General features: G+C 55.6%; 108 protein-coding genes, 4 tRNA genes and 1 riboswitch (1 of these 113 running past the window's edge). Of the genes, 47 read left to right on the forward strand and 65 right to left on the reverse strand.

Features of this window, described 5'->3' with window-relative positions; genetic code table 11:
• Positions 1–17: 17 nt before the first annotated feature.
• A tRNA-Met gene (locus KP705_RS03820) sits at positions 18–94 on the forward strand.
• A gap of 227 nt (positions 95–321) precedes the next feature.
• On the opposite strand, the gene KP705_RS03825 is transcribed toward KP705_RS03820, so the two are convergent.
• Genes KP705_RS03825 through KP705_RS03865 form a run of 9 tightly spaced genes read right to left on the reverse strand, consistent with a single transcriptional unit; the run spans position 322 to position 11,183 of the window.
• Entirely contained in the window at positions 322–1,044 is a 723-nt protein-coding gene (locus KP705_RS03825) for a M48 family metallopeptidase (protein ID WP_215764070.1), read from the reverse strand.
• An 8-nt stretch (positions 1,045–1,052) separates the two neighbouring features.
• Positions 1,053–4,256: a type I restriction endonuclease subunit R gene (locus tag KP705_RS03830; RefSeq protein WP_215764071.1), complete on the reverse strand. Its 3,204-nt coding sequence runs from the start codon at positions 4,254–4,256 to the stop codon at positions 1,053–1,055.
• Between the two features lie 4 nt (positions 4,257–4,260).
• Positions 4,261–5,340, reverse strand: a complete 1,080-nt coding sequence (locus KP705_RS03835; protein WP_215764072.1) for a DUF4917 family protein — start codon at positions 5,338–5,340, stop codon at positions 4,261–4,263.
• A complete protein-coding gene (locus KP705_RS03840; RefSeq protein ID WP_215764073.1) occupies positions 5,337–6,416 on the reverse strand; it encodes a serine/threonine-protein kinase in 1,080 nt (359 codons plus the stop codon). Before KP705_RS03840 ends, KP705_RS03835 begins: the two co-directional genes overlap by 4 nt.
• Positions 6,413–6,874 (reverse strand): hypothetical protein, encoded by a 462-nt coding sequence (locus tag KP705_RS03845; protein ID WP_215764074.1) that lies wholly within the window; start codon positions 6,872–6,874, stop codon positions 6,413–6,415. The genes KP705_RS03840 and KP705_RS03845 overlap by 4 nt, the downstream gene beginning before the upstream one ends.
• The gene (locus KP705_RS03850) at positions 6,871–8,076 is read right to left on the reverse strand and encodes a restriction endonuclease subunit S (protein WP_215764075.1); all 1,206 of its coding nucleotides are present in this window, start codon (positions 8,074–8,076) and stop codon (positions 6,871–6,873) included. The genes KP705_RS03845 and KP705_RS03850 overlap by 4 nt, the downstream gene beginning before the upstream one ends.
• Positions 8,073–8,990 carry a GIY-YIG nuclease family protein gene (locus tag KP705_RS03855; RefSeq protein ID WP_215764076.1) on the reverse strand — a complete coding sequence of 306 codons (918 nt, stop codon included), beginning with the start codon at positions 8,988–8,990 and terminating at the stop codon, positions 8,073–8,075. The genes KP705_RS03850 and KP705_RS03855 overlap by 4 nt, the downstream gene beginning before the upstream one ends.
• Before the next feature lie 37 nt (positions 8,991–9,027).
• Positions 9,028–10,596, reverse strand: a complete 1,569-nt coding sequence (locus KP705_RS03860; RefSeq protein WP_215764077.1) for a type I restriction-modification system subunit M — start codon at positions 10,594–10,596, stop codon at positions 9,028–9,030.
• 8 nt (positions 10,597–10,604) lie between these two features.
• Positions 10,605–11,183, reverse strand: coding sequence for a restriction endonuclease subunit S (locus tag KP705_RS03865; RefSeq protein ID WP_215764078.1), 579 nt, complete (start codon positions 11,181–11,183; stop codon positions 10,605–10,607).
• Positions 11,184–11,504: 321 nt separating this feature from the next.
• Between KP705_RS03865 and KP705_RS03870 the strand changes: the two genes are divergently transcribed.
• Positions 11,505–13,043, forward strand: a complete 1,539-nt coding sequence (locus tag KP705_RS03870) for a recombinase family protein (protein ID WP_215764079.1) — start codon at positions 11,505–11,507, stop codon at positions 13,041–13,043.
• 28 nt (positions 13,044–13,071) lie between these two features.
• Here the strand turns inward: KP705_RS03870 and KP705_RS03875 are convergent, their stop codons facing one another.
• Complete coding sequence (locus KP705_RS03875) at positions 13,072–13,497, reverse strand: hypothetical protein (protein ID WP_215764080.1); 426 nt, start codon at positions 13,495–13,497, stop codon at positions 13,072–13,074.
• A 179-nt stretch (positions 13,498–13,676) separates the two neighbouring features.
• Between KP705_RS03875 and vapB the strand changes: the two genes are divergently transcribed.
• The 3 genes from vapB to KP705_RS03890 all read left to right on the forward strand — a co-directional run bounded on the left by vapB (position 13,677) and on the right by KP705_RS03890 (position 15,047).
• Entirely contained in the window at positions 13,677–13,901 is a 225-nt protein-coding gene (vapB, locus tag KP705_RS03880; protein ID WP_048852477.1) for a type II toxin-antitoxin system VapB family antitoxin, read from the forward strand.
• Positions 13,902–14,312, forward strand: coding sequence for a tRNA(fMet)-specific endonuclease VapC (vapC, locus tag KP705_RS03885; RefSeq protein WP_215764081.1), 411 nt, complete (start codon positions 13,902–13,904; stop codon positions 14,310–14,312).
• Positions 14,313–14,687: 375 nt separating this feature from the next.
• Positions 14,688–15,047, forward strand: a complete 360-nt coding sequence (locus KP705_RS03890; RefSeq protein WP_046900840.1) for an arsenate reductase — start codon at positions 14,688–14,690, stop codon at positions 15,045–15,047.
• A gap of 9 nt (positions 15,048–15,056) precedes the next feature.
• Here the strand turns inward: KP705_RS03890 and KP705_RS03895 are convergent, their stop codons facing one another.
• The gene (locus tag KP705_RS03895) at positions 15,057–15,962 is read right to left on the reverse strand and encodes a helix-turn-helix domain-containing protein (protein ID WP_046900841.1); all 906 of its coding nucleotides are present in this window, start codon (positions 15,960–15,962) and stop codon (positions 15,057–15,059) included.
• 407 nt (positions 15,963–16,369) lie between these two features.
• Between KP705_RS03895 and KP705_RS03900 the strand changes: the two genes are divergently transcribed.
• The gene (locus tag KP705_RS03900; protein ID WP_046901016.1) at positions 16,370–18,841 is read left to right on the forward strand and encodes a membrane-bound PQQ-dependent dehydrogenase, glucose/quinate/shikimate family; all 2,472 of its coding nucleotides are present in this window, start codon (positions 16,370–16,372) and stop codon (positions 18,839–18,841) included.
• A gap of 74 nt (positions 18,842–18,915) precedes the next feature.
• The gene (locus tag KP705_RS03905) at positions 18,916–19,806 is read left to right on the forward strand and encodes a transporter (RefSeq protein ID WP_046900842.1); all 891 of its coding nucleotides are present in this window, start codon (positions 18,916–18,918) and stop codon (positions 19,804–19,806) included.
• A gap of 48 nt (positions 19,807–19,854) precedes the next feature.
• Here the strand turns inward: KP705_RS03905 and KP705_RS03910 are convergent, their stop codons facing one another.
• Both KP705_RS03910 and KP705_RS03915 read right to left on the reverse strand, forming a co-directional pair.
• Positions 19,855–20,754 (reverse strand): delta(1)-pyrroline-2-carboxylate reductase family protein, encoded by a 900-nt coding sequence (locus tag KP705_RS03910; RefSeq protein WP_215764082.1) that lies wholly within the window; start codon positions 20,752–20,754, stop codon positions 19,855–19,857.
• An 83-nt stretch (positions 20,755–20,837) separates the two neighbouring features.
• Positions 20,838–22,313: an aminotransferase class V-fold PLP-dependent enzyme gene (locus KP705_RS03915; RefSeq protein ID WP_215764083.1), complete on the reverse strand. Its 1,476-nt coding sequence runs from the start codon at positions 22,311–22,313 to the stop codon at positions 20,838–20,840.
• A gap of 112 nt (positions 22,314–22,425) precedes the next feature.
• On the opposite strand from KP705_RS03915, the gene KP705_RS03920 reads away from it, so the two are divergent.
• Together KP705_RS03920 and KP705_RS03925 are read left to right on the forward strand one after the other, a co-directional pair.
• Positions 22,426–22,887 (forward strand): Lrp/AsnC family transcriptional regulator, encoded by a 462-nt coding sequence (locus KP705_RS03920; protein ID WP_046900845.1) that lies wholly within the window; start codon positions 22,426–22,428, stop codon positions 22,885–22,887.
• A 25-nt stretch (positions 22,888–22,912) separates the two neighbouring features.
• On the forward strand, positions 22,913–24,226 hold the full coding sequence (locus KP705_RS03925; RefSeq protein ID WP_215764084.1) for an amino acid permease: 1,314 nt from the start codon (positions 22,913–22,915) through the stop codon (positions 24,224–24,226).
• Here KP705_RS03925 and KP705_RS03930 read toward each other — a convergent pair.
• Entirely contained in the window at positions 24,208–24,606 is a 399-nt protein-coding gene (locus KP705_RS03930) for a DUF4186 domain-containing protein (protein WP_215764085.1), read from the reverse strand. The genes KP705_RS03925 and KP705_RS03930 overlap by 19 nt on opposite strands.
• Positions 24,607–24,699: 93 nt before the next feature.
• Between KP705_RS03930 and KP705_RS03935 the strand changes: the two genes are divergently transcribed.
• Complete coding sequence (locus tag KP705_RS03935; protein ID WP_215764086.1) at positions 24,700–25,737, forward strand: exodeoxyribonuclease VII large subunit; 1,038 nt, start codon at positions 24,700–24,702, stop codon at positions 25,735–25,737.
• 3 nt (positions 25,738–25,740) lie between these two features.
• Here the strand turns inward: KP705_RS03935 and KP705_RS03940 are convergent, their stop codons facing one another.
• Together KP705_RS03940 and KP705_RS03945 are read right to left on the reverse strand one after the other, a co-directional pair.
• Positions 25,741–27,183 carry a glycosyltransferase family 2 protein gene (locus KP705_RS03940; RefSeq protein WP_215764087.1) on the reverse strand — a complete coding sequence of 481 codons (1,443 nt, stop codon included), beginning with the start codon at positions 27,181–27,183 and terminating at the stop codon, positions 25,741–25,743.
• A gap of 27 nt (positions 27,184–27,210) precedes the next feature.
• Positions 27,211–27,747 (reverse strand): hypothetical protein, encoded by a 537-nt coding sequence (locus KP705_RS03945; protein ID WP_247648804.1) that lies wholly within the window; start codon positions 27,745–27,747, stop codon positions 27,211–27,213.
• Between the two features lie 105 nt (positions 27,748–27,852).
• Here KP705_RS03945 and gap point away from each other — a divergent pair, with 105 nt between their 5' ends.
• Positions 27,853–28,872, forward strand: a complete 1,020-nt coding sequence (gene gap, locus KP705_RS03950; RefSeq protein ID WP_046900851.1) for a type I glyceraldehyde-3-phosphate dehydrogenase — start codon at positions 27,853–27,855, stop codon at positions 28,870–28,872.
• Positions 28,873–28,875: 3 nt separating this feature from the next.
• Positions 28,876–30,090, forward strand: coding sequence for a phosphoglycerate kinase (locus tag KP705_RS03955; protein WP_046900852.1), 1,215 nt, complete (start codon positions 28,876–28,878; stop codon positions 30,088–30,090).
• A gap of 49 nt (positions 30,091–30,139) precedes the next feature.
• Here the strand turns inward: KP705_RS03955 and KP705_RS03960 are convergent, their stop codons facing one another.
• Together KP705_RS03960 and KP705_RS03965 are read right to left on the reverse strand one after the other, a co-directional pair.
• Entirely contained in the window at positions 30,140–30,328 is a 189-nt protein-coding gene (locus KP705_RS03960) for a helix-turn-helix transcriptional regulator (RefSeq protein ID WP_046900853.1), read from the reverse strand.
• Complete coding sequence (locus tag KP705_RS03965; protein WP_064275136.1) at positions 30,325–30,705, reverse strand: hypothetical protein; 381 nt, start codon at positions 30,703–30,705, stop codon at positions 30,325–30,327. Before KP705_RS03965 ends, KP705_RS03960 begins: the two co-directional genes overlap by 4 nt.
• A 197-nt stretch (positions 30,706–30,902) precedes the next feature.
• On the opposite strand from KP705_RS03965, the gene KP705_RS03970 reads away from it, so the two are divergent.
• Entirely contained in the window at positions 30,903–31,355 is a 453-nt protein-coding gene (locus KP705_RS03970) for a hypothetical protein (protein WP_215764088.1), read from the forward strand.
• A 4-nt stretch (positions 31,356–31,359) separates the two neighbouring features.
• On the opposite strand, the gene KP705_RS03975 is transcribed toward KP705_RS03970, so the two are convergent.
• The 3 genes from KP705_RS03975 to KP705_RS03985 all read right to left on the reverse strand — a co-directional run bounded on the left by KP705_RS03975 (position 31,360) and on the right by KP705_RS03985 (position 35,077).
• Positions 31,360–32,796: a glycosyltransferase family 39 protein gene (locus KP705_RS03975; RefSeq protein WP_215764089.1), complete on the reverse strand. Its 1,437-nt coding sequence runs from the start codon at positions 32,794–32,796 to the stop codon at positions 31,360–31,362.
• A gap of 176 nt (positions 32,797–32,972) precedes the next feature.
• Entirely contained in the window at positions 32,973–33,866 is an 894-nt protein-coding gene (gene rpoH, locus KP705_RS03980) for an RNA polymerase sigma factor RpoH (RefSeq protein WP_046900857.1), read from the reverse strand.
• Between the two features lie 224 nt (positions 33,867–34,090).
• The gene (locus KP705_RS03985; protein WP_046900858.1) at positions 34,091–35,077 is read right to left on the reverse strand and encodes an RluA family pseudouridine synthase; all 987 of its coding nucleotides are present in this window, start codon (positions 35,075–35,077) and stop codon (positions 34,091–34,093) included.
• Here KP705_RS03985 and KP705_RS03990 point away from each other — a divergent pair.
• Positions 35,076–35,444 (forward strand): DUF6476 family protein, encoded by a 369-nt coding sequence (locus KP705_RS03990; RefSeq protein WP_174694841.1) that lies wholly within the window; start codon positions 35,076–35,078, stop codon positions 35,442–35,444. The genes KP705_RS03985 and KP705_RS03990 overlap by 2 nt on opposite strands.
• A 68-nt stretch (positions 35,445–35,512) precedes the next feature.
• Positions 35,513–35,989, forward strand: a complete 477-nt coding sequence (locus tag KP705_RS03995; RefSeq protein ID WP_046900859.1) for a TspO/MBR family protein — start codon at positions 35,513–35,515, stop codon at positions 35,987–35,989.
• Here KP705_RS03995 and KP705_RS04000 read toward each other — a convergent pair.
• The gene (locus KP705_RS04000; RefSeq protein WP_046900860.1) at positions 35,962–36,294 is read right to left on the reverse strand and encodes a helix-turn-helix transcriptional regulator; all 333 of its coding nucleotides are present in this window, start codon (positions 36,292–36,294) and stop codon (positions 35,962–35,964) included. The genes KP705_RS03995 and KP705_RS04000 overlap by 28 nt on opposite strands.
• Before the next feature lie 95 nt (positions 36,295–36,389).
• Here KP705_RS04000 and KP705_RS04005 point away from each other — a divergent pair, with 95 nt between their 5' ends.
• A complete protein-coding gene (locus KP705_RS04005; protein ID WP_046900861.1) occupies positions 36,390–37,463 on the forward strand; it encodes an alkene reductase in 1,074 nt (357 codons plus the stop codon).
• Between the two features lie 60 nt (positions 37,464–37,523).
• Here KP705_RS04005 and KP705_RS04010 read toward each other — a convergent pair whose 3' ends face one another.
• Together KP705_RS04010 and rlmB are read right to left on the reverse strand one after the other, a co-directional pair.
• Positions 37,524–39,452, reverse strand: coding sequence for a Hint domain-containing protein (locus KP705_RS04010; protein ID WP_046900862.1), 1,929 nt, complete (start codon positions 39,450–39,452; stop codon positions 37,524–37,526).
• 305 nt (positions 39,453–39,757) lie between these two features.
• The gene (rlmB, locus tag KP705_RS04015) at positions 39,758–40,567 is read right to left on the reverse strand and encodes a 23S rRNA (guanosine(2251)-2'-O)-methyltransferase RlmB (RefSeq protein ID WP_235271773.1); all 810 of its coding nucleotides are present in this window, start codon (positions 40,565–40,567) and stop codon (positions 39,758–39,760) included.
• 70 nt (positions 40,568–40,637) lie between these two features.
• Between rlmB and KP705_RS04020 the strand changes: the two genes are divergently transcribed.
• Both KP705_RS04020 and KP705_RS04025 read left to right on the forward strand, forming a co-directional pair.
• Positions 40,638–40,723 (forward strand) — tRNA-Tyr (locus KP705_RS04020).
• A 476-nt stretch (positions 40,724–41,199) separates the two neighbouring features.
• Complete coding sequence (locus KP705_RS04025) at positions 41,200–41,379, forward strand: hypothetical protein (protein ID WP_046901072.1); 180 nt, start codon at positions 41,200–41,202, stop codon at positions 41,377–41,379.
• 118 nt (positions 41,380–41,497) lie between these two features.
• Here KP705_RS04025 and KP705_RS04030 read toward each other — a convergent pair whose 3' ends face one another.
• The 4 genes from KP705_RS04030 to KP705_RS04045 all read right to left on the reverse strand — a co-directional run bounded on the left by KP705_RS04030 (position 41,498) and on the right by KP705_RS04045 (position 45,704).
• Entirely contained in the window at positions 41,498–42,616 is a 1,119-nt protein-coding gene (locus KP705_RS04030; protein WP_046901073.1) for an SMP-30/gluconolactonase/LRE family protein, read from the reverse strand.
• Between the two features lie 108 nt (positions 42,617–42,724).
• Positions 42,725–43,948: a DUF2075 domain-containing protein gene (locus tag KP705_RS04035; protein WP_215764090.1), complete on the reverse strand. Its 1,224-nt coding sequence runs from the start codon at positions 43,946–43,948 to the stop codon at positions 42,725–42,727.
• The gene (gene ybaK, locus KP705_RS04040; protein WP_046901075.1) at positions 43,932–44,411 is read right to left on the reverse strand and encodes a Cys-tRNA(Pro) deacylase; all 480 of its coding nucleotides are present in this window, start codon (positions 44,409–44,411) and stop codon (positions 43,932–43,934) included. The genes KP705_RS04035 and ybaK overlap by 17 nt, the downstream gene beginning before the upstream one ends.
• A gap of 204 nt (positions 44,412–44,615) precedes the next feature.
• Entirely contained in the window at positions 44,616–45,704 is a 1,089-nt protein-coding gene (locus tag KP705_RS04045) for a purine nucleoside permease (RefSeq protein WP_215764091.1), read from the reverse strand.
• A gap of 346 nt (positions 45,705–46,050) precedes the next feature.
• On the opposite strand from KP705_RS04045, the gene KP705_RS04050 reads away from it, so the two are divergent.
• Together KP705_RS04050 and KP705_RS04055 are read left to right on the forward strand one after the other, a co-directional pair.
• The gene (locus KP705_RS04050) at positions 46,051–48,435 is read left to right on the forward strand and encodes a TonB-dependent receptor (RefSeq protein WP_215764147.1); all 2,385 of its coding nucleotides are present in this window, start codon (positions 46,051–46,053) and stop codon (positions 48,433–48,435) included.
• 105 nt (positions 48,436–48,540) lie between these two features.
• A riboswitch (Fluoride riboswitch) is annotated at positions 48,541–48,622 on the forward strand.
• A gap of 36 nt (positions 48,623–48,658) precedes the next feature.
• Positions 48,659–49,975 carry a voltage-gated chloride channel family protein gene (locus tag KP705_RS04055; protein WP_252348225.1) on the forward strand — a complete coding sequence of 439 codons (1,317 nt, stop codon included), beginning with the start codon at positions 48,659–48,661 and terminating at the stop codon, positions 49,973–49,975.
• Positions 49,976–49,977: 2 nt separating this feature from the next.
• On the opposite strand, the gene KP705_RS04060 is transcribed toward KP705_RS04055, so the two are convergent.
• From KP705_RS04060 to KP705_RS04080, 5 genes are all read right to left on the reverse strand, one after another.
• The gene (locus tag KP705_RS04060; RefSeq protein WP_252348226.1) at positions 49,978–50,271 is read right to left on the reverse strand and encodes a hypothetical protein; all 294 of its coding nucleotides are present in this window, start codon (positions 50,269–50,271) and stop codon (positions 49,978–49,980) included.
• A complete protein-coding gene (locus KP705_RS04065) occupies positions 50,268–51,731 on the reverse strand; it encodes a PepSY domain-containing protein (RefSeq protein ID WP_215764093.1) in 1,464 nt (487 codons plus the stop codon). The genes KP705_RS04060 and KP705_RS04065 overlap by 4 nt, the downstream gene beginning before the upstream one ends.
• Entirely contained in the window at positions 51,728–52,021 is a 294-nt protein-coding gene (locus tag KP705_RS04070) for a hypothetical protein (RefSeq protein ID WP_046901080.1), read from the reverse strand. Before KP705_RS04070 ends, KP705_RS04065 begins: the two co-directional genes overlap by 4 nt.
• Positions 52,005–54,188 (reverse strand): TonB-dependent siderophore receptor, encoded by a 2,184-nt coding sequence (locus KP705_RS04075; RefSeq protein ID WP_232309217.1) that lies wholly within the window; start codon positions 54,186–54,188, stop codon positions 52,005–52,007. Before KP705_RS04075 ends, KP705_RS04070 begins: the two co-directional genes overlap by 17 nt.
• 174 nt (positions 54,189–54,362) lie before the next feature.
• Positions 54,363–55,811: an LTA synthase family protein gene (locus KP705_RS04080; RefSeq protein ID WP_215764094.1), complete on the reverse strand. Its 1,449-nt coding sequence runs from the start codon at positions 55,809–55,811 to the stop codon at positions 54,363–54,365.
• Between the two features lie 268 nt (positions 55,812–56,079).
• Here KP705_RS04080 and KP705_RS04085 point away from each other — a divergent pair, with 268 nt between their 5' ends.
• Genes KP705_RS04085 through KP705_RS04095 form a run of 3 tightly spaced genes read left to right on the forward strand, consistent with a single transcriptional unit; the run spans position 56,080 to position 60,181 of the window.
• The gene (locus KP705_RS04085; protein WP_160298813.1) at positions 56,080–57,606 is read left to right on the forward strand and encodes a hypothetical protein; all 1,527 of its coding nucleotides are present in this window, start codon (positions 56,080–56,082) and stop codon (positions 57,604–57,606) included.
• Positions 57,582–58,970, forward strand: a complete 1,389-nt coding sequence (locus KP705_RS04090; RefSeq protein WP_080951470.1) for a capsule biosynthesis protein — start codon at positions 57,582–57,584, stop codon at positions 58,968–58,970. Before KP705_RS04085 ends, KP705_RS04090 begins: the two co-directional genes overlap by 25 nt.
• Positions 58,967–60,181 carry a glycosyltransferase family 1 protein gene (locus tag KP705_RS04095; protein WP_080951471.1) on the forward strand — a complete coding sequence of 405 codons (1,215 nt, stop codon included), beginning with the start codon at positions 58,967–58,969 and terminating at the stop codon, positions 60,179–60,181. Before KP705_RS04090 ends, KP705_RS04095 begins: the two co-directional genes overlap by 4 nt.
• Before the next feature lie 68 nt (positions 60,182–60,249).
• Here the strand turns inward: KP705_RS04095 and KP705_RS04100 are convergent, their stop codons facing one another.
• The 6 genes from KP705_RS04100 to KP705_RS04125 form a co-directional block, all read right to left on the reverse strand.
• The gene (locus KP705_RS04100) at positions 60,250–61,398 is read right to left on the reverse strand and encodes a glycosyltransferase family 1 protein (protein WP_046901083.1); all 1,149 of its coding nucleotides are present in this window, start codon (positions 61,396–61,398) and stop codon (positions 60,250–60,252) included.
• Between the two features lie 5 nt (positions 61,399–61,403).
• Positions 61,404–61,937: a sterol desaturase family protein gene (locus KP705_RS04105; protein ID WP_052750056.1), complete on the reverse strand. Its 534-nt coding sequence runs from the start codon at positions 61,935–61,937 to the stop codon at positions 61,404–61,406.
• A gap of 603 nt (positions 61,938–62,540) precedes the next feature.
• Positions 62,541–63,326: an SDR family NAD(P)-dependent oxidoreductase gene (locus tag KP705_RS04110; RefSeq protein WP_215764095.1), complete on the reverse strand. Its 786-nt coding sequence runs from the start codon at positions 63,324–63,326 to the stop codon at positions 62,541–62,543.
• A 62-nt stretch (positions 63,327–63,388) separates the two neighbouring features.
• Positions 63,389–64,624 (reverse strand): MFS transporter, encoded by a 1,236-nt coding sequence (locus tag KP705_RS04115; protein ID WP_046901086.1) that lies wholly within the window; start codon positions 64,622–64,624, stop codon positions 63,389–63,391.
• A 24-nt stretch (positions 64,625–64,648) separates the two neighbouring features.
• Positions 64,649–65,047, reverse strand: coding sequence for a heme-binding protein (locus KP705_RS04120; RefSeq protein ID WP_046901087.1), 399 nt, complete (start codon positions 65,045–65,047; stop codon positions 64,649–64,651).
• Between the two features lie 95 nt (positions 65,048–65,142).
• Positions 65,143–65,868, reverse strand: coding sequence for an IclR family transcriptional regulator (locus tag KP705_RS04125; RefSeq protein ID WP_046901088.1), 726 nt, complete (start codon positions 65,866–65,868; stop codon positions 65,143–65,145).
• 234 nt (positions 65,869–66,102) lie between these two features.
• Here KP705_RS04125 and KP705_RS21090 point away from each other — a divergent pair, with 234 nt between their 5' ends.
• The gene (locus KP705_RS21090; protein WP_308267185.1) at positions 66,103–68,328 is read left to right on the forward strand and encodes a Hint domain-containing protein; all 2,226 of its coding nucleotides are present in this window, start codon (positions 66,103–66,105) and stop codon (positions 68,326–68,328) included.
• 325 nt (positions 68,329–68,653) lie between these two features.
• Here the strand turns inward: KP705_RS21090 and KP705_RS04135 are convergent.
• The 8 genes from KP705_RS04135 to hisB all read right to left on the reverse strand — a co-directional run bounded on the left by KP705_RS04135 (position 68,654) and on the right by hisB (position 73,242).
• A tRNA-Glu gene (locus KP705_RS04135) sits at positions 68,654–68,729 on the reverse strand.
• Between the two features lie 50 nt (positions 68,730–68,779).
• Positions 68,780–69,145, reverse strand: a complete 366-nt coding sequence (locus tag KP705_RS04140) for a histidine triad nucleotide-binding protein (protein WP_215764096.1) — start codon at positions 69,143–69,145, stop codon at positions 68,780–68,782.
• 11 nt (positions 69,146–69,156) lie between these two features.
• Positions 69,157–69,531, reverse strand: a complete 375-nt coding sequence (locus tag KP705_RS04145) for a phosphoribosyl-ATP diphosphatase (protein ID WP_211496724.1) — start codon at positions 69,529–69,531, stop codon at positions 69,157–69,159.
• A gap of 4 nt (positions 69,532–69,535) precedes the next feature.
• Positions 69,536–70,297 (reverse strand): imidazole glycerol phosphate synthase subunit HisF, encoded by a 762-nt coding sequence (hisF, locus tag KP705_RS04150; RefSeq protein WP_099213110.1) that lies wholly within the window; start codon positions 70,295–70,297, stop codon positions 69,536–69,538.
• Positions 70,291–71,637, reverse strand: coding sequence for a 1-(5-phosphoribosyl)-5-[(5-phosphoribosylamino)methylideneamino]imidazole-4-carboxamide isomerase (hisA, locus tag KP705_RS04155; RefSeq protein WP_211513324.1), 1,347 nt, complete (start codon positions 71,635–71,637; stop codon positions 70,291–70,293). Before hisA ends, hisF begins: the two co-directional genes overlap by 7 nt.
• Entirely contained in the window at positions 71,634–72,272 is a 639-nt protein-coding gene (gene hisH / locus KP705_RS04160) for an imidazole glycerol phosphate synthase subunit HisH (protein WP_046901093.1), read from the reverse strand. Before hisH ends, hisA begins: the two co-directional genes overlap by 4 nt.
• On the reverse strand, positions 72,257–72,649 hold the full coding sequence (locus KP705_RS04165; protein ID WP_046901094.1) for a hypothetical protein: 393 nt from the start codon (positions 72,647–72,649) through the stop codon (positions 72,257–72,259). The genes hisH and KP705_RS04165 overlap by 16 nt, the downstream gene beginning before the upstream one ends.
• Positions 72,646–73,242, reverse strand: coding sequence for an imidazoleglycerol-phosphate dehydratase HisB (hisB, locus tag KP705_RS04170; RefSeq protein WP_046901095.1), 597 nt, complete (start codon positions 73,240–73,242; stop codon positions 72,646–72,648). The genes KP705_RS04165 and hisB overlap by 4 nt, the downstream gene beginning before the upstream one ends.
• Before the next feature lie 175 nt (positions 73,243–73,417).
• Here hisB and KP705_RS04175 point away from each other — a divergent pair, with 175 nt between their 5' ends.
• The 3 genes from KP705_RS04175 to KP705_RS04185 are packed head-to-tail and all read left to right on the forward strand — an operon-like array spanning position 73,418 to position 76,246.
• On the forward strand, positions 73,418–74,020 hold the full coding sequence (locus tag KP705_RS04175; protein ID WP_046901096.1) for a nitroreductase: 603 nt from the start codon (positions 73,418–73,420) through the stop codon (positions 74,018–74,020).
• A gap of 5 nt (positions 74,021–74,025) precedes the next feature.
• Positions 74,026–75,210, forward strand: a complete 1,185-nt coding sequence (gene ubiM, locus KP705_RS04180; RefSeq protein ID WP_215764097.1) for a 5-demethoxyubiquinol-8 5-hydroxylase UbiM — start codon at positions 74,026–74,028, stop codon at positions 75,208–75,210.
• Between the two features lie 19 nt (positions 75,211–75,229).
• Entirely contained in the window at positions 75,230–76,246 is a 1,017-nt protein-coding gene (locus KP705_RS04185) for a zinc-binding alcohol dehydrogenase family protein (RefSeq protein ID WP_046901098.1), read from the forward strand.
• A 9-nt stretch (positions 76,247–76,255) separates the two neighbouring features.
• Here KP705_RS04185 and KP705_RS04190 read toward each other — a convergent pair whose 3' ends face one another.
• The 4 genes from KP705_RS04190 to KP705_RS04205 all read right to left on the reverse strand — a co-directional run bounded on the left by KP705_RS04190 (position 76,256) and on the right by KP705_RS04205 (position 81,865).
• Positions 76,256–77,644, reverse strand: a complete 1,389-nt coding sequence (locus tag KP705_RS04190) for a glycosyltransferase family 2 protein (protein WP_046901099.1) — start codon at positions 77,642–77,644, stop codon at positions 76,256–76,258.
• A gap of 17 nt (positions 77,645–77,661) precedes the next feature.
• Positions 77,662–78,144 (reverse strand): hypothetical protein, encoded by a 483-nt coding sequence (locus KP705_RS04195; protein WP_046901100.1) that lies wholly within the window; start codon positions 78,142–78,144, stop codon positions 77,662–77,664.
• An 86-nt stretch (positions 78,145–78,230) separates the two neighbouring features.
• Positions 78,231–80,606, reverse strand: coding sequence for a DUF3772 domain-containing protein (locus tag KP705_RS04200; protein WP_080951475.1), 2,376 nt, complete (start codon positions 80,604–80,606; stop codon positions 78,231–78,233).
• Positions 80,607–80,791: 185 nt separating this feature from the next.
• Positions 80,792–81,865, reverse strand: coding sequence for a quinone-dependent dihydroorotate dehydrogenase (locus KP705_RS04205; protein ID WP_046901101.1), 1,074 nt, complete (start codon positions 81,863–81,865; stop codon positions 80,792–80,794).
• 103 nt (positions 81,866–81,968) lie between these two features.
• On the opposite strand from KP705_RS04205, the gene KP705_RS04210 reads away from it, so the two are divergent.
• On the forward strand, positions 81,969–82,184 hold the full coding sequence (locus KP705_RS04210) for a hypothetical protein (protein WP_046902018.1): 216 nt from the start codon (positions 81,969–81,971) through the stop codon (positions 82,182–82,184).
• A gap of 2 nt (positions 82,185–82,186) precedes the next feature.
• Here KP705_RS04210 and KP705_RS04215 read toward each other — a convergent pair whose 3' ends face one another.
• Complete coding sequence (locus tag KP705_RS04215) at positions 82,187–83,032, reverse strand: sugar phosphate isomerase/epimerase (RefSeq protein ID WP_046901102.1); 846 nt, start codon at positions 83,030–83,032, stop codon at positions 82,187–82,189.
• Positions 83,033–83,037: 5 nt separating this feature from the next.
• Positions 83,038–83,847: an alpha/beta fold hydrolase gene (locus KP705_RS04220; RefSeq protein WP_046901103.1), complete on the reverse strand. Its 810-nt coding sequence runs from the start codon at positions 83,845–83,847 to the stop codon at positions 83,038–83,040.
• Positions 83,848–83,975: 128 nt separating this feature from the next.
• Here KP705_RS04220 and dusB point away from each other — a divergent pair, with 128 nt between their 5' ends.
• From dusB to hflX, 6 genes are all read left to right on the forward strand, one after another.
• Positions 83,976–85,067 (forward strand): tRNA dihydrouridine synthase DusB, encoded by a 1,092-nt coding sequence (gene dusB, locus KP705_RS04225; RefSeq protein ID WP_046901104.1) that lies wholly within the window; start codon positions 83,976–83,978, stop codon positions 85,065–85,067.
• Positions 85,068–85,088: 21 nt separating this feature from the next.
• A complete protein-coding gene (locus tag KP705_RS04230; RefSeq protein ID WP_046901105.1) occupies positions 85,089–85,817 on the forward strand; it encodes a helix-turn-helix domain-containing protein in 729 nt (242 codons plus the stop codon).
• A 68-nt stretch (positions 85,818–85,885) separates the two neighbouring features.
• Positions 85,886–88,180 carry a PAS domain-containing sensor histidine kinase gene (locus tag KP705_RS04235; protein WP_232309222.1) on the forward strand — a complete coding sequence of 765 codons (2,295 nt, stop codon included), beginning with the start codon at positions 85,886–85,888 and terminating at the stop codon, positions 88,178–88,180.
• Positions 88,170–89,576, forward strand: coding sequence for a sigma-54 dependent transcriptional regulator (locus KP705_RS04240; RefSeq protein WP_046901107.1), 1,407 nt, complete (start codon positions 88,170–88,172; stop codon positions 89,574–89,576). Before KP705_RS04235 ends, KP705_RS04240 begins: the two co-directional genes overlap by 11 nt.
• Before the next feature lie 96 nt (positions 89,577–89,672).
• Complete coding sequence (gene hfq / locus KP705_RS04245; RefSeq protein WP_369826498.1) at positions 89,673–89,888, forward strand: RNA chaperone Hfq; 216 nt, start codon at positions 89,673–89,675, stop codon at positions 89,886–89,888.
• Complete coding sequence (gene hflX / locus KP705_RS04250; protein WP_046901109.1) at positions 89,885–91,192, forward strand: GTPase HflX; 1,308 nt, start codon at positions 89,885–89,887, stop codon at positions 91,190–91,192. The genes hfq and hflX overlap by 4 nt, the downstream gene beginning before the upstream one ends.
• On the opposite strand, the gene KP705_RS04255 is transcribed toward hflX, so the two are convergent.
• The 4 genes from KP705_RS04255 to KP705_RS04270 form a co-directional block, all read right to left on the reverse strand.
• Positions 91,165–92,331, reverse strand: a complete 1,167-nt coding sequence (locus tag KP705_RS04255; RefSeq protein ID WP_046901110.1) for an OpgC family protein — start codon at positions 92,329–92,331, stop codon at positions 91,165–91,167. The genes hflX and KP705_RS04255 overlap by 28 nt on opposite strands.
• Positions 92,332–92,534: 203 nt before the next feature.
• On the reverse strand, positions 92,535–92,960 hold the full coding sequence (locus KP705_RS04260) for a cupin domain-containing protein (protein ID WP_211513333.1): 426 nt from the start codon (positions 92,958–92,960) through the stop codon (positions 92,535–92,537).
• Positions 92,957–93,571 carry a cupin domain-containing protein gene (locus tag KP705_RS04265; RefSeq protein WP_215764098.1) on the reverse strand — a complete coding sequence of 205 codons (615 nt, stop codon included), beginning with the start codon at positions 93,569–93,571 and terminating at the stop codon, positions 92,957–92,959. Before KP705_RS04265 ends, KP705_RS04260 begins: the two co-directional genes overlap by 4 nt.
• A gap of 83 nt (positions 93,572–93,654) precedes the next feature.
• Positions 93,655–95,109, reverse strand: coding sequence for a SulP family inorganic anion transporter (locus KP705_RS04270; protein WP_215764099.1), 1,455 nt, complete (start codon positions 95,107–95,109; stop codon positions 93,655–93,657).
• Between the two features lie 173 nt (positions 95,110–95,282).
• On the opposite strand from KP705_RS04270, the gene KP705_RS04275 reads away from it, so the two are divergent.
• Entirely contained in the window at positions 95,283–96,146 is an 864-nt protein-coding gene (locus KP705_RS04275; RefSeq protein ID WP_215764100.1) for an SDR family oxidoreductase, read from the forward strand.
• A 76-nt stretch (positions 96,147–96,222) separates the two neighbouring features.
• Positions 96,223–96,298: transfer RNA gene (locus KP705_RS04280), tRNA-His, on the forward strand.
• Positions 96,299–96,477: 179 nt separating this feature from the next.
• Here the strand turns inward: KP705_RS04280 and KP705_RS04285 are convergent.
• The 3 genes from KP705_RS04285 to rplM form a co-directional block, all read right to left on the reverse strand.
• Positions 96,478–97,557: a branched-chain amino acid aminotransferase gene (locus KP705_RS04285; RefSeq protein WP_046901115.1), complete on the reverse strand. Its 1,080-nt coding sequence runs from the start codon at positions 97,555–97,557 to the stop codon at positions 96,478–96,480.
• A 190-nt stretch (positions 97,558–97,747) separates the two neighbouring features.
• Positions 97,748–98,239, reverse strand: a complete 492-nt coding sequence (gene rpsI / locus KP705_RS04290; protein WP_010502298.1) for a 30S ribosomal protein S9 — start codon at positions 98,237–98,239, stop codon at positions 97,748–97,750.
• A 9-nt stretch (positions 98,240–98,248) separates the two neighbouring features.
• Positions 98,249–98,722 (reverse strand): 50S ribosomal protein L13, encoded by a 474-nt coding sequence (gene rplM, locus KP705_RS04295; RefSeq protein ID WP_046901116.1) that lies wholly within the window; start codon positions 98,720–98,722, stop codon positions 98,249–98,251.
• A gap of 325 nt (positions 98,723–99,047) precedes the next feature.
• On the opposite strand from rplM, the gene KP705_RS04300 reads away from it, so the two are divergent.
• The 4 genes from KP705_RS04300 (at position 99,048) to KP705_RS04315 (ending at position 104,192) form a co-directional block, all read left to right on the forward strand.
• Positions 99,048–100,463 (forward strand): hypothetical protein, encoded by a 1,416-nt coding sequence (locus KP705_RS04300; protein ID WP_235271788.1) that lies wholly within the window; start codon positions 99,048–99,050, stop codon positions 100,461–100,463.
• The gene (locus tag KP705_RS04305; RefSeq protein ID WP_046901118.1) at positions 100,460–101,365 is read left to right on the forward strand and encodes an SDR family oxidoreductase; all 906 of its coding nucleotides are present in this window, start codon (positions 100,460–100,462) and stop codon (positions 101,363–101,365) included. The genes KP705_RS04300 and KP705_RS04305 overlap by 4 nt, the downstream gene beginning before the upstream one ends.
• A 93-nt stretch (positions 101,366–101,458) precedes the next feature.
• Positions 101,459–102,394: a DMT family transporter gene (locus KP705_RS04310; RefSeq protein ID WP_046901119.1), complete on the forward strand. Its 936-nt coding sequence runs from the start codon at positions 101,459–101,461 to the stop codon at positions 102,392–102,394.
• A 376-nt stretch (positions 102,395–102,770) separates the two neighbouring features.
• Positions 102,771–104,192 (forward strand): mannose-1-phosphate guanylyltransferase/mannose-6-phosphate isomerase, encoded by a 1,422-nt coding sequence (locus KP705_RS04315; protein ID WP_046901120.1) that lies wholly within the window; start codon positions 102,771–102,773, stop codon positions 104,190–104,192.
• A 9-nt stretch (positions 104,193–104,201) separates the two neighbouring features.
• On the opposite strand, the gene KP705_RS04320 is transcribed toward KP705_RS04315, so the two are convergent.
• Positions 104,202–104,792: an NTP transferase domain-containing protein gene (locus KP705_RS04320; RefSeq protein WP_046901121.1), complete on the reverse strand. Its 591-nt coding sequence runs from the start codon at positions 104,790–104,792 to the stop codon at positions 104,202–104,204.
• Positions 104,792–105,757 carry an XdhC family protein gene (locus KP705_RS04325; protein ID WP_046901122.1) on the reverse strand — a complete coding sequence of 322 codons (966 nt, stop codon included), beginning with the start codon at positions 105,755–105,757 and terminating at the stop codon, positions 104,792–104,794. The genes KP705_RS04320 and KP705_RS04325 overlap by 1 nt, the downstream gene beginning before the upstream one ends.
• A gap of 146 nt (positions 105,758–105,903) precedes the next feature.
• Between KP705_RS04325 and KP705_RS04330 the strand changes: the two genes are divergently transcribed.
• From KP705_RS04330 to KP705_RS04355, 6 genes are all read left to right on the forward strand, one after another.
• Positions 105,904–107,100 (forward strand): molybdopterin molybdotransferase MoeA, encoded by a 1,197-nt coding sequence (locus tag KP705_RS04330; RefSeq protein WP_252348227.1) that lies wholly within the window; start codon positions 105,904–105,906, stop codon positions 107,098–107,100.
• Positions 107,054–108,127 carry a GTP 3',8-cyclase MoaA gene (gene moaA / locus KP705_RS04335; protein WP_305798438.1) on the forward strand — a complete coding sequence of 358 codons (1,074 nt, stop codon included), beginning with the start codon at positions 107,054–107,056 and terminating at the stop codon, positions 108,125–108,127. Before KP705_RS04330 ends, moaA begins: the two co-directional genes overlap by 47 nt.
• Positions 108,128–108,145: 18 nt before the next feature.
• Positions 108,146–108,628 (forward strand): cyclic pyranopterin monophosphate synthase MoaC, encoded by a 483-nt coding sequence (gene moaC / locus KP705_RS04340; RefSeq protein WP_046901124.1) that lies wholly within the window; start codon positions 108,146–108,148, stop codon positions 108,626–108,628.
• Positions 108,625–109,452 (forward strand): NTP transferase domain-containing protein, encoded by an 828-nt coding sequence (locus KP705_RS04345; protein ID WP_046901125.1) that lies wholly within the window; start codon positions 108,625–108,627, stop codon positions 109,450–109,452. The genes moaC and KP705_RS04345 overlap by 4 nt, the downstream gene beginning before the upstream one ends.
• A complete protein-coding gene (locus tag KP705_RS04350) occupies positions 109,449–109,955 on the forward strand; it encodes a molybdenum cofactor biosynthesis protein MoaE (protein WP_203547728.1) in 507 nt (168 codons plus the stop codon). The genes KP705_RS04345 and KP705_RS04350 overlap by 4 nt, the downstream gene beginning before the upstream one ends.
• Positions 109,956–110,155: 200 nt before the next feature.
• Positions 110,156–110,716: a hypothetical protein gene (locus KP705_RS04355; RefSeq protein ID WP_174694845.1), complete on the forward strand. Its 561-nt coding sequence runs from the start codon at positions 110,156–110,158 to the stop codon at positions 110,714–110,716.
• A 124-nt stretch (positions 110,717–110,840) separates the two neighbouring features.
• Here the strand turns inward: KP705_RS04355 and KP705_RS04360 are convergent, their stop codons facing one another.
• Together KP705_RS04360 and KP705_RS04365 are read right to left on the reverse strand one after the other, a co-directional pair.
• Positions 110,841–111,047 carry a molybdopterin-binding protein gene (locus KP705_RS04360; protein WP_046901128.1) on the reverse strand — a complete coding sequence of 69 codons (207 nt, stop codon included), beginning with the start codon at positions 111,045–111,047 and terminating at the stop codon, positions 110,841–110,843.
• Between the two features lie 118 nt (positions 111,048–111,165).
• Entirely contained in the window at positions 111,166–112,305 is a 1,140-nt protein-coding gene (locus KP705_RS04365) for a type III PLP-dependent enzyme (RefSeq protein ID WP_046901129.1), read from the reverse strand.
• 382 nt (positions 112,306–112,687) lie between these two features.
• Here KP705_RS04365 and KP705_RS04370 point away from each other — a divergent pair, with 382 nt between their 5' ends.
• Entirely contained in the window at positions 112,688–113,836 is a 1,149-nt protein-coding gene (locus KP705_RS04370; protein WP_046901130.1) for a YihY/virulence factor BrkB family protein, read from the forward strand.
• A gap of 30 nt (positions 113,837–113,866) precedes the next feature.
• On the opposite strand, the gene KP705_RS04375 is transcribed toward KP705_RS04370, so the two are convergent.
• Positions 113,867–114,188, reverse strand: the 3' portion of a protein-coding gene (locus tag KP705_RS04375) for a septal ring lytic transglycosylase RlpA family protein (RefSeq protein ID WP_308267186.1). It continues 296 nt past the right edge of the window; the window shows 322 of its 618 coding nt (coding positions 297–618); its start codon lies off the right edge, out of view — the gene reads right to left on this strand; it ends in the stop codon at positions 113,867–113,869.

Consider the following 114,188-nt stretch of genomic DNA (forward strand, 5'->3'; position numbering starts at 1 on the left):
AACATCACATATACCACCGCGGGGTGGAGCAGCCCGGTAGCTCGTCAGGCTCATAACCTGAAGGCCGCAGGTTCAAATCCTGCCCCCGCAACCAGAAACACCCTAAAAACCCCGCTAAGTCGCTGACTTGGCGGGGTTTTTTGTTGCGCGTAACATCACACGCCTATCAAATTCCCCCTCATTTCAATGACTTGGTACCCGTAGGTTCAAATCGGGGTACCCGATACCCGCAACCAACTGTTCTGTATGCGGGCGTAGATGGGCGTGCTTCGGCGTGCCGGGGCGTAGAAGAAAAGGGCGACGCGGGGCCATTCTGCTTTGTTATCGGAGCGCGGCCTCCAACTCCTCCTTCCGCTCCTTCCAATCGGGTATCACCGTTTCAAGCAATGCACGCCATCTATCGCCATGATCGGGGTGGAATGCATGCGCCAGTTCGTGACAGATGACATAGTCAATCAACCGCAGACGCGCTCTTACCAAGTCTATGTTCAGCAAAATACGCCCGCTTGGCGTATAGCTGCCCCACCGCTTTGCCATCGGACGAATGACCAGTGAAGGCCGCCTCAACCCTTTACGAATAAACGGCTCCAACACGATTTCGAACCGTTGGCGGAGGACCTCACGCGCTCTCAGTCGATAAAACGTCTGAAGGAGTCTTCTGCAATGAGGTTGATCGTCTGGGGTTCTGGCCGCAATCACCATGCGGCCACCATCAATCCGCACATGAGGGTCATCAGATTGTTCGACCGAGAGCCGATACTGTCGACCAAGCAGAAGATGGGTCTCACCTGAAACGTACCGACGCTTCGGCGTAATCTTCGGTCTCTGGGCAATCGTATCGATCTGAGCGAATATCCAGGCACCTTTCCGGTACGCCCTGGTTCGGATCTGTTCAATGCCCTCGCCAATCGGGGCAAAGACAGTCACCTCTCCCGTCGGGCGAACATCGATGCGTAGTGCGCGCCTCACCGTACGGGTCAATTCCGCGGTGATTTTGCGCTCTCCCCAACATATTTCGATTAGCTCGGCCGACGGGGAGACCATGACTATTCTCACTGAGCCAGCCGTACACGCGCCGATGCCAGAACATCATCGACGATACCATCAAGAACACTCGGGTCGATCAGAACGCTCCGTTCTCCCCGCAACTCCTCGAAAAAGAAATCGTCTATATCATTTCGAATGGCGTTCTCCACATCGCGGTCATACTGCCAGCCAACTTTGCGCCGACGCTGGATGATCTGACTGATCTTTAGAGCAATGTCGGCAGTCAACTCTGGATCATTCATGCCGACCTTATCAAGGTTACGCTTGGTCAGTCCCCAGAACACGTGGGCATGGCTGTCATCCCGAAGGCGAGCTGGCGTCGGATCGGCTTCGTCCTGCCGCGTAACCACCTTGTCCCGCAATGCCTTGATCTTCGAGAGATAGGTGAGATCGCTGATCCGCCCTTTGTGGAAGTCTGCGATTGTGTCGCGCACAAGCTTTGAGAACTTTTCGAAAAAGATTGGATCTTCATCCCACTTCTCTTCAATCGAACGGGTCAATTGGTGGGCGATCGTATCCGCCACAGAGGCACCGCTTTCGGCTTTTTCCTCCCGTCGCGCTTCAATCGCGATGTCGTCGAATATATTCAACGGCTCGACCAACGTTACGACTTCGCGTGCAATGACGTGGCGATCCAGCAACTGACGAATGCGCTTTTCATAATCACGCCAGTCAACACGCTCGGCGTAACGAAGCGTGACTGCGGCACGCAGACAGGCGAACCGCCCGAGATCATCCCTCCAGCGCTTCAGCAGTTCCGGCTTCGTCGTTTCAATAAAGGCCGGGGAGGCAAGCGCCACCGTGAACGCCCGCGAAAACGCCGATAGGCGCTCATAAAACGTGGCTCTGATCTCCTCATCCGCCAGAAGGCGCGCATAGGCTTCCGTATCAAAAGTGTTTGAAACGGATTTGAACACGTCGAGCAAAGCGGCGTGCGCACCCGGCACCTTGTTCGCCTCTTCCCGAATAGCCACGACACTCCTGGCTATGTCCTCCGGGCTGAAGCCTTGCAACGCATCGTAGCTTGCAAGCGCATCTCCGAGGTCTTTCAGGATGCCGGTGTAGTCGATGATGAAGCCAAAGGGCTTATCCGGCGCGCCGTCTTCGTCGAATACCCGATTGACCCGGGCGATGGCCTGCAAAAGTCCATGCTCCCGCAGCCGGCGGGCCACATAGAGCACCGTGTTGCGTGGCGCGTCGAAACCCGTCAGGAGCTTATCGACAACAATGATGATATCGGGGTCGCTGGGGCCTTTGAATTGCTCGACGATGGTTCTGTTATAGGCGTCCTCGCCCCCATGCCGCTCCATCATCTTGCGCCAGAAGGTGCGCACGAGATCGTCATCAGCTTCATCGACCTCGTCTTCGCTCTCGCGCATTTCCGGCGCAGAGATCACGACTTCCGTGGTGACAACGCCAAACTCATCGAGGAGCTTCTTGAGCTGGATGGCGGCTCGCTTCGAGGGTGCCGCAAGCTGCCCCTTCAGCCCGGTCCCCTTGAAGTTGGCGGAAAAATGCTGACCAACATCGAAGGCGATCGACTGAAGTCTGGAATCCACGCCTTCGATCTCACGGGCACGGCTCATCTTGCGCTTCAGATCGGCTCGTTGGTCGTCGGAAAGACCGCGCGTGTGGACCTCGAACCAACGGTCGATCTGCGCGTCATCGACATCGGTAACGACTTCCCGCCCTTCATAGAGGAGCGGAACGACGGCCTTGTCATCGACGGCATCTCGCATCGAATAGGTGGGCTGAACCAGTTCGCCGAACTTGGCGAACGTGCTCCTCTCCTTCTTGGCGATCGGCGTGCCTGTGAAGGCGATGAAGCAGGCATTGGGCAGCACCTCGCGCATGCGGGCATGCAAGCTGTCGAGATTGCCGAACTGGCTACGATGACTCTCGTCGACCAATACAAAGATATTGGCCGAAGTATCGACGATCCGCCGCTTGTTGAGCCCGGCGCGAAATTTGTGAATGAGCGTGGTGACCACTGGGGTCTTGTCTTCGATCAGAGACAGCAGGTTCTCGCCCGTCGCCGCCCGCTTCGGCTCCTGGCCGGTGGCGCGGAACGTCTTGGTGATTTGGTCGTCAAGATCGGTGCGATCGGTGACGATGACGATGCGCGCCGTCGCATGTGCCACAGCGATGGACTTCGCCAGCATCACCATTGTTAGGCTTTTGCCCGACCCTTGCGTGTGCCACACGACACCTCCCTGGCGGCGACCGGCGGTGTCGCGCTCCTCGATGCGCTTCATCAACGTCTCGACAGTCGCTACCTGCTGGTAACGCGCCACCTTCTTATGGGGGCCGTCGAACAGCATGTAGCGGCGTATCAACCGCATGAAGCGCTCCGGTCGGCAGAGGCCGACGATCGTCTCATCCAAAGGCGTGACGAACCGGTGCCCCTCCATCAGGCCGTCGTGACGCTTCATATGCGGGGCGAAATCGAGGGCGACACGCTTGCCTTCGACCGTATCGAGGGGGCGATTGACCACATCCTCCGCGAAGCCCGACGGGTCTTCGCGTTCCTTCCACACGCTCCAAAGCTTGCGCGGCGTTCCAACAGTGCCGTAACGTGGATCGTGGTTGTTGGCCGACAGCAGCAGTTGGGCGGAATAGAACAGCGCCGGCACACCTTCACCAGCTTTCTGATTACGGATTTGCTGGCTAACGCCCTGGTCGGCGGAAACGTGCGAGGCCTTGACCTCGATCATCCCCAACGGAATGCCATTCACGAAAAGAACGAGATCGATACGGATCGTCGGCCCACCTGCTTCGCTGACGGTATACTCGCTTGTCACCTGAAATGTGTTGGCGCGCCAGTCGTTCCAGTCGATGAACTTGAAGGCCCATTCGCGCGACGTGGTGCCGATGGTTTGCGGCAAGGCGATGCCGAGTAGCAAATCGTCGGTCATCCGCTCGTTAGCGCGCACGACGCCCTCTGGGATGCGCTCGGCGAGCCGGCGAACCGCAGCATCGATATTCGCTTCGGAGAACGGATAAGCCCGTCCCTCGACATGAATGCGGTTGATCCGCGCCAGATCATCCCGGAGCTGGGTTTCGAGGAAAGGCAGCGTCCGTCGCCCGTCGCGCCATTGATCGGCCTCCGCCCGGGTCACGTAGCGCCAGCCGCAATTGATCAACGTATTTAGCGCCTGAAGCTGGGCTCCGCCGGCTTCGGACACAGGGAATTCGGGGGAATGGTTCACGATTTCACCCCCAAACTTTCGCTGACACGGCGTCAAAGAAGTCCACCCTGAGTGCGGGATAAGTTTTGGGCCGCAGGGCCGCAATCTTGTCGACGTTACTGCGGATCGTTCGGTTTGCCTTACTGTCCGGGTCTCCGTATAAGCTGACGAACAGATGCGAGATTTTGCCGTATCCGATCATATTCAGGACGTGCGCATCATTTTTGGCGAACGAATGCCCGTAGATAAACAGAGCAGTTCCCTCTCTCGATTTGGTCTGGCATACCCCTGCAAAGCTTTTGAAATTGTGGTGCAGATACGCACTGTGTTGAATTTTGGTTAGCTTGCTGTTGCTATCGCCTTCAGCCACAAAGACGGGAAACAGGTCCTTTTTGAGTGCATCGTTCGCTTGGTCGACCAATGCCTTGCCCGTGTTCACCCAAGTATATTTTTGGAGTTGGTAACCGGCGTCAAAGAGGTGAAGGGCGCCGTGCAGATAATGGATATTCTGACCATGCGCAGCGCCTTCGCCCTGCCACTCTACATACGGCGCATCAAAATCGTCTTGGTCCTTGCGGAAGCCGTCGTCATGGTTGAGCTTAATTCGTGAAAGTTCGTCTTCCTCCTCATGCATCAACGCCCAGTAAAGCAACAAATCATAGTTCATGGTGTAGATCTTGCCGCCCGCTCCTTGGCCCACAAAATTCGAAAGAAATTGACGGCAAGCTGCGTAACGTTCATCGGAAATGTCGTTAGGACGCGCGGGGTGACGCCCCGCCACAGCTTGGATAAGGTCTGTCTTCAGCTTTTCGGCGTCTGTCAGAAGCATTTTCTTGGTAGTGACGAGTTTGGGCCGGTAGACGCTCACAATGATCGCTGCATGCTGAAGCGCGCGGATGACTTCCTCGAAATCCTGTGTCCCCATCGCGATGAAAATTGCGGCCAGCTCCCTAGACATGGCCTTTTTGGCTTCTTCGAAAAGCGAGCCATATGCAAATATGTCCGGTTTACACGCGATACTAAAGCCGTTCCCAAGAAGCAGATGTCTCTTGCCGTAATTCTCAGATTTTTGAAGTGCCTGATCGAAGCTAAGGATTTTGATCATGCCGCGCTCCCCGTCACGACAGCCTTCAAGAATGCCACTTCAAGCTTGCACGCTTCGGCGTTGGTCATCCCTTTTTGGGTAAACTGAGAGATCCTGGTTTCGCGCCCGGACTGCTTATTCGTCTTGAAAGCCTCGAAGGCCGCATTCGGTCCGGCGGCCGGATGGCGTTCAAAACGAAATGTGTGCCGCGTGTTGGAGCCTATGAGGCATCCAGTGCCGTCGACAGTCCAATGTCCTGCAAAGGACAGCCTCTCAAGTGCCCGCCGCATTTCCAGCGCCGACTGGAAGCGCTTGGTAGGATCTGGATCGATAGCCGTCAGGACCGCGCGACACACGGAATTGGGGATGAAGGGCGAGAAGTCTCGACGCGAGATGAGAGAACCGCCGGCGAGAGCGGCTTCGTAATCCTTACGACCGAGCGAGTTGTACTTCGCCTCCAGCGCCCCAAGTCCCGCCAACAACCGGAACATGGTAAGCCCCGCCTGGAAAATGTCCGTTCGGGCTTCAATACCATTGCCGGCAGCGGTTTCGGGCGCCGCATGAAGCACGTACCAACTGGACGGCATTATAGGCGCACCCGTGGGCGAAATCCCCACAATTCCGTAATCCGCCAATTTGGCTTCACCCTGTGCGCCACGCAGGATGTTTTGCGGCTTCACGTCATTGTGGAAGAAGTTGTTCAGATGAAGGTGCTCAAGGCCTTGGAGCACATCGATCATCGAGCGAATTGCGATCGGCAAAGGCAGAAAGCCTGCCGGGTTGGCCAGTGTCGTGATCGACCCACCTGGAAGATAGTCCATTGCGATCACGACTTTGCCGTCGGTCGCAACATCGGCCTGGTGAACGCGCACCAGATTGTTGTGCGTGAATGCATGGCCAACCTGTGCCTCACGTAGTCGCTGGTCGATCCCGATGCCGGTGTTCAAGATCTTGATGGCATACTCATGGTTGACGGCTTGGTCTTGCGCTAGCCACACTTCGCCGAATGACCCGCGCCCAATCGGCCGCGCCAATCGATATTTGTTATAGAAGGTCGTACCGTTCGTGATCGGCATCGGAGCGGGAGCCAAACTCATGGGTTGGTCGCTCCCCACCAAGCGGCGATGATGGCGTCCGCCATTTTGCCGTCCCAATACTTCGTCGTTTGACCGACCCGTGCGATGGCATGGTCCTTCACCTGCGCACTTCGGGTCGACAGCGAGGCGTAGATCTTCGACACCACCGACTTGTTGTGCAGGCCGCAGTACAAGAGTAAGGCGGCCTCCTGATACGACGCGACCCGCTTCGCGTTATTGTCCCCTTGCGTGAACTCCCCCTTCTTGATGACCACTCGATCAATGTCGGGGTGGATGTGGAAGATACGCTCGAATTCGCGATAGAGCCACGTCACCTGCGCTGCTTCACTGGTGCAATCCGCCGGGAAGCGGAGACGGCTCTCGCCATCCGCGTTGAGAAGCGCGGGCGGGGTCACAGAGCTATCCACGATGGCATAGCGCGGCGTACTTGGATCGCTTCTGAAACCCAAAATCTTCATTCGAATTTCTCCCCCAGCCGCCACTCACCCGTGAGTAATTTTTGCATCAGACCGCGTTTTTGGGTGCGGAGAAGCTTCGCGTGCGCGGACAAGTCCTCGATCATGAGGTCTTCCGCGTCGAGGATAGCCGCAATTTTCTCTTGAACGTTGAGAGAAGGCAGGAAGATTGCGGCTTGCTCGATGGCGTTGAGTGTCAAGCCGAAGCGGACAACACCATTAGCCAAGCGACTGAACTGCCAACGAATCTCGGGATGGCGCATCGCTTGCGCGATGAATGGCCCATGGCCAATCCCGTCGAGCGGGCGGGCGATCGCGAGGTGATACCCGCAGACGAGGCCGTCAATGTCTTCAGCGATCAAAGCAGGCTCAGCGATATCTTCAAATGTCTCGGAGTCCTTCGTGAACACAACATCATGCTTGCGCAAGCTGTTGCACGAAATCTGGCTCTGCGAAGCCGTCGCGGACATGAAGTCCAATTTCGATGTGATCCGGCTGTTGTGGAAAACATCCATGTAGTTGCACAACCGAACGGTTGCTTCGTCTGCACGGGTCTTTTTGTCCACCCCGCTGAACCACACGTTTGCGGCTTCGAGAAGAGGGCGTTTGGGGAGGTTGCGAAACAACGTCTGAACCAACGCACGCTTTCGCTTCCACCTTGCGCTGATGAGGTCTTTTGTCTGATCAATGGCTCGATCCCAAGCGTCCAGAACGGCCACAATGCGCTGCTGCTCAGGCAACGGAGGACGCATCACCGGTAACGCAAGAAGGTAGTCCGTAACCAGTCTGCCGGTTCCATGCCCTGCCCGATCTACTCGCCCCATCACAGCACCACGCATTGCGACAAGACTATGCGCGAGAAAGCGGGCATTGATCTCCGAAATTGGCTGTAAGGCCTTCACGTCCTGATTGAACGCCATCGGACGGGAGGTGATTCCTACTGGAAAATCTTTGAATAAGCCCATGCCGCGAACGAGGATAAGAATTGTCCCAGCAGGAACTGTATTTATTTGTTTCGCGCCGACTTCAGTCAGGTGCTCAATCGAGTCCTTTAAGTCGAAGGATTTAAGATCCTTGGCACTTATCCAAGGCAGACTCCCTTTCCAAAAACTAATATTCGCTCGGTTGGGAGTTCCGCCAGAGCGGAGTGTGACGATCTCACCCAACTCAGTGCGTTCCCAGCCCGTTGGTAAAATCGCCCTCATGCTGCACCCCCTTCGCCGATCCGGCGCTTGCGCCAGTCGCCATAGCACTGGCCCGTGGTGGCGTGTTTCCAGTAACGGTTGCCGCTGACATTGCCGCCATAGACTGTGCCGGCAGCGCCCGAGGGTGAGTCGAAGGCGGTGTCGGCCGTAAAGAGCAGGAACTTCCCGTCGCCATCGGCCACCAGGACACCATCGGCAATGAGCTGCGCGCGTCGTCGTTTCAGCCCCTCGCTACAGCTTGGAACCTCCTGATACTTGGCGCGCGACCCGGCCAGCACAACGAACTCGTCGCTGGCTTCGCGCGCTCTGGCGTCCGTTCCTGCCTCGGTAAACGTGAAAAGCGTATCAAGATCGGCGGTTACAGGCGCAACCGTACCCGCAACCTCGTTAGCTCGGCTCGGTGCTCCTGCCTCCTGTCCCGCCGGACGAAGCACATCGAAACCGAGCACCGGCAGCAGGATCTCGATTTCATCGAGCACCCGCTCCATGTCGGCGATTTCCGGCTCCGGCAGCCCCTTGAAGGGCGGTTCGGTGCCGTTGACCAGCTTGGCGCGGCCCGCATTGCGGATGGCGGCGATGATCCGGCTTTCCAGATAGCGACCATGGGCCTTGGTCAGGTTTTCGTCCTTGGAGACGACCAACACCGCCCGCGTGAAGAACTCCTTCGACTCGTCGCTGTCATGCGCGGCAAGGCGGGTCTTCACCTGGTCGCCTTCGCCGACATAAACGAGCTGCCGGCCTGGCAAGTCCGGGTCGGGTCCGACGAGGAGATAGATGCCGGTGCGGCTCGCCTCTTCCCGCCGGATCAGATCGGGCAGAGCCGTGCGGGAAGCGACGGCAGCTCGTACCGAGGAGATGCCGAGTTCGGCCGTGATGACGCCGGACGGCGAGCCATCGGCCAGATAGAGCTTCAAGGTGCGTCCGCGCCGGGAGGCAGCGCGCGAAGGAGCGTCAGACATTGATGCCAAGCTCCTTCAGATAGGCATTCATTTTCTTGCGCGTCTCGGCGAGCTGGCTTTCGAGGTCACGGATTTCGTTCTGCACAGACTGGAGATCGACTTCGGGCTCAGGTTCGAAGGTATCGACGTAACGCGGGATGTTGAGATTGAAGCCGTTGGCCTCGATTTCCTCGAATGTCGCCCTGTGCGAATAGCGCTCGATCTCTTCACGGCTGCGATAGGTCTCGACGATCATAGTCACGTTGTCGTCAGTCAGCCGGTTCTGCTTCTTGCCCGGCTCGAAATCGCGGCTGGCGTCGATGAAGAGAATGTCACGCTCGTGCGACCGCAAACCGTCCGTCTCGCGCGATTTGTCGAATATCATGATGCAGACCGGGATTCCGGTTGTCGGGAAGAGCTGCGCCGGCAGGCCGATCACCGCATCGAGCAGATTGTCGCGGATCAGCTTCTCGCGGATTTTGCCTTCGGTCCCGGAGCGAAAGAGAACGCCGTGTGGCGCGACCACGACAATGCGGCCGACTGAGGGGCGCGCGATCGCCAGCATGTGCAGGATAAAGGCGTAGTCGCCCCGGCTCTTTGGCGGCATGTGCGGGGTAAAGCGCTTATAGGGATCGGGAAGCGCGTTTCCTTCCGAATCCGTGTTGCCCCACCACTTGTCGAGGCTGAATGGCGGATTGGCGACCACCACGTCGAACCGCATCAGATGATCGCTTTCGATCAGCGTCGGTGAGTTGAGCGTATCACACCAGTCGATACGTGCGTTGTCCTGCGCATGTAGAAGCATGTTCAGCCGGGCGAGCGAGCGCGTGCTGCCGTTCGATTCCTGGCCGAAAAGCTGAAAATTGCCATCCGACACTTCCTCTCCGGCCCGCAGTAACAGCGATGCCGAGCCACAGGCCGGATCGCAGATCCGCTCACCGGATTTTGGATTAGCTAGTTTGGCGACGACTTCAGACACCTTGCGGGGCGTGAAGAACTCGCCCGCCTTTTTGCCGGCGTCTGATGCGAAACGCTCAATTAGAAAGATGTAGGCATCACCGAGGATATCCTCGGACGTCTCCGACAGATCGAGACCCGGCTTAGCGAAGTCCTCTAGCAGCGTTTTCAGGCGTCGATTACGATCCTTTGTCTGACCCAGGTTCGTTTCTGAGTTGAAATCAATCGTGCGGAAGAGGCCGCCGAGCTTGCCTTCGTTCGCCTTTTCGATAGCATCCAAGACAATGTTGATGAGCTCGCCAATGTTGTCGCGATTACGACGCTCATAAAGGCTGTAGAAGTCGCCGAGAAAGCTCTCCTCGACTTCGTTCGTCTTGCTGTTTTTCAGCTCCACGGTCGGCAGCTTGAAACGCTCGCGATCTAGGCGGCGCTGGATGCGAAGTTCGTCGCCACCGAATTCGCGGCGATATTCTTCAACGTGCTTGCGGCGCACATCACTGACGTATTTTAGGAAGAGCGCGGTGAGCACATAGTCCTTGTACTGCGTGGCATCGACAGCGCCGCGGAAGGTATCGCAGGCGCGCCAGACGGCCGAAAGAATATCTTCTTGCTGAAAGGTGGGCATGAGATCTCCTATGAGTTCAGGCTCGCGGTGGCCGCGCAGAAGGCATGCGCAAGGGCTCCACGACTAAGAATGGAATTGAGGTTAGTGAGTCGTTGCAGAAGTGCGGCCTCGTCGTGAAAGGATCGCGCCAGTTCGGCAATCAATCTCTGCGTGGGCATCGGTGGGAGAGGGACGATAAGGCTATCGAGAGCTTCCTTAGGAAGCCGGGCGAGCCCAGTCCCTTGCTTATTGCCGGAGAACGCTGCCTGCGTCGCGGGAAGATCAAAAAAGGCTGCCAAATAGCCGGGATCGACCTTCGATGGGTCGGGACGGACCAGATAGAGATCCAGGGAAATGAAGGCACCGAGCCACGAGTGAGCAGCCTGACAAACATCAGTTGTGGTACCGCGCGCTGCGACGATCAGGTCGCCTTCCTCTAGTGGCAATGCCCTGGCGACGACCGGAGGTTGGCCGGTCGCGAGCTTCGGGGCACGGCCGGACCTTAGGTCAGACAAGTCGGATAGCCGCACAAAGCGCGCGATTCCGCTGTTGCCTTCCTGAACTGCCACGCCGGAATAGATACCGGATATTTCTCTTAGTTCGAGCATTCCTCAAATTATGAAAGTTTTTATCCGCAGTCAATTGAGTTGGAGTGCGTCTCAAGTTTATTTTTTTTGGGGCGATGGATCGGCTTGGCGTGGTCCACATCTGTCAATCGGCACTGAACTTTGATCCCCAATCGGCATCCAAAAATGACCCCATGGAATCGAGACTGGGCTTTTCCCCTGGAGCCGTAGGCGCAAGGGAAAAGCCCGGTCTCGATCGTCCGTTTTTGTGCTCCTTGCGGCGGTAGGCAGAGGACTTCATCATTCTGCAGGATCTCAAGGTGCTGAAAAACGGGCATAAGCGGGCACTTTTGGACAATGTTCATGCTCAAGGCTGCCCTGTATGCCCGCTATTCTTCCGACCTGCAGAATCCCGGTTCCATCGACGACCAGCTGAGGCTCTGTCGGGAACTGGCAGAGCGGCAAGGTTGGGAGATCGTGGGGCTGTATCATGACGAGGCAGTCTCGGGAGCCAGCCTGCAGGGACGCGACGGACTTCAGCGCCTGATGGAGGACGGCCGGGCCCGACAGTTCGACATTGTCTGCGCCGAGGCGCTGGACCGAATTTCCCGGGATCAGGAGGACATGGCGCGGATTCATAAACGGCTGCGTTTCGCCGGGATTGCCCTGCACACGGTGTCCGACGGGCGGGTTGACGAACTTCAGGTGGGCTTCCGGGGCACGATGAACGCGCTGTTCCTCAAGGACCTCGCCGAGAAAACCCACCGTGGTCTGCGGGGACGGGTGGAACAGGGGCGCTCCGGAGGTGGACTGGCCTATGGGTATGATGTCGCCGCCGATCAGGGGGAGGGGGCGCGACAGATCAATGAACGTGAGGCCGCCGTGATCCGTCGGATCTTCAGGATCTTCGCTGACGGCCAGACGCCGGGACGTATCGCGGCCATACTGAACGCCGAGGATATTTGCGGGCCTCGAAACCGGCTCTGGTCCGGCACGACCATCCGGGGCCATCGCAGCCGCGGTACCGGGATCATCAACAATGAACTCTATCGTGGAGTGCTGGTCTGGAACAGGCAGCGTTACCTCAAGGACCCGCAGACAGGCCGCCGCCTGGCGCGACCCAACCCACCTGAAAGCTGGATCCGGACCGAGGTGCCGGAACTGCGGATCGTGAGTGATGCGCTCTGGCAGGCCGTGCAGTTACGGCAGGATGAAATCGAAAACCGCAGCCGGGCGATTGCCGAAGGCGTGCGGATTGCTGCGAAGGCGCGGGAGCAGGGGTTCCTGCCGGCATCGTCCGGGTTGTGCCGCCTGCTGGCCTGCGGACTGTGTGGCGGAGAGATCATTCATGTCGGACGGCAACGCTATGGCTGCGCTGCGCATGCCCGGAAAAAGGCGTGTGACAATCGCCGGACGGTAGAGCGACGGGTTATGGATGCGGAAATCCGTTCGGTGCTGGAAGAAGCCGCCGCTACGATCATGCTGCATGCGGAACCGCTGGAGCAGGAGGCCCGGGCGCAGGGCGGTCTGCAGGAGAGGCGGATGGAACGGGAGCGCCACGAGCTTGCAATAGTCAACGGGCGTATCCAGTCAGTGATGACGGCAATTGAAGACGGGCTCTATACGCCTGCGCTGAAGACGCGGATGCAGCAACTCGAAGACCGGGCGGCCCGGCTGCGGGCCAGCCTGCAGATTGCCGGCGCCCACCAATGTGCGGTTCTGACGGCTCCACGCCGCTTCACGGCACAGGCCCGCAAGCTGATCGGCGCGCTGAGGGAAAGGGATGATACGGAAACCGTGCTGAAGTTGCGGCGGATGATCGGGCCTATTGTCATGACACCAACTGCCGGACAGGCGGGATCACGGTTCACGTTGCGGGCTCGGAGGGTGTGCGGGGGGTGAAGTGAAAAGGTTCGACTAGCAAGGGCGGTCAGGCGAAGGTTCCTTCCGCAAGGCTGCGGGCAAGTCGGGCGATCAGTGCGTCCCTGCCATCGCGAAGCGCTTCCAGAGCTGTCTGACCCGCAAGTTCGGGATGAGATTGCATCAGAAAGCGATAAATGGTCCATCCGCTATCTCCCAGCGCCCCGAAAAGCGCGGGCAGGACAGGGAAGGGCTGTCCCGTCGCATTGATCTGCCAGGCCGGATAGCGCGCTTCTCGTGGTGAGACCCCTGGCAGAACGAGGATAGCATGGGCCTGTTCCAGATCAGGCAGGTCTGAGACCGTCAGGCCAAAACGGTGGGCAAAAACCTCGCCCGTCAGCATGTCCGGACCTGACAGAATGGTGGCTGCCAGGTGGCGACCCCGTTCTTTTGCCCGGGCGAAAGCGTCACTTCGTGTTCGTGGCCTGTCTGTCATGAATGCTGTCTTTTTATCTTTCCGGGAGAGAGGAGAGCGATCCCATCATGGGGCAGGCGGAAGGGTCACTGTATCACCTGTCCGGATTGTATGCATGTGGTGCGGAGGGGCCCGAAAGTACGGGACATCTTTGTTGAAATGGGATATACATGATGCATATCCATGGGGAGTAATATTTGATGCTGACCCGTACGACACTCTTTCTATCCAACCGCTCGCAGGCAGTGCGTCTGCCGAAGATGGTCGCCTTCGGGGAGCAAGTGCGTGACGTCGTCATTGTGTCCGAAGGTTCACGACGGATCATCGCCCCCGCTGACGCAGCGTGGGATGATTTCTTTGCGGCTCCCGGGGTGGATCTGGGGGAGCGGAACCAGCCGGTCATGCAGGAACGTGAGGCGCTCTGAATGCTGCGTTACCTGCTGGATACGAACCTCTGTATCCAGGTATTGCGAGATCGGCCGCAGGGGTTGCGTCCGAGGTTCAACAGCTGTGCGGAGGAACTCTGCATCTCGGACGTGGTTCTATATGAACTGCTTTATGGCGCGGAACGCTCGTCTGATCCCGTGCGCACAAGACGTGAGGTCGAGCACTTTGCGGCAAGGCTGGCGATCCTGCCATTCGACAGTGAAGCGGCCGCCCATACGGCAGACATTCGGGCCGAACTTGAACGGAATGGCCGTATCATAGGTCCATATGACCTCATGATTGCCGGGCATGCCCGGAGCAGAGGGCTGATTGTGGTGACCGGCAATCTGCGAGAATTTCAGCGGGTAGAGGGTCTTCGAACCGAGGACTGGCTGACTGACACGGTCTGATCGAAAGAGGTCACAGCGAGATAGAATATTGATAAAAACGATTGTTTATCAATCGACTATGTCATGCAGCGAGCCTCTCTACGAACCCGCTGACAAGCAGCAGTTTTCTTTGGTTGCAGGCCCCCGCAACCAGAAACACCCTAAAAACCCCGCTAAGTCGCTGACTTGGCGGGGTTTTTTGTTGCGCTCTACCGAACCACACCACAAATCACGCGAGACCCCGAACCACCAATCGGTTGAAAAATATAGCTACAGCTAGAATGCCAGTCAGGTCGTGCCAGAATTAATCACTTTGTTGATGCACAAGAGTATCGAAAATTCATGGTAGTGTAGGGGGCAGAAAGATTGTTAGGCAGCTTATCTGAGGGAAACAGCATGAATAATTCGACCATATTATATGGCATCAAAGCCTGTGACTCTATGAAAAGAGCCCAGCTTTGGTTGACTGATCACAGTATTGATTACGCATTCCATGATTACAAGAAGAGTGCGATCTCAAGGGCGGTTCTTGAAGGCTGGGTCGGTCAGGTTGACTGGGAGATATTGCTCAACAAGGCTGGCACGACGTTTCGCAAGCTGCCACCAGAGCAAAAGGAAGATATGACCCAGGAGAAAGCTATTACCTTGATGCTTGCTCAACCTTCCATGATCAAACGACCTGTTCTGGAACGTGAGGGCAAGATCGTGTGTGTAGGTTTCAAGCCTGCCGAGTACGAAGAGCTATTTGCGAGCTAAACTCCATGCTTACGGCATGAGGTTTAGCATCTTGATTTTGCGATGAAGCGTAGAGCGGCTGATGCCAAGCGTCCGAGCTGCTGCGCTGACATTGCCCTGCGTGGTGGCTAGGGCTGAGCGGATGACATGGACCTCGGCTTTTCGGAAACTCAGCTCATCTTCTGAGTCCAGAAAATTCATCAGAGCAGGTAGATGCTCCAGTTCGCCTTCCGGCCAGTGCATGCGTTCCCGGCTCGCATGCGTGGCACCCTGCACATGCCCATCGGTATTCAGTGCAACCAGCGGTGTTGAACTCGCTGTCGCCAGACCCAGCGTAATGATCGTCTCGTTGGGGAAAAATTCCCGGAACAGCCTTTCTTCGATCTTACGAGCCGTGGTCGTCATGGTCTCCATCAGCAAACCTGCAAATGGCAGGATATCGTTTCCCGCAAAGGAACAGATGTTCAGAACACCTGCCAGTTTTCCACTAGCATTATAAAGAGGGGCCGCAATGCCGGTCAGGCCCCGGAAGCATAGCCGCCAGTGCTGGCTTTGAAGCACCATGACAGGCTTCTTTTCCTGAAGGCATGTTCCGATGCTGTTGGTGCCCGCATTCGCTTCATCCCAGAGTGCACCAGCCTGGAAACCCCACCGACGGCATCCTGTCAGATCGTCACGGCTGGTCTGGCGTGACAGTACAACGCCGTTTGCATCAGCCAGCATTACGGTAAAGCCGAGCGCCATCACCATCGTATGCAGGCGCTCCATTTCTGGCAGGGCATGCTGGATCAGGAGGCGCGTGCGGTTGCTGATAAAACGCAACTCCGGCTGGCTCAGAAGACGTGTTTCCCACCGCTCTGCCGGGTCAAGGTTATAGCTGGTGGAGCACCGGATCCATGACTCGGACAGACCGGTCTGTGGCGTAATGCCGGTCATGAGTGTCTCTCGATTTTCAGATGTGTCTCAGAACTGCGACAGGTGGCGACGATGTAGTCACAATCGGGTGAAAGAGATCCGATCATGGATAGCGTCGCGCGGGATGTGGAAGGAACAAGGCAGTCAGAGTGCGTGACTGACTGGTGCCCGTGTCTTTCAAACGAAAGTTTCGTCCACCGGTAGCTCTCACCTTTCTGTTGTAACGCTCTTGGCGAGGGGTTGGATGCATGGATGAGAAACAAGCTTTTCAAGACAATCATCCGGCCGGCAGGGAAAGACCTGCGCAGCAGTTTTCTGCCCTCGCACAGTCATATGGGGGACGGATCATATCCTGCTCCTTAAGCGATTAAGAGAGACAAAATATTTCAGAAAAAGTGGTTTTCCATATTTTTGAAAAACGAGGTGTCATGTCTTCTTCTCTCCAGAGGGTGCTGTCTCCAGTAACCTCTATCCTGCTCGCGCTTGTTGGGCTGTTCCTGCTGGGTGGGGGCGGTTATCTGCTCGTGCTCGGTGGGTCCTGGTTCTATGCGCTGGCTGGTCTCGTCATGCTTGCGGCGGCTGCCGTCAGTTTGAGGAACCCGTCTCAGGCAGGCCGTATTTATGCAGGTCTGCTGCTGGTTGCCACGATCTGGTCTGTTGTTGAAGTTGGCTTCAACATCTGGGGGCTGGAAGTTCGTCTGTTCACTCTGGTTGGCATTGCCTGCTGGATGCTTCTGCCGTGGATTTGGCGCTCCAATGCGTCCTGGGCTGCGGACAAGCGGGAACTGGCTGGTTCTGCTGCCATCGCCGTTGTGGCGATCGTTGCAAGCTGCTTCACCTCCTATTCCATCAATGGCACGCTCCCGGCCGAGCGTATGGCTGCATCTGGCCAGGTTGACGAGACCGGCAAGGGCACGCCCGCAGCCGACTGGCCTGCTTATGGCCGGACGGTCGGCGGTGATCGTTACAGCCCGCTGGGTCAGATCACGCCTGCCAACATCAGCAACCTGAAGCGCGCCTGGGTTACCCAGACGGGTGACGTCCAGAAGGCTGACGAAGGCGTCGTTGCTGGTCCGGATCAGGGCCACGAGTTCAACCTCGAGGTTACCCCGATCAAGGTTGATGACACGCTCTACCTTTGCACGCCGCATAACTGGGTCATGGCCCTTGATGCCGCAACGGGTAAGGTGAAGTGGAAGTTCGATCCGAAGCCTGCTGCTGAAGATCTGGCCGCCAACGTCTATCTCGCCTGCCGCGGCGTCTCCTATTACAAGGCTCCGGACGACTATACCGCTCCTGATGGCTCCAAGGCCTGCCAGAAGCGTATCTTCTCCCCGGTTGGTGACGTTCGTCTCCTTGCTGTCGATGCTGAAACAGGCAAGCCCTGCGAAGATTTCGGCGAGCACGGCTTCATCTCTCTGCGCCAGTATCTTGGTCATGTGCCGCATGGCTTCCACTTCGTGACGTCTCCGCCGCTGGTGGTGAAGGATCGTGTGGTTCTTGGTGGCTGGATTTTTGATAACCAGGCGAACTTCGAGCCGTCCGGTGCAATCCGTGCGTTCAACCCGATCTCCGGTGAGATTGAGTGGGCCTGGGATGCCGGTCACAACCCGGAAAACTGGAAGCCCGGCCCGAACGACGAGCTGACGCGTGACACCCCGAATGCATGGGGCGTTTACACGGCAGATGAGAACCTCGGCCTGCTTTACCTGCCGATGGGTAACTCCCCGCCGGATAACTGGGGTGGTTCACGCCGTCCGTTCGACGATGCAACCTCCAGTGCAACGATTGCTCTCGATATCGAAACCGGTGAGCGTCGCTGGACCTTCCAGACCGTGCATCATGATCTGTGGGACATGGATCTGGCCATTGGCCCGTCGATGGTTGATCTGCCAGGCCCGAACGGTGAAACCGTCCCGGCTCTGATCCAGACCACGAAGCGCGGTGAGTTCTTCGTTCTGGACCGTCGCACAGGCAAGCCTGTTCCGGGTTACCCGGTTGAGGAACGTCCGGTTCCAACTGCTGGCGTTGCTGCAGACGACCATGTGTCTCCGACGCAGCCGTTTGCTGTTGGTCTGCCGTCTCTGACGCCGCCTGACCTGAAGGAAAGCGACATGTGGGGCGCGACGCTGCTGGATCAGATGATCTGCCGCATCCAGTTCCGTCAGTCCGCTTATGAAGGTCAGTTCACGCCGCCGCATGTTGGCAAGACGACGATCGTCTATCCGGCATTCTATGGTGTGGTTGACTGGCAGGGTGCGTCCATCGACCCGCAGCGCAAGCTGCTGATCGCCAACGCCAGCTACCTGCCGTTCCGCATCCGTCTGGAGAAGCGTAACCACGCTGAAACCAGTGGTATCCTGCCGAAGTGGGATGGCAAGGGTGACAAGCCGGAAGCCAAGGGCGATGCGCTTAGTGTCTCTCCTGACTACGGTACGCCTTACATCGCTTACACCAGCCCGTGGCTGAATCCGCTTCAGATCCCTTGCAAGGGGCCAGTCTGGGGTACGATCACCGCTATCGATCTGGTGACAAAGAAAATTGTCTGGCAGCACCCGGTTGGTACGACGCGCGACACCGGTCCTTTCCGGACGCACAACAACCTTCCGCTTCCGACCGGCATGTACAACATCGGTGGCAGTGTCATCACCAAGGGTGGCGTATCCTTTATGGGTGCGACAGCTGACGATTACCTGCGTGCCTTTGATGTTTCGACCGGTAAGGTTATCTGGCGTGACCGTCTGCCGGCTGGTGGACAGGCAACCCCGATGTCTTATCAAATTGGCGGGAAGCAATATGTTTTGATTGCCGCTGGTGGTCATGGGGGCCTTGGCACCCGCAGCGGTGACTATATCATCGCTTACACGATTGACGGACAGCAGGGCGCAGCCGCGCACTGATCTGGCCTTATTACTACTGGAGCGCTTTCTTTACTGGAGGCGCTCCAGTTTCTTCTTCTACGGAAATAAAAGTCATGGTTCGCAAAATCTGGTCCGGAGGGTGTCTCCGGGCCCTGAGTATCCTATTGCCCGCGTCATCCCTTCTGCCAGCAGTTGCGGTCCATGCAGCCGATATTCCACTGGCTATCATTGGTCCGCATGAATACGACCTGCCGGTCGATTTCAAACCGTTCAACGTGCTCGTGCAGTACGGAGATGGGAATGTGGCGGGAAACACTTATGACAGTGGTGGCCGCCGTCAGCCCACGGGGGGAAGCCACACCTGGGCGGGTATGACGAAGTACGTGCACTTCCGCAGCTTCGACGCTCTGCCCCATGTCGGTTTTGCGTTCGAAGTTATTCAGTCGGAAAGCTTCGTGCTTGCGCAGGGCAAAGACTACGGCGGCCTTGGTCCTACAATCGTGGGCCCTGCCGTCTGGTTCAAGCCGAATGCTCACAGCACCTTCGGTATCCAGACCTTCATGCAAACCCCGGTTGGCACACGGGATGCGTTGTCCCCGAGCTACTGGTCAAACCTGTCCAGCTTCATGTTCGATTATGAATGGAAGCATTTCAGCTTCGATGGGGATCTGGGTGCAATTGTAGCATCCACGAAGCACAAGACAGGCGAGCACAGCTATTCGCCCGGGACGGTCTTTCATTCCAACCTGCGTTTCAGCTGGAAAGCGAGCAAGATTGTTGAGCCGTTCTTTGCATTCGACTGGCAGAACACAGCCGGAATGCGGGACAACACTGCCAACAGTTGGGTCAGTGAATCCAGTGGGCGTGAAGTCGCACTGGGTGTGGGCGCCATGGTCAATATTTCCAAGCGCGTCTCATTAACCGGGCGGTATTCCCATTCGGTCGATGGCAGAAACGTGCCTGAGACCAATGCGTATTACATGAAGCTGGTCTATCTCTGGTAAAGATGGCTTATCCCGTCTGAGCAGTATTCTCGGACGGGGTGCCGCCTCCTAGAGGCCTAGCGTTTGTCGGGCGAGGCGACACGCTGCCAGATCCCATGCAGCACAGCCGACACTCTTAAAAAATACCGGACCTTCCGGTTTTTCTCTGCCGGATAGGTAAGCGGCTAGAGGTTGGACCTCTTCCCAGTCTTTCCCTGCCTGAATGATATCTCCCGCCTCTGACGGTGCACCAACGGGATCATCCACAATACAGGTACTTCCGTTGACGATGGCTGGACCAATTTCAATCATTTCCGGTCGATAAGCCCCCACACCAATAATCAGCCGCGTAGACTTTGGCGGCGCGTCGTACAGAACACTTTGGCTGCTGGTCACGGTGATGACTACGTCTGGGTCGCAGGTTTCGTCATCATTGCGAAGCCTAAGGGCAGGGTATGCGTCGCTTCCTGTCAGAGGGGCTACGCTCTCACGGGAGCGGCCACGAATATAAACCGTACGGCCCGGATAAAGCACATTCAGCGCTTCCAGATGAGCTTTGGCCTGTACGCCGGTACCAATGAGAAGAACCGTTTCCAGAGTGTCTGGGCGAAAGCAGTCCAACCCCAGCATGGAGATGGCAGCGGTGCGTCGCTCTGTCGTGGCAACGCCGTCCAATGCGAACAGAAACTGCCCATCAACAGCATCCATGCACATGACTTGTCCCTGAATAGCAGGAAGGCTGCGTGCGGAGTTGCCGGAATAAAGGGTCAGAAGTTTTGTCGTGAGAATATCAGGCGCACACGCGACCATGGACATGACCGTCCCGGAGCGATCAAGCGTTGGCACAACCATGCGTTCAGGGCAGGAAATTTGCCCAGCATGATAGTCCTGAGCTGCTTTCCGAAGTGTCTCCACAAGAGCGGGAAAGGGGAGCAGTTTTCGCGTTTCGGCGGCGGTCAAAGTCTTCATGGAGCATCTTCCTGCTGTTGTCCGGAAGATGCCCTGTTTTGGTTTGAAGATGAAGGGACGGCGAGAGAGCGTCCGTGTCTGAGTTAAGCAGCCGCTTTTGGACGGAACCGGGCTGTCGAGATGTCGCATTCGTAAGCGGCTGCGACCGAATGCGGGTCGAGCGCCAGATCATCGACAGCATCGAGAATGCGTTCGACTTTGGCATCATCCATCAGCACGCTGAAATTCAGGCGTGTCCAGCCGGGCTTCTCGATTTCCTGCCCAGACAGAATGGCCTGACGAATTGCATCCGAGGCCGCTTCGTCAATGTCGAGCAGGCGATGGGCGTACGGTCCTGCACAAGCGCATCCGCCACGCACCTGAATGCCATAGCGGTCCGACAGCATGCGCGTGAAAAGCTGCTGGTGGATGAAGCCACCTGTGCTTTCGTCCCGGACCTGGAAGGAGAAGATGGGCAGGGCTTCAGCTGTGGCGTGACCAAGAATGCGGATATTCGGGTTTTTGCTCCAACGGGCAACAGCGCGGGCGCGAAGCTCCGCATTGCGGTCGCTCATGAAAGTCTGGCCGATGACGTCCTTGACGATAAAGGCCAGTGCCGCGCGGATGTCTCCCACCACGTCTGGTGTTCCACTCTCTTCGAGAGCTGCAAGGCTCGTGGTGTAGTCATGGTTCCAGGGGGAAACGAACCGTACTGTTCCTCCGCCTGGGAGAACCGGGCCGCATCGCGTCACGACGTCATTGCGGACGATCAGGACGCCTGAGGCTGCCGGGCCACCGATAAACTTGTGACAGGACACCGCCACGGCATCTTTTTCGAAAGGCGTGCCCGGCTTCATGTCGATGGGAAGATACGGAGCGGCACCGGCATAATCCCAGATCGCCAGAGCACCGTGCTTTTTCAGAAGTTCCGTTACGGCATCTACATCCGTCATGATGCCGGTGACGTTTGATGCTGCGGAGAAAGAGCCGACTTTCAGGCGGCCTTCGTCGCAGGTGGTCAATGCCTGTTCAAGAATGGCAAGATCTGGACCACCATTCTCGGCTTCCGGGATCTCGATGATCTCGGCGCCACTTTCCCGCCAGGGGAGGATGTTGGAGTGGTGCTCGTACGGGCCAATGAAAACGATCGGACGATTTCCAGCAGCACAGCGGGCAGGGATTTCCAGCAGATGTACGAGACGGTTCAGGCCTGCCGTGGCGCCGTTACCCATGAAAATGGTCGTGAAACGATCCTTGGGGGCATGACAAAGGCGAGCAATCGCATCACGCGCCGCATTACGCATTCGCGTCATGTATGCCCCGCACAAAGACGCTTCAGTATGGCTGTTGGCGTAGTAGGGAAGAACTTCGTTCATGACGAATGTCTCAACCTGAACAAGCGCACGGCCTGAAGCGACATAGTCTGCATAAAGAAGCGACTGAACACCAAACGGGCTCATGAACTTCGTGCCGTCTCCAAGGACGCCCTTGCGGAGGGCGTCGCGACCACCTGCACGGAGCATTTTCTCAAATTGCTCAAGCGCTGTTGCACTGTTGTCGAGACTGCCGATCGTTTCCATGATGCCCTGTCCTCTTACCTGATCTCGTCAGAGGAAAATATCTCAATGGTGGATAGGAAACTGTCTCTTTCTTGTAGACGAAAACCGGTTTTTTGTTGTCATTTACATCATTATGAGCAGAATTATCGATCAAACGGACCGTGCCATCCTTCGCATTCTCCAGAAGCAGGGGACCCCGTCGCAGCGTGAACTGGCCGAACAGGTTGGCCTTTCCCAGAATGCCTGCTGGCGGCGCCTGAACGCCCTGCGGGAAAGTGGAATCATCAGCCACGATACCGTCCGTCTCAACGCTCAGGCGCTTGGCCTGACATTGACGGTTTTTGTGCTGATGAGGACGCGTCATCATTCACACGAATGGTTTGAAACGTTCCGCAAAGTGGTCGTTTCGATCCCAAACATCGTTGATTTTTACCGGATTGCCGGTGAGTATGATTATCTTCTCAAGGTCGTGGCATGCGACATGAACGATTTCGATCGTGTCTACCAGCAGATCATCAGCAAGGTCGAGCTGGATGCCATCACCTCATACATGACCATGGAAACCCTGGCAGATAACAGGGATCTTCCAGTCTGACACAGACCACGGACAAGGACACTTCATGACCCAGACAGATCAGCTCGCCCAAAGTCTCCGGACGAGACATGTTGTCATGATTGCCTTGGGCGGGGTGATTGGTGCTGGTTTTTTCATCGGCTGCTCGGCTGCCCTGTCGATGGGTGGACCGGCCGTCATCGTGTCATATGTTCTGGCGGGACTTCTGGTCTGGCTTGTGAATGGCATGATGCGAGACCTTGCTTCACAGACACCCGGGCGTGCGTCATTTCTCGGACAGATCCGCCATGCTCTTGGGGATCGCTTTGGTTTCGTCGCGGGCTGGACCTACTGGCTGACCTGGGTGACGGTCATTGGCGTTGAAGCCATTGCCGTAACATCCATGCTCACGCCATATATCCCAGTTCCTTACGCCGTTTTGGAACTGCTCGTTCTGGGCGTTATGACCGCCATTAATCTCCTGTCCGTCAAAGGGTATGGGGAGTTCGAGTACTGGTTTTCAGCCATCAAAGTGGCCGCTATCGTACTTTTCATCGGAATTGGTATCTGGGCATTTGGTGCACATTCCATTCCCGTGCAGGAAAACCTGTTTTCGCACGGGGGTGTCATGCCTCACGGATTGATGGCACTTCTTGCTGTTATTCCGACAGTGCTGTTCTCAATGGGTGGTAGCGAGATTGCGACGGTGGCCGCGGTCGAGTCCGACAACACGGAAGTGAACATTGCCCGTGCAACACGGACCATCCCCCTTCGTATTGGTGGCTTCTACCTTGTGACCATCTCGATGATTCTGTGCCTGGTGCCCTGGAGTGACATCGTACCTGGACAGTCACCATTTTTGTTGGTTCTGAACCGGTTTCATGTGCCTTTCGCCGGGTTGGCAATGGGCATTGTCATCCTCGTAGCGGCCCTTTCCAGCCTGAACTCCGGGATTTACGTCACCTCGCGCATCCTGTTCGAACTGGCTGAACAGGGAGATGCTCCTGCGGTCTTTCTGGCGGTTGAGCCTAAAACGCAGCTTCCCCGTCGCGCGCTTCTCGCCAGTGTTGGAAGTGCCATTCTGGTTGCGGTAACGGCCGTTCTGTCGCCGGGCGTCATTTTTGCTGTTCTTGTCAGCCTGACCGGCGGATTTATGCTTTTTAATAACGCCCTGCTTGTTCTGGGACGGTTAAAGCTCATGCCCCAGAAGGCCGTTGGGGCTTACGTGGCGCTTGCGCTGATTGCCCTTGCAATCATTGCCATGATGATTCAGGCGGAAACCCGTTCGCAAATCGAAATGGGTGCTTTTGCAATTGTTGTTATTCTGCTGGCGGAGCGATTTCTGCCACGAGGTAAGAAAATTCAGAACAACACACCCTGAGCTGGCGTACTGGGAACATCTGTCCCCATGTCCTTTAGAATCCAGGCTCGTAACACGGCAAGAATTGCCTCTTGATCTTCGCTGGTCAGAGGCCTTCCTACGGCAATACCATGCCATTTCGCGAGACACCCCCGGCAGCATGAGCCCGTTGCATGCTGTGCGATGAAGACCGGATGCCCTCGCATCGGCGTCTGCTTTCCGTCCTGTGCTGGCCATGCAGGTGCCAGACGATCCCGGATGAAAGCAGCACCATGTTCCATGACAGCATTCAGGCCGCGGCTTTCCAGGTAGAGGCGAGCCTGTTCATCCAGATGAAACCGTGCCCGAAAACTGGACTTTTGAAGTCGGAGGAGAAGATCCTGAGGAGCAGAACCGGTCAAGACGGACCAACCTTCTGAAAATACATAAAAAAATGCTGTGAGGGCTGCTGCACCCTCTGTGAGAACATCTGTTCTTACTCCATATGGTGCGGCATGGACGCTTTTCCGAGACGCACCCGAACTGATTCTTCAGCCAGTGATATGGCTGCCATGCCAGTCCTGTCACCGCTTCAGGTTCAGGATCTGTTCACGGCCCGGCTGGATAAGATTTGTGCCCACTTCGAAGAGTGGGGTTTCCCGCTTGCGGTTGAGGGGCAGTTGGGTGATGTCGCGCCTAACGCATACAAGAAATATTATCAGCTTCCTTTGGTCGATCCGCAGCTCGGGACGTCCATTTCGCTGGAAGCGACCAAGCTGGTTCTGGCGGCAGCAGATGTGCGTGCTGGAGATCATGTCCGTGTGACAGGATTTTTGCGCGCCCGTCATCTGCGGGGACAGGTTGCCCTCCGGTTTGAAGTGCTCACCGTTGAACCACACGATCCCGTCCGTCAGAAAGTGGACCGGGCAGAGCGATCTCTGCTGGATGTTCTGAGAGGATTGAGCTGGCAGTTTCAGCCTTACCCTGACCGCAGAGACGCCCGACTGCTTCTCATTCATTCTGCGTCCTCCAGCGCACTAGTCTCGGAAGATTTCCTTCAGGCGCTTGGAGGCGGCTGGCGTTCAGAGCGTATCCGCGCACTTCCTGTAGCCATGACCGATCCGCACCGTATCGCCGATGCCATAGGCACGTGCCGGGAAGATATTATGGTTCTAATCCGTGGCGGCGGAGATGTTTCCGACTTCACAGTGTTTGAGCATCCGTTGGTGCTGGAGGCGCTCTCCAACTGTGTGGCACATCGTGTTCTGGGCGTTGGGCATACTGCCAATCGGACGTTGGCGGAACGGCTGGTGGATCATTCCGCAACGACGCCCGCTGATGCGGGCCATTATATTCGCAGAATGAGCGGGCGTGTCTGGCAGCGACAGGAAGAAGAGCGTGCGCAACAGGAAGAAATTGTCGCGCTGCGGGAAAGTGCAACGTCTATGGCAGCGATCCCCGCAGGGCTCCCACTTGGAGCCCGTCTGAGGAATGGCCTGATCCTGCTGGCCTTGGGGGCGCTAGCTGGTCTGATACTGTCACGTATTCTCTGAAAGTCAGAGGAACGTTTGCAATTCTGGTACAGCGTTTCCCATATCTTTCCGTCCCATTTCAGAGAGTAGGGCTATCACACGCGCTACATCTCTCAATGCGCAGTGGGGATGACGGATAAACCATGCACAGAATCCCTTGAAAGACAGGCCTCCCGGTGTGTCGACAGCCGGAAGCGCAGGTAGATCCAGAAGGATTTTCTCTTCGGTCGGCACGAATTGGAACTGGGTCTCGCCAAACCCGCTATCGCCCGCGAAAACGAATGTGTCAGCGTCAATCCAGCGTATTTTCAGAACAGGCCGAAGAAGAGATGGGTCCGTCAGTTGAACTGGATGTCCATTGAGAGACGAAAGCATCAGGATTTCAGGATGGCTATCCTGATAAATGCCGACCAATTTGTCTGTCGTTTTTATATTTGGGTCGCTGGAAAAGCGGGGAGATCCATCTGCTCCTACGACCAGAAAATCGCCTGTTACATCTTGGATGAAGCAAGCCCGTGTGCGCGTTGGGAAAGGGGCACTCTGAGGCGTTAGAAGGAGCTGCTCTTCGGCGGATGGCCGGATACGATGGAAGGAAAACTGCTCATGCTGACCATGGTCTGGCATGGAGCTTCCTGCATCCGGTAGCTCAGAGAGTGCCAGGGAGGGCTTTTGCGTCAGGTTTTGAAGAAGATTTTCCAATCCACGATAGGCCTGAGTATCCATGAGATCGTGCCAGATCATGGAGACTTCAGGCAGTCGTCGTCTTGGGGATAGATCTTCCTCATCCCGGCAGAAATAATGATCTGCAAGATGATGAGGCATATCTGGATCTCCTGCCCAGACATAATGAAGAATGCGCGCTCCTTTCCATGAGACGGCGACACCAGGGCCGATCCGATCGACTGGCGTGCCATCCGGATGGACGATGCGTTCAGGGGATAGGTCCGGAGACAGGACGTCTATCGAAGTTGGGAGTTTTTTCGTCCGGACAAGCAGACGGGCCATCCGGTTGTCAGGGAAAGTGACGGCACTCCGATAGGGTGACGCCTGAATGACAGAAGGGGCCGGAACAGGCTTGAGGGGCTTTCCGTAGATGCACCAGTTGATGGCGATGGCGTCAGCGTCTCCCGCTGTTGCCAGTAGGTGCTCCAGCGTTGTGTCCGGATCTAGAAATTCATCAACGTCCAGAACCAGGAGCCAATCCTGTTCCTGACCCACCAGACGAGCCGCTTCGGCCGTTAAGGTCTTGCGGAGCTCTTCAGGAGAGAGTTCATCGTCGCCGGTGAACTCATGAAATTCAATAGGACCAACATGTTCAGCTGTGAGTGCAACAGCCTGCGTCTCGTCTGTGGAGCCTGCATCGAGAACGAGAATACGATCGAAACCGAGTGTCAGATGCCACAGCAGCCACTCCTTCAGGAGAGGAGCGGCATTATGGGTCAGGACGGCACAGGCTGCACTTGGCATAAAGTGATGTTTCCGTGGAGTCTGGTTTTAGCGAACATCCACGCGGATCAGCGGACGCTGGACCGATGGATCGGTAAGGGCGTGCATCTCGATCTGGATAGGCTGGGCACCGGCCGCGCTGATCCTGTGAGCGACAGGCTCCAGATCCGTCTGTGTAGCCTCCGTCATGGCTTTGGTTTGTGCGGCCGGATCAGACTGAAGCGGGACCAGAAGCCTGACGATAAAGAGGACATTTTCCTTGCGGGCCAACGCTGACTGAACAGCCCGATCCACGACAGGGCCGTATTCGGATTCCGGAGTCCCGCCTTCGATTTGCAGGAATGGCGGTTTCGCTTTCGGGGCGGGGGGCGGTGGCGGGATATACGGCTGAGGCGGTTTGCCTGCCTGCGGGTTGAACGTGCGCTGATCAACCAGTTTGCAGCCCGCGAGCAGGGGCGTAGCCAGCAGGATGCAGCCTGCCAGAGAGAGAGCGCGTGGAGCCATGATGCCTCGGGGCGAACGAAAATGTCGGACAAATGCAGCCATATTGCGCGGGACCGTCGCAGGAACGGAGGGTTTCGGCAAGATTAAGCGCATCAAGTTCATGAAAAACTATGCCAACCCCCTGTTGCTTCGCTGTGGCGGTGCTATGGAAGAAGCCCTTTCGTCAGAATAGCGGAGTAGGCAGGCATGGCGGTAAAAATCGCAATCAACGGTTTCGGACGTATCGGACGTCTCGTTCTGCGCGGCATCATTGAGAGCGGTCGTACGGACGTTGAGGTCGTAGCCATCAACGATCTTGGTTCGGTCGAAGCAAACGCACACCTTCTGGCCTATGACAGCGTTCATGGCCGCCTGCCGGGCAAGGTCCGCGCTGAAGGCAATACGCTCATCATTGAAGCAAACGGCCGTACTTACGGTCCGATTACCGTTTCTGCCGAGCGTGATCCGTCCAAGGTTCCATTCGAAGGCATCGATGTTGCCATGGAATGTACGGGTCTCTTCACCACGCGTGAAAAGGCCGCTGCCCTGCTGGAAGCTGGCGCAAAGCGCGTCATCGTCTCTGCTCCTGCAACGGATGTGGATGCCACCATTGTTTTCGGTGTGAACGATGACGTTCTGACGCCGGACATGAAGGTCATTTCCAACGCATCCTGCACCACGAACTGCCTGGCTCCTGTCGCTTACGTTCTGGACGAAGCGTTCGGCATCGAGCGCGGCTACATGGTCACGATTCACTCCTACACCGGTGACCAGCGCACGGTGGACACCCTGCACAAGGATCCCCGTCGTGCTCGCGCTGCGGCTCTGAACATGATCCCGACGTCCACGGGTGCTGCCAAGGCTGTTGGTCTGGTTCTGCCGCACCTGAAGGGCAAGCTGGATGGCACGGCGATCCGCGTCCCGACGCCGAACGTTTCTCTTGTCTCGCTCGACTTCGTGCCGAAGACCGTTCCTGCTTCTGCTGAAGCCGTGAACGAAGCGATCCGCGCTGCATCCGAAGGCAAGCTCAAGGGCGTTCTGGACTATAACACGGCGCCGCTGGTCAGCACGGATTTCAATCACTCCCCTGCGTCTTCCACGTTCGATGCAACACAGACGGCGCTGGTCGATGGCGGCCAGCTCGTTCGTATCTGCGCCTGGTATGATAATGAGTGGGGTTTCTCCAACCGCATGGCCGACACGGCTGCTGCTTTCGGGAGCCTCTGACCCATGGTTTTCCGCACGCTCGACACCCTGGAGGCACGCGGCAAGCGCGTGCTCGTCCGGGCTGATCTGAACGTGCCGATGCATGACGGCGTCATCACTGACGCCACGCGCATCGAGCGCGTTGCCCCGACCATCAATGAGCTTGCCGGTAAGGGCGCGCGCGTTGTGGTCCTCAGCCATTTCGACCGCCCGAAGGGCAAGGTCGTTCCTGGCATGTCCCTGCGTCCGATTGCTGAAAAGCTTGGGGAAGTTCTGGGCAAGCCTGTTGGCTTCGTTCCGGAATGCGTAGGCCCGACTGTTGAAGCCGCTGTTGCGGCTCTCAATGATGGGGAAGTGCTGGTTCTGGAAAACACGCGCTTTCATGCGGGTGAAGAAGCCAACGATCCGGAATTCGCCAAGGCGATTGCGCAGAATGGCGATATTTTCGTCAATGATGCCTTCTCGGCAGCGCATCGCGCCCATGCGTCTACCGAAGGTGTGGCGCACGATCTTCCGTCTTTCGCCGGGCGGTTGATGCAGGCTGAGCTATCCGCTCTGTCGGCGGCTCTAGAGAATCCGGAGCGTCCGGTTGGTGCCATCATCGGTGGCTCCAAGATCTCCACGAAGCTGGATCTGATTGGCAATGTCATCGCGAAGGTGGACACACTGTTCATCACTGGTGCCATGGCCAACACGTTCCTGGCGGCAGAAGGTATGAATGTCGGCAAGTCCCTTCAGGAAGCGGACATGCACGAAACAGCTCGCAAGATTGCGCATCTGGCGCAGGAAAAGGGCTGTGAAATCATTCTGCCAGTGGATGCCGTTGTGGCTCGCGAGTTCAAGGCCGGTGCAGAAACCGAAACCTGCCTGATTGGCGAAGTGCCAGCCGACGCCATGATCCTTGATGCTGGTCCGCGCACTGTTGCGCTGATCAACGAACGTCTGGCTACGTTGAAAACGCTGGTCTGGAACGGTCCACTCGGGGCGTTTGAGATCGAGCCGTTTGATCGTGCAACGGTTGAGGTTGCACAGGAAGCTGCTCGCCTGACACAGGAAGGCAAGCTTCGCACTGTGGCAGGAGGTGGAGACACCGTTTCCGCGCTGCGTCATGCTGGGGTTGCTGGCCAGATGAGCTATGTCTCCACGGCGGGTGGTGCGTTCCTGGAGTGGCTGGAAGGAAAAATCCTTCCGGGCATCGAGGTGCTTCGCACAACCGGACACCAGCTTGGTCTGGACTGAGTTCTGAAAAAGCGGGGAGGGCAATCTCCCCGCTTTTTTTATGGTCGGTTTACGGGAAGAAAATTTCCTCAATACTGCGGCCAAAAAGCTGTGAAATTGTGAACGCCAACGGCAGGCTCGGGTCGTAACGCCCTTTTTCAATGGCGTTGACTGTCTGCCTTGAAACCGCCAGCTCTGCTGCCAGATCGGCCTGGCTCCAGCTTCGTTCTGCCCGAAGTTCCTTGAGGCAGTTGTTCATCGATAGCGCCTTTGAGCGACAACGCCACCGACCCACCAGAGGGTTCCCATGACCGGCCAGACTGCAAAGGCTCTGAGCTTTGGTAACCCGGCACTTTCGGCAAAGCCCCAGCCAAAGGTCAGTAGAGCGGTTCCCAAAAATGATATTGCAATGGCATCCAACTGAATCCGACGTTGTAATTCATCCATTCGCCAGATTGCACGCATGATGACCCATGCCGCTGTGACCGCTCCCACCATAGGTGTGAGTGCCAGTATTATTCTTGTTAAAGGTGCCGGGTGGAGTGCCTGTTGCAGATAATTGGCCCCGAACAGCAGCGCGAGATATAGCGCGAGCGCGCTACCGAGTTCGATGAGATATTGCCGACCATACAGCATGTCTAAGCCCTCCTACTGTAAAGCAGGCTTTACTTTTTGGGCTGGAATGTCAAGTAAGCTTTAGAAAATGCTCGTTTCAGACGCTTGGGAGGATCACGTTTTGTGACGTCACGAAACTTTCTAACTTTTTCAATTGTAATTTGAGGCTTCGACCCACCACACTGCTTTCAGCTCCCTGTCGTGCTGGAAACCGCCTGATGCGCCTTCTGCCTATGCTGATGAAGTCTTTTCCACTGCTTGCTCTGGCAGTAGGGACATGTGGTGCATTGGCTGCAGAGCCTGTGCAGCCAGTTTCGGCGGCAAAGAAGCCATTCTCAGCGTTTACGCATCCTTTCAACGCCTCGCTGTCCCAGGAAGTATCGGCTGACCCGCGGCAAGGGGCGGCCCTAATGCGCGGTCTGGACCATCATCGGGCAGAAGTTGTGGCTCAGCAAATGACCTCGGGCTTCGGTGCGGCTCCAGTCCCAGATGAGAATATTGAAGGCCCTCAGGATTCAGCGCAGCCTGACGCCTATGTGAAGCCCGATTTCTTTTCCAATAAAGTTGGTGAAATCAACGATGCTGCTGCGGAAAATCATCCCGATCAGCATCGTAAAGGCGGCGGCGCAATGGCGGGCGGCCTAGCTTTGGCCGTGCCTCTCTCCCAGTAACAAGTTACCTATGTCGGTAGATGTAGAGTGAGTTACTTACGCTTGTGAAGCGATATACTGGCGTGTAGTCTGCTTTGATAGCCTTAAAGACCTCACGCCGTGCCGCAATATTTTCCCGTAAGGGAGAGGCATCTTCCGTGACGATATATTCAGGTTTTCTGGCAAGAACTTTATCGAGTTCCTGAAGAACATTCATCCCGGTCGCATGGGCTTCAACTGCTGTGTTGAAATGGCCCGGGAAAGGATGGTTGGTCAAAGTGCACCAATAAGGTGTGTCATACAGGGCAGGTGGTCCCTGATAAACAAAAACACAGCCCGGTTTTTGTTTGAAGACATCCAACATGGCCTGAAAATTTCGCTGATCGCCGTCGTTTATGCGGTGTCTGTGCAGACTAAGCTGTCCGACAATTGAGACGACGCAAAGAAGACCAATGAGCCATACCCGGCCGGCTTTCCAGGTCCAGAGCGATACGCAGGCCAGAGCTAGCGGAGCATAAAGCGGCAAAATGTAATGAGGATACCATCCCCCAAATGCGATGACTCCCAAACAGGCAGCTCCGGCCCAGAGTATGAGAAAGACATAATGGGCAGGCCATGATCGCGCACGTGCGATCAGTATCGTGGCTATTAATCCTGGCAGGAGAGGAAGAGCCGCTTTCAGTATTTGAATTTCTAGGTGGTGCACTTCTCCGTCTGGAAAATGACCTCGCAGGAAAATGGAATCCAGGTTGGCGAAAATCCATGCTCCTGGATGCCCGATCATGACATAGAAGAAAAAAGCAAGAAATGTAGGAAGAAGGCCGATAAGGTCCAGAAGACCAGTGTCTTTCAAGGCCTCGGAGACGGATCGGGAAATTAGATACTGCCTGACGACATAGTAAATTCCAACGAACGCCCCTTCAAAGACGACAGTGTATTTTATCTGCATGGCGAGGCCGAACAGAAATATGGCGAAAAGGGCTGTTTTTCTTCGAATTTTTCCATCGGGCTGCAGAAGATCATGCAAAACAAGAGCGATGGCGGCTGTTACGAGGAAATTATAGAAAATCGGGGTCTGACCTCCTTCTCCCCGTGAGAGATTGAGGAGGGCTGGATAGAGCAAGGCTGAAAGGAAAGCAGCTGTCGTGGAAGCGATGGTTTTCCCCATGCGAAACAGAAGCCAGGCCGTACCCCAGACGGCAATCACCGCGCCGAACTGATAGGCGAAAATTCTGTAAGGGCCGAAAAGGTGGAAAAATGCGTAAAGCAGAAATATTCCAACCGGTTTTCTGTCCCAGAACTGAAGGTAGGGAAGATCTCCATGAAGAATTCTACCGCCTCCGAAGAGATAAAATTCCTCGTCAGAATAGATGAGAGGATTTCCAAATGTCTGCGTTCTGCAGAGTATGATAAAAAATAATAAACTTAAATTTAATAAAAATTCGTTTCGATTTTTGGTCACAGGAAAATTTTCTGGTTATATTTTTACAAGACTTCATTCCATTACAGGTTAATCGTGTATTATATTGTAATAAACTAGTTATTTCTATTTTTGATCAATTTCTTAACGAGCCAATAGAAACAAAAAAAGCTGCCAGAAATATATCTGGCAGCTTTTCTGAAGAGCATTTTGTCTGTTCAGGCCTGAAGGCCATTCTCCCGACGACGAAGCTCAACTTCGGCCGACATGGCCTTCTGAAGCTTCTCCATGGCGCGTGCTTCAATCTGACGGATCCGCTCACGTGACACGTTGTAGTGGTGAGAAAGATCTTCCAGCGTAGATGGCTCTTCCTTGAGGCGACGCTCGGCCAGAATGTGACGTTCGCGCTCATTCAGGGTCATCATGGCCTGATCGAGAAGAGCTTTACGACCGCTGAACTCTTCGGACGCCGCGTAAGTCTGCTCCTGGTTTTCATTGTCGTCCACCAGCCAGTCCTGCCACTCGCCTTCGCCATCAATACGCAGGGGCGCATTCAGGCTATGGTCCGGGGCAGCGAGACGCTGGTTCATAGACACCACGTCCTGTTCCGGAACGCCGAGCGTGGTGGCAATGGAATTCACCTGCTCGGGCTTCAGATCACCATCATCAATCGCCTGCATCTGCCCTTTCAGGCGACGGAGATTGAAGAACAGTTTTTTCTGCGAAGCTGTCGTACCGATTTTAACCAGTGACCAGCTGTGCAGAATATACTCCTGCATGGCGGCACGGATCCACCACATGGCGTAGGTTGCAAGGCGGAAGCCGCGCTCCGGGTCGAAGCGGCGGACAGCCTGCATCATACCGATGTTGCCCTCACTGATGAGCTCATTCACCGGGAGGCCATAGCCGCGATAGCCCATGGCAATCTTGGCCACGAGACGAAGGTGAGACGTCACCAGGCGGTGTGCCGCACTGGTGTCTTCATTCTTGCGCCAGGCACGGGAGAGATCGAGCTCTTCCTGCGGCGTCAGAAGGGGGAATTTGCGGATTTCCTGGAGATAACGGGTCAGGTTGTTTTCAGGACCCACGGAGATGACAGCTGGAGATGCCATGGTCTTCGATTCCTTTCGCCCGGGGGTGTGCCTGGCTCGATGAGGAGTAGACTCATACGAACTGGCAGAGGCAAAGTTCCTCACACCCAGGTGACGCATTGGGAAGGACTATCACGTCCCCAGCCGCTTACCCCCAGATTGGGCAGTGCACGGTGGTACGATCCGTTCCGGCGGCGCGTCAGCTCGTCGGATAAGTGAGTTTATGACAGGTGGAACCGAAAAGGTCAAGAACTTTCAGAGGTTGAGCCTGTCAGGCGCATTTTCAAGGTCTGGAAGTCTTCAGGAGGCGCAGTTTCGAAAGAAAGTGGCTTTTTTGTCCTGGGATGAATGAAGCCGAGTCGGGCGGCATGGAGAGCCTGGCGTGGGAAATCGAGAGCCGCTTCTTTCGCATCCTGAGGTAAACCGCGGGCTGCGGCCGGAATACGACGCAGATATACGGGGTCTCCGAGCAGAGGGTGTCCTGCCTGTGAGAGATGAACACGAATCTGGTGGGTTCGCCCCGTGGCCAGTTTGCACTCGATCAAAGAGACGCTTGCATGGATCGGCTCCAGAAGTTTGAAACGCGTGAGAGCGGTTTTTCCGCCTGACTGAACGACCGCCATGCGCTTGCGATCTTTCTTGTCCCGCCCGATGGCACCGTCAAATTCGCCGGATGAGGGCAGTAGACCCCAGGCAAGGGCCATGTAAGCACGATCTATGTCGCGCGCAGCGAATGCTTCCGACAGGGCGTTATGAGCCATGGCATTCTTGGCCACCACCATCAGGCCTGATGTGTCCTTATCGAGCCGGTGTACGATTCCGGGGCGTTTCTCCCCACCAATGCCTTCAAACCCTTCGCCGCAATGTCCGAGAAGGGCGTTGACCAGAGTGCCGGTTTCGTTGCCGGGCGCAGGATGGGTCACAAGACCGGCCTGCTTATCCAGAACGATCAGGTCCCGGTCTTCATATAAGATCGTCAGGGGCAGATTTTCCGCCAGGGGACGAGCCGGAAGTGGAGTAGGGAACGAAAGCACAAGCTCCATCCCGTCACGGAGTGTATCGGCGGGCTCATTGACGATCTGGCCGTTGCGGGTCAGATGACCCTCTTCGATCAGGGTCTTGACCCGGGAGCGGGAAATCGTGCCGATGGCGTCAGCAAGGGCGCGATCAACGCGTTGGCCGGCCAGGCTGGCATCAACAACAAGACGGAACGGGGTTTCAGGATCTGACATGAATCAGGGTTTAGCCGAGGATCAAGCGGGCAGCGAGTCAGGCACACCGAAAGCGCTGCTCGGCGCCGTCATTATCATGGGGGTTATGATCGTCGCCGGGGTGGCGGTCATGATTGGTGTGATCGCACATCGCGTTATGCATCCGCATCATGATGTCAGTATTTCTGCGCCGCCATCCGGGTCGTCGACGCGCCTTGCGTTGCCCTTGGGAGAGGGGGAACATATTACGGCTGTAACCGCACGGCCGGACGGCATGATGGCTGTAACATTAGGGCGCCCGGGCGCTGAACGCGTTCTTTTGTGGAGCCCTGAGGCAGGTCGCGTCATGGCAGAACTCGATTTCGGCGTGCCTCCCAGCGCCCCGTAAGGTCTTCCGGCTGAACATTCCAGTTCCTGATGCGTTGTTACTGACAAGATCATATCAGGACAGACATCATGGGACGCATTATTGACGCCGCTCTGGCTGCTGGAACGGTTTTCGGAGCTCAATATCTTGGCCGGGAGATCAGCCCGGCCGAAGATGGCTCAACCCGGCGCTGGTATCACCATCTGAACAAGCCAGATTTCTCGCCGCCAGCCCCTGTGTATGCCGTGGTCTGGACCCTTCTGGACGGCCTGCTGGCATGGTCTGGGTATCGTCTTCTGCGAGCTGAACGTTCCTGCGCACGGACCGCAGCACTTTGGCTCTGGGCTATCTGTGTTGCTGGCGTAGCTGGCTTTCCGTTCGCAGTTTTCCGGAAGCGGCGTCTGGATGCAGGATTGGCGATCTGCATTGGTCTGGTCGTGACATCAGGCGCGTCGATCTGGACGGCAAAAAAAGCTGATCCGTCCGCCGCTAAGCTTCAGATCCCGTTTTTCGTGTGGCTGACGTTCGCGGTGTTTGTTCAGGAAGAAGTCTGGCGCCGCAACTGAGTGGCGTCTGCCCCACCGAGGATTGATTGCATCAGCCCGGGAAAGCGTTCTTCAAGTTCCTGAAGGCGGAGGGAATTATGGTGCTGCACGCCTTCAATTCGGGTGTGCAGAACCCCGCTTTCTCGCAAAACCTGAAAATGATGGGACATGCTGGACTTCGGGCGTGCCCCGATCAGGGCGGCACAATTCGCCTCGCCCAGAACATATAGACGCTGAACAATGTCCAGACGCACGGGATCAGCCAGAGCCCTGAGGACCGTAATCAGATCGAGCTTTTTCAGATCGGGCGAGTCATGGCACGGCATACGGCGTCTTATCCCTTCCTTGAAGAATTGACGCAACACTTCTATAGTTCGATCGTTATCGAACTATAGAAGTTTCGATCAGGGAGTACCCTTTCATGCCCGATCTTTTTGATCCCATTGAACTTGGTGGATTTTCGGCAAAAAACCGCATTTTCATGTCTCCCCTCACGAGAGCGCGTGCGGGCCGGGACGCTGTTCCAACAGCGATCATGGCAAAGTATTACGCGCAGAGAGCGGAGGCCGGCCTCATCATCACAGAGGCAACAGGCATCTCCCGCGAAGGTCTGGGCTGGCCCTACGCGCCGGGCATCTGGTCAGACGAGCAGGTTGAGGCGTGGAAGCCAATCACGAAGGCTGTCCATGACAGGGGTGGGCGGATTGTCTGCCAGCTCTGGCATATGGGCCGGATGGTACATTCATCCGTTACGGGCCTGCAGCCGGTTGCACCTTCAGCCACCACGGCGCCCGGTCAGTCTCACACCTATGATGGTAAGCAGCCTTATGAAGAGGCGCGCGCGCTGAGACTGGACGAAATTCCCCGTATTCTGGCGGAATATGAGCGTGCGTCTCAAAATGCGATCAAAGCAGGCTTTGATGGCATTCAGCTTCACGCGGCCAATGGCTATCTGATTGACGAATTCCTGAAAGATGGAACCAATCATCGGACAGATGAGTATGGCGGATCGCCTGAGAATAGAATCCGGCTTCTCTCTCAGGTAACGGAACGGATCATCTCGACCATTGGTGGAGAGAGAACTGGCGTTAGGCTCTCTCCGAATGGTGACACGCAGGGGTGCCTTGATTCCGCGCCGGAAACCGTCTTCGTACCGGCGGCTGCCGAGCTGGAGCGTCTGGGTGTGGCGTGGCTTGAACTGCGTGAACCTGGGCCGAACGGGACATTTGGCAAGACGGATCAACCGCCGGTTTCTCCGCAAATTCGGAAGGTGTTTCGACGTCCGCTGGTGTTGAACCAGGATTACACGTTTGAAAGCGCTCAGGATGCTATCCGTGAAGGGCGGGCCGATGCCATTGCCTTTGGGCGCAAATTTATTTCAAACCCGGACCTGCCGACACGCTTTGCACAAGGGCTGCCGCTTCAGGCCGATGATATGGCGACGTGGTACAGCCGCGGGGAGCATGGATATACGGATTACGCGTTCGCTGAGTAATTCTGAAAAAGCCGGGACGACATGTCGTCCCGGCTTAGTCTGGCATAAATAATTGGTGTTTTAGGCAGAAAGAGATTGAGGGTGCTGTTGGTCTTGATCTTCCAGCAGATACGGCCCTCCTGCCACGATTTCGATGGCAAGCATCCCAAGGCTATTGGCTGAACGTTTTCCTAGGGGAAGAACCGCATTGCCATTCGTCCAGCGAATATTACCCTCTTCAACGGGATACCAACCCTCAAGATCACTCTCTGACTTTTTGGCGGAAAGGCAGATTGACTTTCCGGAATCGTAGAAGGTGACATCGCCAACGCACACGCCAAGCTGCCGCCGATCGTCAACGAATGGACCGACTGTATCGCAAGGGCGGCTGGCGTGTGAAACCAGACGCACCGACGTTACTGCAGAAGGAATCATAAAGAGAACACGCCCCCCTGCGATGCGTGTTTTATGAATAAGCAGGCCAGTGTCAGAAACAAGATGAAAACCTGAATCCAATGTCATGGCAACAGGGGACGTTTGACTCGGAATGCGAAGCTGTTTTGCGCGCTGCAAAATTTTCTCAAAGAGAGGCTCCACGAAGCCGCGTGCCACCGTCAGGGAGGCTGCCGCATCGTTATCCCAATCTTTGGGTTGACCCGCTTTTATCCGGCCTGAAATAACAGTTACATTGCCATCTTGGCGGAAATGATGACGATTTCCGGTGTCGAGATAACTCTCAGTTAACATGCCATCAGCCATGATAACTGAGTGGTCTTCTGTCTCGATGTGAAAATAGGTGTAGCTGGTGATGCTGCGGTCATAGAAAATGGACCGTCCGTTAACCAGCATACGGGCAGGTACAAAGTTATCGTTAAAGAACAGGCAGTGCTCTGGCGTTATGAGAAGATCCTTGTAGGGGACACCTTCTGCAATGGCATCTTTCAGAATACGGACAGGATATCCTGCTTGATCGTCTGGAAGATCGGCTTTCGTATTAACGTGAGTATGACCCGCCCAGATAACTTTAACGGTTTTTTGTGATTGACCGTTATAGGCCAATACGACATCGCCAACGTTAATATCCTGAACGGCCTTGTCACCAGATGGTGTTGCAATCATGGAATCTGCAAGGAAGCAAACACCGACATAAGTATTGCCGTTATTATACGTAACAGAAAGCGGGTTATTTTCAGTCGAATTAACGGAATTATATGTGCCGTTAGCAAGGGTGACGCCTGATGCTAAGGAAACACTATATTCAGCAACTTCTGTTCCATCGCTTCCATACAACGTTATAGTTTTTGTCGAATCTCCAGAAATTGTATACTTTGTTATGGCAGCTACGGTATCCTGAAGCTCAATCGTATCTTTGGATGGGTCGTAGTTCTGGATTGTTGTCGCTGCCAGCGATCCTGAAGCCAGCAGGCTAATAGCCGTTTTGCCACCGTTTAGAATAAGTGTTCCGCCGCCAGTTCCAAATGAAACGGTCGACCCTTCCAAAGCACTCGCCAGTGCGGCCCCAGTATTGAATGTACCGCCATATTCAATATTAACGGTAGAGCCGTTCAGGGCGCCAACAAGTACACTTCCGCTGCTGCCTGTAAGTGTGGCAGTGCCGCCGGCAACGTTAATGGTTGATCCAGTGACGAGATTGGCCAAGCCAGATATGGATGTTGTGCCGCCAATATAATAAGTATTTGCTGTCGCAGCGCCTACACCGATAATGAAGTCGCCGGTTGCTCCTGGTACGCTGACGTATGTTCCAACACTGAGAAGATTCAAGAGCACGCTGGAATCTGATGAGCCGGTAATAACGTCGCCTGACGCTAGAAGCTGGACGACTCCAAGAACGTTTACGCCGCGATTAATATCAGTTGCGTTTAGTAATTCTGTTCCGTCTGGAGCGGTAATTGTAACGTCATATGAACTATATAAAGATGGAATAAGAGAAGTATTTGTAACTGTATAAGTTACCCCAGAAGTGGTTGTATAAGTTTGAGCGCTAGCCATGTTTCTTCTCCTGCTTGTTTCATGATTTCCATGAGCAAACATTAGCTCCCGACATAATAGTCGTCGCTTTCAGTACATGCGCACGCTAGCAGTTAGAAATTTATTAATGCAAACCTTAATGTGATGAAATTTGACGATAATGAGGCATTTTCACAGCATCGTGATTAGAAAGTAGCTAAATTCGTTAAAATACATTATTTGTTATCAATTTAATAACAAATATTATCTTTGGTTTGATCAATCAGTAAGGGTGTTGCTGACCTCTTACTGATTGATTTTTATAGGTTATTTGAGGAGTAATGCTCTTAGTTCTGTGGGCGTGCCAGCTCATACAGGGCAACAGCCGCAGCATTGGACACGTTTAGGCTTTCCATGTTCCCAGGCATATAAACACTGGCAATCTCGTCGCAGGTTTCCCGAGTCAGTCTGCGTAGTCCTGCACCTTCTGCACCCAGAACCAGGGCAACACGGCGCGTACCAAAGCTGCTTCCGTCCAGCCTTGATCCACCGGCGTCCAGTCCGACAACCCAGACGTCCTGCGACTGAAGGGTTGCGAGCGCGCGCGACAGGTTCACTTCTCGGATAATGGGAACAAGATCCAGCGCGCCTGATGCAGCCTTGGCCATGGCGCCACTTTCCTGCGGGGTGTTGCGATCCTGGACAAGCAACGCACAGGCACCAAACGCAGCAGCGGAGCGTAGGATGGCACCAATGTTTCTCGGATCTGTAACCTGATCCAGAACAAGGATGGGACCGGGACGTTGTTCAAGCGCCTCATGAATGGTTGGTGGCTCGAGGGCTTCGACCCGGAGGCAAACGCCCTGATGAACAGCGTCGCGTTCACAGAGACGGTCGAGGCGCTCACGGTCGACGATCTGGGGTTGGGCGCGGAGAGACTGACTGAATGAGGAGGCAGCTTCTCGGGTTGCGAGAAACTCGAGAATGGTTCGGTCAGGATTGTTGAGTGCGGCTTCTACGGCATGGTGGCCATAGATCCAGTATCCGGAGGCAGGTTTGCCTGAACGGGAGGAGCGCTCGGCATTGCCGGAACGTTGAGGGCCTCTGTCCCCAGAGTGGGACGGGGCGGCGGATCGGGAGTTTGGTCGTCTGGACATGAAAAAATCATATAATCGACGATAGGCGATTGACATAGTCGTTCATCCGCCATATTCCAACCGCCGACCCGGAGAGGTGCCCGAGTGGCTAAAGGGGGCGGACTGTAAATCCGCTGGCGTACGCCTACGTTGGTTCGAATCCAACTCTCTCCACCAGGTCTTTTCTTCCAAGAAAATAAATTATTTTGCAGCGTGGACCCCACTCAGTTCTCGCTGTGCGTAGGTCTGACGGCGGTATAGCATCGTCGAAGATTGATCTGTGCGAAAGACCGCCCATTGAATTGCTCAATTGCACATTTCATCATGGCGATAAAATCCAGGTGCCTGGTTAGTCGCTGAGGGCAACATTCAGTGTCGCGCTATTAAGTTCTTTTGAGCGCCGCTGGTTTGAACCTGCATATCGGACTTCAAAGTCCGCATCGGTCGGTTTCTTCTGTCGCTATTGTTTGCGAGTATTTCCTGCGGTCTTGCGAAATTTGTGTGACACAGGCCATTCGCCTTGACGTGTGCGACTACGAACCCCCAATTTTTTATGGGGTATTCGTTTAGGGGCACCAGTTATGGAAAGACCTTGGTTTGCGGCGAAGCAATATGGTTATGGAGCAGGGTGCGCAATAACATGGGAAGGACGCGTGACCATTCTTGTGTCTATTGGCACAATCCTGCTGAGCAATATGGTCATGATGTGGGCCAAGAGCGTGCCCGTTCTTATTATTTCTCTTATCGTGGATCTTGCGTCGGGCGTCGGACTGCTTTGGATTTGCTCGGCTAAAACGGAAGGCGGATGGAAGTGGCGATGGAAAGGCGAATAGCTGTTTCATCCACTGCTCAAATATAAGCTCTATCCTGGCGTATTATGCTTCCGGAAAACGAGTGGGCCGGTGCCGCAGAGCCCAGTGTTTCATTTGGATGCGGCCCCGGGAATAAGAGTTACTTAGGCAAAGTGATTTTTACGACAATATACGGTAATTCCTGCATGTCTTTTCCATTGTGGAAGTCTGGCAACCGCGCCCATTGTCCGATCGTGCAGTACAGGCCGTCTTTTCCGTAGGTCAGGCCATCTGGTTCAATCATACGCGGATCATGGGCCACGACTGACAATGTGCCATCGGGGGCATGCTTCAGGATTGCGTGGCGTTCGTCATCGGTAATGTAGAGAGAGCCGTCAGGTCCGGTTGCCATGCCGTCTCCCATCCCGCTTTCGCCTTTGTCGAGGACGGAGGCTTCGATGCGCTTTTCCGTGGCTTTCCAGTCCGACAGAACTGACGTGGGGGCCGCATAGAGGCGACGGCTTGTCTGGGGCTGCCAATAGAGCGTTTGCTGGTCTGGACTGAGGCCAATGCCATTGGCGCCCCCTTGGGGCATTTCAGCTTTGGTTGGATTGTATCGGGCTGCTCTGCCATCCATGACAGCGACAAAACCATTCTCGGGCATGACGGGTTTCGTATTGGCCAGAATGCGGCGCTGGTGCCCGGAAGCAAGATCCACGACGATCAGCGCCGGATGGGTGCCCGTTGACGTGTCGGTAATAAACGCGGTTCCAGACTTTCCATGTGTCAGGTCAATCCGAACGTCATTGACGTGACTGTCTGGCAAAAGAGTGGGCGCCGACAGGGTAAGAACGTTCAGAACCTTATTGGTCGTAGGATCGATTTCAAACAGCTTTTGCGCGCCTGTGATCGTTCCTTTGCCTGCCAGCATTCCTTCATCGAGCACCCAGAAGTGCCCTTTCGCATCAACGGTCATGCCGAGAGGGGACACAAAATCCTGCTGTGTTTCGGCATTTGGGAACGGCGTCAGGTGGCCGTCAGCATATGTGGCGAGACGTGGCCCGGAATGGTCTTTAACGCTGCGAGGGAAGCCAAGGACGAGCCGGCCATCTGATAGTGCAGCAATGCCGGAGGGCTGCGCGTCGGTAAAGCGCCCGATGATTTCGACGTTTCCGGACGCGGTGAAACCTTTGTCTGTGGTTTCCGCAGCGTGGGCAGTGGAAGCAATTAATGGGGCGCCTACGAGTGCGGCAAGAAGGGCTGGATAGCGAAGTGTCATGAACCAATCTCCTTGCTGCACTGGATCAGAACGCTGTGCGGGTAACAATTCAAGTTAAGTTGAGCGTTAAAGTTTCGGGCTGGAAAGTCATCATGCAGCAAGCTGGCCCTAGCTGTTTCGTAGTCGCTCTCGAAGCGCGGGGTCATGCGCGTAAAGGTAAAGACCTTTCATCCCGCGGGTGAGCAGGACATTCAGCGCATTCAGAATGATGCGTTCTTTCGCCATCTGTGGAGCAACAATTCCGCTTTGTCCCTGAAAGGCAGCACTGTCTTCGTAGCGGGCTGGATCGACGCGGATACTGTCAGTCTGAGCATCATAGGACAGGGAAGGGCCTAGAATGACGCCAGCGTAGTTCAGGTCAAAGCCCTGGATTGTGTAGACCGAGCCGACTTCGTCGATCGTGTCGGGGCGTTCGGCCCAAGGAAGCTTTTCATCGGGTTTTGAGCGGTCCCATCGCAGGCGGAAACGTCCTTCCTCGATGAAGTGGTCTTCTCCATCCAGCCGATAAGGGTAGTCGTAAGTTGAGAGCAGTCGGCATAGGCCGACTTCGTGATTCCGCTCTTTCAGATCATCGTAAAGCTGGGCGCAGTCGTCATAAACGCGCAGATCAAAGTCTGGGTCTTGAGGGCGCTTTCCGATGTGTCCTTCTGCAAGTTGGTCCAGCCAATGCCGCACTTCTGGACCCGCCTCGACGCGAAATTGCGTAGTTAAGTGCAGGGTCTTGGTTGGCCGACCCGTTTTGAAACGATCCAGCAGATCCGCAGACCAGTGACTCTTGAATTTCAGCACCTGTAACGGGTCAAACACCACGACGACTACGCGGGCCAACGCTAGAATTTCTTCGAGATGGTTTTGTTGCTGGAAATGATTGTACCGGTCAGCCCGGGTGAGAAGCAGATGGGCTTCATCGACCAGAACAATGTCTGCCTTCTGATTGGCTTTGTGCAGGCGGTTGATGAACGTCGTAGGTCTGTCGAAATCGGCCTTGCGAAGAGTTGGCGTCTCCGCAGCGACATTACGGTAAAGCTTCAGCATTTCCGGATGATTGACCAGCAGCATGTTGCGTGTGCCCGTCATAGGGTCATCTGGGTTCTTTGAGCGTGCGCGTGTCTGAATTGCGTTGAAAATTGCGTTGAGGACAACGCTCTTCCCTGTGCCGGCAGCGCCTTCAATGATGAGGAGCGCGCTCTGATCTGACAGATGCGCGGAGCAGAAAGAGAGGACGTCGTTTAAAAGATCCTTCTGCTCAGCGGACAAGTGACGCGACAGGGAAAATTTTGTGACTGCGGCGTTTGTTTGTGCTGAAGAGAGCGTCTCAGTCTGCGGCAACATCGGCCACCTTGGCATCGGTGATACGCTGAGCGTCTGCGGGGGAAATGCGCACCACGAGCCCTTGATGGCCAGCGTTGATGTAGACGGCTTCCTGTCCCATGGCATCCTGAGACAGGACAACGGGAATGGGGGAGCTTTGGCCGAAGGGGCTTGTGCCGCCGGATTGATAGCCTGTCAGTTCATGGGCCTTTTCCGGATTCATCATTCTTGCGTTCCGGCCACCGAATAAAGCTGCGACTTTCTTCAAATTCAGCTTCTGATGAGCGGGGGCCACGACACAGGCCGGCTGTTTCTTGTCGATTTCGACAACAAGCGTTTTAAGCACACTGCCGGGATCAGCGCCGATAGCAACAGCCGCCTGCATACCGATCAGGCCGCCATTTGGATTGTATTCGTAGTCATGCAGACTGAACGGCACGCTCTGTTTTTCAAGAAAAAGAGTGGCGCTGGTTTCTCGGCTCATGTGTGATCCCCTGTCTGGCCGCGAAGCACCTTGCAGGAGCCGTCGAAGGGGGCACGATCAGTCGATAAACATGTCCGGTCGGCGGCTGAAGCGGGTAGGCGCTTCCATGTCAGGCTCCCTCACGGAAAAGAGAGTCTGACATGCTGTATGAACCCTTCAGCAAGACTTCGCAATATTATGCCAGCAACAGAAGGTGAGGCCCGTTCAGGGCGTTTGGGTACCGAATTTGTCCCAGTGCTGCAGCAGTTCATGAATGATGCGGGAGCCCACACGGTATCCATTATCCAAGGCAACTTTTTCTCCGTCATAGCCGCTGTTCATGGATTGGACGGCTGTCATGCCATGGGGCTGCTCGGTGTAATTGGACGCACTACGCAGAACCATAACACGGCTGCTGTCCACGCGACCGGCCTGCCCAAGGCGTGTCAGGGCTTCGAGAATGCCAGAGTCTTCCATGTCACTGGACACAAAATGGCTCTTGCCCTGTGTGAGAAGATGTACCCAGTCCCGAGCAAAACTGGTCATGATCTTGCCATGCCAGAAGGTATCTGAGCCGAAGTCTCCACCCGTCACAACGGCTGGGCGTCCAGCAGCGACGTCGGTAGATTTGTAGAGCTTGCGCTGGGCTTCGAGTTGCGGAGGATCAGATAGTGTGACGGTCTGGGTCAGGTCATAGGCCCAGTGCACCAGAGACGGATTTAGCTGGAATGCATTATTATGCTGAATGCTGCCATCGGGCGCATCCCCGCCCGACAGAGCATATTGATTGGGCTTCTGAGCGGTGATCATGAAATAGCCGTATGGCCATTCTTTCGGTGCTTCCCGCTTGTCGATGTAACGCGTGATGTCTCCAACCACATAGTCCGCGATTGAAACTGAACCGACAGATGCGACGGTGGGGTCAAAGCCGGAAATACCATCCACCATCCAGTAAGCATGGCGCAGATCGAATCTCGGGTCCGTTGCGAGGGCCATGACGGATGTCGTTGCCGGGGCAATCGGAGTTCCTGTTACGACGACCAATAGATGATGTTGCGCATCCGTATAGATCGGATGAATGCCGAGCGGGAACGGAACCTTCTCTGTCAGATGCTCTCCTTCGATCCAGGGCTGGAATTCTCCTGCCCGGTCTCCGGTATCTTCACCAATTTCGTATGTGGTGAGTACGACGGCGCGGATATCCCAAGGCTGTTCTTTGGCTTTGGCTGGCGCTGTTGTGAGTGCGAGTGAGGCCAGGCAGCCCATGGAAAGGGCGTGTGGCATGATTTGTTGCGCAAAAGAGATAAGTTTCATGTATTTCTACCGTCGTTCCGCTCTCATAATGAGGGCACCATACAGGAAAGATGTCGAAAAGAAATATTCATCCCTAAAGGGTGTTCTATTATAGGCAACGGATTGATGCCATTTATAGATACAGTAATATTCTAAAGTATATATTTGAATATTTGATAATTTATTGTTGTATAAATAAATTATATCAAAATATATATCGTTTATATGTGTGATTTAAAAGACACATATGATAAAAAACCAGAATAAAATTCAAAATATAGGATCAGTAAGTTCTTCGTCTGACTTGTTTTGATCGGTGTTCTGAATATTTTCTGCCGCAAACGACACATCTGAGGATCGCGTGAAGATGAATTTTGGTGCCAGACGTCTCACACTGCTGACAGCCACTGTGCTGGCCGGAGTATTTTGTGATGCAGCAGCCTATGCTGCGGTTTCACAGGCTCGGGGTAAGCATGCTGCGCCAGTTCATCCTCATGTGGCACCTGCTCACCATCGCACGGCTGTTGATGCCAAGGATGCGGAAGCAATTTCTGTCCGTGTGTCCCGTCAGGCGCTGAATGGTGGCGGTGGCATGATGCGCCACGAAATGGCATCGCACTCGGTTCAGACCGTCACGCGCCAGTATATCGAGATGCAGAGCCCCGCCAGTACGGCGCTGGACATGATCAAGAACCTGCCCAGCGTCACGGTTTCTACAGTCGATAGCTCTGGTATTCTTGGTGGCAAGATCAACAGCCGAAGCCTGACCGATTCAGACATGGGCATTCTGTTGAATGGTGTGCCTGTCGCGACCGCGTATTACCTGAATCAGAACGTTGATACTGAAAACGTCAACATGATCTCCGTTACGCCGGGATCGTCTGCCATTGATCTGCCGGTAACATCCGCCGCCGCAGGTATCATGGACTCCCAGACCATGACGCCGTCACATAAGTTCGGCGGCCTGATGGATTTCTCGTACGGCACAAACAACATGTCCCGTGAGTTCCTTCGTGTTGAGAGCGGTGACATCGGCAATTCCGGCATCCGCACGTTTGCGTCCTTCTCCCATACACATGCCCGGAACTGGAATGGGCCAGGGACGAACGAGCGTCGTCATCTCGATTTCGGTGCGGCGAAGGACTTTGAGGACGGCTCTTCCGTCAACCTCTTTGTCTCATGGAACCACCAGTTCACGATGGAGCCGCTCAAGCCGACGGCAAAGCAGTTCTATGACAAGAAAGACGGGATCGGGACGTATAATTATTCGTCCAGCTATGATCCGTCGAACCCGTCAAAATACGGGATGCTGAATGGCAATATGTGGGATCAGGTCTTTGTAACGCTGCCTGTCCACATTCATCTGCCGGCTAAGTTCTCTTTCGATTTTAAGCCGTATTACGTCTACAACGGTGGCTACACCTATAACGGAAGCCTCTTTAACGGGGCTGGTCGCAATGCGACCATTGGCCAAGGTGGAACACCCGTTTCCGGCAGTGTGCCTGCGGCCTCCTACTACAGCGTTTACCGCCCGCACGCCGGAACAGTGGCGAAGCTGAACTATGATCCGGTCAGTTGGGATCATATGGAACTGGGATACTGGTTCGATTATCAGGATAATCAGGTCAACAACATGTATTCCGTGTTGCAGACCAATGGCAGCCAGTACTTCCCGTACAACACCTCCAAGGGGCTGTACGTGAATGGAACGCGCTATATGCCGTACCAGGGGGATGCCGGGTGGAAGATCCATTCGCTGTTCTTCCAGAATACGGCCAAGTTCCTGCATGAACGCCTGACGCTGAATGGCGGCATCAAGGTTGCCATGATCAATCGCTGGACGGTCAATGGCGCATCCTCAACGCCGCGCACCGAGCAGAACCAGGTTGTGCCTCTGCCGCAGGTTGGCATCAGCTACCGGATTGATCAGCATAATCTGATCTATGTGAATGCCGAAGGCGACTTCCGCATGCCAGATCCGGGCTCGCTGGGGCAGGTTTATGATGCTCAGACGGGTGGCTACGTTGGCAATCCGTACAACCCGAAGCCGCAGTATTCGATCAAGGAAGAACTCGGCTGGCGCTTTGATAACGATTACTTCATGACGGATCTGGAGCTGTTCAACTACTCCATTACCAACCGTCTGTTGTCCACGAGCGTTTACATCAACAATCAGGCCATCAGTTCCACCATTAACGCGGGTAACCAGACCGCGCGTGGTGTGGACTTCATGATCTCGGCACATCCGTGGCACCATCTCAGCCCGTATGTTTCCGTCGAATATCTGAACGCCACGATGGATTCCAATATCCTCACGACGGGCACCCTGAATGGTCAGACGGTCAGTGATCTGCTGCCGACCAAGGGCAAAACGGCCGTTCAGTCTCCGCATGTGCATGCGAGTGCGGGCCTGACGTATGATGATGGTCATTTCTTTGCGAATGGCAGCGTCAGCTACGTGTCGTCCCAGTATTCGACGTTCATGAATGACGAGAAAATCCCAGGGTATCTGACGGATAATCTGTCACTGGGTTATCGCTTCAACTCCTACGGCCGGTTCAAGACCCCGAAATTCCAGCTGAATTTCAGCAATCTGGGCGGCGATTTCGTCCGCACTGGCGCCTATAGCCTCGTGTCCAATGCCAAGGCAGCCAAGGGTGTTTATGGCAGCACGATCAGTGCCAGCGGAACGCCGACCTATTATCTTTATCCGCGCTTCAGCGTGACAGGGAACATCTCTGTCGGGTTCTAATCTGGCGGCGATACGCATTCGAGAGAAAGACGGCTCTTCCTGGAAACAGGGAGAGCCGTTTTTTTGTATTGTGAGGATGACAGCGCTGGCTTTGAACGCTAGCATTTCGACAACGGCAATGGATTCTGCCTGACCATACTGGTCGAACCGCTCTCCTCCGCGAGATGCTGATGATTCCTGTCAAACTCGCTTCTTTAGAAGCATGACAGGAGAACTGTGTCCGATGCCTGCTTTCCATAATTTCCCCCGCGTGGCTGTGACGACATTGCGATGGGGTTTTCTGCTTTTGCTGCTGGGCGGAAGTGTCGGATCTGTTTGTGCCCTGTTTCTCTGGTTGTTGGACCAGGCCACGGACATACGGTTTGAGACCCCTTGGCTGATCTTTGGCCTTCCGCTGGCCGGAGTGGGCGTTGCGCTGCTGTATCAGTGGTTCGGCGGGAAATCAGCCGCAGGTAATAACCTGATTATTGATGAAATTCATAAGCCAGGTGGGGGCGTCCCTTTCCGCATGGCGCCTTTGGTTTTGTTTGGAACGGTTGTCAGTCATCTTTTCGGCGCATCGGTTGGTCGGGAAGGAACGGCCGTTCAGATCGGAGGAAGCTTTGCTGCTGCAATTGGGCGCCTGTTCCGACTGCACGTGCAGGACATGCGCCTGTTGCTAATGGCGGGGATTGCCGCAGGTTTTGGTGCCGTTTTCGGAACGCCTGTTGCGGGGGCTGTTTTCGGACTGGAAGTTCTGACGCTCGGCCGGCTTGATTATGCAGCCCTGCTCCCGGTCGCGGTGGCCTCGATTGTCGCAGACTGGACGTGTCATGCATGGGGTATCCATCATGCCGTTTATCATGTCGGCTTTCGGGGGATCGCCGCGGCAGACGGTTCGATGTTTCACGTCAACGCTATTTTGTTGGTGAAGGTCGGTTTTGCAGCCGTGTGTTTCGGCCTTGCGAGCCGGGCGTTTGCGGACGGTGTTCATCGCCTTGCAGGTGTTTTCCAGCGCCTTTGCCCATCAGCCTGGATACGGCCTGCGATTGGTGGCGTGCTGACGTTGCTGCTGGTCTGGATACTCGGAACGCGGGACTACCTTGGCCTCGGCACTGTCTCACATGTGGAGGGCGGGGCGAGCATTCTGAACTTCTTTGGAGCTGGATATTATCCCTGGAGCTGGCTCTGGAAATTGGTGTTCACTCTTGTCGCCTTGGCAACCGGCTTCAAAGGCGGAGAAGTGACGCCCCTCTTTTTCATCGGGGCAGGCTTGGGAAACGCATTGTCCCCTCTGCTGGGTGTGCCGGTTGATCTTCTGGCAGGGGTGGGGTTTGTGGCCGTGTTTGCCGGGGCAGCCAATACACCTCTCGCCTGTACATTCATGGCGGTGGAGCTCTTCGGCGCGACCGATGTGATTTATTACGCGACTGGTTGTTTCATCGCCTATCTCGTGTCCGGCCACACCGGCATCTATCTTTCCCAAAGGATCGGGACGCCCAAGCTGGCTCTTTTCTCAAAAGAGCAGGGGCAGTCGCTGCGAGATGTCTGTAGTCGTTAAAGCTATTTCCGGCGGGGCGGATTTTTCTTGGCGTTCAATGTCGTGCAGAGCAGGGCTGCCAGCAACATTTCTACGCTGAGCAGGCCAAGCCATGTGATGACATCAATGATGGGCGTTTGCGATCCATGGAGTTGAAGCATCAGGCTTAAACCCAGCAGTGCGAAGCCTGTCAGTCTGAGGCCGAGCAGATAGGACGCCGACGTGGCGTTTTTGAAGAAAATTCCGCTGCCGCGTGCAGAGCCTGCCGCCAGCAGCAGAATGGAGATCTGCCCACACAGAAGGGCCGCCCCCATCATGTGGATAGTCCTTTCTTGCGGTACGCAGTGATGGCCGCATAGGCAAATGCTCCCGCGAAGAGTGCGGCCGTTGCACTGGTCGCGGCGTTCACACTGCTGCTCCACGGGGAGCCTAATGCAGTTATGACCAGACAGGCGAAAGCGCAGGCAGCCAGAAGTTCGGTCCAGGCCGCTTCTGATTTGCGTGCCAGAGCGAAAACTAAGGCAAAAGCCCAGACGATGAAAACGCACTGAATTTCGTGGTTCTCTCGTCCCGGAAGACCGGCTGGGAGAATACGGTTTGCGAGAAAATAGGATGCAAATGCGAGGGGCAGTCCAGCCAGAACTCCGACATTCAGGCGTTCTGTCAGCACGTGTCCAAGATGAGGGTTGCTTCTCAGGCGTTTGATCGTCCAAAGGCGCATGCCGCTTCCGATGACGGCTGTCAGCATCAATCCGCATACAAAATAAAGCCACCTCGTCACACCGGGCGCAAAGCGTGCGACGTGAAGACCATACAGGAATGTGTAAGCACCAATGAATGGCCGCTTTTCGACATGTTCGCTGAGAAGGTGGCCGTTCGTGCCGTCAAAATTCAGGGTGTGTGATGTCGTGCTGACGGTGTTTGTGTTGCCCGATGTGATGGTAATCACTGACGCCTGATCGGTCGGATTGAAGATATAGATCTGTGCGATGCCGGCTTCACCGATACGTCTTTCTGCATCCTGAAGAATGGGCAAGATAGGCGCGAGATGGCCCGGATGGCCGCTGGGCGGACGGGCATCGAGGGCCGGATTCAGGTCCGTGTAAGTGGCCATCAGGTTATGTTTGTAAACGGCCTGGGTGCTCCACGGAAGAAGCAAGGTTCCGAGTGTAACGGCGCCTGTGAAGGAGATCATAAGGTGAAATGGTAGCGCCAGAACGCCGAGAAGATTGTGAGCGTCCAGCCAGCTTCTCTGTCCCTTCCCAGGGCGAAATGTGAAAAAATCCGCGAAGATCCTGCGGTGAATAATCACGCCGGAAATCAGGCCGACGACAAGGGCTAGCGCGGCGATGGCGGCGATCAGGCGACCAAACGGGTAGGGGAGTTGAAGCTCGAAATGGAAGCGGTAGAAAAACTCGCCGCCAAAGGTTTGTCGAATGCCGTCAGGACTGCCGGTTTGTGGGCTGAGTGCTTTCTGCAAATACACGCCCTTGGGGTCAGACCAGACCCCTAGCGTGAATGGCTCCTGCTGTGTCGGCGCATTCAGATACCAGGCCGGAGATGTCGGGGCATTCTGTGTGAGCCACTCTACGGCGTGAGCGCTTGCTTCAATGGAGGAGATACGGGTGGCGCTCAGCTCTGGCCGCATCCAGACGCTAATTTCCTGCCGGAACACGCTGAGCGTTCCAGACAGGGCAATTGCAAAAAGAACCCATCCAGTTATCAGTCCAAGGCCTGTGTGCAGCCAGGCCATGGAGGCGCGAAAATTGCTTTTCACGGCCTCCAGCCCGCTAAAAGAGCCAGTCCTCCCGTGAGGAGTGTCGCAAGCAGCGTGACGCCAAAAGCTTTGCGACCATTGGCAACACCAAAGCAGGCCATGAATGTAACCGGCCAGACCAGCAGGCCGACAAGGATACCGGCCATAGCGCAATCTGCGTGGGAGAGGGGAAGCCAGAGGCTTAGGCAGATCCCCCCAAGCGCTGACAGTGTGTATCCGCCGGGCAACGCCGCCAAGAGACGCAATGTCAGATGTCGGCGCGCCGAACCGGACTTACCAGGTGTAGCCAACGCTCGCCTGTGCGTTGCGGCGCTCTCCATAATAGCAGAATTCCTGACCGTAAGAGGCGTAAGCAAGGCAGTTTGCCACATAGTTCTTATCAAACAGGTTGCGTACACTGGCAGCAACTGTCCAGCCATGCAGTCTATGGGACAGGTTGTTGAGATCGTAGCGGATGGAGCCATCAAAGAGCGCATACTGCGGAATCCAGACGCTGCCATAGGATGCTTCGCCACCATAGGTCTTGGCAGAATATCGCATACCGCCGCCAAAGCCGAAGCCCTTCAGAGGGCCGGATGGCATTGTGTAGAAAACAAACAGGGATGAATTACCCTTGCCGGATTGCATCAGGGGCTTACCGGTTGAGTCATCACGGACTTTCTGGAAGCTGACGGATGCTGTGACCATGAGGTTTTTGTAGGGCTCAGCATGTGCTTCGAACTCGAAACCATCTGAATGAACCAGACCGCTGGCAGTGCTGTAACCCGTGTTGCCGACAGCGACCAGAACGTTGGTTTGTTCGATGTGAAAACCGGTTGCAGTCAGCAAAATGCTGGTTCCCGGAACTTGATATTTCACGCCGCCTTCAAGCTGTTTGCCTAGAGACGGGGCGGCCTGATGCATGGTCTTTCCGCCATCGCTGGACACGGCGCCAGACTGTGGTTGGAAAGATGTGGAATAGCTGATGTACGGCGCGAGGCCGAAATCAAAATGATAGAGGCCGGAGGCGCGCCAGGTAATCTGGCTGGGGCTCTGACGGCTGTCTGAATTGTAGTTGGACTCAACCTGATGGGAGCGATACCAGTCGTTGCGGATGCTGCCCGTCAGGATCAGGCGGTCCCAGCGGATCTCATCCTGCCCATAAGCGCCCACCTGATGGGAGTCCGTCCGATAGTTGACCCATGGAGACATTGGATCAATGGCCATTTTGTAGTTCGGATGAAAGACGTTCAGGTCAGGTGCCGCGCCGTAAAACCCGACTTCTGTCGCGCTCTGCTGCATGTAATCAAAGCCGAACATCAGCGTGTGCTGCAGCGGACCTGTACGGACTTTGCCTTTGAACTGGCTGTCAAATGCGAGGTTGTGGGTGCGTTCGTATGTCTCGATTGCTGAGCGGGCCAGCGTATCATCGCTGACATAATATCCCATGTCATAGACGCTGCGGTATTGGGTTTTCACATCGTCGTAACGGCCACGAGATGTGAAGCTCCAGTCATTATTGAATGTATGATTGAAGATGTAGGTGATGGCCCCTTGGCGACGATTGTATTTCTCGAAGGACGAATCACCGTCATAGAAATTTCTGGGCAGATAGCCGTATGACGCCCGCTTAAGCGAGCCTACCAATGGGACGCCACCATAAGTCCCGTTCTCAGGGTCGTACTGGTAATTTCCCAGCAACGTGAGAGTTGTTGGCCCATTCCCGCCAAAGGTCACCGCAGGGCTGATGGAAAAACGGCGGCTTCCTGTGCGGGTTAGCTGTGTGTGTTGCCCATTGACGGTGCCGTAGAGCCGGTACCGAACAAACCCATTGTCTGTTGCATACCCGCCAACATCTGCATCGACGCGATAAAGGTCGAACATGCCTCCCGTCGTATTGATCCCGCCGTAGAAGCGCTGGTCGGTGGGTAGTTTGCTGGAGAGGGCCGTCAGGCCGCCGGGGCTGGATTGGCCATACAGTGCAGAGGCGGGGCCTTTGAGAATTTCAACCCGATCCAGACGTGATGTATCGGTCTGCGCCACCGCGTATCCTGTGGGGCTGTCCTGAAGTTTCAATCCATCCAGAAACGTTGGGACGGAGAAGCCGCGGAGAGCAAACAGATCGTAACGCGTGCCAACCGCACCGCCGCGCTGGTCCGCAGTGACGCCGGCTGTATAGCGGACGGCCTGATTGAGGTTCAGAACGCCCCGAACGTCCATCTCATTACGTGTAATGACCGTGACAGACTGAGCCGTCTCGATCAGTGGCGTATCTGATTTCGTTGCAGACGTTGCCACAGTCGCCATTCTGCGGGCCCGTACGGAGATATGCTCCATTTTTGCAGGAGTGGACGCTGTTTTCCTGTTCGTATGGTTGTCTGATGGGGGTGTCGTCGTTGTCTGGTCAGCGGCGTGAGCGTGGCTGAAAACAAGGCACAAGCCGGCGATAGCGGGGGTTATTCGGGAATTGCTGGGCACGGGTCTCACGCGGTGGCTTGATGAAGAAAGCGGGACTATCATTCAAATGATAATTATTCGCAATAAGAAAATTTTGAAAATTCCACATTGCGGATAATTATTTCAGAAAGATGAATTTGGTTTGTTTTCCAAATAAATAAATCTAGGATATGCTGTTATTCAAAAATAAAAATATCAGTTTCTAAGGTTTGTTTTATATTTACCTAGTATAGACCTGTGAAGTTCTGCAGGTTTTGTATTGATGTCTGCAAAGAATGTGCTTTTTTCATGATTATGATAAGAAAGAGAAATAAAGGGCGTTGACCGTATTTTCGAAGGCGTAACGTATCCCGGAATTGAAGGGCGATGGTCGCCGAAAAATATGAGATGTGCGGGGCGCCCACAGTCACGCAATGTACGGTCCAGACTCCCCAATAAAGCGTCACCATTTTGAGCGTGGCGTTCCCAGGCCGTTAGAGCATCTGGAGCATCCAGGCGGCCGGCATCCCAAGGGCCATGATTTTCCATGGTCACGACGTAAATCAGTTCTGGCTTTTCAGCCGACACGATGCGGTCATGAAGATAGTCACCGATTGCCTTGTCGCTGGTGTAAGGCCCGGCTGTTTCAGCGTGTGCAAAATCATCTGGGCCGACAAGGGTAGTGAAGCCTAAGGCAGGCATCAGGCGATCTCGACCGTAGAACCTGAGATCGTGAGGGTGGACGAAAAGCCGTTTTTCATAAAGGGCTGCAAGCCGATTGGGTAACCCAAAGGTGCACTCATCCTGAGCCGTAAGAAAAGGGTCAAAGGCTCGAAAACCAAGCTCCTCCTCATCGCGCCCACAGAGCACAGCATATTCAGTGCGCATTGTGTAAGCGCCGAAACCGCTGACGGAGAGTGTCCCATAGTGGTTGGATATTGTCTTCAGTCGTTCAAAGTTATTGAGAGGAGCAAGCGGATGGTCAGGAACTAGATCTTTCGGGTCTGCAAAGGACTCACATTGTACGATGATTAGAAGTGGCACCGGGTCTGTGCCTGGTTCGCGTGCGGGCAGTGGCTGGGCTGGAGGGGGCGAGGATGTTGCTCTCCATCTGAGCGTGTAAATAAGCAATACCGGAAGTAGTCCGTATTGCACGATGTCTGCTTCAAGATCTGGCTGCAACATAACGCTGGAACACCAGTAAAATTTCCAGCCCGCGCCGAAGCTCAAGAGGGAGGCCAGAAGTATCAGCAACCCGGTGAAATGAGTTGCAGGTGCAGTAGAAGAGAATGCAATGACGCATCCGAAGACGAGTATTACAGCAGGTATTAATATAATCTTCAGAAAATTCGGAATGGCTGCGAGGTAAAAGCGTGGATAACGCAGGAACGAAGCAGCGACCGCCAGGTCAGAGAAAACTAAAGGCTCTCCCAGCACTCGAAACTTAATGTTGGAAGCAATGACCAAGGCTAGAAACAATGCGTCCGTGAGAACGCAGGCAACCCAAAAGCCGCCTGTTAATGCAAGTGTCGCGCCGTAAAAAGTCAGGACAGACAGGATATGAAGTGTATATCCGCGCCCGCCACAGCGATCTGGCCGAGTGAACCTGTCAAATAAGATCGAAAATACGACCGTACAAAAAAGGGAGAACAAAACGTTCTTCATAGAAACTGCGCAGAAAAAAGATAAATCATGAATTCGAAATCGGCTTTCGGATGCAGCAGGCTTTCAGTTAGAAAGCATGTCTATGAGATTTCATCCATCAAGCACAGGCTCTACGACTGACTCGGTCTTGCTCCGGCGACCGCCAAGGGCCGAGAGCAAGGATGTTGAACTAGGGTATATCTCCTCATTCTCTGATGAAAATTTAGGTCATCCGGCGGTATCGATTTTGCATGACATTCGACGTGCAAAGATTGGGGGAGCTTTCTGGTTGCCTCAGGTAGTGCTTTCCGCTGAACGCACTATTCTACTTTCGCTACCAGCCGACGCGGCTCTTGCATTGAGTCTGTGGAAGCACGTCACGGCTCAAGTAGCTGCATGGAAAATCGTCGTTCTTTCCCAGCATTTGCATCATGCCGATGAGATCAAAGCGGCAGGTGCGCTTGTTGTGTCGCAGGTGGACCCGCACAGCATTGTCGAACAGGTTGAGGAAATCTGGACAGCGGGTCGGGATGACGCAGCCCTTCTTGGTGCAGCTTATGGTCGGTTAGTGAGAATATGGTCGCCCGAAGGAGGCGAGTGCGTATTTTCCAAAACCATGGCTCTCGAATGGCTGACACAAGCCATTTCCTGGCGTAGCCCGTTCGATGGTAGGCCAATCGATCTAACCGAAGCGGTAAGGATCGTTTCTGACGACCGTCGTGCTTGGGAGCGGACGCGGGATGTGGCGGTCTGCGTTGGCATGGCATGGTGGAAACGCGAGCGTATTCGCGAGTTTTTCAATGTGAGCCGGAAGAGGATCTTTTTTCGGCATTCCATGTATGGCGCTTTAAGCGAAGCGCAACGTCGCAAAGGAATAATTGCTGCCTGGTCCAGCCGTATCCCGTCTGGACTAAGGAATAAGGCAAAAGCTCAGGGTGTGGGCATATGCCAGGTTGAAGATGGCTTTTTGCGTTCTGTTGGGCTTGGAAGTGATCTTCTCCCTCCCTGTTCTATCGTGCTCGATCGTTCGGGCATCTATTTTGATCCTTCTCGCGCCAGTGATCTTGAAAAAATTCTGGCGGAAACCTCCTTCGATGACATCCTGCGGGCTCGTGCTCGCCATTTGATTGACACACTCGTAGTGCGGAATGTCTCAAAATACGGGAGTACGGCTGACGTTGGTTCCTTGCTTTCACGTCCTGCCGGGAAGACGGTTATTCTGGTGCCGGGGCAGGTCAGTAACGATCTGTCCATTCGGTTGGGCTGTGGGGATATCAGCGACAACCTCTCCTTGCTTCGTAACGTTCGTGATCGGATGCCCGATGCGCACATTGTTTTTCGTCCTCACCCGGACGTGGATGCAGGTCATCGTCCGGGTGCAGTCAGAGATGATATCGCACTGCAGTATGCAGACGAAATCGCACGAAGTGGCCCCATGGTCTCTTTGATTGCTCAGGTAGATGAAGTTCACACTATGACGTCGCTTGCAGGTTTTGAAGCCTTGCTACGGGGGCGTTCGGTGACGACTTACGGAAATCCATTCTATGCAGGCTGGGGTTTGACGTGCGATCTTGCTCAGAGCACCGGTCGCAGGGGACGAAATCTGCAACTGGAAGAGCTTGTAGCAGGGGCGCTCATTCTCTATCCGCTTTATTTGGATCCGGTTACCCGAACACCTTGTGGCCCTGAGGTTCTTGTTGAGAGACTTTCAGACCCAACAATATGGACAACGTCTTTCACTGTGCGTTTACGAAGATTGCAAGGACGTTTGCGTAGGAAAATACAATATACATGCATGAGGATCTGGCCGAAATGAAGGCTCCGAGCGATAGCCACTTCGGCAAGGAAAATCTTAAACCTCTGACAACGCGGAATTTTCTGTTTCTACAGGGATTGATGGGGCCATTCTTCGAGCGCGTCGGAGAAGCCCTGCTGGCGGATGGCTACAAGGTTTCCAAAATTAATTTCAACGGCGGAGACAAACTTTTCTGGCGCCTCCCAGGTGGTGTTGACTACCGTGGACGCCTTGAAGATTGGCCTGGTTTTCTGCGTAACTTCATCGTGCGACGTGGAATTACGGATGTCGTTATTTTCGGAGACTGTCGCCTGCATCATATGGCTGCGGCGAAGGTCTGTGATGAACTGCAGATTCCGATGCACGTCTTTGAAGAAGGATATCTCAGACCAGACTGGGTGACTCTTGAACTTGGGGGCGTAAACGGCCACTCGCGTTTACCGCGAGATCCCGATTATTACCGCGTGGAAGCACAATTACTTCCCCCACAATTACCTCACAGCTCAGTGCCATCCTCGTTTCAAAGGCGTGCAGCGGAAGGTATTGCCTATAATACAGCCGACCTTCTGCTAAGATGGTATTTCCCGCATTGGACAAACCATCGTCCTTGGCATCCCCTTGTTGAGGGAATGGGTTGGCTGAAGCGGTTTTCGCGTCGTAAAGCCGTTGCCGAACGTACGAAGAAAGTTCTGAGCAGGCTTGAGGCCTGTAAAGCGCCATATATGCTCTTTCCCCTTCAGTTGGATGCGGATGCTCAGGTTCGTCTGCATTCGGGCTTTAGTGGGATGCAGGAGGCGATTGAATACGTCATTTCCTCCTTTGCGGCTCATGCTCCTGCGAATATGCGGCTGATCATCAAGCAGCACCCCCTGGATAATGGTTTGCGCGATTGGCGGCATATTATTGCGTGCTCCGGGCGTCATCATGGAGTGCTGGGACGGATTGGCTTTATCGAAGGTGGTGATATTGCCTTGCTGGTAAAACAGGCTGAAGGCGTCATCACAATCAATAGTACGACTGGGACATTGGCGTTGGCGGAAGGTATTCCGGTTATTACGCTGGGGCAGGCCATTTACAATATTCCCGGCATTACATACGAGGGAACACTCGACGCATTCTGGAAGATGCCGGAAAAGCCGGATATGGAGCTTTTCGCGGCATTCAGGCGCGTTCTGGTCGAATACTGTCTTGTTGCCGGTGGCTTTTTCTCAGACGAAGCCATGTCCAAACTGGTGCGGGGTGTCGTGGCAAAACTTGAACGCCATTCGCCTCAACTGTTTCAGACCCGGGCGACTGAGGAAGGGCATGAATTCTGGCATGGAATGAGCCGTCCGCTCTTGCGTCTTTCAGAAAAAGTCGCGGACGCAGTAGGGGCTCCTGAGTGAAGGAAAGTCAGGCAATACCTCCGTTTCTTCTGGATATTTCACGCCTTCTTTCCCGTTCGGGAGCAAGTGTACCAACGGGCATTGATCGGGTCGAGCTGGCCTATGCGCGATACCTGTTGGCTCATGCATCAGAGCGAACGCGCTTTTGTGCCATGCACCCAATCGGTGTGATGGGAATGATTGACCACGCCAGGGCGCAGCGGTTCATACAGGCGCTGGAACTTCAGTGGGGACAATCTGTTGCCGGCCGGCCGGCCGCACGTCTATGCGGTGCGATTAATCGTGGCCTGTTCTGGCATCGGCCTGCTGCAATGGCTCCCGGCACAATATACCTTAATGTGTCACATCATCATCTGACACGCCCTAAAGTGGTGGGTGCCTTTCTCCGGCAGACAGGTGCTCGGTGTGTGGTGATGATTCATGACCTTATTCCGATAGACTACCCGGAATATTCTCGCCCGAGAGAGCCTGCGCGGCATGAAATCCGTCTCAAGACAGTCGCACGTTATGCCGATTCCATTATTGTACCGTCGCACTACGTGAAGGAAACAGTCTGTCGACATCTGACGGAACTCTCAGTCGATATTCCAGTCCACGCAGTTCTTCACGGGGTCGATGCTCCTCACCTCCATATACGCACGATGGAACTGGATGCATCACTTCGCGATCAGCTCAAAGGACGACCCTATTTTGTATGTCTGGGCACCATTGAGCCACGTAAGAACCATCTTCTCTTGCTCAATGTTTGGCGTCGTCTTGTTGAACAGGCACCGTCCTCGGCGCCTGTACTGGTAATCGTAGGAAAGCGCGGCTGGGAGAACGAGAATATTCTTGATCTTCTAGATCGCGCTCCGGCCCTCAAGGGACATGTCATTGAGTGCCAGTCATTGCCTGACACGATGGTTCAGACCCTATTGAAAGGCAGCTCCGGGCTCCTTTTTCCATCATTTGTCGAAGGTTTCGGGCTTCCGCTTGCGGAAGCTTTGTCGCTGGGCGTGCCAGCGCTTTGTTCCGATATTCCAGTTTTACGAGAGGTCGGAGGATCTGCGGCGAGCTACCTCGATCCTCTGGACGGGCCGGCATGGTTAGACGCGATTATGCGTTACGCTACTTCAGGGTGTGATAGGACAGACCATACGTTACAGACAGAAAGCTTCTGCACCCTTTCTTGGGAAGAGAGTGTAGCGAAAGCACTTTCACTGATACAATAATCTGAAAGTATTTATCGAAATTCTATTTAAAAATAACTGCTGGATGATTGGTTTTTTATCGCGGACAATCACCTATCCAGCAGGGTTTGGTAGAATTTCTTCATGCGTAGCGCATAGGGTTCAATAGCAAAGTCCTGTGCACGTTTCCGGCCTGAAGATGAAAGAGCCGCCCATAAAGCATCGTCTTGATCGAGCGTTTTAATGCCTTCAGCCAATGCCTCTACGTTTGTGCTGTCTACAAGAAGCGCGGCAGTGCCTGAAATTTCTTCTGTTGCATGCCCAAGGCTGGTCAAAACGGGAGTGCCTAAAATCATGGCCTCCAGAATAGGCAGACCAAAGCCTTCAGCCAGAGACGGAAAAGCGACGCATCGTGCTTCTCTGATGGCGCGAACTAATGCCGGGCGGCTGCACCAGGGTAGGATCTGCACGCGCTCAGGAACTGGATGATGCTTGAGGGCGTGAAGCTCTTCGGCTCCCCCAAATCCTAAAGCGCCGATCAAGGTCAACGGGCGAGTTGTTCCGGAACGACCATGAGCTTCGATCAGTCGCCCAACATTTTTGCGACGTTCAATCGTGCCGAAGTAAAGAAATCCGTCTTTTAAACAGGGAGCCTCGACAGCTAGTGCTTCGGCCATAAGGTCTTCTGGAAAAGAAACCGACTGAGACAGCATGCTGATTTTTTCTGGAGGTAGCCCGAAAAAACGGATCAGATCCTGCCGGACCGCTTCTGAAACTGTGACAATGGCGTCTGCATTGTCACACCAGAATTTCAGGCGTCTATGAAGGCGCTTGACCGGAGTGTCGCTGAACTCAGGATGGAGCAGTGGAATAATGTCGTGGATCGTCACGACATTGGGAATGCCTGGCCACCGCATGGGAACCGGATAGGTCCAATGCATCAGATCCGGTGGCGCGTCAGCGTTTATGCAAATCGGCCTATGAAGCGTCCGGTCTCTGATTTCGGCAGTCCGATAAAGATCGTGACCAATATAGCCGTCACTTGTCTGCTGGACGCGATTATTGGGCCAAGTGCTCCGGACGAGGCGTTTGATTTTCTGCGGAAAGTTATGAACATTTGTGTGCGTGGCCATATCATCATGTAGCCACGCCGGGCGAATGCCTGCCTCGCTGTAGGCCTCTCCCAAAGTCGCCGCGTATGTTGCAACACCCGTGCCGCCAGCACGGCCCGTATTGCGGGTATCAAGTCCAATTCGCATTGGTATCAGGAAGAGCGCCCGGTCTTGGTGTGAAAGATCCGGTCCCAGACATCGTTGCTTACTGCGAAATTCTTTTCGGGCGCAGCATAGTGATGAATGAGGTGGTGACGACGCAGCTTGCGAAGAATGCCCCGCTTTGGTCGATACTGATGACAGGCATAGTGAACAAGATCGTAGGCAATATAGCCCGCAAGAAAACCGAGGAAAAATGTGGTGCCGCTATGTCCACCAAAAAAATGCGCCAAGCTCCAAAGCAAGCCAGCAAGAGGAAGGGTGACTGACAGGGGCATCATGTTGCGGAGTTTCTCTCCTGGCTCTTCATGATGATTGCCGTGGATCAGGAAGATAAACCGTTTGCCCATCTCGTGCGAAAAATCGAGGTGGAACAGGAACCGATGTCCCAGGTACTCAAAAAAAGACCAGAAGATGAGGCCCATCAGGAAAAGCACTGCAAACGGAGCAAGCGCCATCGGCATACAGTCCACACAGACAAGGGAAAATATGACGACCCAAACCGGGATGAAAACTGACAACGGCATATATGTAAGCCGTTCCAGCCAATCATTTCTGAAAAGCCTCAATGACACTCGGCAGAATTCCCCTGAAACCTTTGTTGTCTGTGCTGAATTCCCTCTTTTCTCGGAAAACAGAACGTGTTGATCCATGCGATCATATCGAGGTTTTCTAGACACGCATAGTAATGTTTGAACTTCAAACTGAAAGATGTGTCCTTTCCGTACCAGCCAAGAAGGTTAACTAGAGCTTTCAAACTAGTCAGAGCACATAAGTTGGTTTCAAGCATTTCTAAAGAAGCAGTTTTTTGAACAAATACGTCTCCAGATTTCGGAAAACGTCAAAAATTTACAAAGGTTTTTCCAATTTCCAGATCAGAGCGCGCGATTTTTTGATAAATGCTGCCTGAGACGATCCTTCTGATGCTGTCATTGTAGCAAGCCCATCTGGAGGATCGAATCTGTCTGTCATTATGTCGTGGAGGTTACGATGCGCATGTGGCTGTCCATCGTATGGAAATATGGCTTTTTTAGTGATCTATAATTTTGGCCAGATGGAGTCCTGCGGACGAGACAGCAGGAACTCCATCAACGGTATCCTCTGAAAATGCTCAGCTACTCTTTTGAAGATTACAAGATCGTCGGGACAATGCTACCTTCGCATCTGATCGCAGCACCATTGGTAACGGCGCCGAATGGGCTGGAAAGCAAGGCGACCTGAGCTGCAATTTCCTCCGGATGGATGAGGCGCTGGAGAAGGGAAAGGGGGCGCATTGTTTTGAAGAACTCAGCTTCCCGCTCTTCTTCTGACGCATCCTTGTTCGTAACGGCCGCCTTGATGAAGGCCGTACTTCCTTCGGATTTTGTTGGGCCTGGAAGAACACAATTGACGGTAACGCCGGTTCCCTTGGTTTCTTCAGCCAGGCCGCGTGATACAGCAAGCTGCGCTGTTTTGGTCATGGCGTAGTGAATGGTGTCTCCCGGTGTTACGACGCCGCATTCGCTGGAGACAAAGATGATGCGTCCCCAGTTCTGCGCAATCATGTTTGGGAAATAGTGCCGGGAAAGCCGGACGCCGCTCATGATATTGACTTCAAAGATATGGCTCCATTCATCGTCCGCGATATCGGCAAAAGCTTTAGGTTCAAAAATGCCAAGGTTGTTGATCAGGATATCAACGGAGGGGACGGCTTCAACCAAAGCTGCAACTCCGGCCTGTGTCCCGGCATCAGCCTGCACGGCACGGACCTGCGTTGGTGTATTCAGTTCTGCTGTGGCTGCATCCAGCTTTGACTGGCTTCGACCGCAAATGACGACATTGACGCCCTCCGCCACGAAACGCTTGGCAATGGCCAGTCCGATCCCGGACGTTGAGCCAGTAACCAGAGCAGTTTTACCTGCAAGGTTTAGATCCATGGTGACCTCGTTATCTATTGTTTTGTTCAATTTGGGAGAGTGCTGAAAAATCCACTGGCTTCTTAATCTATGGAACCACGGACCTCCCTGAGACCGCTACGTTTCAAAGCTACAAGCGCGATAAAATACACTGCCAGACCGCCTGCTGAGAGCAGTGCGCTTCCGATGCCAAGTGAGCCATAGCCAAACTCACGCGCAAGCAGAACACTCCCAAGAGAGGCGCCCAAAGCGTTGGCTATATTGAAAGCTGAATGATTAAGGGACGCAGCGAGTGTTTGCGCGTCTTCCGCAAAGTCCATAAGGCGCGTTTGCAGGGCTGGACCAAGAGCATTCACAAAGGCTGGGATAAAGAAAACATCTGCCATCAGGCCAAGTGGATTGTGCATGACGTAAGGGAACAGAAGCATCACGAAAATGCTGCCTGACAGGGCCAGGATAACGGCAAGATTGATGTTTCGATCAACAATCCATGCGCCAACGTTGGTTCCGGCCAGCATGCCGCATCCCCAGATGACCATGTAAAGCATGACCTCCCATTCGGGCACGTGCGTGACGTTTTGAACTACGCTCGTCAGATACGTGTAGACGGCAAACATTCCCCCGAAGCCGATCGCCGCGGTCAGAAGCGTCAGTAGAACCTGCGTATTTCCGAGGGCTTTAATTTCCCGCAGAGGCGAGTTTTTCCGGTTTGGTACGTCGGCTGGAATATAGCGCAAAACACCCAGGAATGTGACGAAGCCCAGACTTCCAATAATGAGGTAGGCAATACGCCAGCCGAAATGATTGGCAGCAAACGTGGAAAATGGTGCGCCAACCAGGGTTGATATCGCAATGCCGGACAGCACACGTCCAACAGCCCAGCCTCGATGTGAGCGCTCGACCATAGAGGCCGCGACGAGCGCGGATATGCCGAATAATGCGCCATGCGGGAGCCCTGTGATGAAGCGTGCCACTTCAATCAGGCGGGGAGTGGGCATGGTGATGCTCAGGGCATTTCCAAAACAGAACAGTAGCAGGAGGACGAGCATTAGTTCCCGGCGAGAGAGGCGTGCTCCAAGGATGGTGATGAGTGGGGCGCCAACGACGACACCGAGCGCATAGGCTGTAATCGCATGGCCAGCATCTGCGGGTGTGAGGCCGAGAGATGATGCGAACTCGGGCAGCATTCCCATAATGGCGAATTCGCCTGTGCCGACCACGAACGTCCCGAAAGTCAGGAGGAGGAGTGCGGCAGTTCTACCATGAGGAGGCGCAACCAGAGGCGCGCTTCCTTCAGGATGCAGTGTCTCTGAGGGCATGGAGTGATCCAGTGTTGATGGTCTTCAGGATGTCAGGGCGTTTGCCGCAACACGAGCAATAGCAATATCGTCTTCAGAACTGGCCCCAGATACGCCGATGCCTCCAATTAACGTACCGTCAGCGGACTTCAGGACGATCCCGCCCCCGAAGCTTGTCAGGCCGCCATTCGTATTTTCAAGCGAATATGCCTGCCCGTCTGGATGTGCGATTTTGGCGAAGTCGGCGCTGTCCATCTGGAACAGGACGGCAGTTCTTGCCTTTTTCTGACTGACATCAATCGAGCCAAGTGGCGTCCCGTCCATGCGTAAGAAAGCCATAGGCCAGGCTGCCATATCCACGATGGAGATGCAGACTTTTAGGTTGAGCCTTTCGGCTTCCTGGACCGCAGCCTGAAGCATGGTCTGTGCAAAGGACATTTTCATGAGGAGAGAACCTGTATTTCTGAAGAAAAAGTTACTGCTTCAGTCCCCGATGAATAAGGGAACGCTGTCTTTCTTCAAACGGCACGAGTTCAGCATTATTGGATATTTGCGCGTTCCACATGCTTCATCATGATCCATGCCAAGCGGATTAAGCGATGGCGTGGGAAGTTCTGCGCCGGGCCGGCAACAGCTATACTGGCCCGGACTTCGCCGCTTTCTCTCAAGGGAATGGCAACTGCGTTTATGCCTGGATGATAGGCTTCCAGATCAAGCGCATATCCTTTGATCCGGACATTCTCGATCTCTGCCAGTGTCGCATCATTGAGAGCATTGGATCGCGTGGTCAGGACGCGTTGCCCCAGACCCGGAACAAATGCGAGGAACACGAGACCCACAGCTGACCCTTCGAGTTTTTCCCTGCTCATCAGGCGAGAGGCAGCGATATTTGGCTCTTCCAAGTCCACAATGTCGAGATAAGCCGTTTCATCGCCACTTGGGACACCGAGGTAAACAGTTGCGTGGCTTTCCTGCGCAATGATCTCAAGCACGGGACGTATTCTATCTCGAAGAAGGTGATCATCTCCCACAATCCGGGCCAAATTCAGAATGCGGCCACCTAAATGGTAACGCATGTCTCCAGGACGGCGGTGGACATAGCCCAGATATTCAAGGGTTTGCAGAATATTGTGGGCGGTCGTTTTCCCAAGACCGGAAATTGTCGCAAGGTCCTTTAGCCTTGCACCTCCGCCCTGTTGCGCAATGATTTCGAGCAGGGCGGCAGACCGCTCGATAGACTGAATAAGCTTTGGTGATTTTCCCATCAAACGGTTTCACCCTTTAGAACCCCGCACGTAAAGGGCGACAATGAGAAATGCGAGTTTGTTCGTTATCGTTGTCATATCGTATCGGTAAAAGTCTACTGAGACCTCTATGGAAAAGCTGCCTCTCAAGTCCATTATGGGGATGTAGAAGTTGTCTCATCCGGCGGGGCCACGCAGGATCAAACCAACGGTGGGCGGCGGTTTGTTGGCTTCGGTGGCATTGTCCGTAACGGCGTGGTTGGCAGTGCAGGACAGGATTACATTTCGAGCGGTGGCTCCTCTTATCAGGGTGTTATTCAAAGCGGTGGTATCCGGCATGTTTACGTTGGCGGAACAGCCGATAACCCTTTTATCGCTGGCGGTGGAACAGTTGATGCTCAAAGTGGTTCGACCGTACTGGCAGCCTATGCTTTCAGTGGTGGTGTACTGAGCGCAACCTCTGGTGCTGTTATTAGCGGTGCGACGATCAGCACTGGTGCGTCCATTATTGCGGATGCAGCAACTATCCTGACGGGCGCGATTACAAATGCAGCAACCATTTCAGGTGGTATACTCTCGGGATCGGGTACTACAGAAATTGTATCATCTGGTGCGGTTCTTGCGAACCAGACAATCGGTAGCGGCGCATCCGCAACTCTTCAGGCCTATACAAGTGCAGGAAGAAATTTGACCATCAGCGGCGGGACGCTGGATCTATACACAAATAATACAACAAGCACGACTATCGTTGGTACGGGTGGTAATTTTATTCTGGAGGCTAGGGTAACCTTTACTGCCACAAGCGGAAATTACGCTACCAGCGGAAACACTATTACTGTTAATTCGGGAGCTGTTCTGTCTGGCTCACGTATTTCTTCCGGTGGTACAATAAACGTTCAGGGCGGCGCTGTATCCAGCACGGTAGTGGATGGTGGAACGTTGAATGTTTACACGCCTACCAACGGAACAAACTATACAACCTTCACGTCAAACGGCGGTATTGTTAATTTGGAATCCGGATTTAAAGATTCCAGAACCTGGACCGTTTCCAATAACGTTACCTTTAATGTGCTGAGTGGCGCAGCGATCTCTACACCCACAGTTCAGAATGGTGGGACTGTAGCTGTTGCTTCCGGCGGTACGATTGCAGGGCAGGCAGTTGTCTCTTCGGGCGGCACGCTGGTCGTCAACGGTACTGTTGGTAGCAATAGCATCCTGTTGTCTGGTGACGGTGCGCGTCTTGTCATCAGCGGCACTTCCATGCCTACCAATACTATCTCTGGCTGGTCTCCTACGGATACGATCGACCTTGCGTCTATTCCGCAGGTCAGTGTTACCAGTGTTGGTACGACGGCAAGCGGCATCACGTTCTACACCACTGGCGGCACATACTCCCTGAACGTGCCGGGCGCCAGCAGCTACGGCTATACACTGTCGTCTGACAGCAATGGCGGACTGATCTATACGACGTGCTTTGCGGAAGGCACCTCGATTACGACGCCGGACGGTGAGGCAACCGTCGAGACGCTTGTCCCTGGTACGCTGGTCATGACGCCCAAAGGCGCCATGCCCGTCAAATGGCTGGGTTATCGCTCCATCACGGTCGCCGACCAGCGTGTACCAGAAGAAAACTGGCTCGTCCGCATCCGCGAGGGCGCTCTGGCCGATGGCGTTCCGTCCCGTGATCTCCTGGTCACGCAGGAACACTGCATGGTCTTCGAGGGCAAGCTTGTTCCCGCCCGTATGCTGGTTAACGGTGTCTCGATCCTGATTGATCGCACGATCAACAGCTACACCTATTACCATGTGGAGCTGGAGAGCCATGAAGCGGTGTGGGCTGAAAACGCACTGACCGAGAGCTATCTCGATACAGGGAACCGCAGCCAGTTCGACAACCACACAGTGACCGCAATCTTTGGCGGCTCAAAGGCTGGCGGTTCGGAAACACTGCCGTTGGAGACGTCCCGGGCGTTTGTCGAGCCGATCCATGCCGCGATTGCTGCGCGCGCTGCAAGTGCTGCGCCTCAGCCAGAGCTGACGACGGATCCAGATCTGCATCTGGTGACAAACTTTGGGCAGATTATCCGTCCGCTGCGCCAGGCGAACGATCGGGTCACATTCATGATCCCTGCGAATGTAGAAACTGTTCGTCTGGTTTCGCGGACAAGCCGCCCAAGTGACACGATTGGACCGTTCGTGGATGATCGTCGTGACCTGGGTGTTCTTGTCGGGGACGTTTCACTCTTTGCTTCGCGTCAGACAATCAGTCTGACAGCGCATCTTTCCCTGTCTCACCTGTCAGGATGGCATGGGCTGGAATCTTCCAGATACCGCTGGACTGATGGGGATGCAGCCCTGTCGCTGCAGAGCGGGAATATCGTTAGCAGAGAGCCAAGCATTCTCTCCATCCAGGTTGTGTCCGGCGGACCATACCTTGTGGAAGATTACACTGTGCGCTCTGATCTGCGTCAGGTCGGATAACACGCTATTAAATGACGGTGGGGAGGCGATTGCCTCCCCACCATGTCAGATGCCTGCAACGGCGAGCAGGGTTTTAAAAAAGCTCAGTGTAACTGCACTATGTCCAAGTGAAAGGCTGTCTGCCCCTCCTGATATCATTCGTTTTTGTTGCGCGAATGATCGGTGTTTTACTTGGAGAAGTGCTGTTTCGACTGTGTCGAAACGGCTGACAGCAGAAAGTCATATTTTCCTGATTGGCTCAGGGGTAGCTCAGAATCTACCATATGGAAATTTTAGGGGATTGCGTGCATACCACTAAGATTTGCAAAAGCTGCGATAAATTAGATGGTGTCCCATAGGGGATTCGAACCCCTGTTGCCGCCGTGAGAGGGCAGTGTCCTAGGCCTCTAGACGAATGGGACCAGAGCAAGGGCGTTAATAGAAGACGCCCTCTGGGTTTGCAAGTACTATTTTACAATTTTTGCGAAAGCAAAGGACCTAGTACCGCGCCGCCAAAAAGGTGGACGTGGAAGTGAGGAACTTCCTGGCCTGAATTGGCGCCGGAATTGCTGATAAGGCGAAAACCGTCTTTCGTCAGACCCTCCGCTTCAGCCACTTTTGCGACCGCTCTCCAAAAGCCCGTAATTTCATCGGCTGATGCTGTCGCACTGAAGTCCGCAATGGAAACATATGGCCCTTTGGGAATGACCAGAACATGGATAGGTGCCTGCGGGGCGATGTCGTGAAAGGCCAGCGCGTAGTCGTCTTCGTAAACCGTGCGGGACGGGATCTCCTTACGGAGGATGCGCGCAAAGATATTACTGTGGTCGTACGTCATGGCTTTGTCCCTTAACCAAGCTTTTCCTTGGGGCGCGATGCTTTTTCGGCAATCCCACTTGTGCCTTCGCGACGCTTCAGCTCTGCCCAGACGTCTTCCGGGGAGACGCCTGCGTCCACCCACATGACGATGAGGTGATAAAGAACGTCAGCGCTCTCCCCGACCAATTCCTTGCGGTTGCCGTTGACGGCTTCAATCAGGCATTCAACAGCTTCTTCGCCAAATTTCTGGGCGATCTTGTTGCGACCACGGGCCATCAGACGGGCTGAATGGCTCAGCGTCGGGTCTGTGCCGCGACGGGACTGAACGGTCTCGAACAGGCGCTCCAGCACGTGCTCTCTGGCCGGTGTCGTTTTGCGCTCTTCCGGCTTTGCTGCTTTTGCCATTGCCTTATTCTCCAAGTCTGACCGGAAGGCCGGCCTCATTCAGTGCCTGTTTGACGTCCCCAACGCGGAACTGTCCGAAATGGAAGACGCTGGCGGCTAACAGGCCGCTTGCGCCAACCTGCGCGCCTTCAACAAAGTGATGCAATTCGCCAACGCCGCCGGATGCAACAACAGGGATGGTCACTGTACCACAGACCGCTCTGAGCAGATCCAGATCGAAACCGGACTTCGTGCCATCACGGTCCATGCTGGTGAGCAGGATTTCGCCTGCGCCCAGATCCTGCATCTTTTTGGCCCATTCCACCGCATCCAGACCAGTGGGTTCGCGGCCACCTTTGGCATAGACCTCCCAGCCACCACGACCATTCGACCGTGCATCAATCGCCACGACCACGCACTGGCTGCCAAAGCGCTGCGAGGCTTCGCGGATCAGTTCTGGACGCGTGATCGCTGCCGAGTTTACGGCACATTTATCAGCGCCAGCCAGAAGCAGGCGCCGCATGTCCTCACAGGTCCTAACGCCACCACCTACTGTAAGGGGAAGGCAGATGGCTTCAGCCGTGCGGCGGACGACATCCAGAATGGTATCGCGGTTTTCGACGCTTGCGGTGATGTCCAAAAATGTCAGCTCATCAGCACCGGCAGCATCGTAAAGCTTAGCCTGCTCCACCGGATCACCTGCATCACGCAGGGAGACGAAATTCACACCTTTGACGACGCGGCCGTCCTTGACGTCAAGGCAGGGAATGACGCGGAGTTTCAGCATGAACCGAGTACGTCCAAGGCGTCTTTAAGGGAAATACGCCCATCATACAGCGCCCGGCCGACGATGGCGCCGGAAATGCCCGGTACGTCGCGGGCAATAGCGCGCAGGTCCCGAAGATGATCGAGGGTGCCGACGCCACCGCTCGCAATGACGGGAATGGAGAGGCGGCGTGCCATGTCTGCCGTCTGTTCGAGATCAAGTCCGGCCAGCATCCCGTCGCGCGTGATTTCGGTGAAGATGATGGCGGCAACGCCTGCATCTTCCATACGGAGTGCCAGATCGTTGGCTTCAAGTTCCGAAACTTCTGCCCAGCCTTCTGTTGCAACGCGGCCCTGACGGGCGTCAATCCCAGCAACAATCTGGCCCGGGAAGGCGCGGGCAGCCTGTCGGACCAGTTCCGGGTCTTTTACCGCGACGGAACCTAGGATGATGCGAGAAACGCCTGCTTCCAGCCAGCGTTCAATGGCGGCCATATCGCGGATACCGCCACCAAGCTGCACCGGAAGGCCAGTAGCTTTCACAATGGATTCAATAGCTGGCACATTCGTTGATTTGCCAGCGAAAGCACCATTGAGGTCAACGACGTGCAGATGGCGGCAGCCTGCTTCTTCAAACAGCTTGGCCTGTGCCGCGGGGTCGTCGGAATAGTGAGTGGCATCTTCCATCTCGCCGCGGCGAAGCCGGACGCAGGCGCCGTCTTTCAGGTCGATGGCGGGGTAGAGCATCAGGCCCTGATGGCTTTTGGTGGTCTCGGGGGAAACAGGCGCGCCGCCGGCATCCGGTGCAGCAATGCTGGACTGCCAGCGGGCCGCTTCATGTTCACCGGCGAGTAGTTTGGAGAAGAAAAGTCCGCGCACCGTCTGGCCTCCGATCCGTGCATAATAGGGATGGGTGCCCCAGTGCTCAAAACCGAGCGACCGGAACAGCCCGATGGCAGCAGCATGCGTTTCACGCACGTCGCAGTTGATAACTTTGCTACCCATGGCTTTTGCGCCCTGGATCATGGCCTGAATCAAAGCGCGCCCCAGTCCTCGCCCTCGGGCGTAGGGTGCAACAAAGAAGCCTGTCAGATTGACTGTGGCGGCATGGGCTTCATAGCTGGAAGGCGGACGCACAAGCTGTCCCGCACCGCAAATGATGCCGTCTTCGCGCAACACATACAGGCTGCGCTCCTGCACCAGAAGCAGGCCTTCGAAATAACGCTCTAGAGCCTGATTTCCGGGCGGCTGAAGCCAGCCGAAACCGCCGCCATCCAGAATGCCCGCCGTTACCGCTTCGCAGAGCGCTTCCATGTCGTCGGGGGAGAGGGATGAAACGACCCGTTCGCAAACAACGGTCATGACGTCCACCTCAGAAAATTGCCCATGATGGTCAGGCCAACAGTCTGGCTTTTTTCAACGTGAAACTGTGTTCCGCACCGGTTACTGCGCGCAACGATGGCGGGGACCGAATTTCCGTACTGTGCGGTCGCCACGAGTTCGTCCTCATGCCCGTCATGCAGGGCATAGGAATGAACAAAATAGCCGTGCATTCCGGGCTCCAGGCCCTGCGTCAGCAAATGTGCGCCCGGTTTGAAATCAAGCGTGTTCCAGCCCATGTGGGGTAGGCGCAGACCTGCATTGGCGGCTTCATCCATGCGACGGATATTGCCTGAAATCCAGCCCAGCCCCTCGGTACGGCCATGCTCCAGGCCATATTCACTCATGAGCTGCATGCCCACACAGATGCCAAGGAAAGGCGTGCCTTTAGTCGTTGCAGTCTCAAGAGTATTGCGAAGATCCGGCCCAAGGCCTGCAGCACAATCTGCAAACGCCCCCTGACCTGGCAGGATCAGGCGATCGGCATTCAGGATGGCTTCCGCATCGCGCGTAATGGTGACGTCTGCGTCAAGTCCACGCAATGCCGCCGCCTTTTTGGCGGCCTGAGCGGCCGATGCAAGATTGCCACCATTATAGTCAATTACGACGACGCGCATGGGAACTCCGGGGGGCTAACAGATGATGTGTGCCGGTCCGCCCAGCGGATCAGCGCAATGTCCTTGCTTGGGGCAGGGATTGGCAGGCCCATCTGGCGGCCATTGAGGCGCATTTCCCACAGACGGATTTCTGCCGTGAACGTGGCAAGGACCGCATGAATGCCTACGATGATCGCAATGTCCCACCGTGAAGCAATAAAAACATGCAGCAGGATGGACACGGCCGCGGCAAGGAGTCCGGAGATCCAGGCACCATAAGTGAGAAGGCCCAGCCATCCAAAAAACATGACGCGCCAGGAAAAACCGTTTTGCACCATGACAGGCAAACCCAGCGGCCGCGATGAGGCGGGGTCCGTACAGGGCGTGAAAAGCTTCACAGGACGCCTTTGGTGGAGGGAATGGCGCCCGCCGCACGGGGGTCCATCGAGACGGCAACGCGTAGGGCCCGGGCCACGGCCTTGAAGCCGCTTTCTGCAATATGGTGGGCGTTTGTTCCCGCCTTGCATGTCAGGTGCAGCGCGATGTGTGCAGACATGGCAAAAGCACGGAAGAATTCTTCAAAAAGTTCGGTATCCATCGTGCCGATCTTCTCGCGTGGGAAAACCACGTTCCACGCCAGATAGGGGCGGCCGGAAATGTCCACCACGGCTTCGCACAGAGCTTCGTCCAGCGGCACCAGTGCATGACCGAAGCGCTCGATGCCGCGCTTGTCCCCGATCGCCTGACGGAAAGCCTGCCCAAACACGATGCCAACATCTTCGACCGTATGGTGCCCGTCAATGTGCAGATCACCCTTGGCGAGCAATTCCAGATCGAAGCCGCCATGTTTGGCGAGTGCCGTCAGCATATGGTCGAAAAAGCCGATGCCGCTGTCCACGGTTGAGCGTCCCTGCCCATCAAGAGACAGGGCAAGGGTGATATCGGTTTCGCTTGTCGCGCGGTGCAGACGGGCGTGACGGGGTTCGGTCATGGTGGTTCTGCTACACCAGCGGGAGGGTTATTTCCACGCTGTCCCTGAGATAAAGGATGAAAAAGAAGGGTCCTAGAGTGCCGCAGAACGGGAAGACTGTCACCTGTCTTCAAGAGTTTGGGCGAGACTCTGTCGCCCCCTTGGCGGATGAGGCTGATCGCGCCATATCTGAACCATGGCACATCATCACTCCTCCCTCGACTTCCTTCTCTCCCGCGCCTCGACCGATAACCTCGTTGAGCCGACCCCCAAGGGCGAGCAGCTTCGCAATATCCTGTCTGCAGGCTTGCGAGCGCCGGATCATGGCCGGATGCGACCGTGGCGCTACACGGTCATCAAAGGAAAGCATCGGGAGGCCTTTGCCCAGGTGGTGCTGGACGCCATGGAACGGCAGGAACCCGATGCTCCATCTGCTAAGAAGGAAAAGCGACGGGATCGTTTCTCCAACATGCCCATGATTATCGCGCTGGGGATGCATATTGTCCCTGACGGCAAGATCCCGGTCATTGAGCAGGAAATGTCCGTGGCTGCTGGGGCGATGAACGTTCTTAATGCCTTGCACGCCGAAGGCTTTGGCGGAGTTTGGGTTACTGGACCTTTCTGCGAAGACCGGGCGCTTCTCGAATCGCTGGGATTAAAAGATCCGCATCGTCTTGCAGGTTTCCTGTTCGTCGGAACGCCGGAAAAGCCGGTCGAGGGTCGCAAGCGCCCGGACATCGAAAATTATATGGCAGTCTGGAAAGGCGAGCCCATTACATTCGATGCAGACGCAGGCTGAACAGAATGCGGTATGATGTGATTGTTGCGGGTGGCGGCCCGGTTGGTCTGGCTTGTGGCATTTCTCTTGCGCGGGATGGCCGCAGGGTCTGTGTCATTGAGCGTTCGCCAGTATCTGTTCTGGCTGATCCGCCTTTTGACGGGCGAGAAATTGCTCTGACGCATCATGCTGCGAACTGGCTGAAAGATGCAGGAGCCTGGGCTGAGATCCCGGCAACGTCCATCTGCCCCATGCACACGGCGCGCATTGAAACCGGCACGGCTGGCAGTCCGCCGCTTTTGTTTGATGCGCCAGCCGATGGCCCTGACGCACTTGGATATCTTGTTGCCAATCATCTGATACGCCGGGCTCTATATCGTGTGGCAGAGCGGACACCGGGCCTCGAAATCCGCGCCGGGGAAGGGATTGAGACGGCACGACATAACGCGCAGTCCGCCGCTGTAACACTGACAGATGGTACGGAACTGATTGCCGATCTTCTGGTCGGAGCAGATGGACGCTTCTCGCGATTACGCGACAATGCGGGCATCGGTGCAATCATTCATGATTTTGGCCGGAGCATTCTGGTCTGTCGGATGCATCATCCAGAAAGCCACGCTCATACCGCGCTTCAGTGGTTTGACGAGGGGCAGACAATTGCCCTTTTGCCAATTGCTCCCGACGGGCGTGAAGGGGCTTCGTCTTCGCTCGTTCTAACCTTGGAAAACGATGAAATTGCACGACTGAAGACGCTGGACGCCGACGCATTCAACGCCGAGATTACCGAGCGGACACAGGGCCGTATGGGGCCAATGGAGCTGGAGAGCCCGCGGTGTTCCTATCCTTTGAAAGCGGTCTATGCTCATCGCTTTCATGCGCCACGTTTTGCCTTGATCGGGGATGCTGCCGTGGGGATGCACCCTATTACGGCGCATGGCTTCAATCTGGGTCTTAAAGGACAGGAAACGCTCGCGCGTGCCATCGCTGATGGACCTGGAGATGCGGGGGCGCCCATTGTGCTCTCGAAGTTCGCCCGGACGCATCGTCTGGCGACGGCGCCTCTGTTCGCCGCAACCAATGCGATTGCGACGGTCTATACGCGTGACGAGACGCCATTTCTGGCAGCCAGAAAGCTGGGCCTGGCCGTTGCCAACCGTCTTCTTCCCTTCAAATCAGCTGTGACAAGCATGCTGATGGATCGTAATTCCTGATTACCCTGCGGAGCCCGTCATGAAAGCCTTCGGACACACCCGTGCGACCCGCATCGAAGAAACAGATGCGCTCGTGGAATTGAATATCCCGACCCCTGAGCCGGGCCCGCGGGATGTTGTTGTCGAAGTTTCGGCTGTTTCCGTGAACCCGGTTGATACAAAGCTCCGGTCTGTCGCTCCTCCAGAAGGAGAGGCGCGCGTTCTGGGTTACGATGCCGTAGGCCGGGTTGTGGCAACGGGTGGCCAGGTTCGCGGGTTTCGTGCGGGTGATCGTGTGTTTTACGCAGGCAGCAATCTGAGGCAGGGCAGTAATGCCCGCTTTCAGGCGGTCGATGAGCGCCTTGTCGCATGTGCTCCGGAAAGCCTGACGGATGTCGAAGCTGCGGCTCTGCCTCTGACTGCTTTGACGGCCTGGGAGCTGCTATTCGACCGGCTGGGTCTCACGGCTGGGCAAATGGAAAGCCCGGATGCGCTTCTGATTGTTGGCGGGGCTGGAGGCGTTGGGTCCATTCTCACGCAGATCGCACGTCGCCTGACGGGCCTGAAGGTCATTGCAACTGCATCCCGGCCTGAGACCGTGGAATGGTGCAAATCCATGGGCGCACATCATGTCATTGATCATCGTCGACCGCTTGATCAGGAACTCGCCCGGATTGGCCTGCCGCATGTGCAATATGTGGCTGGTTTGACGGCAACCGGGCAGCACAAGGATGCGATTGTTCGCGCGTTGGCCCCGCAGGGTGCGCTGGCGATGATCGATGATCCGGGCGAATTTGATATTATGCCCTTCAAGCGGAAATCACTGTCCGTTCATTGGGAATACATGTTTGCGCGCCCAGCTTTCAATACGCCGGACATGGCTGTGCAAGGGCGTATTCTCGGGCAGATTGCATCGCTGGTTGATGCTGGGTTGCTTCGGACAACTCTGCATCAGACGCTGGGCCCGATCACGCTGGAAAACCTACGCCTTGCGCATGAAATTCTGGAGAGTGGCAAGGGAATTGGGAAAGTCGTGCTTTCCGGCTTTCCGGACTGAAACCTGCTGTCAGGCTGGAAGTTTGGCTTCCAGCATCTCGTGCTCTGCATCCTCTAGAAAGTCCATCAGGAGGGGGAGAACGGAGACGGTCAGGCGCAAATCTTTCTTGGCCAGAGCGCCGATGGTTGCGAGAGAAACAGGCTGAGACAATGCGGCTCGTGCGAAGCTCAGCGTCGGTCCGTTCAAAATGTCGTCTGATGCAGCTTTATTTTCAAACGGCCGCAACTGAAAGATTTCGGTGTCTTTGAAAGTCTGACTGTCTGACGGAACGCTTCCCTCTAGCCTCTCAGAGTTTACGCTTAGGAAAAAATTGTTGCCTGTCTGGCGTAACGCCACAGATTGGTGCTCGGTTGTGGAAATCGCATCGTAAGATAAAAAATCGAGCAGGTGTGGATTACCATCAGGGTCGATTGATGTTGGGTTGCCATCTGTTCCGATAGTGGTGAGAAAAACTCTGGAAGTAGCTTCGCCGATCCTGATTGCAAGAAGCGGACGGTCTATCGGCGATTTGTCCGCCACTTCCAGTTTCGTGTCTCTGACGCAGATACAATTTCCTTCATGAGACCAGACTGAAAACACATGCAGTGTCGGTACCGACGGCGGAAGAGGTGTCAGTTGGTTTGAACTGGGCAGAGCATCAAGAACACGCGCATATCCTTGTCGTATGACGCGGCGTACCCAATCTTGCATCGCATTAGTTTTATCTCGGGTGCTCGGACCGTATATGTCACCGCGATTGGCTTCCACGATGCCATGTGAATCAGGTCGAACGTTGTTGTCGCTCTGTGAACGATCCTTCGTAAGCTCTGACGTATCTGAGGACACTATATCCTGAGTTACGGCATTGACGTAACGATATGGTGCAACATCAAAATAATCCCCATTGGACCATTGTCCGTTCCAGCACATGGGGCGGACAAAAGACTTGGCAGGACCGTTTATGCTGTTCTCAGCTTTATGGTGTGTGCCGGTGTGGAAGGCGGCCACGTGGGGCTTCATAACATGGCCTGAGTAAACGGAATTGCGCCAATTGACTCCGATCGCGCCAACATCGCCACCCATCTCATTCAGGAATTGATGGAGAGTGTTGTTGGTTGGGAGCAAGGCGTACTCGCCAACATCCAGAAAGCCGATCCAGTCGAATTCGTCTCTGAGATGTTCAAGAGCTTCTGCATGGATTTTCCGCTGTCTCTCCGTATGAGATCCGCCGGCACTCTCGATGCGATAAAGGCGGATATCGTGCACACAGGCCGCATCGGCAATAATACGATCCGTGCCGTCTTTTGAACCATCATCAAATACAATGATGGTATCCACGCCAAGACTGACATACCAGCCGAGCCACCAGAGGATATCAGAGACCTCATCGCGGACGATGGCAACAACGGCAACTTTCATACGGGGCTAATTTCGACTCAGTTGAAATGGGTACGCAGGAGCGGTGTGGGTGAAATGCACAGAAGGATAAAGCCAAAAATGGCCATGACCTTCAGGATGAAGAACACCATATGCTGGCACACTTCCCCATTCGTGGCCATCATCATGAAGGGGTCCGGTGGGGGTAGAGTAGCCTTTGGATCTGTCTGCAAGCGCTCAAGGCTGGAATTACGCTGATTGGCGTATTCTGCTCTGCGGCGAGCCATCTCAGTGCTGGAAATATCAGCTTTGCCGTAGAGGTGAACGAGATAGTTTTCGAGGTCTTCCCGCCGGTACGCGGGCTTCCCATTCGGCATATGACCGCGCTCTGGGCCTGTTCCGAGCATGGCAAGAAGTTTCAAACGGCGCAGAGACAATCCCAGATAAGCAGCAGCTTCGTTGACGGCGAGCATACGTGCCCGAATGGGCAAATGGAAAAGCTGCCCTGAACTGTTCTGTTCGGAAATATGTGATGGCGGCATGGTCTGTGTCCCTGCGGTTCAGACACTCATCACCTTAAAAGACGCCCCGTAGAAAAGCGAGGTTTTCCACGGGGCGTTCGGAAATATCAGGCAGTTGTGAGCGTGACATTTTCTGCATTGAAGCGGCGGAAAACATCGAAAAGGATTGCATCCTGTATGGCTGAGGCGTCCCGGGCAGACAGGATCCTGACGGTCAGGCTCATGGTGAGGCTAAAGCTTGCGAGCGCACTGATCCGGACCACAGGTGCGGGATTGGACAGAATTTCAGAGCGCTGGGCAGCCACTTCGATGAGCAGGGATTTGGCTTTTTCCAGATCGGTCGTAGTTGGCACCTTGAAGTTCAGTGTCAGAGCGCTTGTTGAACCGGACAGGGTACAGTTCTTGACGCTGGACGTGATGAACTGCGAGTTCGGAACAATCAGCGTTGAACCGTCGCCAAGGCCAATATCCGTAGCCCGGATGCTGATGCGCTTAACGTCACCCTTGGCGCCCGCAATTTCCACCATATCCCCGACCCGGACTGGTCGTTCTGCCATCAGGATCATGCCGGAGACGAAGTTCTGTACAATGGACTGAAGGCCGAAACCGATACCCACCGACAGCGCACTCACCACCCAGGTGAGGTTCTGAACAGACAGTCCAGCAATGGACAGAATGCCAAGGCCAACCAGGATCCACGAGCAGTATGTGAAAATGCTCAGGATGGATGTCCGGGCACCGATATCAAGTTGCGTGGTGGGCAGGAAACGATCTCTGATCCAGTGTTTTGTCTGGCGAATGATGTAGTAAGCGACGCTTACCAGCACGACACAGAGAACGACCGTATCAAGCGAGATCTTTACGCCATGGATGGTATTGCCGACGAACAGCAGGCGTAGGCGGCTGCCGATATCGCCCATGCTGAAGCTTCCGTCGGTCTGGGCGATCGAGAAGAGCAGCAGCAGCAGCAGGATGTTCCCAATGCCTGACAGCAGAACACCGATCTGCGTGAGGCGACGCGAGGACAGTCCGAGCGGGTGCAGACGTGCACTAAAGCGGCCTTCTGGATCAAAAAGATGATCCAGAATGCTACGCCAGCACAGTCCCAGAAGAACAACGACGGCCAGACCCGTTCCCAATGACAGGAGCCAGCCGTTCAGGGAGAATGCAAAGGAGACATATCCCAGCAGTACGGCGATGAGCGAGATGCCGAAAATCAGGGAAGACAGTCCCAGCGCGGTGGGTGCGAACTGGCGTGTATCGTCCTGCTTGCCCAACCGGCGGAAGGTGTCGATTGCACAGATGCCGATCGCCAGAGAGAACGCCATTTCCAGGACGGTCTGAAGCGTGGGGCCGAAGACATCCTGAGCGCGGAAAGAGCGAAGAAGATTCAGGACCAGAATGCTGAGTGCCAGCATCCAGTCCACACCACGGAGGGCACGGCGTTCGTTGGGGTTGCCCTCCAGAACACCTTTTCGTCCAAAAACCGGAAGTCCGGCCCCGATGATAAAGCCACAGATTGGAAGGCTCTCGCCCAATACGGCGGCGATGGGGCCGCCATCTGCGTCCAGAACGGCGGCGCTCCAGATCAGCCAGGTCATTCCTCCCAGAAGGGCACATAGAATACCATTAAGCGTGATGGCGATGATGCTGCTTGCCAGTGCATCCTTCACACCGGTTTCTGCGGATGAGCGGAATTTCGCCCCCGCACGCTTTAACAGGCGCAGAATAACAGGAGACGCAATCCCGATCAGGAACAATGTTCCCGCCGTGCCGATCAGGAGCATCATCCATGCTGACAGTACGCCGTCTTCATGGAGCGACGACTTGTTTTCCGGGCGTTCTGTCAGGAGGGCATGCCAGAATTTGGGCGCCAGCGGAGATACTGTCCGTTCAGACAGAGCAGCATTTTGCAGACGTGTCCGGCGCGTGGCGATGGCGGAATTGAGCTGCTTGGCCTGAAGATTGTAAAGCTTGGACCGCATCAGGGCGGACTTCACACCCTGAGAGTTCTGCTGCAATCGCGCACGCTGTTCCGTGACGGACGGGTCTTCGTTCTCTGCGGCCTTGGGCCCAAGAATTTGAAGATAGGAGTCTGTGATGTCGTCGTAATTCTGGATCTGCGTCAGTGCGTCCTGCGTATTCTGCTGCACACGCTGAGCACGCGCAGACAGATTGTCCAACTCGGTACTGCCAAGATTGGCATCTGTCCGGTTAAGAACATTGAGGATCTGTTTCAGCGTTGCTGAGCTGTCTTCAAGCTGTCGGTTGATCGTATCCGATACGGCCGTCCAGCCCAGACCGCCGTTCTTGTCCACAACGGCTTTCTGGGTTGTTGTTGGTGCTGCCTGTGGAGCCGCAGCGGGGGCGGTATGGCCGGTGATCGGTACGCCACACAAGAGCGTCAGGGCAAGGAAAGCGCTTCTGCACGTGAAGCGGGTTCGCCGGCGGGTTTCCGGCCCTGTGAGGTGGGGCTCTTGCATGTGGGGCTTTGACTCCTAGTTTTGATGTTGGGTTTTAACGATCCGAAGAGCCACAAGGTTCAGGAAAGCCTTGGAGAGGCGACGATCGGTGTCTTTTTCGGTTGGCGAGCAAAAGAAAGCGCCTCTGCCGGACTGGGCAAAGGCGCTGGTATTGATGGCTCTAATTTTGAAACGAGACGCAGGCTTCAGACGGAAAGAGCGGTCCCGTGTGCGTCGGCAATGGTTTCGAGCCCCTCCCGACGCATGGCATCCAGAAGTTCCGTCTTAAGGCGGCTGAGAAGAGCGGGACCTTGGAGCACGAAAGACGTGTAGATCTGGACCATGTCTGCCCCCATGCGAATACGGTCCAGCACGTCTTCTCCTGTTTCGATACCACCGCAGGAAATGAGCGCGATGCGGCCCTTGTTCAGGTTTGAGACAACCTTGAGAACTTCACGCGACCGGGATGCCAGAGGTCTGCCCGACAGGCCACCGGTCTCGGCTGCCAAGGGGCTCGTTAAACTTGCTGGGCGTGCGATTGTCGTGTTGGTCAGGATTAGTCCTTGTGCCCCGCCCGCAATGGCAGCCTCAAGAATGGGCTCGTAGGAGCTGTCGTCCATGTCCGGGGCCAGCTTGACCAGTAGAGGCAGGCGATCCGGGTTGCGCGTGTTGATGGCACTCAGCAGGTCTGTCAGCATCTGGGCGGACTGAAGGTCCCGCAGGCCGGGCGTGTTGGGTGAGGACAGGTTCATCGTCACGTAGTCCACATAGGGACTGACGCGGGAGACGAGTTCCGGATAATCCCGCAGAGGCTCTGCGCCGATCTTGTTAATGCCAATGTTCGCGCCCAGAGGTACTGTCGCACCGCGTGTGCGGCCATTAGGCATCGGGCGATGCAGGCGTGCGAGATTGCGGCAGAACCGGTCAATTCCGCAGCCATTGAACCCCATGCGATTGATGATTGCGCCGTCTTCCGGCAGGCGGAACAGGCGCGGTTGGGGATTCCCGGGCTGCGGTCGTGGTGTCACGGTGCCCGCTTCCACATGGCCGAATCCGAGTTTGGCCAAGGGGCGAACGGCGCGCGCATTTTTGTCGAAACCCGCAGCCAGACCAATTGGGTTCGGAAAGCGGAGTCCGAAAGCGCGGGTGGCAAGTGCCGGTACGTCTTTCGGAGCAGACCCTCCCAGCCCAAGGGCCATGGAGTTTATGGCAAGCTCGTGCGCCGTCTCCGGATCGAAGCGATGCAGGAGGGGCGTGGCCAGTTTTCCAAGATCAATCATGAGTCTTTCCCTTACCGCAAACCTAAGCAGCGTGCACGTGGTGGGGCAGAACGTGATGGGAGAGGGGTTGGCGGGAGCATGGGGACGCGATAGACGCGAAACAATGTGGGAAGAACCCTATCTAGAAACATGTTGCCGCTCGACCCTGCACCGACTTCTGCTTTGCGGCGATGCAGGGCGGCCGACAGGTCTGCGTGATCAGCCCTGCCTTGAGCGTCTGGAGCGCATGGATTTCGTTCGCCTGCGCGAAGACGGTCGTTTTGTGATCACGGATGCCGGCATGACCCGGCATCGGCTGGAAATTGGTCCGACTGGCTGATGTCAGGCCTTGTTCCAGGCATTCTCCAGTCCCTTGCGTGATTGACTGATGAGAGCCTCGAGATCTCCGTCATAGAGACTGTCCGGAACCTCTGACGAGAAAATTTCGACGGTGCAGGCCCCTCGAAAGCCCGCCTCCCAGGTGGCGTGAAGCATGTCATGCAGAGGAATGACGCCATCGCCGGGAATGAGCCGATCCGTGGCAGAATATGGCGTCCGCCAGTCGCTCACCTGAAGAACGTTGATTTTCTTGCCAGCTTTCCGAATGGCGCCACAGACGTCGTCTTGCTGCCAGATGTTCCAGTAATCCAGACAGAGGCCCATCGCTGGGTGGCCAACACCCTCAATGATCTCCAGGGCCTGCTCTATCGTCCAGATTGCGCTCTCAACATTGACGGATGTGGGATTTAGCGGCTCCAGCGACAGGGAAACGCCCAGATCAGCCGCCAGCGGGCACAAGTCCCGCAGGTAACGTGCAGTCTCATCCATGACACGATGCATGTTCCCATTGGGTGGAGCACCTGTGTTGGTGACGAAAACGGCGCCCGGCGCATAGGGCGCAAGAGTCTCAAGGCTTTTCCTGAGACGTGCTGCGCGCTGGGCCGGGTCGGCTGGTTCAGGGGCCATCTTGCTGTCGAAGAAGGTACGGACAGAAGGCTGAATGGCGCTGATGGTCATGCCGCTGTTGGCAGCAAGAGTCATCTGTTCATGGATGCGTGCAGGGTTCAGCTTCGCTTCGCAGATCTCGATGGCCTGTACGCCTGCTGCTTTGTAGCGTGCGACGTCTTCTTCGAAGGACCAGGGCTGGGTAGTAAATTCGTTCATGCCGAACAGAAAGGGCAGGGACATCGGAATCAGCCTTTCAGGAACTCGATAACGGTCCGATTGAATTTTTCGGTTTCGTCGATGAAGACCATATGCGCGCTATCCTTGAAGAAAACGGCTTCACAGTTCGGCATATGATCGGCCACCCAGGCTGGCCCCCCTGCGGGCAGGATTTTGTCCTTCTCCGCGACCATCATAAGAGATCGCAGGTTGAGATGCGGCAGAACGTCACGCCAGTCCTGTGTGGTGTGATCGGCCATCATAGCGGCACGGGCATAGTCCGGGCTGGCGGCCATTTCCCGAAGCAGGAAAGCTTTCTCGTCTTCTGGAATGTCCTGGCTCAGGCAGTCTGCCAGATTGCCGCGGTCAAAGTTTTCAGCATCCAGAAAAACCTGCTGCTGAAGGTAAGCCAAACCGGCCTGATCGTAGCAGGTTGCGTGACCCAGCTTCCATTCCGGAGAGTAATACTGTTTCGGCGTCTGTTGAACGAATATGGCGCTTCTGAGCCGATCCTGTCCGAACAGTTCCAGATAGGACCAGATCACGGGGCACCCGATGGACCAGCCCAGAACGGTCGCATCCTTGAGGTTCAATGCACCAATCAGGTCTCGTAGGTCTGCGGCCAGTCTTCCGATGCGGTAACCGTGTTTTGGTTTGTCCGAGCGTCCGTGTCCGCGCAAATCCATGGTGATGACACGTGCATGCTCGGACAGGGCTTCGACGTTGCGGTGGAAAAACCGCCCCGAAAACGTCCATCCATGGATCAGGACGAGGGGGCGTCCATGCCCTTGCTCTTCGTAATGAATGCGTGTTCCGTCGCTCGCGGTGATGTGGGGCATGAAAACCTCCTGCGTCGCTGTGCAGAGTATGGAAGGGATGCAAGGCGATAGCGTTTCAGGGGCGTTAACGGTTTCGTGGCAAAGGAGCGTTTGCGCTTGAGAGAGTGCATCGGTAAATTAACAGTGTCATGACAGCTTCCTCCTCTTCCGCTCCCCCGAACCGCGTTCTCGCGCCCATTGATCTTGGCCAGGGCGTAGTGATCGAAGATCCGGTGATCCTTGCTCCGCTTTCAGGGGTTACGGATCTGCCGTTCCGCCAGCTTGCGCGCGACCTTGGCGCGGGGCTGGTCGTGTCTGAAATGATCGCATCCTGGGCAATGATCCGGGAGAACGAGAACACCATGCGCATGGCGCGTTCGGCCGGGAATGGCCCGAACGCGGTTCAGCTCGCCGGGTGTGATCCGGATGCGATGGCGCAGGCTGCGAAGATTGCGGTCGATGGCGGTGCAAACCTCATCGACATCAATTTCGGTTGCCCTGTGAAGAAGGTCGCGATTGGCCAGATGGCGGGTTCCGCCCTGATGCGGGACGAAGTGCAGGCTGGAAAGATTCTTGAGGCTACGGCACGGGCCGTCAATGTTCCCGTGACGCTCAAGATGCGCATGGGCTGGGATCACGACTCCCTCAATGCACCACGGCTTGCGAAAATTGCGGAAGAGAGCGGGATCCGGCTCGTGACGGTTCATGGGCGCACCCGTCAGATGTTCTATAACGGAACTGCAGACTGGCGTTTCGTAAAGACCGTGAAGGATGCTGTGGGTCTGCCGGTGATCGTGAATGGCGACATCAACACGATCCGTGATGCCCGTGAGGCGCTCCATCAGTCTGGCGCGGATGGCGTGATGATCGGCCGAGGCTGTTATGGCCGTCCATGGTTCACGGCACAGGTGGCTCAGTCCCTGAAAACCGGGCAGGATGTTCCTGACCCGGATCTGGCAACGGAAAAGTCAATTGCCCTGCGTCACTACAGGATGATGCTGGATCATTTCGGGGAGCGCCCCGGTCTGCGTCTGGCGCGCAAGCATGTGTCCTGGTACTCCGGCGGTCTGCCCGGCTCTGCAACATTCCGTTCCGCCATTAATCGTGTGGATAACGCGCCGGAAGCAATCTCCATGCTGGAAGAGTTCTATGACCGGAACATCGAAGCAGGCGTTGTCCGGGACCGTGAGAACGGACCAGCCGGCAGCATGCCGCGTGATGGATGCAGTGAAGCAGCCTGACCGGCAAAGGTTTGGTCAGGGATGGTGATGCAGGCTGAGCCCTTGCTGGCGGATGAAGCATGCCGTCCGATGTTTCTGTATGGGGCATCCCGGCTCGATCGTCAGGACGTTGCGCGTCGACTGCACACGCATAGTGCGCGGGCGCAGCAGCCTTTCGTGGTCGCTGCGCTGACAGCTACCCCCTGTGCACTGCGCGAAGACGCTCTGTTCGGAGGGCGTGAAAGCGGCTGGTTCGAGCAGGCGCAGGGCGGGACGCTGCTTGTCGATGAGATTGACTGCCTGTGTCCGGCGTTACAGGTCCGGTTTGTCTCTGAGATTGAACGTCCCGAGACGGATCTGCGTGTGATTGCTGCGAGCAGGCACGACCTGACCCTTCTGCTGCGGCAGGGTAATTTTCAAAGCGGTCTACATCGCTGGTTGGCCGCATTCGAGCCATCGCAGCGCCTCGGACCTGAGCGCATCAGTGCGGTGTGCCGTCTGCCGGGGACAGGAAACGAGCGTCCACGGGGGCTGGCGCGAGCGCTTGAGCGGCCGTTAACTGAGTATTTCGAGACCGGGCTGGAAAACGACGCGGGTGATCTGCATGCGAGTGTGGTGGGTGAAGTCGAGCGGCCGCTTATCACCATGGTCTTGCGGAGAACAGGCGGCAACCAGCTTCGCGCGGCCGCCATGCTTGGCCTGAACCGCAACACGTTGCGCAAGAAAATCAGGGAACTGGATATTACGGTTCCAAAGGGAAGTGACGAGTGAGTTCTTTTTCTCCGGGGCGTGTGCTGAGACGACTGACAAGCGCCAACGGGGTGGTTCTTCTAACCGTCATGGCATTGATTCTTGCGTTCGCGACTTTTGTCGTTCTCGCGGGGGGCATGTCACTGGCGCATCGGCCGCAGGTGCAGGCCATCATCTTCTTGCTCGACTTCATCATGCTTATGCTGATTACGGCAGCAGGGGTGGTGCAGATCGGGCGCATGATGGCAGAACGGCGGCTTGGGTTAGCCGGTGCAAGGCTTCATGCGCGCCTCATTACCCTGTTTGGAATTGTCGCTGTTGCACCGACCATCGTCGTGGGAGCTGTTGCAGCGCTATTCTTCCATTACGGCGTGGAGATCTGGTTTTCCAATCGCGTCAGTAATGCCCTGACGGAGGCCCGCTCCGTAGCAGCGGGGTATCTGCGGGAGCATAACGACAATATCCGTACAGAAGCATTTGCCCTCGCAAATACGCTGATCCTTATTCAGAACGATGAGCTGTTCACTCATGGGACAGACCTGTTCCACAATCCATCCCGTCTGCAGGAACTGCTGGACGATGAGGTTTACGAGCGTGGTTTGACCGATGCTGAGGTCTTTGATCCGCTCACGGACAAGGTCCTGGGTGTCGGTGGTCTTCTCGGCAAGACGGACATGAATACCCTGCCGCCTTTACCGCCCAAGTCTGTGGTGGAGATGGCACGCGGGGGAGACGTTGCCATTCTCAACCGCCCTGATCAGCGCATGGTGCGCGCCATTGTCTCGCTGGGCGGAAATTCGGGGCTCATGCTGGTCATTACCCGGCCTGTCGATCCTGATGTCCTCGAGCATATGCGGCGTACCAACGAGCTCGTGCAGGATTACCAGCACATGATTGCCAATCGGGGCAAAACGCAGGTCACTGTCGTGGTGATCTTCGGCCTGATGGGGCTGCTGGTTTTGGCTGTTGGTATGTTGACGGGGCTTGCGCTGGCCAACCGTATTGCGAACCCGCTAGGCCTTCTCATTCTTGCCGCAACGCGCATTTCCCAAGGTGATCTGGGTGTTCGTGTTCCGGTGCCAGCAAAGACGAGCCGTGAAAAGGACGATGAGGTTGTGGGGCTCTCTCGCGCCTTCAATCGTATGACCGACCAGCTTGAAAGTCAGCGGTCAGAACTGATGCAGGCTTACGATCAGATCAATGAGCGTCGGCGATTTACGGAAACTGTTCTGGCAGGTGTGTCGGCTGGTGTCATTGGTTTGGACCGGGGGCAGGTGATCGAATTGCCGAATAGGGCTGCTTCCGTCGTGCTCCAGCGGGATTTGCAACCTGCGATCGGCATGAGGCTCTCTGTCAGTGTCCCGGAATTTTCAGCTCTGCTGGACAAGGCAAGGCAGGCGCCTGAACGCGTCCATACTGATGAAATCCAGGTGGATACGGATGGCGCGCAGCGCCCGGGAGGGCCTGGTGACGGTGGCGGTGCCGGTGCCGGACGAACACTCCTGGTGCGGATCGTGGCCGAACTCCGTGGCACGGATGTCGCCGGTTATGTCGTAACCTTCGATGACATCACTGCGCTTCAGTCAGCGCAGCGTAAAGCGGCCTGGGCCGATGTGGCCCGACGTGTGGCGCATGAAATCAAGAACCCCCTGACGCCAATCCAGCTTGCAGCAGAGCGGCTGAAAAGGCGCTTCCTGAAAGAAATTCAGAGCGATCCCGACACATATACGCAGCTTGTCGACACGATTGTCCGGCAGGTTGGGGATATCGGCCGGATGGTGGATGAGTTCTCTGCTTTTGCACGGATGCCACAACCCGTGATGCAGAACGAGGACTTTTCCCGGATCTGCCGGGAAGCGCTGGTGCTGCAAAGAAACGCTCATCCCGACATTGTGTTCGAAACACGGGATCTGCCTCCATCAGGGCCTATCGTTCGGTGTGATCGGCGACTCATAGGGCAGGCATTGACAAACCTTCTGCAGAATGCGGCAGATGCCATAGCCATGACAGACCGCGGAAAATTGCGGGAAAACGCGTCTGACGCCCTGATGCAGCCAATTGGACACATTGTGGTGGGCTTGCACATTCGGGACGGGCATGTCCTGCTAGGGATAGAAGATGACGGGATTGGTCTGCCGACTGGGGAACGCCACCGGTTGACCGAGCCTTATGTGACACACAAGGCGAAGGGCACAGGTCTTGGCCTTGCGATTGTCAAAAAGATCATGGAGGACCATGCCGGGATGCTTCAGCTCACCGATCGGGACCCCGATCCGTCATCCGGACGGCGCGGGACACTCGTCACACTGTCTCTGCCTCTGGCGGAGCTGGGTGGTGCAGGAGAGAAGGAAGACCGGATCATGAGGGTGACAGATGGAACATGAGATTCTGATCGTCGATGACGAGCCGGATATCCGGTTCCTGATCGAAGGTATCCTGAACGACGAAGGATATGCGACCCGCACGGCCGCGAACTCCGATCAGGCTTTGGAGCTTTTCAGGGCACACAGGCCGTCCCTGGCCATTTTGGATATCTGGTTGCAGGGTTCCAAGCTGGACGGGATTGAACTGCTTAAGGTCATGCAGGCTGAAGAGCCAGGTCTGCCTACGCTGATGATTTCAGGTCACGGCACCATTGAAACGGCTGTTGCCAGCCTTAAACATGGTGCCTACGATTTCATTGAGAAGCCATTCCAGTCAGATCGTCTGCTTCTGGTGGTTCAGCGTGCCTTGGAAGCTGCCCGCTTGCAGCGCGAAAATGCAGAGCTGCGACTGCGGGCCGGGCCTGAGACGACGCTATCGGGGGAAGGGGCTGCCGTTTCGGCTGTTCGTGCCCAGATCGAACGTGTGGCTCCGACCAACTCCCGGGTGCTGATTACCGGCCCAGCCGGTTCAGGCAAGGAAGTGGCAGCACGGATGATTCATGCGCGCTCCCGTCGTGCGGAAGGTCCGTTCATCGCGCTGAACTGTGCCACGCTTGCGCCAAACCGCTTTGAGGAAGAGCTGTTCGGTCTGGATGGTACGGACGGCCAGCCCGCACGCCGTGGGGTTCTGGAACGTGCTCATCGCGGAACGTTGCTGCTCGATGAGGTGGCAGATATGCCGCTGGAAACGCAGGGCAAGATCGTTCGTGCCTTGCAAGACCAGACTTTTGAGCGGATTGGAGGCAACACGCGCCTCAAGGTTGATGTGCGGGTTATTGCCACGACAAACCGTGATCTTCAGTCCGAAATCATGGCGCATCGCTTCCGGGAAGATTTGTATTACCGGTTGGCCGTTGTCCCTCTGCGCATCCCGTCACTCCGGGAGCGTCGTGAAGATATTCCGGGACTGGCCAAGCACTTTCTGGAGCGTTGCGCACAATCTTCAGGATTGCCGATCCGTGAACTTTCGGTGGATGCGCTTGCGGCGTTGCAGGCTTATGAGTGGCCCGGCAATGTGCGTGAATTGCGCAACCTGATGGAGCGTCTGCTCATCATGATGCCAGGCTCGGGGAGTGACCCCATCCGGGCAGACATGCTGCCATCCAGTATCAGCCAGGGTGCGCCGTCCATGACGCGCCTGAACTCCGGGGCGGACGTTATGAGTCTGCCGCTTCGAGAGGCCAGAGACCTGTTTGAAACGCAGTATCTACAGGTTCAGCTCATGCGGTTTGGTGGCAATATCAGCCGGACGGCCAATTTCGTCTGCATGGAACGCAGTGCATTGCATCGCAAGCTGAAGCAGCTTGGTGTTACCACACAGGAAGATCGCTCGACGTCACCGGCAGTCGGGGGATAAACGGGCAGTGATCCCAATTCCTTTTTTCCTCAGGGCCGGCGAGTCAAAAACATCGTGACGTCAGAAACTTCATCCACTTCCGCCGGAAGAGACGCTGTGCAGGAAGTTTTCCTCCAGCATCTCCATCAGATCGAGGCACCGGTCACGGTGTTTCTCGTCAATGGCGTGAAGCTTCAGGGGGTCGTAGCTCAGTTTGACAGCCACACGCTGCTGCTGCGCCGGGATGGGCATGTTCAACTCATTTACAAGCATGCCATCAGTACAATCATGCCCGTGGGAGCCCTCCCGCGGTTTGCGGACAATGAACTTTGAGCGGATTTGATACCAAGAAGCCTGCCACGCGTGCTGCTGTCATTCTCCCGTGGGAGAAATCGGGACAGCAGGAAGATATCCGGGCTGCAGATGCCCGTCTGGAAGAAGCGGTCGGTCTTGCTGCCTCCATCGGACTGGTGATCGTTCGGCAGGCGGCAATTCTGCTTCGGGCGCGTCGCCCGGCAACGCTGCTGGGTAGCGGGCAGGTTGAGCAGCTTGCCGAAGCCGTGAAGCTGGATCAGGTCGATGTCGTCATTATCGATGCCCGTCTGTCCCCGGGACAGCAGCGTAATCTGGAAAAGGCGCTGGGGTGCAAGGTCATGGATCGGACGGGTCTGATCCTTGATATTTTCGGTGCTCGTGCCGCCACCCGAGAGGGTGTGTTGCAGGTCGAACTGGCCCATCTCGAATATCAGCGCTCCCGTCTTGTACGTCTGTGGACCCATCTTGAGCGTCAGCGCGGTGGTTTCGGCTTCCTTGGTGGACCGGGCGAAACGCAGATCGAAGCAGATAAGCGGATGCTCGCGGACCGGATCGGCCGGATCAAAAAAGAGCTGGAGCAGGTTCGGCGTACACGTGGTCTGCATCGGGATGCGCGCAAGCGGGTTCCATTCCCGATTGTTGCCCTTGTGGGATACACCAATGCGGGTAAGTCCACGCTCTTCAACGCGCTGACAGGCGCGGCAGTCCATGCTGAAAACCAGCTCTTCGCGACGCTGGATCCCACGATGCGCGCGCTGCGTTTGCCTTCAGGACGGAACGTTATCCTGTCTGATACGGTGGGATTCATCAGCGATCTGCCGACAGAACTGATTGCTGCCTTCCGGGCAACCTTGGAAGAAGTCTCGCAGGCAGATGTCATTCTGCATGTTCGTGATGTGGCTCATCCGGATAGTGCCGCTCAGCGTGCTGACGTGCTGAATGTTCTGGACGGCATGGTGCGGGACGGCATGCTGGATGCCCAATGGCCGGAACGAACCATCGAGGTTCTGAACAAAGCAGACCTGATCGGCGGTGTTGAAGCCGTGCCGAAGCGTGACAACGCTGTGGTGATTTCGGCCATCACAGGCGATGGTATTCCTGATCTGTTCGAAACATTGGACCAGTACCTGACGCAGTCCATGCAGGATGTAAAAGTCAGTCTGTCCCTGCAGGACGGTGCAGCACTGGCCTGGCTTTACCAGCATGGTGAAGTTGTCGAGCGGTTTGATCATGAGGGCGGGATGGATGTGCAGGTCCGTCTCTTCCCCATGGACTGTGAGCGCTTTGAAATCAGCTATCCCGGACGTGCTGCTACGGCCTGAGGGGCCATGCGTGCACGGGCCGCTTTCGCCTTCTGGCGGGAGCGGTCCAGCGGGATTGCGAGCGCGAAGGTCAGAATAAGCCCCAGGACATTAATAATGATCTGAAGGCCCAGGCCTGTTCCAAAACTACCGAGGATCAGGCGCCCTAGCAAATCCAGCACTGTGCCGAACGAGAACACTTCCAGTGAATTTCTGCCAAGCAAGGCCAGGATCTGTCCCAGGCGATCTGCTGAAAAACGACGTAGAACCTTTGAAGACTGCACGAGATAAAAGATCGACATGATGTCGAACAATCGCCAGACGGCGAGGGTCGATTTCCCATTGTTGGGTGGGGCCGGAAACAGGCGCAGCCCGCTCAGGTGCCAGTATTCATACGGAAAGCAGAGGATAAAGGCGCCAATCAGGTAACTTCCACACAGCACCTTGGCCCATGTTCGGGCTGGCAGATCGCCATTATGCTTTGATGCCCAAACGGCACCGAGCACACCCAGAATATATAGAAACTGCCAACCGAACGGATTCATGTACCAGCCATTCGGGTCCAGCCAGTTTGGAACCGTGATGCGCGGATCGATATTGGCAATTGCCCAGATGGCTGCACTGACGCCAAGCAGCAGCCAGACGCTTTTCTTGAGGGCAGCGTAGATCAGCGGGAAAAGAGCCAGAAGAACGATATAAAGCGGCAGGATGTTCAGGTAGCTCGGGAGCGCATCGAACGTCAGGATGCGCCATAGCCAGCCGTATCCGTGGGCCAGTTGCGGCTCAAGAATATATTCAGGTACGGGCTCGTAATGGCGCCAGTGCCGGACGGTCCAGACGAACACCAGTGTCATGGCTGTCTGATAAATATACAGCTTGGCGCAGCGTGACAGGATGCGGCGGATACCGCTGGTCCAGCCGTCGCGGTCGATCAACCGACCATATGCCAGATAGGACGCATATCCTGCCAGCATGACGAAGATTTCAGCTGCGTCGGCAAAGCCGAAATTGCGAATGGTAATTCTGTTGATGAGATTATCAGGCACATGGTCAGCCAGCATCATCAGCAGAGCTGCGCCTCGCAGTGCATCGACACGATGATCGCGGGTATGCTTGCGCGGTAAAGGCTGTGCATCGGGCGAAGAGGCTGGCAGGTGCATAGGGCCTTAATACAGTTTTCATCAAACCGGAGTATGAAGACTCGATTACCGCAACATTAAAGATTGTATGGAAAACTGAACCGCTGGCTGACAGCAGACTGTGTTCTCTGCTTCACGAGAACGGCCATGTCATTCTTTTAATATTGATAAGATTTCAGAGATATTAAATTCCTTGAAGGAAATCGCTCCTGAGATGAAAGGCGCTATCGAGGTGGTGTTTGAACGTAATCGTCTGCGGTGAAAGGCGGAGCTGAAATCGCGTAAAAACTTAGGGGTGAGTGGGGGGCAGCCGCTATTTTATGCTTCAGATGTGGACTGAGGCGAATGATGTCCCCGGCTTTAACAGAATTAGCCTGATCCCCTAGCCAGACCGTGCCCTCTCCCTCATGAATCAGGAAGATTTCTTCCGAGTGTCGATTGTAGCTCTCAGGGTAGGCAGTTCCGGCAGTCAGGGTGAAGAGTGCGATGCTCTGGTGATGGGAGGGAAGTGCCGCGCCGATACCGATGAATTCCTGTAGCGTGCTTCCCGGTGCGGGATAGATGGCTGGAACATGGTCGGGGTGAACAACTTGTGCGGCAGCGAAGCCAGGCGCAAACAGAAGCGACAGAATACCAAGGCTGATCTTCATTGGACCTTGTCTTTCACACGGGTAAGGGCAGTGATCTGCTTACGGAAGGCAGGGTAACGCTCGCTAAGGGTGTTGCGTTCACCTAACTGAAAATCTTCTGGAATAAAGCCTGGTGCCATGGTCGTGCCGACAAATGACCAGCCTGATGGCCCAGCGGGGGCTGAACCCTGCCAAACACCTTCCGGCACGACATAAGCGGGATGATTTTTATCCAACGTAATGCTCTCGCCTTGTCCGTTAGGGTGGAGCAATAGAAGATGAACGGGGTCTCCAGCATAGAAATGCCAGATCTCGACTGTCTTCAGGCTGTGAAGTGCGGAGAAGTCACGCCGTGTTTCTACAAAGAGGATTGCCGTGGACACAGGGTGCGTGACGCCAGCATAACGGGGAGGCAAAGCTGAACCAGCAATAGTTTCTGTGGTGCGCTGAAGCTGGGAAAACCAGCCACCTTCTACAGGAACTGGCTGCATCTTGTAGCGATTGATCAGAGCCTGTGCCGCGGCAGGGATCTGGGCCGCAGCGTTGTTGTTCTGAGGCTCGGGCGGCGCGGAAGCTGAAGCTCCAGATGCCACGATGGAGCATATGAGGCTAGCAATAATAAATCTGCGCATCCGGGCAGCTTTCCTTCTCACGATCATGAGGAGGCCTTTGTATCCTGCTTCCTGCCCGGACGCGATATTTCCTTAGAGACGTCTCACATCGCCAGAAGCGTATTGTCCGACTGAGATGCAATTATGCCATGCTGCTCATGCTTCAGGCCAGTGACTTCAACTGTACGTCCATGACTTCGAAGCTTGTCCAGAACCTTTTCCAGTGCCTGCACGGACGTGACATCCCAGAACCTTGCATGCGTTAAATCGAGCACGACGAGTTCAGCGTTCGTCAGATAGTCAATTTCAGCCGAAAGGCCGTCTGCGGATGCAAAAAAGACCTGTCCGGAAATCGTGTAGGTCTCTGTTGACCCCTCGCGGTGGCTGGTTACGGTCAGGAGGCTGGCAGCTCGCCAGGCAAAAAATACACCTGACAGCAGCACCCCGGCCAGAACGCCGGCAGCCAGATCATGCGTCAGCACGACCACAATAACGGTCACAAGCATTGTCAGGCTTGAAAGCTTGGGCTGACGTGTGACGTCTCGTAGGCTGCCCCAGGAAAAGGTGCTGATCGAAACCATGATCATGATGGCGACCAAGGCGGCCATCGGAACCTGTCCCACCCACCGATGAAGAAGGACCATCAGGGCGAGTAGAAAAGCGCCTGCCGTGAAGGTGGAGAGACGTCCAAGGCCGCCGTAACGCAGATTGCCAACTGTCTGGCCGATCATGCCGCACCCGGCAATGCCGCCGAAGGCTCCGACAAGGATGTTGGAGATGCCAAGGCCTGTGCACTCCATACGTTGATTGCCGTGCGTGTCCGTCAGGTCATCGACGACTGAAGCTGTCATCATGGATTCCAGCAACCCCACGGCAGCCATGGCGATGGCATAGGGAATAACGGCTGACAGGGTCGCCCAGTCCAGATTAATGTGGGGAATAGTGAGGTTAGGGAAACCGGTTGGGAGTTCACCCAGATCTGACACCGTGTGAACAGGCATGGGATGGACCATTGTGATGGCCGTCAGCAGGACAATGCAGATCAATGGGGATGGGATGGCGTCAGAAATCTTGGGAAGCAGGTAGATGATGACGAGACCCAGAGCGATCAGGGCGTAAGTTTCCCAGCCAACGCCCAGCAATTGTGGCACCTGTGCGGAAAAGATCATGATGGCCAGCGCGTTGACGAAGCCTGTACGAACTTCCGCGGAAACAAACCGCATAACGGCCTGAAGGCGCAGAAGACCGAAGACAATCTGTAAAGCGCCTGCAATCAGAGTTGCGAGCAGCATGGCCTGCACGCCGTGGGCATGTACGAGTGGTGCTGCAACGAGAGCAACAGATCCTGCTGCTCCTGAGATCATTCCGGGTCGGCCACCAAAAATTGCGATTGAGACCGAAATGACAAAAGACGCGAACAGCGAGACCGCAGGTGAAACACCTGCGATGTAAGAGAAGGCAATGACTTCTGGAATGAGGGCAAACGTGCCGACCATGCCAGCCAGAACCTCACGCAGCGGGTTTTGTCCCCACTGGCGGCGGTAGAGAGCGGGTGTCATGACAATCCTTGAGAGTAAAGAGCTACAGGGTGCGACGTATTCGGGCCCGGCGCGGCAATGATGAGGCCAGTGTAACGTGCCTTGAAGCGGGTTTGAAGATGTTCACGTCGAAAGATGATTGAACATTTACGGCATTAACGGCGTTGGCATGGCGACAACTTAAGGAGTTCGACATGAGCCAATATCCGAAGCCTCCGTTCGACACGCCATTGCAGAAGCATATTCCTGGCCAGACATCGGAAATGACACCCAAGCCTGATCATGGTGAGCAGACCTATGTGGGCAATGGGCACCTGAGGGGTAAAACGGCAATCATCACCGGAGGCGATTCCGGGATTGGCCGTGCTGTCGCGATTGCCTTTGCGCGGGAAGGGGCGGACGTAGCATTGTCATTCCTACCCGAAGAAATGGACGACGCACGCGAGACTGCTGCGTGGGTCGAGAAGGCTGGCAGAAAAGCGCTGCTCTTGCCGGGAGACATTAAAGAACGCTTCGTCTGCAAGGAAATCGTCGACAAGACGGTGGCCGAATTCGGCAAGGTGGATGTGCTCGTCAATAATGCTGCCTTTCAGATCGAACGTGAAACTCTGGAAGATGTCAGCGAAGACGAATGGGATCTGACGTTTGATACGAATTCAGGCGCGGTGTTCCGTCTATCGCGGCTGGTTGTTCCTCATATGCCTGAAGGCGGCTCCCTGATTCATACCGTCTCCGTCAATGCGGATCGGCCAAAGCCAAAGCTGTTGGCCTATTCGGCAACCAAAAGCGCCATATTGAACTTCAGTGGTGGTTTGGCAGAGTTACTTGCGGAACAGGGAATACGTTCAAATACGGTTGCTCCCGGACCAATCTGGACGCCGCTGATTCCCGCAACCATGGGCGGAGAACACGTTCGCAATTTCGGAGCAGATGGCCCGATGAAAAGACCGGGGCAACCTGCGGAGCTCGCCGGGGCCTATGTCTTTCTGGCCAGTGATGAGGCAAGTTACGTCTCGGGCGCCAATATCGCTGTAACTGGTGGTGTCCCTGTTATCTAAGCAGAAAATTGAAGAAAACTTTGAGAAAGGGCTAGACGCCAGCTGAACCTTTCTCTAAAGAACGCATCGCTGTGTGGCGGATGTAGCTCAGTCGGTAGAGCGCCGGTTTGTGGTACCGGTTGTCGCGGGTTCGATCCCCGTCATTCGCCCCAGCAATCTCTCTTAAAATTATTGCCTGACTAAAGCCCATTACGGGTTTGGGTACGTTCTTTCGGATGTGTGACTGTGCAATCCGTATCTGATGCCGATCAGAAGCTGAAAGCCTGAATCTATGGTTATCAAAGCTGTAAAAACTCCTGCCAGTATTGAACTGACAGGAGTTTTTTTGTCGTCAGACGATGCGATGCACCCAGCCATGGGCGTCATTGGTGCGGCCGCCCTGAAGATCGGTCAAAATTTTCTTCAGTTTGGTTGCTACCGGACCCGGCGTCTCGCCGTCGCCAAACACGGCTTCTCCGGAAGGCCGGACCAGCTTGCCAACGGGTGAAAGCACGGCAGCCGTGCCGCAGGCGAAGGCTTCGGTGTATTTCCCGGATGCGGCTCCCGTGAAGATCTCGTCGATCTCTACGGGTTCTTCAATGACTTCGATGCCATTATCGGCAGCCAGTCTGATCAGGCTGTCACGGGTAATGCCGCGTAGAATGGTGCCTCCGAGGGGAGGCGTGACGATCTTGCCGTCATTGCGCACGAACATCACGTTCATGCCGCCCATTTCTTCAACATAGCGGCGTTCACGGGCATCGAGGAACAGTACCTGATCGCAGCCCTTCTCCTTGGCTTCGGCCTGAGCGACAAGGCTGCCGGCATAGTTGCCGCCGCACTTCGCTTCCCCCGTGCCACCAATCGCTGCTCGGGTGTAGAACTCGGAAACCCAGACAGAGACGCAGCCTGCACTGAAATAGGCGCCTACCGGGCAGGCGATGACAATGAACAGGTATTCGCTTGCAGGCTTTACGCCAAGGAACACCTCATTGGAGATCATGAAGGGGCGAAGATAGAGGCTTTGTCCTTCACCAGCCGGAACCCAGTCCTGGTCGATGCGGACAAGTTCATCAACGGCCTGAATGAAGAGGTCTTCGGGCAGCTCAGCCATGCCCATCCGGCGGGCGGAGGCTGCGAAACGGGCTGCGTTGGCTTGCGGACGGAACGTCGCGATATGACCATCAGCTTCCCGATAGGCTTTCATGCCCTCGAAAATTTCCTGTCCGTAGTGCAGGACTGTGGACGCCGGATCGATGCTCAGGGGGCGGCGCGCTGTAATTTTTGCGTCGTGCCAGCCTTTTTCGCTCGTATAGCGAATGGTCGCCATATGATCAGTGAAAACACGACCGAAAGCCGGGCTGACAAGAAGCTGCGCGCGATGAGCCGGGTCCATCGGGGTTTCGGTTTTTTCAATAGTGAAGGTCGTCATGAAAAGAACTTCCGCAAGCTACTCTGATAAACGTGCGGGGCACTCTGCCACAGGAGTTAGGGAGAGGCGATAGGGAAATATTATTTCCAAATTCACTTTCTGATGGAAATTAAAGTTTGCGCGTCAGGCATGAAAAAACCCCGGCCACATCGTGACCGGGGTTTCTCCAAAGCTTCGAAAAACTGAGGGATCAGCGCTTCGAGAACTGGAAGGAACGACGTGCCTTCGCACGGCCGTACTTCTTACGCTCGACAATACGGCTGTCACGCGTCAGGAAGCCAGCAGCCTTCAGGATGCCACGCAGGCTCGGCTCATAGTGCGTCAGTGCACGGGAGATACCGTGACGAACTGCACCAGCCTGGCCGGACAGACCACCACCAGCGACTGTGCAATACACGTCGAACTGGTTGTAGCGGTCAGCGATCAGGAACGGCTGCGTCAGAAGCATGCGCAGAACCGGGCGGGCAAAATACGTCGTGACCGGACGGCCATTGACGATGATGTCACCCTTGCCAGGCTTGATCCACACACGGGCTACGGCATCCTTACGACGGCCGGTAGCATAGGAACGGCCCTGGGCATCACGCTTTACTTCGTGAACCGGGGCGGCGTTGGTGGCTACTGCAGGAGCAACGCTCGCAAGGTCCTGCAGCGTGCCGGTGCGCTCTTGGGTCTCGGACATGGTCAGGCCTTACGACTCGTGTGAGATTGTGTTCTTGCGGTTCAGGGCAGCCACGTCCAGCTTGACAGGCTTCTGGCCGTCATGCGGGTGCTCGGAACCAGCGTAAACATAAAGGTGCTTCATCTGAGCACGCTGCAGCGGACCGCGCGTGATCATGCGCTCAACAGCCTTCTCGACAACGTGACCCGGGTTCTTGCCCGTGAGACGCTGCGTGATGGTGCGCTCCTTGATGCCACCCGGATGACCCGTGTGGTAATGGAAGAGCTTCTGGCCGAACTTGTTACCCGTCAGAGCGATCTTTTCTGCGTTGATGACAACAATGTTGTCACCGCAGTCGACGTGCGGGGTGAACTGCGGCTTGTGCTTGCCGCGGAGACGAGTAGCGATGATGGTGGCGAGACGGCCGAGAACGAGCCCTTCGGCGTCGATCAGCACCCAGTTCTTCGTCACCTCCGCCGGCTTCAGCGAACGTGTGGTCTTCATTAGTGACATTCCAGCTTGGGGCGCGACAGGGCCGCGCCGTGGATGGCGCTTTCACAAACAGAAAAATTCTCTGATGAGAATGCTGCTGCCTGGAAAGCGGATCAGGTGCGGCCTTATTGCGGGCTCGCGCCTTTCCGTCAAGTCATCTTTTGGAATCAGGATGGCTGATTCGGCCCGGTTTCCAGCCATTTTGAGCTATGAGGTATTATGATACCGCAATTTTTTTGGGTCTGATTTGCCCCGGACGCCCGGAATGGTATCCTGCCCTCAATTCAGGGACCGCATCTTCCTGTCCCCAGTGTCGATGAAAAACAGGAAAAACAACGTGAAACGCCCTTGGCTCACAACGAGCCTGCTCGCAGTCATCGCTGGAATGAGCGCGATTGGTATCCATCACGCAGCCTCTGTTGCGCTTGATCGGGGGATTTCCCGGTTCCGTGCCTCGCTTCCTGTGGGAGCAACCCTGAGCTATTCCGCCGCGCGCCCGGCCATCCTCGCCCGTGGAGCGTTGCTGACGGATGTCATTCTTCAGAATGGCAACATGACGTTCCGGGCACACACTTTACGTCTGGGTCATCCAATCCCGACCCCTGATGGGGGCCTGACGCTGTCCCACATGGATATGGTGGATCCGTCTCTCCAGACGCCTACTGCGGTCATCCGGGCCCATTCCGTTACTCTGAATCATCTGGTGACACCGCCGCCTCCCGCAGGGAAAAGCGGTCTGGAGTCGCTCGATCTGGGGCATCTGAATCTGGAGCGTGGATATATAGATCATCTGTCGGTGCAGAATCTTTCGCAGGTTCTTCAGCCGAACAGCATGCACTTCAACAGTCTGACGTCAGACTCGATCCAGATTGATGGCTACGGCCCGGGACGCACGACGACGATCGCGATCCAGAACGGCCTTGCCATTGCGTCCCGTACGACGCTTCAGCCTGACGGAACGCCTCGCGCCATGTCAGTGCAGATGTCTTTGAAAAACTTCCAGCTTCGCCAGCCTGAACTTGCCACCCGGATTGCCGACGAACAGGCTGGGAACGAAGCCGCTGCCTATGTTCTGCCACCTCTTGAAAGCATGAAGCTGAGCGGCACGCAGATCATTTCGGCAGACAGAACGTTCAGCATGGATACGCTGATTGGTACCGGAACGCGTAAAAGCGGCAAAGACACGACGGTTTTCGAGGGGGAGGGTTTTCATACACACTCTTCAAGCGGCAAGGTGCCGGTCCATATTGATGGGCATTCTTCAACCTTGAAATATACGCAAGAGCGGATTGCGCAGACGGGCGAACTGCATGTGCAGGGTGTCTTGAACATTCCAAACTTCACCGAAGCTCATTTCGGCATGAATTTGCTCGGTCCTTCGGATCAGCAGCTCAAGGTTGGGACAGTCAAAAATCCGCATGATGCCATCCAACTGGCGCAGGTGACTCTCACGTTGCATGGCGATCGTCTGGTGCAGTCTCTTCCGTCCCTGAATGCAGGACGCCCTTTGGACGGTGCCGCTCAGGACCAGGCAAGAACGGTTCTCGCGCAGGGAATGGAAATGGGGCTGTCGCCATATCCTGCCCTGGCGGCTTTGCCGGATTACTTCGCGAACCCCAATGACCGCACGTTATCGATCACTCTGACGCCAAAGCCGCCTTTGACGCTCACGGCATTAGCAGCAATAGCGTCGTCGCCTACGGCAGCCATGACGTTGATGTCGCCGGATAATCTCAAGGTGACTGTCCAGTGAGCCAAAGCGACAGCACGTCTACGATCTGCGTTATTGGCGCCAGTGGTCGTTCAGGCTCGGCGCTCTGTCGTCAGCTGATTGCTCAAGGGCGCAGTGTCATCGCTATTGTGCGGAGCCGAGGAAAACTGGCTCCTGATCTTGCAGAGATGTGCACAGCCGTAAGGCAGGCCGATCTGACAGATCCGGTTGCTCTTCCAATTGCGCTGGAGCAGGCAGACGTTGTCGTGAATACAGCTCATGCCCGTCATCTTCCAGCCATTCTGGTGGCAACCCGTGCGCCTGTTGTTGCTCTTGGCAGCACTCGCAAGTTTACGCGTTGGCTGGATGATCATGGTCGTGGGGTGCTGGCAGGCGAAGCTGCCCTCAAGGCAGACGGTCGCCCTTCGATTCTTCTTCACCCGACGATGATTTATGGTGCTCAGGGAGAGGATAATGTGCAGCGGCTTGCGCGCCTTCTGGAGCGTCTGCCGATTGTTCCACTTCCTGGCGGTGGGCACTCGCTGGTTCAGCCCATTCATCAGCAGGACGTCACACGCTGCGTCGTTGCGGCTATTGATCTTATTCTTGGTGGCAAAATCAGCGGGCCAGAGGTTTTTGTCATCGCTGGCCCTAATGCTGTGCCTTACCGAACGTTTGTTCGGATGATTCTCTATTTTTCAGGGCTTGGTGGTCGGCCGATTATCTCGCTTCCTGCGTGGTTTCTGATCGCGGCTGCTCGCATCATGCGGCACGTTCCGAAGCTGCCCACAATTGCGCCGGAAGAAATTCGACGCCTTTTGGAAAACAAAAATTTCGATATCGCTCCGATGAGGGAGCACCTGGGCGTTAACCCGATGCCGCTGGAAATAGGGCTGCAGCATCTTTTGGCAGTAACGCCCGCTCATCAGGGTCATACAGATTAGTTTTAATGTTTTGTCACATTGACTGCGCGGCAGATGAGGTCTCCATAGTCTCCGGGCCATTATGACGGTCCGGAATGCGTGGAGACTCATCGGGTGAATCTGAAGTTCCTCTCATCAGGCATGATGTTGTCTTTCGCGGCTTTTGCCCTTTTTTCCATTAGCGATGCCTGTTCCAAAGGCCTTGCTGGGCAACTGGATCCGTTTGAAGTTGCTTTTTCAGGCGGTATTTTCGGTTTTCTGATCTTGCCGTTCATCCGAAAGCCACAGGAATCCTATTCCGATATTTTCGCGACGGATCGCCCGTCCATGTGGCTGTTGCGTGCGTTTGCGACATTTGTGTCCACGGCTTCCAGTGTCATGGCTTTTATGCTGCTGCCGATGCCAGAAGCATTGTCGCTCATGTTCCTGATGCCATTTTTCGTGACCCTGATTTCCGTCGGAATTCTGAAAGAAAAGGTGTCTGGGTGGACCTGGCTTTCGGTCGGTGTCGGATTTCTCGGGGTCCTGATCGTTCTACGACCGGGTGTGCGGGCGTTTCATCTGGGGCACTTCTGTGCGGTGATCGCAGCCATGGCGAATGCTGCCAGTGTGATTGCTTACAGACTGGCAGGCAACCAAAGCGCCCGACTGTCCCTGTTTGGCTCAAGCCTGTTTGGTCCGCTGATCGGCGATGGTCTTCTGATGCTGGCACACGCCACCTGGCCACATGGTGCTGGGAACTGGGCGCTTCTGTTCGGATACGGCTTTCTGGCTGCTCTTGGTCAGCTTTTCATGATGATGGCAACGGCTCTGGCACCAGCGAACCGGGTTGCACTCCCACAATACAGCCAGATGCTTTGGGCAGTGGCGTTCAGTTATCTGCTGTTCCATCAGCCGCTGGATAACTGGACGTTCGTGGGTATCGTTGTTGTAACACTCTCCGGAATGCTGCACTGGGTGCGTCAGAAACTTCACTACGAACGATTGGCCCTGGAGGAGCATTGGCAAAGACATCATCCGTCTTCTCGGCCCCCTGCTGAGGTGGCTTGATCACTTGGTTGATAAGCTTTCTGCTGGAAATGTCTTCATGAGAGACTGACTGAATATTTTCTGAGATATGCAGAAACGTTAAGTGGTGAGACGTTTCTGCAGAAATGCATGTTTCTCTTATAAAAGATGAGAGATCGTCAGAATAAGATGTGGCGTCGTTTCCGCGATAGTCTTGTGAGTATCTGCATTCGTCTCAATTTTTTAACCTTCGCATCTCATTTTTGTCGTGATGTGTCCGTATGTACTTTTGGGCGTCTCCAAGGTTCTTTATGCCTGACGCGATTGGCAATGCTCGTTAGCCCCTGTAAAATCGTTCGCGACTATGGCTGCGGACGTGCGTGGCTACTTTATTAACTGGTGGAAGAATATCTGCTCCATGGTTCAGAACGTCGTCCCAGTCATCCTCTCTGGTGGGTCCGGAAGCCGCCTGTGGCCGGTTTCACGCAAAAGCTACCCGAAGCAGTTCTGGCCTCTGCTGAGTGACAAGACGCTCATTCAGGAAACTGCTCTTCGAGGGCGAGCTGCGGGCTTTGCCGATCCGGTTGTCATCTGCAATTCAGAGCATCGTTTCATCGTTGCTGAGCAACTGCGTGACGCGGGGATTCACAAGGCCAAAATCGTTCTTGAGCCGGTTGGCCGAAACTCTGCTCCTGCCATTGCTGCTGCGGCTTTCATGGTCGCAGAGCAAGATCCGGACGCCATCCTCTGGATTATGGCAGCGGATGCAGCCATTACCGATGAAACTGCTCTTCAGCACTCCCTGAAAGATGCTCTGAAGGCTGCAGAGGCTGGCCGGATTGTTACGTTTGGAATGAAGCCGACGCGACCGGAAACGGGCTATGGATACATTGAAGCCGGTTCTGAACTGGCCGGTGTACAGGGCGTCTATGAAGTTTCCCGCTTCATTGAAAAGCCGCAGGCTGCCAAAGCCGAAGAACTTTTCCAGTCCGAGAAGTGTCTCTGGAATTCAGGAATGTTCTTTGCCAAGGCGGGCGTATTCCTGAAAGAGACCGAACAGTTCGAACCCCGGATTTATGAGACTGTTGGGCAGTCGGTGCGCAATCGCCATACTGATATGGATTTCGAGCGGCTGGAAGAAGAAAGCTTCTCCGCGGCGCCAGATATTTCCGTTGATTATGCTATCGCCGAGCGTACCAAGCTCGCAGCCGTGGTGCCGGGTAATTTCGGGTGGTCAGACATTGGAAGCTGGGATGCTCTGTGGGATCTGACGCCCAAGGATGCAAAGGGAAATGCGACCTTCGGCGATGTTTTCCTGGATGATGCGCGGAACTGTTACGTCCGTTCAGATGGGATCATCGCCACAGTTGCCGGTGTGGATGATCTGATCGTGGTGGTGACACCGGATGCAGTAATGGTCTCGCATCGTGATCGTGCTCAGGATGTGAAGCACATGGTAAACCGGCTGGCGCAGGCAGGCCGCAAGGAAGCTGTCGCGCACAACCGGTGCTATCGTCCGTGGGGTTTCTACGAAAGCCTCATCCAAGCCGATCGTTTCCAGGTCAAGCGTATCGTGGTGGAGCCAGGGGCGAAGCTCTCCTTGCAGAAGCATTTCCATCGTGCGGAGCACTGGGTCGTTGTTGGTGGAACCGCCATGGTGACACGTGACGAAGACCTGGTGATGGTTCGTGAAAACGAAAGTATCTATCTGCCGTTGGGCTGTGTTCACCGGTTGGAAAATCCGGGCAAGATCCCTTTGACCCTGATTGAAGTTCAGTCCGGTCCTTACCTTGGTGAAGATGATATCGTTCGTATCGAAGACGTATACGCACGAAGCTGATCTGAGGCGTCAGGCAGGCGGATCAATCCAGCCTGCCTTGACGGCGTCGGCCATTTGATCAGGAGTATCGAGGTCTTCGAGTAATTCGGGGGCCACGATTTTTTTTGGTGGCAGGTCTGCCCACAGGTTTCGAAATCCTTTGTCCCCACTGAGTTCGGGGGCCTTGGCTAATGTGGTGGCAGACACGCGAACCGGAATCCCCATCGCGCCTTTTTTGTACTGTGTGACGATATTCGCATTGGCTGGGAGGGTGTCCCTCAGCCGGAGCAGGTGCGGCAGGGATAGCCTCGGCTGGTCTGTTCCCGCGATGAGAATTGACCTGTCCCGTCCACTCAAAGCTCGTGCTGCGCATTGAATGGAACTCGCCAGGCCGGTGTTCCAGAGCGGGTTGTGGCATATGTCCACAGGGAGTCCTTGAAGGGCTAAGGCGACGGCTTCGGCGGAGCCTCCGGTGATGATGATCAATCGGTCCGGAGATGTGCTCAGGAGAAGTTCTGCAACGTAGCGGACAAGCGGTGTGCCCTGACGGGTGAGCAACTGCTTGGGACGCTTTAATCTCGTGCTGCCGCCTGCGGCAAGAAGAACTGCGTCATGGGGCATTATGCGGGGCGGTTCGCTGTGATCTGGGATAAAATCGACAGAGCAATCTGCATCGGATTACGTGCGTTGATGTCCATTCCTGCGGGCAGGTGAAGTTTCTCCAGATCTTTTGCGGTGATGCCGGCAGCGTGTAACGCAGCAAGCCGATTGGAGATTTTGCGCCGGCTGCCCAGAATTCCAACGCAGAAGGCGTCGGATTTCAGAGCTTTCGAGGCGATGGCCAGGTCAGTGTGAGCATCGTGGGTCAGAGCGTAAACTGCGCTCCAGGCGTCTAGGCGCAAATCATGCAAAGCCTCGTCCAGATAGCGACGATCGTAGCACTCCGGCGCCAATCCTTCCGGCGGAAGCGCAGGACCCAGTGGGCGCAGCAGGAAAGGCTCAACCCCGAACTGGGGGGCCAGCTTCAGAAGAGCCAGTGTCACCGGATCTCCTCCCGCGACAATCAGTCGAATCGGTGGCGTATGTCGCCGCACGAACAGATTACCCTGAGTTCGCACAGCTGAAGGCGAAACCTGCATCTCGCCGGTTTCGAGATCCGTTTGGACGATGATGGCCTGACGGGCTACTCTCGCCTGACGAAGCGCAGCGACATAAGTGGCAAGGTTCGCGATGGGGCGAACGAAAATGCCGATCCTGCCACCACAGGTTAATTGAATATCCAGAACCGGGCTGCCTGCGCCATAATCCAGAGATCTGGGTTGGCGGTCTTTCAGGCATTGCAGGGCTTCTGCTGCGACTGCTGCTTCCACGCATCCACCAGACACATAGCCCTGTACGTCTCCCGCACTGGAAACAGCCATTTCACTGCCAAGGGGGCGGGGAGACGATCCGGTGATTGACACCAGCGTAGCAAGGGCTACCTCTTTCCCCTGTGCCAGCCAGATCTCCAGATACGGGAGGAGATCGTCTGTCAGGCCATAGTCTGGCCACTGGGGAAGAGGAACAAGCCCGTCTGGCCCAATCATGAAATATCCTTTCCTTTATGGGGCCATGAGACTAATCCCAAATGCGTTTGTGACATAGCCTGTCATGCCGGGGAGTTGATCAGGACGGCGACAGGTCTATATCGGCAGAGATGAACTCCGGCACGGAATCATCAGTGGAGCGGAAATTGGTTGAACTCCTGAGCGTCGCGCAGGCCGTGGATCTTGTCCTCGGATATGCAGGTCATTTTGGAACGGAGCATGTTCCACTGGCCGAGGCTTCTGGTCGGATCCTGCAACAGAGTGTCCATGCCGAACGTGATCAGCCCCCTTATGACCGGGTCATGATGGATGGCGTGGCTTACCGTTATGGCGCAGGCTCAGTTCTGGGCTGCCATGGTGTCCAGCGCGCAGGGATACCCGCGCGGCCTCTTCCAGATGGAGCGACCTGCCTTGATGTCATGACGGGAGCCGTTTTGCCGGAAGGGGCTGACACCGTTGTTCCCGTTGAGCGATTGATCCGTGATGGCAAGCGTGTGCATTTTGAAGCCGGATATGAGCCTCAAAAAGGTCAGTTCGTTCATCTGAAGGGATCAGACTGCGAGGCGGGGCATGAACTCCTGAAGCCCGGTCTGCGTCTGAATGGGCCTGCATTGGCGGTGCTGGCTGGTAATGGACATCCCACGGTTGAAGTCTCCAAAGTGCCTTCAATCGGCATTGTGGCTACGGGTGATGAACTGGTCGATGTCGGGACAACGGTTCAGAGTTGGGAAATCAGGCGTTCAAATGAATACGCCCTGACGGGAGCTTTGGCTTCGAGAGGCTTTATCCGCCTTGAACGTTCGGTGGTCCCCGATGATCTGGCCGAGACCATGCTGGCACTGGAAAAGCAGCTTGCCCGGCATGAGGTGCTGATCCTGAGTGGCGGCGTCTCAATGGGGCAGTTCGATCACGTCCCCAAGGCGCTGACGAAACTTGGTGTGGAGCGGGTTTTTCATAAGGTTGCGCAACGTCCCGGTAAGCCGCTCTGGTTCGGGGTTGGTCCTGAGGGGCAGCGCGTTTTTGGTCTGCCGGGAAATCCCGTGTCGGCCACCTGCTGTGCCACGCGTTACGTTATTCCCATGCTTCTGGCGGGGCAGGGCGTCAATCGGCCAGAAACCTACTCTGTTAAGCTCGATGCTGATGCTGCACGTGTGTCGACATTGACCCGCTATCTGCCCGTTCGTGTCCGGCACGATGCCTCGGGGCAGGCATGGGCAAGCCCTTATCCGATGCCCACATCTGGCGATTTCAGCTTTCTTGCGGCAACGGATGGGTTCGTGGAGTTGGCGCCTGGCGATGCCGCAGCCCCAGCCGGGTCCCATGCTGTGTTCCATGGCTGGTAGCACACCTCACGACCCTGTTCGGGACCGCTTCAATCGCCCGCTGCATGATTTGCGGATTTCGGTGATGGACCGGTGCAACTTCCGATGCCCTTACTGCATGCCGGAAGCGACGTATCATGAACATTTTCGCTTTCTGGAGCCCAAGGAACGTCTGAGCTTTGACGAAATTGTCCGGGTCGCACGGGCGGTGGTCTCGCTGGGCGTCACCAAATTGCGTCTGACAGGGGGGGAGCCTCTTCTGAGGCCTGATCTCGTCTCTTTGGTGCGCAGGCTGGTCGCAATTTCAGGCGTCGAAGATGTGGCACTGACGACCAATGGTGTTCTGCTAGGCCGACATGCGCAGTCTTTGAAGGATGCTGGTCTAGGGCGCATTACGGTAAGCCTGGACAGTCTCGATCCCGCTATTTTTGCACGAATGAGTGGGGGGCGGGCGCAACTCGAACCAGTTCTGGAGGCTATCGAGCACGCGCAGGCATTGTCGTTTCCCGGTGGGGTCAAGCTGAACACCGTTGTGCAGCGTGGGGTGAATGATGACGGGGTCGAAGCTTTGGCTGCCCGCTTCCGTCATACGGGTGTTATCGTCCGTTTTATTGAATACATGGACGTTGGCACGCGGAATCACTGGGAGCTGGGTGAAGTTGTTCCATCCCGTGAACTGGTCGAACGGTTAAACGCTCACTGGCCGCTTGAGCCGCTGGGCGCGCAGTATCAGGGTGAGGTTGCGCGTCGGTATCGGTATCAGGATGGTGCGGGTGAGATTGGTTTCATTTCTTCCGTAACAGCGCCGTTCTGTGGGGATTGTTCACGGGCGCGACTGTCTTCGGAAGGGCAGATTTATACGTGCCTTTTCGCTTCGGAAGGGACAGACCTGCGGTCACTTCTTCGCAGCGGGGCAGATGACGAGGCTTTACGCGAGCGTCTGGCTTCGGTGTGGCGGATGCGTACCGACAGGTACAGCGAAGAACGAACCGCCGGTGAGGCATCTTCGACGAAACGTCGGATAGAAATGAATTATATCGGTGGTTAGATCGGGAGATCAGGACGGATGAAAACGCTCACTCATGTTGATGAACGTGGTGAAGATCCGCGCATGGTGGATGTCAGCGGCAAGACCGTGACAGACCGCACGGCTCATGCTCAGGCCCGTGTTCTCTTTCCCCGGGACGTTGCGCAGACGCTGAGTGATGCCGGGTTCATGACCAAGAAGGGCGCGGTACTGACTGTCGCGCAGATTGCGGGTGTCATGGGCGTGAAAGCGACGTCCCAGCTGATCCCGCTGTGCCATCCCCTATCCCTGAACGGATGTCGCGTGGAAATCAGCATGGAAGGCGATGAAGCCGTCATTGACTGCCGCGTGTCCTGCCAGGGCAAGACAGGCGTGGAAATGGAAGCCCTGACGGGTGCCTCAGTCGCTGCCCTGACGATCTATGACATGTGTAAGGCCCTGTCTCATGACATGGTCATTCGCGAAGTGAAGCTTATGGGGAAGGCCGGTGGAAAGCGTGACTTCCAGCGGATTGAAGCATGAGGCCGCTTTACGGCCTGGTTCTGGCGGGTGGCGTCAGCGCGCGGATGGGGCAGGACAAAGCTGAGCTGTCCTATCATGGAGCGCCCCAGTTACAGGTGGCGTATGACGCGCTTTCTCCGCTTGTAGAACGCTGTTTTGTCTCTGTGCGTCCGGCACAGAAAGAGGATCCGCTACGGGCACGCTTTCCTCAGATTGTTGACACTGTCACGGTAGACGGTCCAGCCGCTGGTCTTCTGTCTGCACATCAGGCATTCCCGGAGGCCGCCTGGGTGGTTCTGGCGTGTGATCTGCCACTTCTGGATCAGGTTACGCTTGAAACTCTGATTGCTGCCCGTGATGATCAGCATGTGGCGGTGGCTTATCGCAGCGAACATGACGGACTGCCAGAACCTCTCTGTGCGATCTGGGAGCCGAGAGCGCTGGACGCTCTGGCGCTTCAGGTCGAAGGAGGGCGGAAGTGTCCTCGTAAGCTTCTTATCAATAGCCAGACGTTACTGCTTTCCCCGCGGACAGTCGGTGCTCTGGATAACATCAATACTCCGGAAGAACGTGCAAGCGTCTCACGGCGATTGGGAGGACAGATGATCCGCCTCGATGTGGAATATTTTGCTCAGATGCGTGAACTCGCAGGGCACAAAATGGAAACTGTGGAAACGCATTTTGGAACGGTCGGCCCGCTTTATGAGCAGCTGAAAGAGAAATATGGCTTTCCGTTCGAGGCTGATCGCCTGCGGGTTGCCTTGAATGGAGATTTCGCACCTTGGACGCAGCCCCTGAAGAGCGGGGACCACGTTGTGTTTATTCCGCCGGTGACCGGCGGATGACCCATTTTCTAATGGCTGATGCGCCAGTCGATCTGAACATGCTGCGAGAGGGCTTACATCTGGCCGAAGCTGGTGGCTTCTGCACTTTTGAAGGCTGGGTTCGCAATAGCAACGAGGGCCGTCCAGTGGATGGTCTGGAATATGAATCCTACGCTGCTCTCGCAGAAAAAGAAGGTGCGCGGATTATTGAAGAAGCATTGGCCCGATTTGAAATCAGCCATGCTGTGGCCATGCACCGGACAGGAACACTACGGGTTGGTGATGTTGCCGTCTGGATCGGCGTGTCTGCGCCTCATCGCGATGCGGCGTTCCGGGCCTGTCGTTATATCATCGACGAGATCAAGCACCGGGTGCCCGTCTGGAAGAAAGAGCATTATCTGGATGGTGACGCCGAATGGGTGGCTTGCCATCACTGTCAGGTCGCTCCCCGGATAAGCGATGACAATCACGGGCACGACCATCATCACCACCACGATCATGGGTCTTGCGGTCACAAGCACTGATCTATTGCCTGGCGAGTACGTCTGACTCTTGCCGGGCATTCTCTTTCTTTTTGAAAATCAGAGTGTTGCTGTCCTCTTTCCAGAAGAGGGCGGCGAGCATTTTTTTCGTACCACAAGCGTGCGGTCACGCATTTTTAGTTTGATATTGCAAATCATTCTCAATTAGAGTGTCTCTGGTTCTGCTGATTCGGAGATTGATCATGACACGGACACCGCTTTTCCTGTCTGACCTGTGCTGCTGCGAAAGACTGGCACTCTGGAGTATCCGGTGTCTGGTCAGCCGATACCGCCTGCCGTACTGCCATGAAACCCGCACGACGGATGGCATGTTTCCGGCATCTTTCCGTCCTGTTCTTGATGCCGCGGAGCGCGCGTTCGAGGATGCAGCCCAGCATCTGAGAGAAGCCGGGCAGCCTGTGCTGGATATCAATCCGCCGGGCTCTCAGGGGCTGACTGCCATGGAGGAGCGCTTTCTCCAAGGGATCCAGACCGTGCAGAATGATGGCCAGAAGGAAGTCTTCCACCTTCTTGCCGACCTTTTCCCCGAGCGACTGATGCAGGGTTACATCGTCACCGCTCTCGCTCTGATTTCAGACTGTATGGCTGGGATTGGTCACTGGCTTCCGCGGCATGAGCGCAAGACGGCAGGGGCCGGAGCTTTGTCATCTCTGGCACGATGGAAAAAGATTCATCCGGCTGAAATGCGGGTGCTTTGGCCACGCGATATCCCCCAGGCCTGGGCGGGACGCACTCTGCACTGAATTCCGCTGAATTCTGCAAGAGACGAAACACCATAGCCTTCTGGGCTTGGATTTGAAAGCGGTCAGACCTCACTAGATTGCCATGCAATCGTGAGTGAAGTCTTGACCGAATGGGCGTGTGGGCTCAGTCCACGCCAACCATAACGCTGGAAGCCTTGATAACGGCATAGGCTTCCTTGCCCACTGTCAGTGACAGTTCCTCAACAGCTTCATTGGTGATGGCACTAGTAATAATCGTGCCGTTGACGTCGATCGTGATGTGAGACGTCGTTGCGCCTTTTACGATCTGCGTAATCTGACCTTTGAGCTGATTACGTGCGCTGAGTTTCATGATGCTGTCCTTTTGCTACCCCCTTGGAGATGGGGGTGACACATTAGGACACAAGGCCTGAGGAAGTGGACAAGGCTTTTTTCGGGGATGGCCTGTGCCACCCCCAATCAGAAGCGTCTTAGATATAGTGCTCGGTCAGGGGCGGAAAACCATTGAACCCGACGGAGCAGTAGGTCGAAACATAAGCGCCAGTCGCCAGGATTTCGATGCGATCTCCAGACTTTAGGCTGTTCGGCAGCGGGATGCGGTTCTTCTCATAGAGAATATCGACACCATCGCAGCTTGGTCCTGCCACGACGCAGGGGGAACGTGAGCTGTCAGTGTCGTCGCGAGACGTGCGGAATGTGTAGCGAATGGCTTCACCTTCCGTCTCCGCGAGGCCACCGAAGCGTCCGATGTCCAGATAGACCCAGCGTGGGTCTGTTTCTGCACCGCCACGACGGCTCACAAGAATGACCTCGCTCGACACTACACCAGCCTGGCCAACCATATATCGGCCTGGCTCCAGCAGAACCTCTGGCTGCCCATCAGGAAAGTGCTCACGGAGAGCGGCCTGAATGGCAGCGCCAAATTCCTGCACAGACGGAATGTCTTCCCGATAATGGGTTGGGAAGCCGCCGCCCAGATTGATCATCTGAAGGTCAAGGCCTTCAGCTCGCAGTTCGTGGTAGAGGCGTGCGGCCGTTGCAATGGCGTGCTGGTAAGCGGCGATACCCGTCTGCTGGCTTCCGACATGGAACGAGAGGCCATAGGGACGCAGGCCCAGATCGCGCGCACGGATCATCAGGTCGCGGGCGTGGGCGATTGTTGTGCCGAATTTGCGCGACAGCGGCCAGTCAGCGCCTTCGTTCTCAACAGCCAGGCGGCAGAAGACGCGGGCGCCTGGTGCGTTCTCGGCAATCTTTTCGAGCTCTTCCATGCTGTCGAGCACAAAGAGATCAATGCCCATGTCCCGGGCTTCACGGATGGCCCCAACCTTCTTGAGCGTATTGCCGTAGGAGATGCGATCAGGTGTGGCGCCAGCCTTCAGGCACATCCGGATTTCTTCGAGCGATGCTGCATCGAAAGACGACCCCAGAGCGACAAGGCGCTTCAGGATAGACGGTGCCGGATTGGCCTTGATGGCATAATAGATCTTGCCAGCCGGTAGGGCGTCGTGAAGGGCACGATAGTTGCTTTCCACAACATCGAGATCAACGACGAGGCAAGGGGTTGCCGGCTGCTGCTCGGCAAGAAAACGGGTGATTTTGGGAGTCATGACACTCTTTCCCAGAACCGGACTCGTCAGGGAACAGTTACACCCTGCGAGTGTGTTGCGAAACGGTCGAACGGACCAGCGAATAGCGGGGACCCAAAAGAAGCGGGACCCGGAAGGCCAGAACGCTTGACGTCGTTGCGTAACCTCGAGAGGGCCAGTGGCACGTGCGTTGCTGCGTGACGGGGCGTATGAAACCAAAGCTCCGTCGTTGCAAGAGCTAATTTTGCATTATTTATGTTTTGGAAATATTGAAGGGATAGAAATCAGGGCAAATTCGGAACGCAGAAGGTGATTTCTGCGTATGCTAGGTTCTGTCGATCTCGAAAACGGAACGACTTAATCTCGCCTGTTGCCCATAACAGGAACTGCCGAGGACCCCTGAGTGAGCTTATTCCCCGATTCTGCGTCAGCTTCCGGTTCAGCGCCAGACGCACCTTCGGAACCTGACCGGAAACAAATCCACCAGGACATCCAGCGTGTCCATGATCTGACGCCTGAACCTAGCGAAGAAGACATTCGCAAGGCACGTGAACTTGGCCCGGATGCGCCGGGCACAGGAGCGAGCTCACCCCTGAGCATGCCCAAGGCGGGGTGGAAGATCGTCCTGCGTCAGGTTTTCTCGGAAGTGGGATCGTCTCAGACGTCCCTCTCTGCTGCGGGTTGTGCGTTTTACGCCACGCTTTCTCTCTTCCCAGCCATATCGAGTCTGATCTCGCTATATGGTCTGGCTTTCGATCTGCAGACTGTTGAGCCGCAGCTTGAAGTGCTGCGTCATCTTCTGCCGCCAACAGCTTATTCGCTGATTGGCAATCGTATTCACGAGCTGGTTTCCCAGCCGCATACGTCTCTGACCATAGGGCTGATTTTTTCTGTTTCCGTCGCGTTGTGGTCCGCTTCAGCCAGTACGAAGTCAATTCTGTCTGCGTTGAATATGGCGTACAATGCTACCGAAACGCGCGGTTTTCTAAGATTTCAGGCCACAGCTCTGGCTACGACCCTTATGGCTGTTGTTGGTGCCGCGCTGACATTGGCATTGATGGTGGCGGCGCCTGCATTGGTTGATTACCTTCCGCGGTATCTGGGCTTCAGAAAGCCGCCCCCGCCGTTTGATCTTCTGGTCTCGTATGGCGCACCACTCGTCGTGCATACCCTCGCGCCGATTTTGATGCTGTTGTTCGTTTTCGTGGCAGTCACGATGCTTTACCGCTTTGCCCCGAGCCGCGAGCCAGCAAAGTGGCGGTGGATATTTCCCGGATCAGCAGTGGCGACTGTGCTGTGGGTTCTCATGTCACTTGGATTTTCGTGGTACGTCGCGCACTTTGCGAGTTACGGCGCAACCTATGGGCCCTTGGGCGCAGTTGCGGCGATTATGATGTGGTTCTTTGTCAGTGCGTATGTTGTGCTCTTCGGGGCAGAGCTGAACGCAGGGCTGGAAGAGCGCATTAAAGGTGCGCAGCCCCGGATTGCTGGTCTGCCACAACCAGACCCTTTGATTGCTGAAGCCGTTACGGCCGAAAGTACACCCCGGTAACCACCGGGGTAACTCAGCCCATCCGTCGTTTTAACGGTGGGTGGGCTGCTTTGTGGTGTCAGATTGGTTGCCCGCAGCTTTAATGGCCTGTTCGCTCGTATCCTTGGACTCGGCTTCCGCAACTTCGCTCGCGACATCTGACGCAGGTTTGTCAGCCATACGGGCAATGGTGACGTGGGCAGTTCCGCTGTTCAGCATTCCGATCTTCGCCGCCGCCGCATGTGACAGATCGATGATGCGGCTATTGAACGGCCCGCGATCGTTCACTGTGACGACAACAGAACGGCCCGTATCTTCAGACGTCACCAGCAGTTTTGTGCCAATTGGCAGGGAAGGGTGTGCGGCTGTCAGA

Source organism: Gluconobacter sp. P1D12_c (assembly GCF_018812105.1).
GTDB lineage: Bacteria > Pseudomonadota > Alphaproteobacteria > Acetobacterales > Acetobacteraceae > Gluconobacter > Gluconobacter oxydans_A.

Coding starts and splice junctions, on each gene's coding strand:
- KP705_RS03825 (WP_215764070.1), bottom strand. CDS start 1,044: ATGGTCTCCCCGTCGGCCGAGCTAATCGAAATATGTTGGGGAGAGCGC.
- KP705_RS03835 (WP_215764072.1), bottom strand. CDS start 5,340: ATGATCAAAATCCTTAGCTTCGATCAGGCACTTCAAAAATCTGAGAAT.
- KP705_RS03840 (WP_215764073.1), bottom strand. CDS start 6,416: ATGAGTTTGGCTCCCGCTCCGATGCCGATCACGAACGGTACGACCTTC.
- KP705_RS03845 (WP_215764074.1), bottom strand. CDS start 6,874: ATGAAGATTTTGGGTTTCAGAAGCGATCCAAGTACGCCGCGCTATGCC.
- KP705_RS03850 (WP_215764075.1), bottom strand. CDS start 8,076: ATGAGGGCGATTTTACCAACGGGCTGGGAACGCACTGAGTTGGGTGAG.
- KP705_RS03860 (WP_215764077.1), bottom strand. CDS start 10,596: ATGCCCACCTTTCAGCAAGAAGATATTCTTTCGGCCGTCTGGCGCGCC.
- KP705_RS03865 (WP_215764078.1), bottom strand. CDS start 11,183: ATGCTCGAACTAAGAGAAATATCCGGTATCTATTCCGGCGTGGCAGTT.
- KP705_RS03870 (WP_215764079.1), top strand. CDS start 11,505: ATGCTCAAGGCTGCCCTGTATGCCCGCTATTCTTCCGACCTGCAGAAT.
- KP705_RS03875 (WP_215764080.1), bottom strand. CDS start 13,497: ATGACAGACAGGCCACGAACACGAAGTGACGCTTTCGCCCGGGCAAAA.
- vapB (WP_048852477.1), top strand. CDS start 13,677: ATGCTGACCCGTACGACACTCTTTCTATCCAACCGCTCGCAGGCAGTG.
- vapC (WP_215764081.1), top strand. CDS start 13,902: ATGCTGCGTTACCTGCTGGATACGAACCTCTGTATCCAGGTATTGCGA.
- KP705_RS03890 (WP_046900840.1), top strand. CDS start 14,688: ATGAATAATTCGACCATATTATATGGCATCAAAGCCTGTGACTCTATG.
- KP705_RS03895 (WP_046900841.1), bottom strand. CDS start 15,962: ATGACCGGCATTACGCCACAGACCGGTCTGTCCGAGTCATGGATCCGG.
- KP705_RS03900 (WP_046901016.1), top strand. CDS start 16,370: ATGTCTTCTTCTCTCCAGAGGGTGCTGTCTCCAGTAACCTCTATCCTG.
- KP705_RS03905 (WP_046900842.1), top strand. CDS start 18,916: ATGGTTCGCAAAATCTGGTCCGGAGGGTGTCTCCGGGCCCTGAGTATC.
- KP705_RS03910 (WP_215764082.1), bottom strand. CDS start 20,754: ATGAAGACTTTGACCGCCGCCGAAACGCGAAAACTGCTCCCCTTTCCC.
- KP705_RS03915 (WP_215764083.1), bottom strand. CDS start 22,313: ATGGAAACGATCGGCAGTCTCGACAACAGTGCAACAGCGCTTGAGCAA.
- KP705_RS03920 (WP_046900845.1), top strand. CDS start 22,426: ATGAGCAGAATTATCGATCAAACGGACCGTGCCATCCTTCGCATTCTC.
- KP705_RS03925 (WP_215764084.1), top strand. CDS start 22,913: ATGACCCAGACAGATCAGCTCGCCCAAAGTCTCCGGACGAGACATGTT.
- KP705_RS03935 (WP_215764086.1), top strand. CDS start 24,700: ATGGACGCTTTTCCGAGACGCACCCGAACTGATTCTTCAGCCAGTGAT.
- KP705_RS03940 (WP_215764087.1), bottom strand. CDS start 27,183: ATGCCAAGTGCAGCCTGTGCCGTCCTGACCCATAATGCCGCTCCTCTC.
- gap (WP_046900851.1), top strand. CDS start 27,853: ATGGCGGTAAAAATCGCAATCAACGGTTTCGGACGTATCGGACGTCTC.
- KP705_RS03955 (WP_046900852.1), top strand. CDS start 28,876: ATGGTTTTCCGCACGCTCGACACCCTGGAGGCACGCGGCAAGCGCGTG.
- KP705_RS03960 (WP_046900853.1), bottom strand. CDS start 30,328: ATGAACAACTGCCTCAAGGAACTTCGGGCAGAACGAAGCTGGAGCCAG.
- KP705_RS03965 (WP_064275136.1), bottom strand. CDS start 30,705: ATGCTGTATGGTCGGCAATATCTCATCGAACTCGGTAGCGCGCTCGCG.
- KP705_RS03970 (WP_215764088.1), top strand. CDS start 30,903: ATGCGCCTTCTGCCTATGCTGATGAAGTCTTTTCCACTGCTTGCTCTG.
- rpoH (WP_046900857.1), bottom strand. CDS start 33,866: ATGGCATCTCCAGCTGTCATCTCCGTGGGTCCTGAAAACAACCTGACC.
- KP705_RS03990 (WP_174694841.1), top strand. CDS start 35,076: ATGAATCAGGGTTTAGCCGAGGATCAAGCGGGCAGCGAGTCAGGCACA.
- KP705_RS03985 (WP_046900858.1), bottom strand. CDS start 35,077: ATGTCAGATCCTGAAACCCCGTTCCGTCTTGTTGTTGATGCCAGCCTG.
- KP705_RS03995 (WP_046900859.1), top strand. CDS start 35,513: ATGGGACGCATTATTGACGCCGCTCTGGCTGCTGGAACGGTTTTCGGA.
- KP705_RS04000 (WP_046900860.1), bottom strand. CDS start 36,294: ATGCCGTGCCATGACTCGCCCGATCTGAAAAAGCTCGATCTGATTACG.
- KP705_RS04005 (WP_046900861.1), top strand. CDS start 36,390: ATGCCCGATCTTTTTGATCCCATTGAACTTGGTGGATTTTCGGCAAAA.
- KP705_RS04010 (WP_046900862.1), bottom strand. CDS start 39,452: ATGGCTAGCGCTCAAACTTATACAACCACTTCTGGGGTAACTTATACA.
- rlmB (WP_235271773.1), bottom strand. CDS start 40,567: ATGTCCAGACGACCAAACTCCCGATCCGCCGCCCCGTCCCACTCTGGG.
- KP705_RS04030 (WP_046901073.1), bottom strand. CDS start 42,616: ATGACACTTCGCTATCCAGCCCTTCTTGCCGCACTCGTAGGCGCCCCA.
- KP705_RS04035 (WP_215764090.1), bottom strand. CDS start 43,948: ATGTTGCCGCAGACTGAGACGCTCTCTTCAGCACAAACAAACGCCGCA.
- ybaK (WP_046901075.1), bottom strand. CDS start 44,411: ATGAGCCGAGAAACCAGCGCCACTCTTTTTCTTGAAAAACAGAGCGTG.
- KP705_RS04045 (WP_215764091.1), bottom strand. CDS start 45,704: ATGAAACTTATCTCTTTTGCGCAACAAATCATGCCACACGCCCTTTCC.
- KP705_RS04050 (WP_215764147.1), top strand. CDS start 46,051: ATGAATTTTGGTGCCAGACGTCTCACACTGCTGACAGCCACTGTGCTG.
- KP705_RS04055 (WP_252348225.1), top strand. CDS start 48,659: ATGCCTGCTTTCCATAATTTCCCCCGCGTGGCTGTGACGACATTGCGA.
- KP705_RS04060 (WP_252348226.1), bottom strand. CDS start 50,271: ATGATGGGGGCGGCCCTTCTGTGTGGGCAGATCTCCATTCTGCTGCTG.
- KP705_RS04080 (WP_215764094.1), bottom strand. CDS start 55,811: ATGAAGAACGTTTTGTTCTCCCTTTTTTGTACGGTCGTATTTTCGATC.
- KP705_RS04090 (WP_080951470.1), top strand. CDS start 57,582: ATGCATGAGGATCTGGCCGAAATGAAGGCTCCGAGCGATAGCCACTTC.
- KP705_RS04100 (WP_046901083.1), bottom strand. CDS start 61,398: ATGCGAATTGGACTTGATACCCGCAATACGGGCCGTGCTGGCGGCACG.
- KP705_RS04105 (WP_052750056.1), bottom strand. CDS start 61,937: ATGCCGTTGTCAGTTTTCATCCCGGTTTGGGTCGTCATATTTTCCCTT.
- KP705_RS04110 (WP_215764095.1), bottom strand. CDS start 63,326: ATGGATCTAAACCTTGCAGGTAAAACTGCTCTGGTTACTGGCTCAACG.
- KP705_RS04115 (WP_046901086.1), bottom strand. CDS start 64,624: ATGCCCTCAGAGACACTGCATCCTGAAGGAAGCGCGCCTCTGGTTGCG.
- KP705_RS04120 (WP_046901087.1), bottom strand. CDS start 65,047: ATGAAAATGTCCTTTGCACAGACCATGCTTCAGGCTGCGGTCCAGGAA.
- KP705_RS04125 (WP_046901088.1), bottom strand. CDS start 65,868: ATGGGAAAATCACCAAAGCTTATTCAGTCTATCGAGCGGTCTGCCGCC.
- KP705_RS04140 (WP_215764096.1), bottom strand. CDS start 69,145: ATGACGTACGACCACAGTAATATCTTTGCGCGCATCCTCCGTAAGGAG.
- KP705_RS04145 (WP_211496724.1), bottom strand. CDS start 69,531: ATGGCAAAAGCAGCAAAGCCGGAAGAGCGCAAAACGACACCGGCCAGA.
- hisF (WP_099213110.1), bottom strand. CDS start 70,297: ATGCTGAAACTCCGCGTCATTCCCTGCCTTGACGTCAAGGACGGCCGC.
- hisA (WP_211513324.1), bottom strand. CDS start 71,637: ATGACCGTTGTTTGCGAACGGGTCGTTTCATCCCTCTCCCCCGACGAC.
- hisH (WP_046901093.1), bottom strand. CDS start 72,272: ATGCGCGTCGTCGTAATTGACTATAATGGTGGCAATCTTGCATCGGCC.
- hisB (WP_046901095.1), bottom strand. CDS start 73,242: ATGACCGAACCCCGTCACGCCCGTCTGCACCGCGCGACAAGCGAAACC.
- KP705_RS04175 (WP_046901096.1), top strand. CDS start 73,418: ATGGCACATCATCACTCCTCCCTCGACTTCCTTCTCTCCCGCGCCTCG.
- ubiM (WP_215764097.1), top strand. CDS start 74,026: ATGCGGTATGATGTGATTGTTGCGGGTGGCGGCCCGGTTGGTCTGGCT.
- KP705_RS04185 (WP_046901098.1), top strand. CDS start 75,230: ATGAAAGCCTTCGGACACACCCGTGCGACCCGCATCGAAGAAACAGAT.
- KP705_RS04190 (WP_046901099.1), bottom strand. CDS start 77,644: ATGAAAGTTGCCGTTGTTGCCATCGTCCGCGATGAGGTCTCTGATATC.
- KP705_RS04195 (WP_046901100.1), bottom strand. CDS start 78,144: ATGCCGCCATCACATATTTCCGAACAGAACAGTTCAGGGCAGCTTTTC.
- KP705_RS04200 (WP_080951475.1), bottom strand. CDS start 80,606: ATGCAAGAGCCCCACCTCACAGGGCCGGAAACCCGCCGGCGAACCCGC.
- KP705_RS04205 (WP_046901101.1), bottom strand. CDS start 81,865: ATGATTGATCTTGGAAAACTGGCCACGCCCCTCCTGCATCGCTTCGAT.
- KP705_RS04210 (WP_046902018.1), top strand. CDS start 81,969: ATGTGGGAAGAACCCTATCTAGAAACATGTTGCCGCTCGACCCTGCAC.
- KP705_RS04215 (WP_046901102.1), bottom strand. CDS start 83,032: ATGTCCCTGCCCTTTCTGTTCGGCATGAACGAATTTACTACCCAGCCC.
- KP705_RS04220 (WP_046901103.1), bottom strand. CDS start 83,847: ATGCCCCACATCACCGCGAGCGACGGAACACGCATTCATTACGAAGAG.
- dusB (WP_046901104.1), top strand. CDS start 83,976: ATGACAGCTTCCTCCTCTTCCGCTCCCCCGAACCGCGTTCTCGCGCCC.
- KP705_RS04230 (WP_046901105.1), top strand. CDS start 85,089: ATGGTGATGCAGGCTGAGCCCTTGCTGGCGGATGAAGCATGCCGTCCG.
- KP705_RS04235 (WP_232309222.1), top strand. CDS start 85,886: ATGGCATTGATTCTTGCGTTCGCGACTTTTGTCGTTCTCGCGGGGGGC.
- KP705_RS04240 (WP_046901107.1), top strand. CDS start 88,170: ATGGAACATGAGATTCTGATCGTCGATGACGAGCCGGATATCCGGTTC.
- KP705_RS04255 (WP_046901110.1), bottom strand. CDS start 92,331: ATGCACCTGCCAGCCTCTTCGCCCGATGCACAGCCTTTACCGCGCAAG.
- KP705_RS04260 (WP_211513333.1), bottom strand. CDS start 92,960: ATGAAGATCAGCCTTGGTATTCTGTCGCTTCTGTTTGCGCCTGGCTTC.
- KP705_RS04265 (WP_215764098.1), bottom strand. CDS start 93,571: ATGCGCAGATTTATTATTGCTAGCCTCATATGCTCCATCGTGGCATCT.
- KP705_RS04270 (WP_215764099.1), bottom strand. CDS start 95,109: ATGACACCCGCTCTCTACCGCCGCCAGTGGGGACAAAACCCGCTGCGT.
- KP705_RS04275 (WP_215764100.1), top strand. CDS start 95,283: ATGAGCCAATATCCGAAGCCTCCGTTCGACACGCCATTGCAGAAGCAT.
- KP705_RS04285 (WP_046901115.1), bottom strand. CDS start 97,557: ATGACGACCTTCACTATTGAAAAAACCGAAACCCCGATGGACCCGGCT.
- rpsI (WP_010502298.1), bottom strand. CDS start 98,239: ATGTCCGAGACCCAAGAGCGCACCGGCACGCTGCAGGACCTTGCGAGC.
- rplM (WP_046901116.1), bottom strand. CDS start 98,722: ATGAAGACCACACGTTCGCTGAAGCCGGCGGAGGTGACGAAGAACTGG.
- KP705_RS04315 (WP_046901120.1), top strand. CDS start 102,771: ATGGTTCAGAACGTCGTCCCAGTCATCCTCTCTGGTGGGTCCGGAAGC.
- KP705_RS04320 (WP_046901121.1), bottom strand. CDS start 104,792: ATGCCCCATGACGCAGTTCTTCTTGCCGCAGGCGGCAGCACGAGATTA.
- KP705_RS04325 (WP_046901122.1), bottom strand. CDS start 105,757: ATGATTGGGCCAGACGGGCTTGTTCCTCTTCCCCAGTGGCCAGACTAT.
- moaA (WP_305798438.1), top strand. CDS start 107,054: ATGCCGCAGCCCCAGCCGGGTCCCATGCTGTGTTCCATGGCTGGTAGC.
- moaC (WP_046901124.1), top strand. CDS start 108,146: ATGAAAACGCTCACTCATGTTGATGAACGTGGTGAAGATCCGCGCATG.
- KP705_RS04345 (WP_046901125.1), top strand. CDS start 108,625: ATGAGGCCGCTTTACGGCCTGGTTCTGGCGGGTGGCGTCAGCGCGCGG.
- KP705_RS04350 (WP_203547728.1), top strand. CDS start 109,449: ATGACCCATTTTCTAATGGCTGATGCGCCAGTCGATCTGAACATGCTG.
- KP705_RS04355 (WP_174694845.1), top strand. CDS start 110,156: ATGACACGGACACCGCTTTTCCTGTCTGACCTGTGCTGCTGCGAAAGA.
- KP705_RS04360 (WP_046901128.1), bottom strand. CDS start 111,047: ATGAAACTCAGCGCACGTAATCAGCTCAAAGGTCAGATTACGCAGATC.
- KP705_RS04365 (WP_046901129.1), bottom strand. CDS start 112,305: ATGACTCCCAAAATCACCCGTTTTCTTGCCGAGCAGCAGCCGGCAACC.